The 114444-nt window shown below is 66.2% G+C and carries 110 protein-coding genes, 2 tRNA genes, 1 other RNA gene, 3 pseudogenes, 1 riboswitch and 1 other annotated feature (2 of these 118 running past the window's edge); of the genes and pseudogenes, 74 read left to right on the top strand and 42 right to left on the bottom strand.

The window, feature by feature from the left end; translation table 11 throughout:
• The 4 genes from ACWDSI_RS07680 to ACWDSI_RS07665 all read right to left on the bottom strand — a co-directional run.
• On the bottom strand, nt 1-1676 hold the 5' portion of the coding sequence (locus ACWDSI_RS07680) for a Na+/H+ antiporter NhaA (protein WP_449756179.1). The gene continues 274 nt to the left of window position 1, outside the view; only the first 1676 of its 1950 coding nucleotides appear in the window; it begins with the start codon at nt 1674-1676; its stop codon lies off the left edge, out of view.
• A gap of 71 nt (nt 1677-1747) precedes the next feature.
• Entirely contained in the window at nt 1748-2053 is a 306-nt protein-coding gene (locus tag ACWDSI_RS07675; protein WP_449756178.1) for an MGMT family protein, read from the bottom strand.
• 19 nt (nt 2054-2072) lie between these two features.
• Nucleotides 2073-2909, bottom strand: coding sequence for a siderophore-interacting protein (locus ACWDSI_RS07670; RefSeq protein ID WP_449756177.1), 837 nt, complete (start codon nt 2907-2909; stop codon nt 2073-2075).
• Nucleotides 2910-3017: 108 nt separating this feature from the next.
• Complete coding sequence (locus tag ACWDSI_RS07665; protein ID WP_449756176.1) at nt 3018-3797, bottom strand: alpha/beta fold hydrolase; 780 nt, start codon at nt 3795-3797, stop codon at nt 3018-3020.
• Between the two features lie 43 nt (nt 3798-3840).
• On the opposite strand from ACWDSI_RS07665, the gene ACWDSI_RS07660 reads away from it, so the two are divergent.
• From ACWDSI_RS07660 to ACWDSI_RS07625, 8 genes are all read left to right on the top strand, one after another.
• A complete protein-coding gene (locus tag ACWDSI_RS07660) occupies nt 3841-7353 on the top strand; it encodes an ATP-dependent helicase (RefSeq protein WP_449756175.1) in 3513 nt (1170 codons plus the stop codon).
• Nucleotides 7346-10762, top strand: coding sequence for an ATP-dependent helicase (locus tag ACWDSI_RS07655; RefSeq protein ID WP_449756174.1), 3417 nt, complete (start codon nt 7346-7348; stop codon nt 10760-10762). Before ACWDSI_RS07660 ends, ACWDSI_RS07655 begins: the two co-directional genes overlap by 8 nt.
• 111 nt (nt 10763-10873) lie before the next feature.
• Entirely contained in the window at nt 10874-11947 is a 1074-nt protein-coding gene (locus ACWDSI_RS07650; protein ID WP_449756217.1) for a potassium channel family protein, read from the top strand.
• 72 nt (nt 11948-12019) lie between these two features.
• Nucleotides 12020-12973, top strand: a complete 954-nt coding sequence (gene nudC / locus ACWDSI_RS07645) for an NAD(+) diphosphatase (protein WP_449756173.1) — start codon at nt 12020-12022, stop codon at nt 12971-12973.
• 361 nt (nt 12974-13334) lie between these two features.
• Entirely contained in the window at nt 13335-13619 is a 285-nt protein-coding gene (locus tag ACWDSI_RS07640; RefSeq protein WP_449756172.1) for a mycoredoxin, read from the top strand.
• A 70-nt stretch (nt 13620-13689) separates the two neighbouring features.
• Complete coding sequence (locus tag ACWDSI_RS07635; RefSeq protein WP_449756171.1) at nt 13690-15825, top strand: ATP-dependent DNA helicase UvrD2; 2136 nt, start codon at nt 13690-13692, stop codon at nt 15823-15825.
• A gap of 119 nt (nt 15826-15944) precedes the next feature.
• Entirely contained in the window at nt 15945-16202 is a 258-nt protein-coding gene (locus ACWDSI_RS07630; protein ID WP_449756170.1) for a hypothetical protein, read from the top strand.
• A 166-nt stretch (nt 16203-16368) separates the two neighbouring features.
• Nucleotides 16369-16674: a WhiB family transcriptional regulator gene (locus ACWDSI_RS07625; protein WP_449756169.1), complete on the top strand. Its 306-nt coding sequence runs from the start codon at nt 16369-16371 to the stop codon at nt 16672-16674.
• Nucleotides 16675-16934: 260 nt separating this feature from the next.
• Here ACWDSI_RS07625 and ACWDSI_RS07620 read toward each other — a convergent pair whose 3' ends face one another.
• The 3 genes from ACWDSI_RS07620 to ACWDSI_RS07610 form a co-directional block, all read right to left on the bottom strand.
• Complete coding sequence (locus tag ACWDSI_RS07620; protein WP_449756168.1) at nt 16935-18251, bottom strand: ABC1 kinase family protein; 1317 nt, start codon at nt 18249-18251, stop codon at nt 16935-16937.
• A gap of 54 nt (nt 18252-18305) precedes the next feature.
• The gene (locus ACWDSI_RS07615) at nt 18306-19166 is read right to left on the bottom strand and encodes a hypothetical protein (protein ID WP_449756167.1); all 861 of its coding nucleotides are present in this window, start codon (nt 19164-19166) and stop codon (nt 18306-18308) included.
• A gap of 145 nt (nt 19167-19311) precedes the next feature.
• Complete coding sequence (locus ACWDSI_RS07610; RefSeq protein ID WP_449756166.1) at nt 19312-20841, bottom strand: zinc-dependent metalloprotease; 1530 nt, start codon at nt 20839-20841, stop codon at nt 19312-19314.
• A gap of 115 nt (nt 20842-20956) precedes the next feature.
• Between ACWDSI_RS07610 and ACWDSI_RS07605 the strand changes: the two genes are divergently transcribed.
• Complete coding sequence (locus ACWDSI_RS07605) at nt 20957-22012, top strand: YlbL family protein (RefSeq protein ID WP_449756165.1); 1056 nt, start codon at nt 20957-20959, stop codon at nt 22010-22012.
• A gap of 81 nt (nt 22013-22093) precedes the next feature.
• Here ACWDSI_RS07605 and ACWDSI_RS07600 read toward each other — a convergent pair whose 3' ends face one another.
• Nucleotides 22094-22702 (bottom strand): PPA1309 family protein, encoded by a 609-nt coding sequence (locus ACWDSI_RS07600; RefSeq protein ID WP_449756216.1) that lies wholly within the window; start codon nt 22700-22702, stop codon nt 22094-22096.
• Nucleotides 22703-22962: 260 nt separating this feature from the next.
• On the opposite strand from ACWDSI_RS07600, the gene ACWDSI_RS07595 reads away from it, so the two are divergent.
• Complete coding sequence (locus tag ACWDSI_RS07595; RefSeq protein ID WP_449756164.1) at nt 22963-25920, top strand: UPF0182 family protein; 2958 nt, start codon at nt 22963-22965, stop codon at nt 25918-25920.
• A 36-nt stretch (nt 25921-25956) separates the two neighbouring features.
• On the opposite strand, the gene ACWDSI_RS07590 is transcribed toward ACWDSI_RS07595, so the two are convergent.
• Entirely contained in the window at nt 25957-26244 is a 288-nt protein-coding gene (locus ACWDSI_RS07590; RefSeq protein WP_449756163.1) for a hypothetical protein, read from the bottom strand.
• A gap of 416 nt (nt 26245-26660) precedes the next feature.
• Here ACWDSI_RS07590 and ACWDSI_RS07585 point away from each other — a divergent pair.
• Nucleotides 26661-26737: transfer RNA gene (locus ACWDSI_RS07585), tRNA-Met, on the top strand.
• Nucleotides 26738-27516: 779 nt separating this feature from the next.
• On the opposite strand, the gene ACWDSI_RS07580 is transcribed toward ACWDSI_RS07585, so the two are convergent.
• A complete protein-coding gene (locus ACWDSI_RS07580) occupies nt 27517-27972 on the bottom strand; it encodes a recombinase family protein (RefSeq protein ID WP_449756162.1) in 456 nt (151 codons plus the stop codon).
• A gap of 329 nt (nt 27973-28301) precedes the next feature.
• Between ACWDSI_RS07580 and ACWDSI_RS07575 the strand changes: the two genes are divergently transcribed.
• Genes ACWDSI_RS07575 through ACWDSI_RS07550 form a run of 6 tightly spaced genes read left to right on the top strand, consistent with a single transcriptional unit; the run spans nt 28302 to nt 39911 of the window.
• A complete protein-coding gene (locus ACWDSI_RS07575) occupies nt 28302-29870 on the top strand; it encodes a type I restriction-modification system subunit M (protein WP_449756215.1) in 1569 nt (522 codons plus the stop codon).
• Nucleotides 29867-31927, top strand: a complete 2061-nt coding sequence (locus ACWDSI_RS07570; RefSeq protein WP_449756161.1) for a DUF262 domain-containing protein — start codon at nt 29867-29869, stop codon at nt 31925-31927. Before ACWDSI_RS07575 ends, ACWDSI_RS07570 begins: the two co-directional genes overlap by 4 nt.
• A complete protein-coding gene (locus ACWDSI_RS07565) occupies nt 31924-33147 on the top strand; it encodes a restriction endonuclease subunit S (protein ID WP_449756160.1) in 1224 nt (407 codons plus the stop codon). The genes ACWDSI_RS07570 and ACWDSI_RS07565 overlap by 4 nt, the downstream gene beginning before the upstream one ends.
• On the top strand, nt 33144-36266 hold the full coding sequence (locus ACWDSI_RS07560) for a type I restriction endonuclease subunit R (protein ID WP_449756159.1): 3123 nt from the start codon (nt 33144-33146) through the stop codon (nt 36264-36266). Before ACWDSI_RS07565 ends, ACWDSI_RS07560 begins: the two co-directional genes overlap by 4 nt.
• Nucleotides 36226-38202 carry an ATP-dependent nuclease gene (locus ACWDSI_RS07555; protein WP_449756158.1) on the top strand — a complete coding sequence of 659 codons (1977 nt, stop codon included), beginning with the start codon at nt 36226-36228 and terminating at the stop codon, nt 38200-38202. Before ACWDSI_RS07560 ends, ACWDSI_RS07555 begins: the two co-directional genes overlap by 41 nt.
• Before the next feature lie 5 nt (nt 38203-38207).
• Entirely contained in the window at nt 38208-39911 is a 1704-nt protein-coding gene (locus tag ACWDSI_RS07550) for a UvrD-helicase domain-containing protein (RefSeq protein WP_449756157.1), read from the top strand.
• Here the strand turns inward: ACWDSI_RS07550 and ACWDSI_RS07545 are convergent.
• Together ACWDSI_RS07545 and ACWDSI_RS07540 are read right to left on the bottom strand one after the other, a co-directional pair.
• Complete coding sequence (locus tag ACWDSI_RS07545; protein WP_449756156.1) at nt 39908-40159, bottom strand: helix-turn-helix domain-containing protein; 252 nt, start codon at nt 40157-40159, stop codon at nt 39908-39910. The genes ACWDSI_RS07550 and ACWDSI_RS07545 overlap by 4 nt on opposite strands.
• 112 nt (nt 40160-40271) lie before the next feature.
• Nucleotides 40272-41515, bottom strand: a protein-coding gene (locus ACWDSI_RS07540) for an IS3 family transposase (RefSeq protein WP_449756155.1) whose coding sequence is annotated in 2 segments (ribosomal slippage) — nt 40272-41209 and nt 41209-41515 — 1245 coding nt in all. Because the reading frame shifts where the segments join, the coding sequence is not laid out codon by codon here.
• Nucleotides 41127-41237 (bottom strand) — a sequence feature (AL1L pseudoknot). Its footprint overlaps the gene before it by 111 nt.
• 304 nt (nt 41516-41819) lie before the next feature.
• Here ACWDSI_RS07540 and ACWDSI_RS07535 point away from each other — a divergent pair.
• The 6 genes from ACWDSI_RS07535 (at nt 41820) to ACWDSI_RS07510 (ending at nt 46112) form a co-directional block, all read left to right on the top strand.
• Nucleotides 41820-42146, top strand: a complete 327-nt coding sequence (locus tag ACWDSI_RS07535) for a histone-like nucleoid-structuring protein Lsr2 (RefSeq protein ID WP_449756154.1) — start codon at nt 41820-41822, stop codon at nt 42144-42146.
• Nucleotides 42147-42217: 71 nt separating this feature from the next.
• Nucleotides 42218-42466: a DUF2630 family protein gene (locus ACWDSI_RS07530; protein WP_449745304.1), complete on the top strand. Its 249-nt coding sequence runs from the start codon at nt 42218-42220 to the stop codon at nt 42464-42466.
• 163 nt (nt 42467-42629) lie between these two features.
• Complete coding sequence (locus ACWDSI_RS07525) at nt 42630-44555, top strand: propionyl-CoA synthetase (protein WP_449756153.1); 1926 nt, start codon at nt 42630-42632, stop codon at nt 44553-44555.
• A 14-nt stretch (nt 44556-44569) separates the two neighbouring features.
• Nucleotides 44570-44661, top strand: a riboswitch (Fluoride riboswitch).
• A gap of 19 nt (nt 44662-44680) precedes the next feature.
• The gene (locus ACWDSI_RS07520) at nt 44681-45163 is read left to right on the top strand and encodes a fluoride efflux transporter FluC (RefSeq protein WP_449756152.1); all 483 of its coding nucleotides are present in this window, start codon (nt 44681-44683) and stop codon (nt 45161-45163) included.
• Entirely contained in the window at nt 45160-45528 is a 369-nt protein-coding gene (gene crcB, locus ACWDSI_RS07515; protein ID WP_449756151.1) for a fluoride efflux transporter CrcB, read from the top strand. The genes ACWDSI_RS07520 and crcB overlap by 4 nt, the downstream gene beginning before the upstream one ends.
• A gap of 47 nt (nt 45529-45575) precedes the next feature.
• Nucleotides 45576-46112 carry a universal stress protein gene (locus ACWDSI_RS07510; RefSeq protein WP_449756150.1) on the top strand — a complete coding sequence of 179 codons (537 nt, stop codon included), beginning with the start codon at nt 45576-45578 and terminating at the stop codon, nt 46110-46112.
• A gap of 4 nt (nt 46113-46116) precedes the next feature.
• Here the strand turns inward: ACWDSI_RS07510 and ACWDSI_RS07505 are convergent, their stop codons facing one another.
• Together ACWDSI_RS07505 and ACWDSI_RS07500 are read right to left on the bottom strand one after the other, a co-directional pair.
• Nucleotides 46117-47334: an acyl-CoA dehydrogenase family protein gene (locus ACWDSI_RS07505; RefSeq protein ID WP_449756149.1), complete on the bottom strand. Its 1218-nt coding sequence runs from the start codon at nt 47332-47334 to the stop codon at nt 46117-46119.
• A 28-nt stretch (nt 47335-47362) separates the two neighbouring features.
• Nucleotides 47363-48745: an acyl-CoA dehydrogenase family protein gene (locus ACWDSI_RS07500; RefSeq protein WP_449756148.1), complete on the bottom strand. Its 1383-nt coding sequence runs from the start codon at nt 48743-48745 to the stop codon at nt 47363-47365.
• 138 nt (nt 48746-48883) lie between these two features.
• Here ACWDSI_RS07500 and ACWDSI_RS07495 point away from each other — a divergent pair, with 138 nt between their 5' ends.
• On the top strand, nt 48884-49405 hold the full coding sequence (locus ACWDSI_RS07495) for a DUF2752 domain-containing protein (RefSeq protein ID WP_449756147.1): 522 nt from the start codon (nt 48884-48886) through the stop codon (nt 49403-49405).
• A 65-nt stretch (nt 49406-49470) separates the two neighbouring features.
• Nucleotides 49471-50130 carry an MBL fold metallo-hydrolase gene (locus ACWDSI_RS07490; protein WP_449756146.1) on the top strand — a complete coding sequence of 220 codons (660 nt, stop codon included), beginning with the start codon at nt 49471-49473 and terminating at the stop codon, nt 50128-50130.
• 12 nt (nt 50131-50142) lie between these two features.
• Here ACWDSI_RS07490 and ACWDSI_RS07485 read toward each other — a convergent pair whose 3' ends face one another.
• Both ACWDSI_RS07485 and hisN read right to left on the bottom strand, forming a co-directional pair.
• Nucleotides 50143-50541 carry a VOC family protein gene (locus tag ACWDSI_RS07485; protein WP_449756145.1) on the bottom strand — a complete coding sequence of 133 codons (399 nt, stop codon included), beginning with the start codon at nt 50539-50541 and terminating at the stop codon, nt 50143-50145.
• A gap of 121 nt (nt 50542-50662) precedes the next feature.
• Complete coding sequence (gene hisN / locus ACWDSI_RS07480; RefSeq protein ID WP_449756144.1) at nt 50663-51478, bottom strand: histidinol-phosphatase; 816 nt, start codon at nt 51476-51478, stop codon at nt 50663-50665.
• Between the two features lie 167 nt (nt 51479-51645).
• Here hisN and ACWDSI_RS07475 point away from each other — a divergent pair, with 167 nt between their 5' ends.
• From ACWDSI_RS07475 to ssrA, 12 genes are all read left to right on the top strand, one after another.
• Complete coding sequence (locus ACWDSI_RS07475; protein ID WP_449756143.1) at nt 51646-52302, top strand: TetR/AcrR family transcriptional regulator; 657 nt, start codon at nt 51646-51648, stop codon at nt 52300-52302.
• Nucleotides 52299-53144 carry an NmrA family NAD(P)-binding protein gene (locus ACWDSI_RS07470; RefSeq protein ID WP_449756142.1) on the top strand — a complete coding sequence of 282 codons (846 nt, stop codon included), beginning with the start codon at nt 52299-52301 and terminating at the stop codon, nt 53142-53144. The genes ACWDSI_RS07475 and ACWDSI_RS07470 overlap by 4 nt, the downstream gene beginning before the upstream one ends.
• Before the next feature lie 2 nt (nt 53145-53146).
• Nucleotides 53147-53665 (top strand): cupin domain-containing protein, encoded by a 519-nt coding sequence (locus ACWDSI_RS07465; protein ID WP_449745292.1) that lies wholly within the window; start codon nt 53147-53149, stop codon nt 53663-53665.
• A gap of 64 nt (nt 53666-53729) precedes the next feature.
• On the top strand, nt 53730-54125 hold the full coding sequence (locus tag ACWDSI_RS07460) for a hypothetical protein (protein ID WP_449756141.1): 396 nt from the start codon (nt 53730-53732) through the stop codon (nt 54123-54125).
• A gap of 64 nt (nt 54126-54189) precedes the next feature.
• Nucleotides 54190-55305 (top strand): peptide chain release factor 2, encoded by a 1116-nt coding sequence (gene prfB / locus ACWDSI_RS07455; RefSeq protein ID WP_449756140.1) that lies wholly within the window; start codon nt 54190-54192, stop codon nt 55303-55305.
• Nucleotides 55292-56254: a mechanosensitive ion channel family protein gene (locus tag ACWDSI_RS07450; protein ID WP_449756139.1), complete on the top strand. Its 963-nt coding sequence runs from the start codon at nt 55292-55294 to the stop codon at nt 56252-56254. Before prfB ends, ACWDSI_RS07450 begins: the two co-directional genes overlap by 14 nt.
• Nucleotides 56251-56730 (top strand): hypothetical protein, encoded by a 480-nt coding sequence (locus ACWDSI_RS07445; protein WP_449756138.1) that lies wholly within the window; start codon nt 56251-56253, stop codon nt 56728-56730. The genes ACWDSI_RS07450 and ACWDSI_RS07445 overlap by 4 nt, the downstream gene beginning before the upstream one ends.
• Nucleotides 56731-56813: 83 nt before the next feature.
• On the top strand, nt 56814-57500 hold the full coding sequence (gene ftsE / locus ACWDSI_RS07440; protein ID WP_449745287.1) for a cell division ATP-binding protein FtsE: 687 nt from the start codon (nt 56814-56816) through the stop codon (nt 57498-57500).
• A 107-nt stretch (nt 57501-57607) separates the two neighbouring features.
• Nucleotides 57608-58519 carry a permease-like cell division protein FtsX gene (gene ftsX / locus ACWDSI_RS07435; protein WP_449745286.1) on the top strand — a complete coding sequence of 304 codons (912 nt, stop codon included), beginning with the start codon at nt 57608-57610 and terminating at the stop codon, nt 58517-58519.
• Nucleotides 58520-58562: 43 nt separating this feature from the next.
• Nucleotides 58563-59036 (top strand): SsrA-binding protein SmpB, encoded by a 474-nt coding sequence (smpB, locus tag ACWDSI_RS07430; protein WP_449745285.1) that lies wholly within the window; start codon nt 58563-58565, stop codon nt 59034-59036.
• Between the two features lie 83 nt (nt 59037-59119).
• Entirely contained in the window at nt 59120-60349 is a 1230-nt protein-coding gene (locus ACWDSI_RS07425; protein ID WP_449756214.1) for a glycoside hydrolase family 27 protein, read from the top strand.
• Between the two features lie 109 nt (nt 60350-60458).
• Nucleotides 60459-60832, top strand: a transfer-messenger RNA (tmRNA) gene (ssrA, locus tag ACWDSI_RS07420).
• 195 nt (nt 60833-61027) lie between these two features.
• Here ssrA and ACWDSI_RS07415 read toward each other — a convergent pair.
• Together ACWDSI_RS07415 and ACWDSI_RS07410 are read right to left on the bottom strand one after the other, a co-directional pair.
• Nucleotides 61028-61564, bottom strand: coding sequence for a hypothetical protein (locus ACWDSI_RS07415; protein ID WP_449756137.1), 537 nt, complete (start codon nt 61562-61564; stop codon nt 61028-61030).
• A complete protein-coding gene (locus ACWDSI_RS07410; RefSeq protein WP_449756136.1) occupies nt 61561-62166 on the bottom strand; it encodes an alpha/beta hydrolase in 606 nt (201 codons plus the stop codon). The genes ACWDSI_RS07415 and ACWDSI_RS07410 overlap by 4 nt, the downstream gene beginning before the upstream one ends.
• Before the next feature lie 109 nt (nt 62167-62275).
• On the opposite strand from ACWDSI_RS07410, the gene pgm reads away from it, so the two are divergent.
• Together pgm and ACWDSI_RS07400 are read left to right on the top strand one after the other, a co-directional pair.
• Nucleotides 62276-63916, top strand: a complete 1641-nt coding sequence (pgm, locus tag ACWDSI_RS07405) for a phosphoglucomutase (alpha-D-glucose-1,6-bisphosphate-dependent) (protein ID WP_449756135.1) — start codon at nt 62276-62278, stop codon at nt 63914-63916.
• A gap of 138 nt (nt 63917-64054) precedes the next feature.
• Nucleotides 64055-64801 (top strand): DsbA family protein, encoded by a 747-nt coding sequence (locus ACWDSI_RS07400; protein ID WP_449756134.1) that lies wholly within the window; start codon nt 64055-64057, stop codon nt 64799-64801.
• A 76-nt stretch (nt 64802-64877) separates the two neighbouring features.
• On the opposite strand, the gene ACWDSI_RS07395 is transcribed toward ACWDSI_RS07400, so the two are convergent.
• From ACWDSI_RS07395 to ACWDSI_RS07380, 4 genes are all read right to left on the bottom strand, one after another.
• A complete protein-coding gene (locus ACWDSI_RS07395) occupies nt 64878-66713 on the bottom strand; it encodes an ABC transporter permease (RefSeq protein ID WP_449756133.1) in 1836 nt (611 codons plus the stop codon).
• Nucleotides 66714-67718 (bottom strand): ABC transporter ATP-binding protein, encoded by a 1005-nt coding sequence (locus ACWDSI_RS07390; RefSeq protein ID WP_449756132.1) that lies wholly within the window; start codon nt 67716-67718, stop codon nt 66714-66716.
• Between the two features lie 14 nt (nt 67719-67732).
• Entirely contained in the window at nt 67733-68791 is a 1059-nt protein-coding gene (locus tag ACWDSI_RS07385) for an extracellular solute-binding protein (RefSeq protein ID WP_449756131.1), read from the bottom strand.
• A gap of 276 nt (nt 68792-69067) precedes the next feature.
• Complete coding sequence (locus tag ACWDSI_RS07380; RefSeq protein ID WP_449756130.1) at nt 69068-70648, bottom strand: aspartate:alanine exchanger family transporter; 1581 nt, start codon at nt 70646-70648, stop codon at nt 69068-69070.
• Nucleotides 70649-70903: 255 nt separating this feature from the next.
• On the opposite strand from ACWDSI_RS07380, the gene ACWDSI_RS07375 reads away from it, so the two are divergent.
• Nucleotides 70904-71674, top strand: a complete 771-nt coding sequence (locus ACWDSI_RS07375; RefSeq protein WP_449756129.1) for a YczE/YyaS/YitT family protein — start codon at nt 70904-70906, stop codon at nt 71672-71674.
• A gap of 107 nt (nt 71675-71781) precedes the next feature.
• The gene (locus tag ACWDSI_RS07370; protein ID WP_449745265.1) at nt 71782-72378 is read left to right on the top strand and encodes a DUF1269 domain-containing protein; all 597 of its coding nucleotides are present in this window, start codon (nt 71782-71784) and stop codon (nt 72376-72378) included.
• 21 nt (nt 72379-72399) lie between these two features.
• On the opposite strand, the gene ykgO is transcribed toward ACWDSI_RS07370, so the two are convergent.
• From ykgO to mrf, 3 genes and pseudogenes are all read right to left on the bottom strand, one after another.
• Nucleotides 72400-72522 (bottom strand): type B 50S ribosomal protein L36, encoded by a 123-nt coding sequence (gene ykgO / locus ACWDSI_RS07365; RefSeq protein ID WP_082946557.1) that lies wholly within the window; start codon nt 72520-72522, stop codon nt 72400-72402.
• Nucleotides 72523-72540: 18 nt separating this feature from the next.
• On the bottom strand, nt 72541-72786 hold the full coding sequence (locus ACWDSI_RS07360; protein WP_449756128.1) for a type B 50S ribosomal protein L31: 246 nt from the start codon (nt 72784-72786) through the stop codon (nt 72541-72543).
• Nucleotides 72783-74073: pseudogene (gene mrf / locus ACWDSI_RS07355) on the bottom strand (ribosome hibernation factor-recruiting GTPase MRF). The gene ACWDSI_RS07360 and the pseudogene mrf overlap by 4 nt, the downstream one beginning before the upstream one ends.
• 142 nt (nt 74074-74215) lie before the next feature.
• On the opposite strand from mrf, the gene rpmB reads away from it, so the two are divergent.
• The 4 genes from rpmB to ACWDSI_RS07335 all read left to right on the top strand — a co-directional run bounded on the left by rpmB (nt 74216) and on the right by ACWDSI_RS07335 (nt 76022).
• The gene (gene rpmB, locus ACWDSI_RS07350; RefSeq protein WP_449756127.1) at nt 74216-74449 is read left to right on the top strand and encodes a 50S ribosomal protein L28; all 234 of its coding nucleotides are present in this window, start codon (nt 74216-74218) and stop codon (nt 74447-74449) included.
• A complete protein-coding gene (rpmG, locus tag ACWDSI_RS07345; RefSeq protein ID WP_449756126.1) occupies nt 74449-74613 on the top strand; it encodes a 50S ribosomal protein L33 in 165 nt (54 codons plus the stop codon). Before rpmB ends, rpmG begins: the two co-directional genes overlap by 1 nt.
• On the top strand, nt 74613-74915 hold the full coding sequence (gene rpsN / locus ACWDSI_RS07340; RefSeq protein ID WP_449756125.1) for a 30S ribosomal protein S14: 303 nt from the start codon (nt 74613-74615) through the stop codon (nt 74913-74915). The genes rpmG and rpsN overlap by 1 nt, the downstream gene beginning before the upstream one ends.
• Before the next feature lie 249 nt (nt 74916-75164).
• On the top strand, nt 75165-76022 hold the full coding sequence (locus tag ACWDSI_RS07335) for a CPBP family glutamic-type intramembrane protease (RefSeq protein ID WP_449756124.1): 858 nt from the start codon (nt 75165-75167) through the stop codon (nt 76020-76022).
• A 129-nt stretch (nt 76023-76151) separates the two neighbouring features.
• On the opposite strand, the gene ACWDSI_RS07330 is transcribed toward ACWDSI_RS07335, so the two are convergent.
• Nucleotides 76152-76224 (bottom strand) — tRNA-Ala (locus tag ACWDSI_RS07330).
• Between the two features lie 109 nt (nt 76225-76333).
• Here ACWDSI_RS07330 and ACWDSI_RS07325 point away from each other — a divergent pair.
• Nucleotides 76334-76744, top strand: a complete 411-nt coding sequence (locus ACWDSI_RS07325; RefSeq protein WP_449756123.1) for a TIGR03667 family PPOX class F420-dependent oxidoreductase — start codon at nt 76334-76336, stop codon at nt 76742-76744.
• 110 nt (nt 76745-76854) lie between these two features.
• Here ACWDSI_RS07325 and ACWDSI_RS07320 read toward each other — a convergent pair whose 3' ends face one another.
• Together ACWDSI_RS07320 and ACWDSI_RS07315 are read right to left on the bottom strand one after the other, a co-directional pair.
• Entirely contained in the window at nt 76855-77190 is a 336-nt protein-coding gene (locus ACWDSI_RS07320) for a histone-like nucleoid-structuring protein Lsr2 (protein ID WP_449745256.1), read from the bottom strand.
• A gap of 235 nt (nt 77191-77425) precedes the next feature.
• Nucleotides 77426-78217: a hypothetical protein gene (locus tag ACWDSI_RS07315; protein WP_449756122.1), complete on the bottom strand. Its 792-nt coding sequence runs from the start codon at nt 78215-78217 to the stop codon at nt 77426-77428.
• A gap of 2 nt (nt 78218-78219) precedes the next feature.
• Between ACWDSI_RS07315 and trhO the strand changes: the two genes are divergently transcribed.
• The 6 genes from trhO to ACWDSI_RS07285 all read left to right on the top strand — a co-directional run bounded on the left by trhO (nt 78220) and on the right by ACWDSI_RS07285 (nt 83844).
• Nucleotides 78220-79086 carry an oxygen-dependent tRNA uridine(34) hydroxylase TrhO gene (gene trhO / locus ACWDSI_RS07310; protein WP_449756121.1) on the top strand — a complete coding sequence of 289 codons (867 nt, stop codon included), beginning with the start codon at nt 78220-78222 and terminating at the stop codon, nt 79084-79086.
• Nucleotides 79083-80174: a CobW family GTP-binding protein gene (locus ACWDSI_RS07305; RefSeq protein ID WP_449756120.1), complete on the top strand. Its 1092-nt coding sequence runs from the start codon at nt 79083-79085 to the stop codon at nt 80172-80174. Before trhO ends, ACWDSI_RS07305 begins: the two co-directional genes overlap by 4 nt.
• 202 nt (nt 80175-80376) lie before the next feature.
• On the top strand, nt 80377-81471 hold the full coding sequence (locus tag ACWDSI_RS07300; protein WP_449756119.1) for an N-acetylmuramoyl-L-alanine amidase: 1095 nt from the start codon (nt 80377-80379) through the stop codon (nt 81469-81471).
• A gap of 61 nt (nt 81472-81532) precedes the next feature.
• Entirely contained in the window at nt 81533-82474 is a 942-nt protein-coding gene (locus ACWDSI_RS07295; protein WP_449756118.1) for an SDR family oxidoreductase, read from the top strand.
• Entirely contained in the window at nt 82471-83235 is a 765-nt protein-coding gene (locus ACWDSI_RS07290) for a fructosamine kinase family protein (RefSeq protein ID WP_449756117.1), read from the top strand. Before ACWDSI_RS07295 ends, ACWDSI_RS07290 begins: the two co-directional genes overlap by 4 nt.
• Nucleotides 83236-83259: 24 nt before the next feature.
• Nucleotides 83260-83844: a nucleosidase gene (locus ACWDSI_RS07285; RefSeq protein WP_449756116.1), complete on the top strand. Its 585-nt coding sequence runs from the start codon at nt 83260-83262 to the stop codon at nt 83842-83844.
• 31 nt (nt 83845-83875) lie between these two features.
• Here the strand turns inward: ACWDSI_RS07285 and ACWDSI_RS07280 are convergent, their stop codons facing one another.
• The 4 genes from ACWDSI_RS07280 to ACWDSI_RS07265 form a co-directional block, all read right to left on the bottom strand.
• A complete protein-coding gene (locus ACWDSI_RS07280; RefSeq protein ID WP_449756213.1) occupies nt 83876-84946 on the bottom strand; it encodes a DUF6542 domain-containing protein in 1071 nt (356 codons plus the stop codon).
• A 64-nt stretch (nt 84947-85010) separates the two neighbouring features.
• On the bottom strand, nt 85011-86231 hold the full coding sequence (locus ACWDSI_RS07275) for a DNA recombination protein RmuC (RefSeq protein ID WP_449756115.1): 1221 nt from the start codon (nt 86229-86231) through the stop codon (nt 85011-85013).
• A 71-nt stretch (nt 86232-86302) separates the two neighbouring features.
• Nucleotides 86303-86860, bottom strand: a complete 558-nt coding sequence (locus ACWDSI_RS07270; RefSeq protein WP_449756114.1) for a methylated-DNA--[protein]-cysteine S-methyltransferase — start codon at nt 86858-86860, stop codon at nt 86303-86305.
• Nucleotides 86860-88407 (bottom strand): Ada metal-binding domain-containing protein, encoded by a 1548-nt coding sequence (locus ACWDSI_RS07265; RefSeq protein ID WP_449756113.1) that lies wholly within the window; start codon nt 88405-88407, stop codon nt 86860-86862. Before ACWDSI_RS07265 ends, ACWDSI_RS07270 begins: the two co-directional genes overlap by 1 nt.
• Before the next feature lie 119 nt (nt 88408-88526).
• On the opposite strand from ACWDSI_RS07265, the gene ACWDSI_RS07260 reads away from it, so the two are divergent.
• From ACWDSI_RS07260 to ACWDSI_RS07210, 11 genes are all read left to right on the top strand, one after another.
• Entirely contained in the window at nt 88527-88946 is a 420-nt protein-coding gene (locus ACWDSI_RS07260) for a hypothetical protein (RefSeq protein ID WP_449756112.1), read from the top strand.
• Nucleotides 88947-89009: 63 nt separating this feature from the next.
• Nucleotides 89010-90245, top strand: coding sequence for an AI-2E family transporter (locus tag ACWDSI_RS07255; protein WP_449756111.1), 1236 nt, complete (start codon nt 89010-89012; stop codon nt 90243-90245).
• Nucleotides 90246-90288: 43 nt separating this feature from the next.
• Entirely contained in the window at nt 90289-91368 is a 1080-nt protein-coding gene (gene ychF / locus ACWDSI_RS07250) for a redox-regulated ATPase YchF (RefSeq protein WP_449756110.1), read from the top strand.
• A gap of 33 nt (nt 91369-91401) precedes the next feature.
• Nucleotides 91402-91683 (top strand): type II toxin-antitoxin system RelE/ParE family toxin, encoded by a 282-nt coding sequence (locus ACWDSI_RS07245; RefSeq protein ID WP_449756109.1) that lies wholly within the window; start codon nt 91402-91404, stop codon nt 91681-91683.
• The gene (locus tag ACWDSI_RS07240) at nt 91658-91978 is read left to right on the top strand and encodes a HigA family addiction module antitoxin (RefSeq protein WP_449756108.1); all 321 of its coding nucleotides are present in this window, start codon (nt 91658-91660) and stop codon (nt 91976-91978) included. The genes ACWDSI_RS07245 and ACWDSI_RS07240 overlap by 26 nt, the downstream gene beginning before the upstream one ends.
• Before the next feature lie 104 nt (nt 91979-92082).
• A complete protein-coding gene (locus ACWDSI_RS07235; protein WP_449756107.1) occupies nt 92083-92262 on the top strand; it encodes a hypothetical protein in 180 nt (59 codons plus the stop codon).
• Between the two features lie 79 nt (nt 92263-92341).
• Nucleotides 92342-92539, top strand: coding sequence for a type II toxin-antitoxin system VapB family antitoxin (locus tag ACWDSI_RS07230; RefSeq protein WP_449745240.1), 198 nt, complete (start codon nt 92342-92344; stop codon nt 92537-92539).
• Nucleotides 92536-92904: a type II toxin-antitoxin system VapC family toxin gene (locus tag ACWDSI_RS07225; protein WP_449756106.1), complete on the top strand. Its 369-nt coding sequence runs from the start codon at nt 92536-92538 to the stop codon at nt 92902-92904. The genes ACWDSI_RS07230 and ACWDSI_RS07225 overlap by 4 nt, the downstream gene beginning before the upstream one ends.
• A 123-nt stretch (nt 92905-93027) precedes the next feature.
• A complete protein-coding gene (locus tag ACWDSI_RS07220; RefSeq protein WP_449756105.1) occupies nt 93028-93558 on the top strand; it encodes a putative immunity protein in 531 nt (176 codons plus the stop codon).
• 43 nt (nt 93559-93601) lie between these two features.
• Nucleotides 93602-93886 (top strand): type II toxin-antitoxin system Phd/YefM family antitoxin, encoded by a 285-nt coding sequence (locus ACWDSI_RS07215; protein WP_449756104.1) that lies wholly within the window; start codon nt 93602-93604, stop codon nt 93884-93886.
• The gene (locus ACWDSI_RS07210; protein ID WP_449756103.1) at nt 93883-94146 is read left to right on the top strand and encodes a type II toxin-antitoxin system RelE family toxin; all 264 of its coding nucleotides are present in this window, start codon (nt 93883-93885) and stop codon (nt 94144-94146) included. Before ACWDSI_RS07215 ends, ACWDSI_RS07210 begins: the two co-directional genes overlap by 4 nt.
• Before the next feature lie 74 nt (nt 94147-94220).
• On the opposite strand, the gene ACWDSI_RS07205 is transcribed toward ACWDSI_RS07210, so the two are convergent.
• A complete protein-coding gene (locus ACWDSI_RS07205) occupies nt 94221-95711 on the bottom strand; it encodes an MFS transporter (protein WP_449756102.1) in 1491 nt (496 codons plus the stop codon).
• Nucleotides 95712-95845: 134 nt separating this feature from the next.
• Here ACWDSI_RS07205 and ACWDSI_RS07200 point away from each other — a divergent pair, with 134 nt between their 5' ends.
• The 3 genes from ACWDSI_RS07200 (at nt 95846) to ACWDSI_RS07190 (ending at nt 98093) form a co-directional block, all read left to right on the top strand.
• On the top strand, nt 95846-96286 hold the full coding sequence (locus ACWDSI_RS07200) for a VOC family protein (protein ID WP_449745233.1): 441 nt from the start codon (nt 95846-95848) through the stop codon (nt 96284-96286).
• 65 nt (nt 96287-96351) lie between these two features.
• Nucleotides 96352-97320: an arabinofuranosidase gene (locus tag ACWDSI_RS07195; protein ID WP_449756212.1), complete on the top strand. Its 969-nt coding sequence runs from the start codon at nt 96352-96354 to the stop codon at nt 97318-97320.
• Between the two features lie 53 nt (nt 97321-97373).
• Nucleotides 97374-98093 carry a DUF72 domain-containing protein gene (locus ACWDSI_RS07190; protein WP_449756101.1) on the top strand — a complete coding sequence of 240 codons (720 nt, stop codon included), beginning with the start codon at nt 97374-97376 and terminating at the stop codon, nt 98091-98093.
• Between the two features lie 28 nt (nt 98094-98121).
• On the opposite strand, the gene ACWDSI_RS07185 is transcribed toward ACWDSI_RS07190, so the two are convergent.
• Nucleotides 98122-98478 (bottom strand): Fe-S protein, encoded by a 357-nt coding sequence (locus tag ACWDSI_RS07185; RefSeq protein WP_449745230.1) that lies wholly within the window; start codon nt 98476-98478, stop codon nt 98122-98124.
• 104 nt (nt 98479-98582) lie between these two features.
• Between ACWDSI_RS07185 and ACWDSI_RS07180 the strand changes: the two genes are divergently transcribed.
• Entirely contained in the window at nt 98583-99338 is a 756-nt protein-coding gene (locus ACWDSI_RS07180; RefSeq protein ID WP_449756100.1) for a fructosamine kinase family protein, read from the top strand.
• A gap of 6 nt (nt 99339-99344) precedes the next feature.
• Here ACWDSI_RS07180 and ACWDSI_RS07175 read toward each other — a convergent pair whose 3' ends face one another.
• The 3 genes from ACWDSI_RS07175 to ACWDSI_RS07165 all read right to left on the bottom strand — a co-directional run bounded on the left by ACWDSI_RS07175 (nt 99345) and on the right by ACWDSI_RS07165 (nt 102657).
• On the bottom strand, nt 99345-100244 hold the full coding sequence (locus ACWDSI_RS07175) for a cation transporter (protein WP_449756099.1): 900 nt from the start codon (nt 100242-100244) through the stop codon (nt 99345-99347).
• Nucleotides 100245-100287: 43 nt separating this feature from the next.
• Complete coding sequence (locus ACWDSI_RS07170) at nt 100288-101223, bottom strand: alpha/beta hydrolase (protein ID WP_449756098.1); 936 nt, start codon at nt 101221-101223, stop codon at nt 100288-100290.
• Between the two features lie 63 nt (nt 101224-101286).
• Nucleotides 101287-102657, bottom strand: coding sequence for a S1C family serine protease (locus tag ACWDSI_RS07165; protein WP_449756097.1), 1371 nt, complete (start codon nt 102655-102657; stop codon nt 101287-101289).
• A gap of 243 nt (nt 102658-102900) precedes the next feature.
• Between ACWDSI_RS07165 and ACWDSI_RS07160 the strand changes: the two genes are divergently transcribed.
• Together ACWDSI_RS07160 and ACWDSI_RS07155 are read left to right on the top strand one after the other, a co-directional pair.
• Nucleotides 102901-104301 (top strand): LCP family protein, encoded by a 1401-nt coding sequence (locus ACWDSI_RS07160; protein ID WP_449756096.1) that lies wholly within the window; start codon nt 102901-102903, stop codon nt 104299-104301.
• Between the two features lie 85 nt (nt 104302-104386).
• Nucleotides 104387-105802, top strand: coding sequence for a purine-cytosine permease family protein (locus ACWDSI_RS07155; protein ID WP_449756095.1), 1416 nt, complete (start codon nt 104387-104389; stop codon nt 105800-105802).
• 94 nt (nt 105803-105896) lie between these two features.
• On the opposite strand, the gene ACWDSI_RS07150 is transcribed toward ACWDSI_RS07155, so the two are convergent.
• Nucleotides 105897-107528: a PucR family transcriptional regulator ligand-binding domain-containing protein gene (locus tag ACWDSI_RS07150; protein WP_449756094.1), complete on the bottom strand. Its 1632-nt coding sequence runs from the start codon at nt 107526-107528 to the stop codon at nt 105897-105899.
• A gap of 86 nt (nt 107529-107614) precedes the next feature.
• Between ACWDSI_RS07150 and ACWDSI_RS07145 the strand changes: the two genes are divergently transcribed.
• From ACWDSI_RS07145 to ACWDSI_RS07125, 5 genes and pseudogenes are all read left to right on the top strand, one after another.
• Nucleotides 107615-108136 (top strand): nucleoside deaminase, encoded by a 522-nt coding sequence (locus tag ACWDSI_RS07145; protein ID WP_449745222.1) that lies wholly within the window; start codon nt 107615-107617, stop codon nt 108134-108136.
• Nucleotides 108133-109122, top strand: a complete 990-nt coding sequence (locus ACWDSI_RS07140; protein WP_449756093.1) for an isopenicillin N synthase family dioxygenase — start codon at nt 108133-108135, stop codon at nt 109120-109122. The genes ACWDSI_RS07145 and ACWDSI_RS07140 overlap by 4 nt, the downstream gene beginning before the upstream one ends.
• 21 nt (nt 109123-109143) lie before the next feature.
• Nucleotides 109144-110190, top strand: coding sequence for a PHP domain-containing protein (locus ACWDSI_RS07135; RefSeq protein ID WP_449756092.1), 1047 nt, complete (start codon nt 109144-109146; stop codon nt 110188-110190).
• A gap of 202 nt (nt 110191-110392) precedes the next feature.
• Nucleotides 110393-110844: pseudogene (gene cynS / locus ACWDSI_RS07130) on the top strand (cyanase).
• A gap of 107 nt (nt 110845-110951) precedes the next feature.
• Entirely contained in the window at nt 110952-111407 is a 456-nt protein-coding gene (locus tag ACWDSI_RS07125; RefSeq protein WP_449756091.1) for a hypothetical protein, read from the top strand.
• 38 nt (nt 111408-111445) lie between these two features.
• On the opposite strand, the gene ACWDSI_RS07120 is transcribed toward ACWDSI_RS07125, so the two are convergent.
• From ACWDSI_RS07120 to ACWDSI_RS07105, 4 genes and pseudogenes are all read right to left on the bottom strand, one after another.
• Nucleotides 111446-111739, bottom strand: a complete 294-nt coding sequence (locus tag ACWDSI_RS07120; protein ID WP_449756090.1) for a hypothetical protein — start codon at nt 111737-111739, stop codon at nt 111446-111448.
• Between the two features lie 22 nt (nt 111740-111761).
• Nucleotides 111762-112265 (bottom strand): annotated as a pseudogene (locus ACWDSI_RS07115) (LLM class flavin-dependent oxidoreductase); the annotation flags it as partial.
• 103 nt (nt 112266-112368) lie between these two features.
• The gene (locus tag ACWDSI_RS07110) at nt 112369-113016 is read right to left on the bottom strand and encodes a LutC/YkgG family protein (RefSeq protein WP_449756089.1); all 648 of its coding nucleotides are present in this window, start codon (nt 113014-113016) and stop codon (nt 112369-112371) included.
• Nucleotides 113013-114444: the 3' portion of a LutB/LldF family L-lactate oxidation iron-sulfur protein gene (locus tag ACWDSI_RS07105; protein WP_449756088.1), read on the bottom strand. 83 nt of this gene lie beyond the right edge of the window; the window shows 1432 of its 1515 coding nt (coding positions 84-1515); the start codon falls outside the window, past its right edge; it ends in the stop codon at nt 113013-113015. The genes ACWDSI_RS07110 and ACWDSI_RS07105 overlap by 4 nt, the downstream gene beginning before the upstream one ends.

Here is a 114444-nt window from a genome sequence, read left to right as displayed (position 1 = left end):
AGGAGCACGTCGTGCATCTCCCAGAACGCGCCCTGCGTCGCGGCGGCTTCGGCGGCCTCGGCGGCGAGCTGCGCGTGCGGGTGCACGTCGGTGAGCGGCAGGTGTCGCCACACGTAGCGCACCCGGCGGTCCTCGGCGAGTTCGCGCCGGGCGGCGAACTCGGCCTGCCCACAGTGCGGGCATTCGAAATCCCCGTATTCGACCACCGTGACGTCGGAGTCCACGGCGCCGCGGATGTGGTCGTCGCCCTCGTCCACCGGATCGTTGAGATCGGTCAGTCCGCTCGCGGTACCCAGCAGCAACCGGGCACGACGCGCGCGGGGCAGACGCCGAATCAACCGCCCGACCACCACGGTGAGCACCGTGGCCAGCAGTGCCGCCAGCAGAATGCCGATCTTGGCCTCTGCGAGGCGATCACCGCTGCGACCCGGTCCGCCCAGGGCCACATCGGCGATCAGCAGGGACAGGGTGAACGGCGCGGCCGCGGCGAACCCCGCGACCAGGACCCCGCCACCACCGACCGACGATCGGATTCGTCCGCGGCTCACTGCGGCGACCACTCCCGTGCCGATCAGGTGGCCGAGCGGTTTGCCGACCAGCATCGCGATCACGATTCCCCAGGTGATCGGTGAGGTCGCCGCGCCGCGCAGTGCGCTGCCGTCGATCCGCACGCCCGCGTTGCACAACCCGAACAGCGGAACCACCAGGAAGGTGCTCCACGGTACGCAGATGCGTTGCAGGCGTGCGTTCATCGACTGGGTGACCGCGACGGCCACCGTCGCGGTGCGAGCCAGTTCGGGCGTCGGTTCCTCGCGGAAGGCCCGGAAGGTGGCGGTCGCGCTCTCGAGGCGATCGCGACGCGGCACATAAGCCGAGGCCAGCAGTCCGGCGAGCAGTCCGGCGGCGATCGGGTCGACGCCACTGCCGAACAGCGCCGCCCACAGCGCGAACGTCAGCACGGTGAACGGCAGGAGCCGATTGACGCCCGACCATGCCAGGACCACCATCACCGCGAAGATGGATGCAGCGACAAGAAGATCGGGCAAGGAGACCGCGCTGCTGTACACCGTGGCGATCACCAGGACCGAGGCGAGGTCGTCGACCACCAGGATCGTCACCAGATGGACCCGCAGGCGGTCCCCGATCCCATCACCCAGCACCCCGAGCACCCCGAGCGCGACGGCGGTGTCGGTGGACATCGCGACGGCCCACGCGTGGGTGGCACCCGAGTGCGTGTTGAGCGCCACGAAGATGCCGACCGGCAGGGCCATCGCGGTCAGGCCGACCACCAGCGGCATCACGAAACGGGTGCGTTCACGCAGTTCGCCCAGGTCGAACTCGCGTCGCGCCTCCAAACCCACGACCACGAAGAAGACCGTCATCAGGCCGCTGTTCACCCATTCGCGCAGCGACCGGGTGACCTCGTGGCCGCTCAGGCGTACCGACAGCTCCGCCGCCCAGGTCGTCTCGTACGACGTGGGGAACACGTTGGACCACACCAGTGCGGCGGCCACCGCGACAACCAGGAGGACACTGCCGGTGGTCTGGCTGCGCAGCAGCGAACGCAACGCATCGCCCCCGAGCCGCAACGACTGCCCGGTACCCGGTTGCTCGTCACCCAGTTGTTCGTTACCCGATTGTTCGTTGCCCGAGCCGTCGCGACCGGTTGTCCCCATGATCTGCCAAACCGCGCGACGCGTGATTCTCATCCCGCCCGCCGAGATCGTTGCCGACGCGTCGGTCCCGGTCAGGGCGTATCGATCACCCAGCGGCATTCCCGCAGCAGCACGCGGCCGTCGCGGATGGGTACCCCGTCGGCGCGTAGCCGGTCGAGTTGACGATCCGCCGGATGCGTCGACGGGCGGCCCGAGGCCGAGATCACCCGATGCCAGGGCAGATCGGCGGAATCGGTCCGCATGATCCAGCCGACGATGCGCGCCGACGAGAGACCAGCCGCTGCGGCGAGGTCGCCGTAGGTGGCGACCATGCCCGCGGGAATCGCCGCCACCAGGACGCGGACCCGTTCCACGTCGTCGTCGGTCACCGTTGCCATGCCGCGATGGTAAGGCCGCTCAGGCGAGTTCGATCTCCTCGACCAGGTCGGGGTCGGCGAGGTCGCGGCCCTGGGCGGCCGCTGCCTGGTATGTGCTCATCGCGCGGTCGTCGGATTCGGTGGCCGACTGTCCCTGTTTCCAATAGGCGCGGGCCAGCAGATCACCGCGGTCGATGTGCCACTGAGACAGTGCGTGTGCGCGTACGCGACGCACCTGTGATGCCTCCGCCGCCACCCAGGTCTGCGGGTGTCCGCCGACGGCGACGGTACGCGGAGTGAGGTCGACGGCCGCCGAAATCGACTCCACCACGGTGATCTCGGCACCGGGATGGCCCGGCAGCAGGTCGCCGTCGGCGGGATGGGTCAGGGCGACGACGACGTCGATGACCGATGTGGCGGGGAGGTGTTCGAGAACCGCTGCGATGGCGGGAAGCGCGGTGGCGTCACCGATCAGCAGGTGGTGTGTGGCGCCCGGTACGGCGGCCCAGTCGGGTCGCATACCGTGCAGCGTCCGCTGCCCGCCCACCGGGTCCCCGGCCAGCCAGTCCAGTGCCAGGCCGCCGTCGTGGCGGGCGATGTCGAACACCAGGCCGCGCGTTTCGGGATCGAAATGGCGCACCGTGAACGCGCGGTAGCGGGGCGAACCGGCGTCATCGGGTTCGAAGGCGAGCTTGAACGCATCCGCAGGTAGCGCGCGGTAGCCGTCGAGTTCGGCGCCGACCGTGCCCGATACCCGCAGGAATCCCGGCGAGACCGGAACTATCTCGTCGACCCGAAGGGCGGTGGTGATCGGTGTGGTGGCCTGCGCTCGGCGCCGTAGCGCCGATCGGATACCCGCGGCACCGGTGGTGGGCATGACTCTCCTCTCGAGCGGAAGGTTCTTCACCCCCAGGTTAGGCGACCCTAATATACGTGGCCACACTCGGGGTGACCGTCACATCCGGTGGGCACCTCACGCGGGTCGTCACAGCATGGCGCGGACGAGGTCTGCGCAGAGATCGGGCTCCAGGAACGGCACCATGTGCCCACAGTCGACGTGATGGAACCGGACCTGCGGGCGTTCGGCGATGCAGGCGGCGACGAACGCGGGACGGACGAACGGCGGGTCCACCCGGTCGGCGATCACGACGTCGGTCGGGATTCCCGGCGGGGGCAGCACGACCGGACGCGTCAGTTCGCTCCACGCCGTGGCCACCGATGCGGCGCTGATCCGCCAGCCCATCCGCCCGTGCGGACGCGGTATCAGGTGGTCGGTGATCTCGCGCTCGAGGAGATGCGCGGGTACCTCACCCCAACCCTCGGCGCGCTTGGCGGCGCGCGCGGCATCGGCGTCGGCATAATCCCAGTGGTCGAGACTGTCGGTGGCCACCTCGAGCGCAAAGGTGGGATCGAGCCCCTGTGCGGGATCGAGCAGCACGATGCCGCGCACCCGGCCGGCCAGGTGCTCCGCCAGTCGCACCGCCAGCGCGCCACCGAACGAATGAGCGAGCAAGACAAAGGATTCCGACTCGGGAATGTACTCGGTGACCACCTGCTCGAGACCGTCGAGGTGCTCGGAGAATCCCCATGGTGGGCGCCAGGGGGAGCGTCCGTGACCCAGCAGATCGGGTGCGACCACGCGCGCCTGTGGCAGGTGGTTCTCGGCGAGGTCCGCCCAGCGCAGGCCGTGGCCGGTGAGGCCGTGGAGGGCGAGTACCGCCGGGCCGTCCGCGGGCCCGAAGGTGTAGGTGTGCAGCGACGGCATCGTCCGATCGTAGGGTGTCGGAGGCGCGTGATTCGATGGACACGTGGCTCGACGAACGGGGGCGCCGCGGCCGGGCGGTGCGCAGCGGGGCGAGAAGGCGGCACGGGGCGGCACGGCGTTGCGCGCCCATCTCGTCGCGCCGTCGGACGATCGGCTCGGGGTGCGACGGTGGGCCACCGACGCGCAGGCGGTGATCGACGGCGCGGTGCCCGCGACCGGAACCGCGCCCGGTTGGCGACCGTGGCGCGTGCACGGCGGTCCCGGTACGGGAAAGACGTCGCTGGTCGGCGATGCCGCGGTGGCGCGGTTACGCACTCCGGGCGTCGATCCGGAGTCGATCCTGGTGCTTGCGGCGAGCAGGCGTGCGGCGGTCGCACTGCGCGAGGAGATCACCCGCCGGGTGCTGGCCGGTGGCGGTGTGAATGGTGCTGGTGGCGCTGGGGGTGTGCATGGTGACGGGGTCACGGGTGCGCTGCGGGAGCCGCTGGTGCGCACCGTTCACTCCTACGCCTTTGCGATCCTGCGGTTGCAGGCTGCCGCCCATGGCAACCCGCCGCCCCGTCTGATCACCGGCTCCGAGCAGGACGTCGTGTTGCGTGAACTGCTGGCCGGCGACATCGAGGACGGCGCGGAATACTGGCCGGCGCATCTGCGCCCGGCGCTGGGCACCGACGGGTTCGCCCAGGTGCTGCGCGACTTGATGATGCGCGCCGCCGAACGGGGCGTGGGCCCCGAGGAACTCGCGGCGCTCGGACGCACCCACAAGCGTCGGGAGTGGGTGGCTGCGGCTCGCGCGTATGCCCAGTACGAGCAGAACATGCTGTTGCGCGGTGCCGTGGGCCTCGAGACTCCCGGGGCGTCGGCGCCCGCGGTCGATGCCGCCGAACTGGTGGGCTCCGCGCTGTCGGCGTTCGCGACCGATCCCGACCTGCTGCGCGCCGAGCGCGCCCGGATTCGCCACCTGATCGTCGACGATGCCCAGCACCTCGATCCGCAGGCCGCCGAGCTGGTCCGCCTCGTCGGCACCGGCACCGACTCCACGATCATCACCGCCGACACCGATCAGTCCGTCTTCGGTTTCCGCGGGGCGAGCCCCCGTTTCGCCGACCGGCTGGCCGCACGCGGGGACCAGCGCGACGTGGTGCTCGACGTCGATTTCCGGTCGCATCCCTCAATCGGCGTGGTCGGCCGCGCCCTGGCCGCACGGTTGCCCGGGGCGCGGCCGCATCCGTATCCGCAGTCGGTGCACTCCGACGCTGTAAGCGGTGGGGCGGTGACCGATGGGGCTGTGACCGATGGCGACGGGGCCGGTGGCGCTGCGGTACGCGTGTTCTCGTCGGCGGCCAAGGAGGCCACCGCGGTCGCCGACCTGCTGCGCCGTGCGCATCTCTTCGACGGGATCGCGTGGTCGGAGATGGCGGTGATCGTGCGGTCGGTGCACCTCGCGTTGCCTGCGTTGCGTCGCGCGTTCCGGTCGGCCGGAGTGCCGCTCACCACCCCCACCACCGATCTGCCCATTCACCGGCAACGGTCGGTGATCGCGCTGATGACCGTGATGCGGGCCGTCGCCGCGCGCGACGACGCCGACCCCGATGCCGGCGAATTCACCATCGACGACACCGTGGCGGCGCTCACCGGACCCATCGGTGCCGCCGACCCCGGGGCGATGCGGCGCCTGCGCCGGGGCATTCGACGTGCGGACGAAAAGGCCGCAGCCGGCATGGTTTCCGCCGGTGCCGACGATACCGATGCGGCACAGGGTGATTCGCTGACCTCCCTGCGGCGCGCGCTGCTCGATCCCGAGGTGGCACGTGGGTATCTCGACGCGCTCACCGACACCGAGAGCGAACCGTTGCGACGAGTGCTGGACGTGATCGCCGACGCCGCGCGGACACATCGCGCCCATCGCGGGATCGAGGAGACGTTGTGGTCGGCCTGGCAGGCAACGGGATTGGAGCGGCGGTGGGCGGCCGCGGCACTGCGTGGGGGACCCGCCGGTGAGCAGGCCGACCGCGACCTCGACGCTGTGATGGCGATGTTCGAGGCGGCCGCCGACTTCTCCGACACCCTGCCTGCCGCCGGGCCGGGCGCGTTCGTCCACTATCTCGGGCAGTTGCAGATTCCGCGGGACAGCCGGACGCCGGTCGCGGCAACGGATTCGGTGACCGTGCTGTCCGCGCATGCCGCCGCCGGTCGCGAATGGGAGGTGGTGGCCGTGCCCGGGGTGCTCGACGGATTGTGGCCGTCGCTGCGCAGCCGCGGCAGCGTGCTGGGCACCGCCGACCTCGTCGACATTCTCGACGGTGTCGACCCGGAAGGGGTCGGGCATGTTGCGCGCAGTGCCGGAGCGTTGGCCGACGAGCGCCGGTTGCTGCTGGTGGCGTGCAGTCGGGCGCGGCGTCGGCTGCTCGTCACCGCGGTCGAGGACGGTAGTGGTGAGGCGTCGCCGTCGCGATTCGTCGCCGAGATCGCCGAGGCGCTCTCGGCCGGTGGCGCGCACCACCCGGAGGAGATATCCGAGGTGTTGCCGCTCGATCCGGGCGTGGACCGGGTGCTGTCGTTACCGTCGCTGATCGCGACGCTGCGGTCGGTGGTGATCGCCGGCGCGTCCGGAACAGCACCCGACGACCGGACCCGTGCTGCAGCCGAAATCCTTGCCCAGCTGGCGGATTCGGATATTCCAGGCGCGCATCCCCGGGATTGGTTCGGCTTGGCCGGACCGAGTACCGACGCTCCGCTGTGGCGGCCCGACGACGGGCCGGTCACGTTGTCGCCGTCGAACATCGAGAACCTCACCACCTGCGCGTTGCGGTGGATGCTCGAACGCAACGGCGGACGCGACGCCGACGGCACGCCGGCCATCGCGGGCAGCCTGGTGCACACCCTGGTGCAGGCGGTTGCGGGCAACATCGAACCCGACGAGGTCACCGCGGCCCTGCGCGGCATCTGGGATCGCGTCGACACCGGGGCGGCCTGGTACTCGGCGCACGAACTTGCCCGCGCGGAGACCATGCTGACAAATTTCCGTGAGTGGCTGCGTCTTTCCCGCGATGACCTGCGGGAGGTGGGGGTGGAGTCCGCGATCGACGGGACGGTGGCCGCCGACGGAGACGACCCTGCGGTGCGGTTGCGCGGCCGGGTGGACCGCCTCGAGGCCGATCACTCGGGCCGTCCCGTGGTGGTGGACGTGAAGACCGCGAAAGCCGCGGTCTCCCGCGCCGACGCACAGGCGCACGCGCAGCTCGCCGCCTATCAGGTGGCACTCGCCCATGGCGGGTCGTCGCGGTTTCCCGCCGGGTCCGACGGTCGGGTGGAACCCGGCGGCGGTCGGCTGGTCTACGTCTCGGCCGAGAACCGGTCCACCGGAGCCGCCGAGCGGTCGCAGGAACCACTGACCCCGGAACTGCTCGACGAGTGGATCACGGTGGTGCGGTCGGCCGCGCGCGCCAGCATCGGTCCGGTGTTCGACGCCACCCCCAACCCGGGCTGCGGGCACTGCCCGCTGGTCACCAGCTGTCCGGCGCAGCTGCCCGGTAAGGCGGTGATCGATGACTGAATCACTCACGCGCACAACGCTGATCTCGGCGACGTCGCTGGCCGCGGCGCTGGGTTTGCCCAACCCCACACCGGAGCAGGTGGCGGTGATCGAAGCGCCCGCCGAGCCCGTCCTGGTGGTTGCCGGTGCGGGCGCGGGTAAGACCGAGACGATGGCGTCGCGGGTGGTGTGGCTCGTCGCCAACGGCATCGTGGCGCCCGACGAGATCCTGGGGCTGACGTTCACCCGCAAGGCGGCGAGCGAACTCGGTGCCCGTATCCGCCGCCGGCTGTCGACGCTCGCCGCGTCGCCGGCGCTGATCGGGTGGGATCCGGACGGGTCGCTGGCGTCGCGGTTGCGTAGCGCCGACCCCGAGGTCAGCACCTACCACGCCTACGCGGGTCGGCTCATCGCCGACTACGGTCTGCTGCTGCCGGTGGAACCGGGTTCGGCGCTGCTGAGCGAAACCGAACTGTGGCAGCTCGCCTTCGGCATCGTCGCCACCTGGACCGGGCCGCTGCACACCACCAAGGTGCCCGCCTCGGTCACCGAGGCGGTGTTGCGACTGCACGGTGAAATGGCCGAGCACCTTGTCGAACTCGACGACCTGATGGCCTGGGGCGAGGACCTGCGGTCGATGGTCGACGTGCTGCCGAAGGGGCCTCGACAGCGCGCCAATCCCAGCAAGGAACTGCTCAAGATCCAGGAGGTCATCGACGAACGGCGCGAACTCATCCCGATGGTCGCCGCCCTGCGTGCCGCGATGCGTGAGCAGTCCGCCCTCGACTTCGGCAGCCAGATGTCGCTGGCCGCGCAACTGGTGCAGCGGCATCCGGAGGTGGCCGGCGCCGAACGCCGGACATTTCGGGCGGTGTTGCTCGACGAGTACCAGGACACCGGTCACTCGCAGCGCATTCTTCTGGCCACCCTGTTCGGACGGCACCCCGGCGGCACCGACCGCGCAACGGGCATCGCGGTCACCGCGGTCGGCGACCCGATCCAGTCGATCTACGGCTGGCGTGGCGCGTCGGCGGCCAATCTGCCGCGCTTCACCACCGATTTCCCACGCGCCGACGGTCGCCCGGCTCAGCGGCTGGAATTGCTGACCAGCTGGCGCAATCCCGCACACACGTTGCACCTGGCCAACGAGACGTCCGAGGAGTTGCGGCGACGCGGGATCCCGGTGAGCGTGTTGCGTCCGGCGCCCGACGCTCCCGCGGGCACGGTGGCGATCGCCCTCACCGACACCGTGCTCACCGAACGCGCCTGGCTCGCCGACCAGGTGGAACGCCGCTACCGCGACGCCGAACGCGACGGCACCGACCCGCCGACGGTGGCGATCCTGGTGCGGCGCAACGAGGATTCGGCGCCGTTGGCCGCCGAACTGGAGGCACGGGGCATCCCCGCCGAGGTGGTGGGCATCGGTGGGCTGTTGCACGTTCCGGAGATCGAGGACATCGTCTCGACATTGCGCGTGATGGCCGACCCGATGGCGGGCACCGCGGCGATGCGTCTGCTGACCGGTGCGCGTTGGCAACTCGGCGCCGCCGACATCGCGGCTCTGTGGCGGCGCGCCACCACGCTGGCGGCCCGGGGTGCCGCGGCGGCGACCGGTGTGGTCACCAGCCGTGAGGAACTCGACGCCGCCCTCGACGCGGTGCTGCCGACCGAGGTGGTCGACCGCGCGGGCATCGCCGACGCCATCGTCGATCCCGGTCCGCCCGACGCGTACAGCGACGTGGGATTCGCTCGCATCCGGGCGTTGGGCGGCCAGCTCGAATCATTGCGCCGGCGTATCGGGCAACCGCTGCCCGAACTCGTGGCCGACGTGGAGAACACCATCGGTGTCGGCGTGGAGGCGCAGATCCGTGCCCGCCGCATGCGCGGATCCATCAGTGGCCGTGAACATCTCGACGCGTTCGCGGAGTATGTCACGCACTATGCGGAGCGTCCGGGCGCCAACCTGCCCGGGCTGCTGGCCTTTCTGGAGGCGGCCGAGACCATCGAGAAGGGACTCGAACCCGGTCGGGTGGAGGTGGCCGAACAGCGAGTGCAGATCCTGACCGTGCACGCCGCGAAGGGACTCGAATGGGACGTGGTGGCCATTCCACATCTCGCCGACGGCATCTTCCCCGGCGGCAAGGCCGACACCACCTGGCTGCGCAGCGCCAAGGAACTGCCCGGCCCCCTGCGCGGCGACCTCGCCGAACCCGGGACCGGCGAGGGTTTCCCGGTGTTCGACATCTCCGGTGTCGGCGACCGCAAGGAGTTCGCCGATGCACTGCTGGAGCACAAGGAGGACATCGACGCACGCAGGCTCGAGGAGGATCGACGGCTGCTGTATGTGGCGCTCACCCGCGCCCGCCGCGAACTGCTGATCTCGGCGCACCACTGGTCGGAAACGAGGGACAAGCCCCGCGGCGGGTCGGACTTCTTCGACGAACTTCTCGAGATCATCACCGCATCGATCGCCGACCCGGACTTCGACTCGGCGGGCATGACGGTCGACGTCGTCGCCCCCGACCCGCCCGACGGTGCCACCAACCCGTTGGCCGAACTCGAGGTGCTCCAACCGTGGCCGTTCGACCGGCTGGGCAGGCGTCGCACCGAGGTCACCGCCGCGGCCGATCTCGTGCTCGACGCCATCTCGCGACGCGAGGCCCCGGCCCTGTTCGACACCACAAGCACCGGCACCACAATCACCGACACGGCGAGCGCCGGGACCGCCGCAGCCGCCGACGGTGCTGCCGATGGCACGGCCGACGAGGTCGCCGCGTGGCGGGCCGAGGCGGCGGCCCTGCTCGACGAGCATCGGCGCGGCAACCAGGCCGTGGTCGACGTCACGCTGCCCTCGCATCTGTCGGTCAGTCAGCTCGTCGACCTCGACACCGACGAACGGGAATTCGCCCGCAGGCTGCGTCGGCCGACTCCCTTCCGGCCCAATCCGACGGCGCGCCGCGGCACCGCGTTCCACGCCTGGGTGGAACGCTGGTTCGGGGCCACCCGTCTGCTCGACATCGACGAACTCCCCGGTGCCGCCGATTCCACCGCCACCCCTGACGCCGACCTCGACACGCTGCGGGAGGCGTTCCTGGCGTCGCGGTGGGCGGCGCGGACTCCGAGCGAGGTCGAGGTCCCCTTCGAAACGGTGATCGGCACCACCGTGATCCGTGGTCGGATCGACGCGGTGTTCGCCGAACCGGGAGGCTCCTGGCTGGTGGTCGATTGGAAGACCGGAGTAGTCCCCGAACCGTCGGCACGTGCGTCGCTCGACATCCAGCTCGCCGCCTACCGGCTCGCCTGGGCGCAGCTCGCCGGCGTGCCGGCCGACCGTGTGCGCGCGGCATTCCATTACGTGCGTTCGGGTTTCACCCTCGAGCCCGACGAGCTACCCGATCGTGCCGCGCTCGCCGCGCTCCTCGCACCATGAGCCACGGCGGTCTGATGGGCTGGGTGGCACCCGATGGGTTAGATTCCACTCTGTGATGCATCCATCGTCCGGCGTCCAGCACGCCGGCAGCCAATGCCGGTGGCCGGACTGATGGCGGCCCGCCGGTTCCGGCGCCGATGGGGTGGCTCCGATTTGTCCGAGGGCCCCGACTACGCCCTGGTGGGTGTGGTCCGCATCCCCGAACTGCAGCAGAGCCCGGGCCGGGCCATCGGCAAGCGCGTCATCTTCGCCATCGTGGCGCTCTTTTTCACCGCGACCCTGGTGTACCTCGATCGCGACGGCTACCGCGACGTACAGGAGAATCCACTCTCTTACCTCGACTCCCTGTACTACTCCGCGGTGACGCTGTCGACCACCGGCTACGGTGACATCACACCGGTGACACCCACAGCCCGCCTGCTCAACCTGCTCATCATCACCCCGCTGCGCGTGTTGTTCCTGATCGTGTTGATCGGTACGACGCTCGAGGTGCTGACCGAACGGTCGAGGCAGGCACTCAAGATCCAGCGCTGGAGGAACAACTTGCGCAACCACACCGTGGTGATCGGTTACGGCACCAAGGGACGCACCGCCGTCGACGCGATGATCGGCGACGGCATCAAGCCGGCCGACATCGTGGTGGTCGACAGTGACACCGGGGTGCTCGAAGCCGCCGAATCCGACGGTCTGGTCACCGTGCGTGGCGACGCCACCAAGTCCGACGTGTTGCGGCTGGCCGGTGTCGCGCACGCAGCGAGCATCGTGGTGGCCACCAACCGTGACGACACCGCTGTCCTCGCGACGCTCACCGCCCGCGAACTGAACCCGCGCGCCAAGATCGTCGCCTCCATTCGCGAATCCGAGAACACCCACCTGATGCGGCAATCGGGCGCCAACTCGGTGGTGGTGTCCTCGGAGACCGCGGGACGGCTGTTGGGAATCGCCACCATGACGCCGTCGGTGGTGGAGGTGATCGAAGACCTGCTGACGCCCGACGCCGGCTACGCCATCGCCGAACGCGAGGTGGATCCCACCGAGACCGGCGGATCTCCCGCGCACACCCACGACATCGTGCTCGGCGTTGTTCGTAACGGAGTGCTGCACCGGGTGGACGACATGGAGGTCGAACAGATTGAGGCCGGTGACCGGCTTCTCTACGTACGCAAGGGGCAGTCGGGCGACTGACCGGGGAGTAGGACTGACCGGGGAGTAGGACTGGCCGGGGAGTAGGACTGACCGGGGAGTAGAAAGTTTCACATGGCCGAGTTCGTGTTCGACAGTCCACCGTTGTTGTCCCGCGCCACCTTTGACCGTGCCGACGAGATCCGCGACCAGCCCGACCGCATCCGTTCGGGGTGGCCCACCGCCCTGGTGTTGCGGATCGACGGTTCCGGCCGATACCCGGTGACCGCCGACGGCGCGCTGCGCTGGGTGCGCTCGACCGAAGTGGCCGACGACCCGCCCGCCGACGCGGTGTTCCTGGCGCATACCCACACCGACCTCTGGGCATTGCGCACCGACGATGCCGACGGACCCACCCAGGACCCCCGTCGCGGGGCGCACCGCCTCGATCCGGACGAGGCCGGTCTGCTCGCCACCGCATTGGGCCTGCTGAACTGGCACACGTCGGCCGGCTTCTCACCCGTGGACGGCAACCCCACCGCGCCGGCGCGCGCAGGCTGGGTGCGACGCAATACCGTGACCGGTGCCGACGAATTCCCGCGCACCGATCCGGCCATCATCACCGTGGTCCACGACGGCGCCGACCGTATCCTGCTCGGCCGGCAGTCGGTGTGGCCCGAGCACTGGTATTCCACTCTCGCCGGCTTCGTCGAGCCCGGAGAATCGTTGGAACAGTGCGTGATCCGTGAGGTGCACGAGGAAGTCGGCATCACCGTGCGTGATGCGCGCTACCTCGGCAGTCAGCCGTGGCCGTTCCCGCGGTCGCTGATGCTGGGGTTCTCGGCGGTCGGTGATCCCGACGAACCGTTACGTTTTTTGGACGGAGAGATCGGCGACGCGCAGTGGTTTCATCGCGACGAGGTGCGCGAGGCCCTCGATCACGGCAACGAATGGGTGCGCGGCGTGACCCCCGTCGACCACGACGGACCGCCTCCGCGCCTGTTGTTACCGGGATCGATTTCGATCGCACATGCCCTGATCACTGCATGGGCACGCGGGCCTCACGAGTCGAGCGTGCCCACTTCGTAGTCGAGCGTGCCCACATCCGCGTCGAGCGTGCCCACATCCGCGTCGAGCGTGCCTTCCCGCCGATCGAGCCTGCCCCGCCGCTGATCGAGCTTGCCCGCCGCCGATCGAGCTTGTCGAGATCACTCCCGGCCCGTCGGTGGTGATACAGATGGGACGGCTGTGCGAGGCGGCGACAATAATTGTCGTTGCCGCGCGTATACGTCCCAGTTGTATTCGCGTTCGAGTGGTTTCGACAAGCTCAACCAGCGGTGGCGGCTCGAGCAGCGGTGGCGGCTCGACCAGCGGTGGCAGCTCGACCAACGCGGGAGCTCCATCAGCACTGGGTCGGAACACCGACCGGCTCCTCGTTGTTACAGCACCCATGAGCAATGTGATCGACGACGACGCGTCCGGCCGATTGTCCGACACCGGTGAGCTGACGATGTACACCACGAGCTGGTGCGGGTACTGCAGCCGCCTGAAGACCGGTCTGCGGAGCCTCGGCGTCAGCTGGCAGGAGGTCGACATCGAACTCAACCCGGACGCGGCCGAGTTCGTCGGCAGTGTGAACGGCGGCAATCACGTGGTACCCACGGTCCGCTACGCCGACGGCACCACCGCCACCAATCCGTCGATCGCCGACGTCAAGGCCAAGCTGGGCGTCTGATCAGCCGGTCATCCCGGGTCATCCACAGACCGCCCGCGGCGGACGAACAGCGTCGGAGGCGGGTGCGATAGTGGAACCCGTGCCCGAATCTCCGCCCACCAGTACCCGCTCGCGCCGCGATCGGTCGATTCTCGACGGCCTCGATCCCCAACAGCGTGCCGCGGTCACCGCGCCGCGCGGCCCGGTGTGTGTGCTTGCCGGTGCGGGCACCGGTAAGACCCGCACCATCACGCGTCGCATCGCGTATCTGATCGACGGCGGCCAGGTGAATCCCGGTCAGGTGCTGTCGGTGACCTTCACCGCGCGCGCGGCCGGCGAGATGCGGTCGCGACTGCGCTCGCTCGGGGTCGGCGGGGGCGAGGGTCCCGGCGTGGCCGCACAGACGTTCCACGCGGCGGCGATGCGTCAGCTGCGCTACTTCTGGCCCCGGGCGTTCGGCACGCTGCAATGGGAACTGCTCGACAACAAGTTCCCGGTGGTCTCGCGCGCCGCTCGTCGTGGAGGTCTCGACACGTCCACCGACACCGTCCGCGACCTGGCGTCGGAAATCGAGTGGGCCAAAGCGTCGCTGATCGAGCCGGAACGCTACGCCGAGGCCGTCACCCGGGCCCTGCGCGACACTCCCGCACCGCCCGAGCAGGTGGCGCGGGTCTACGCCGCCTACGAGGACGCAAAAGTCTCACCCGACGGTGATCGTCTCCTCGACTTCGACGACCTGCTGATCTACATGACCCAGATCCTCGCGTCCGATGCCGGACTGGCCGAGGAGTTCCGGTCCCGCTACCGCTGCTTCGTGGTGGACGAATACCAAGACGTGACACCCGTGCAGCAGGGCTTGCTCAACGCCTGGCTGGGTGCCCGGGACGATCTCACCGTGGTCGGCGACGCCAATCAGACCATCTACACCTTCACCGGCGCCACACCCCGCTACCTGCTGGACTTCGGCCGACGATTCCCCGAGGCCTCGGTGGTCCGCCTCGAACGCGACTACCGGTCCACACCGGAGGTGGTGAGCCTGGCCAACCGGGTCATCGGCGCCGGTCGCGGGCGCATCGCCGGAACCCGGCTGCAACTGGTCGGTCAACGGCCCTCCGGGCCGGAACCGGAGTTCACCGAATACGACGACGAGCCCGCGGAGGCGGCGGGCGTGACGGCCGCGATCACGCGGCTGATCGCCAACGGTGTGCCGGCATCGGAGATCGCGATCCTCTACCGGATCAACGCCCAATCGGAGAACCACGAGCAAGCGCTCACCGAAGCCGGAATCCCGTACCAGGTACGCGGCGGTGAGGCCTTCTTCACCCGCACCGAGGTGCGGCAGGCAATGCGGCAGCTGGCCGCCGCGGCAGAGCGTGGAGTCCGCGACGGCGTCGACGTGCCGACCGTCGTCGGATCCGTGCTGGCCGAACTCGGCATGACGGCCGAGGAGCCGTCGGGCGCCCAGGCGCGCGCCCGGTGGCAGTCGTTGCGGGCGCTGTCGGGTCTCGCCGACGACATGGTGGCCGAAAACCCTGAACTCACCCTGCACGATCTCGTCGCCGAACTCGCCGCCCGGTCGCAGGCCCGGCACCCACCCACGGTGCAGGGCGTCACGCTGTCGTCGCTGCACGCCGCCAAAGGCCTCGAATGGGACGCGGTGTTCCTGGTGGGTCTCACCGAGGGCTCCCTGCCCATCAGCCAGGCCATCAAGGCGTCGACCGAACAGGTCGAGGAGGAACGGCGGCTGTTCTACGTCGGCATCACCCGCGCCCGCGAGCATCTGCACATCTCATGGGCGGTGGCCCGCAACGAGGGTGGTCGTGCACGGCGCAGATCGCGCTTCCTCGCCGACATCGTCCCCGACGACTCGCCGGCATCCCGGATCGCCCCGGACTCCACACGCAAACCCCGGCGCGGCCCCACCTGCCGCGTGTGCGGGTCCCGCCTCATCGACTCCACCGCGACCCTGCTTGGTCGCTGCGCCGACTGTCCGTCCGACCTCGACGAAGGCTTGCTGGTCGCGCTCAAGGAGTGGCGACGTGAACGCGCCGCGTCGAAGAAGGTACCCGCCTTCGTGGTGTTCTCCGACAAGACGCTGCTCGCGATCGCCGAGCAACGCCCCACCGATTCGGCTGCGCTGGTGTCGATCTCCGGTATCGGTGCAGCCAAACTCGACGAGTACGGCGCCGAGGTGATCGATGTCGTCAAAACCGCAGGTCAAAAATAGGTTGTGCGTTCCGGAGCGCACCACCTAGTGTGGTTCGGGTCAGCACGGGAAGCCACCGGCACGCTCACGCGTGTCGTCGGCCCTCGCACATGGAAATCGACACCGGAAGGAGTGGATCAGTGAACGGCATCATCAACACCGGCATCGATGCCAGCGGCAGCATTGCCACCGGCATCGGCGCGAGTGCGCCCTGCGCGCCCGTCCGCGATCGCTCCTGGCGTGCAGCGCAACCGCTGCGCGCCGCCGCCCATCCGGCGGTACCGGTAGCGGCCCCCGCGGTAGCGGCGCCCGCGCACACGGTGCCCGCACCTCACGATTTCCATCTGGTGCGAGCGCCCCGGCGGTTCCCCGTGCACATCCGAAAACCTCTCGGCTAGAGGGTTTTCGACACGCCACACGGCCACGGGTGAATCGCACAGGCGACCCGTGGCCTTTCTCGTGATCGACGTCCATCCCCATCTCGGGAGGGAACGGTTCTCATCACGTCGAGGTCAGAGGTCTCCGACACCAACGACAACCTCGAACAAGATGTGGAGCAACCCCATGACAGTCGAATGCACTGACATCCTCTCCGTCACCGAATCGTGTATCCCGGCGGACCGCACGTCGGTGACCCGGACGAGCCTGCCCTGCCAGGAATCCGACGCCGACCTGTGGTTCGCCGAAGACCCCCGTGATCTCGAACGCGCCAAGGCACTGTGCACCGAGTGCCCGCTGCGGGCCCAGTGCCTGGCCGCGGCCCTCGACCGCGCCGAGCCCTGGGGAGTGTGGGGCGGCGAGATCTTCGAGCGCGGCGCGGTGATCGCACGGAAGCGTCCGCGAGGTCGCCCGCGCAAGAACGCAGCCTGACATGTCACGCGTCGAGGTCGTTCCGGTGGCCGGAAAACCCAACTGTGAAGGGTTTTCCGGCCAATGCGCCGGCGTCGTCCCGCTGATCGCGGTCGACGCGCGCATACCGACGACGAGCCGGTTGTCGTCGGCCATTACGGCGAGGCGCGCGTCGGCCGTGTGTCTGCCCGGTGTGCCGGACAGTTCACCCCGCGGATTGTGGGACGCTGACGCCGCTGCTGCCGCCCGCAGATTCGACGACCCGCGCGGTCTCGCGACACTCAGTCGGCCAGCCCCGGCACCCACTTCTCCATGATGGCCCGGTAGGGTGCTTCCGCGTCGAGCTGGCTGGCGATGCCGACGCACCCGGCGAGAACTCGGAACACCATCACATACTGCTTGGGCACGTTGAGGTTTCGCGAGGTCTTGTACACGTCGCCCCGTACGTCGGTGGCGTGACCGGCTGCCCGTTGCAGCCATTTGCGGCTGAAATGGAACGACTCGGTGTACAGCGGATCGACGTACGGCTTGAGGTAGGCCTCGATGTCGGCCGGGGTGACCCGATCGGCACGAGAACGCAGGATGAATCCCGCCTCGATCATGCGTTCCTTGAGTTCGTCGTACTCCTTGTCACGCGCGAGCCGCAGGATCGGACCGGTCTCCGGCGGCAGACCGTTGGGATAGTGGCCGACGGCGCCGAAGTCGAGCACCCCGAAACGGCCGTCGTCGGTGATGAAGAAGTTGCCGGGATGCGGGTCGCCGTGCAACAGACCCACCCGGAACGGCGAGGAGACCTCGAAGGTCGCCATCCGTGCCGCGGCCTCGTTGCGGGTCGCTTGATCGCCGGAGGTGATGATCCTCGACAACGGTGTGCCGTCGAGCCATTCCGACACCACCACCTTCGGGGCGCTGGCCACCACCTTGGGAACCACGAAGTCGGGGTCGCCGTCGAAGGCCTTGGCGAAGGCGCGCTGGTTGTCGGCCTCACCTAGATAGTCCAGCTCGGCCTCGGTGCGGTCGATGAGCTCGTCCATCATCGATTTCACGTCGGTACCCGGGGAAAGCTTCTGGATCATCCCCGACATCCGCGACAACGTCTTGAGGTCCGCCTTGAGGGCTTGGTCGGCTCCGGGATACTGCACCTTGACGGCCACCTCGCGGCCGTCGGCCCAGATGCCCTTGTGTACCTGGCCGATACTGGCCGAGGCGGCGGGCGTGTCGGAGAACTCGCGGAAACGCTCGCGCCACCGGGTGCCGAGCTGCTGGTCGAGCACCTTGTGCACCCGATCGGCGGGCAGCGGCGGTGCCTCGGCCTGCAGTTTGGTCAGTGCCTCGCGGAACGGTTCGCCGAACTCGTCGGGGATGGCGGCCTCCATGATCGACATGGCCTGGCCGACCTTCATCGCGCCGCCCTTGAGTTCACCGAGCACGGAGAAGAGCTGCTCGGCGGCCTTCTCCATCAGCTCCTGGTTGATCTCGTCCTTGTCCTTGCCGACCATGCGTTTGCCGATGCCCGCGGCTGCGCGCCCCGCCATGCCGATCGGTAGCGACGCGAGCCGAGCGTTGCGTCGGTGCTGGCCACGCGTGATGTCGGTCATAACGTCCTTTCCTCGTACAGGATAGATGACCGTAGCTGTGCTCCCGGTGAGCGTTCAGCCTGCGATCGGCTGAGACCGGCACCTGCACAGCGGATGCGGTGACCACCGCTTGACGACAATGCGCAGGGTGGAGGTGTGCAGTTCGACGGTGTGGTCGACGAGGAGGGGAGTGGCCGCGGAGTCGGCCGTCCGGATGGCGACGGCGAGTCGCTCGACGTTCTCGTGGACGAGTGCGGCGGTCGCGCGCACAGCCGCCGCACTGCCGTGCCCGCTCACCCGCACGAGCTGCGCCGCCACCACCGGCCACGCGGGGTCGGTGTCGGCGCGATGTAGGTCGACGCAGCCCAGGCAGCTGGTGAGACCGGGCAGCACCAGTGGTCCCAGGATGCCGACGCCATCGCGCATCCGCACCTGTAGGTGCGGGGTGCCCGAGGCGTGCAGCCCCGTGACCACCATCGGGTCGTGCACCAGGTAGTCGGTGAGGATCACCAGATCGGCCGAGCGTCCCACCGCGTGGTGAGTCGGCCGTTGCGCCGAGCGCGTGACGACGAATCCGGCGTCGGCCAGCGACCCGGAGACCTGGTGGGCCAGCGGTCCGGGACCGTGCACGCGGATGCGTCTGAGCCGGGTGGCATCGGTGCGATCCCCCTGTCCGGTGGTGCGTGCTCGTCCCAGCGCGACGAGCTGAGCGAGCAGCACGTCCAGCTCGGGCCAGGTGAGGCCGGTGGACGCCAGTTCGGCGCCCACCTCACGGCGGTGGCGCGGCTGCGTCAGCGAATCGAGCAGACCGGCGACACGACGGGCCGACACCGCTGGATCGAGTTCGATGACGAGCGCGTGCTCGGGGTCGGTGCCGAGCTGGATGCGGTTGCCCGGTCGCAGCAGCACCACCGTTCCCGGTACGAGGACGGGCAAGGTACCCGTGAGTCTGCTGGCCGGCGTCGAACCACGAGGTGGGTGCCCAGGCTGTGCCATGGGCACACTCTGCCAGGCCGGTGGCTCGGATTGGGCTGCCGCCGTGAGTTATCCACAGATCGACGGCAGATACCCGGTGGGCCGACTACTCCGTCGGGTCGCCGCCCGAGTCGTCGTCGCTCCCACGGTCGGAGTCGGGTTGCGCGCCGTTATCGGTGGCGGCGCTGTCGGAGGTGCCGGGCGCCGACGCATCCGAGCGTGCCGCCCGCTCGTCGGCGAGGGTCTGCTCGAGTTCGGCGATCGGATCGTCGAACGTGCTGACATCGCCACCGATCACCCGGTCGATGAAGCCGGCCGGCTGATCGAGATCCTCGCCGTCGGGCATCAGGTCGGGGTGTGCCCACACGCCGTCACGGGTGGCCACGTCGCCGGCCTCGAGCAACGAGCGCCACAGCGCCGAGGCCTCCCGGACCTTACGCGGGCGCAACTCGAGCCCGACGAGGGTGGCGAAGGTCTGCTCGGCCGGGCCACCGGATGCGCGACGACGGCGCATCGTCTCGGTGAGCGCCGCGGTGCTCGGTATCCGATCCGAAAGTGCTTGGGAGACCACTTGTTCCACCCATCCCTCGATCAACGCGAGCAGCGTTTCCAGCCGGTTGAGGGCGGCCTTCTGCTCCGGGGTGGTGGTCGGCTCGAAGGACGCCGACGAACTCATCAGTTCCTCGAGCTTCGACGGGTCGGAGAACAACTCGGCCGGATCGATACTGCTGGTGAGGTCGTTGATACCGGAGAAGTCGATGGTGATTCCGCGCGCGTACTCCTCCACCGTGGACAGCAGTCGCTGTCGCAGCCACGGCACATGGGTGAACAGGCGCACGTGGGCGGCCTCGCGGGCGGCGAGAAAGACGACGATCTCCTGTGCGGGCTGTTCGAGTCCGTCGGCGAAGGTGGCGATGGCCTCGGGCAACAGCACCGCCTCGCCCTCGGGGGCGAGCGGCAGTCCGATGTCGGTGGAGGTGAGCACCTCCTTGGCGAGCTGACCGAGCCCCTGACCCAACTGGGTGCCGAACGCCATCCCGCTCATCTGGGTGAGCATGCCCATCATCGGCCCGGCGAACTGTGCCGCCTCGGCGGGCAAACTGTTCTCCCAGGTGCGCGAAAGCTGTTGTGCCACCGGGTTGCACAGGCCCTTCCAGGTGGGCATGGTCTGCTCGAGCCATTGCACCGGGGTCCAGGCGACGGCCTTGCGGACCCCCGACGGCAGCGTGGTGGCCTCGTCGAGCCACACCTCGGCGAGCCGGACGGCGTCGGCGACGGCGTTGTTCTCCTTCTCGAGCACCGGGGTGAAGTTGCCGATCTGCTGACGCGCCAGGTTCGCGGCGAGTTCGTAGTTGACCGGCCCGGCCGCAGCGCCGCCACCGCCGAAACCCAACGACCCACCCGAACCCATGCCGCTGAACATGCTGCCGAGCTGGGTGAACATCTGGCCAAGCGCGGCGGGGTCGAACGACGCGGGGTCGAAACCCTCACCGCCGAGCGCGAAGCCGAAGGGATTCTGATCGCCGGCACCGCCGCTGCCGGGGTTCTCGCCGCCCGAGCCGTCGCGCTTCTTGTCACGGTCGTCACCGTCGTCGCCGCCGGAGGACGGTGAGAAGCCGAAGGGCAAATCAGTCATGACTCCACGGTACCGCCCAGATGTCGGCGCGACGGCGCCTCGACGTTCGCCTTGAGCATAGCGGGCTCAACCAGGTGTGGCGGCATCGTCGCCCACGTCGATTATGGTGGTCGGAATGACAGGGCACGCATGGACGGCGCAGCCCCATTTCCGTCGCATCGCGACCATCGCCGTCACCACACTGCTGCTTCTCACGCTCATCGTGCTCGGCACCACCGTCCAGGTGCCGTACGTGGCGCTGGGACCGGGTCCCACGGTGAACACTCTCGGCACGCTCGACGGCAAACCGGTCGTCGACATCCAGGGCGCGACCACCGACCCCACCACCGGCAACCTGAATCTGACCACCGTGTCGGTCAACGACGGGCTCACACTGTTCGACACGCTTCAGTATTGGATGTCGGGCACCTACACCGTGCAGCCGCGCGAGCAGCTGTTCCCGCCGGATCAGACCAACGAGCAGGTCCGCGAACAGAATCAGCAGGAGATGTCGGGGTCGGAGAGCACGGCGACGGCCGCCGCGCTGCGCTACCTGAACCGTCCCACCAAGCTGGTGGTGGAGTCGGTGGCCGCCGACGGCCCGTCCGCGAAGGTGCTGCGACCCGGCGATCAGCTGCTGCGGGTGGCCGGCACCGAGGTGTCGACTTCCGAACAGATGCAAGACGCGGTCCGCAAACAGAAGCCCGGCGCGGAGATCCCGATGGAGATCATCCGCGCGGGTGCGCCGCAGTCGGTCACGGTCACCGCGGGTGCCAGACCCGACGACAAGAACGTCGCCTACGTCGGTGTGACGCCGGAGGTGGTCAATGCCGACCCCTCGCTGCGGATCAGCTACAACGTGGGCGATATCGGCGGTCCGTCCGCCGGACTGATGCTCTCACTCGCGGTGGTGGACCGGCTCAGCACCGGTGAACTGACCCGCGGCAAGTTCATTGCCGGAACCGGCACCATCGCCGACGACGGCGAGGTGGGACCGATCGGCGGTATCACCCACAAGACACGCGCGGCACGAGACGCTGGTGCGACGGTGTTCCTGGTGCCGGCGGCCAACTGTGCCGAGGCCACGTCCGACGCCCCCGACGGGCTGCAACTGGTCAAGGTGGACACGATCAACTCGGCGGTGTCCGCACTCGACGACGTGACCGCCGGGCGTTCGGCCCCGCACTGCTGACCACGCCCGCACTGCTGACCACGCCCTCCGCTGATCACGCACGCGCAGACCGGCATGTCCTGACCACGCCGGCGCGGGCTGTCAGTCGGCGTCGAGAGTCGCGGCCAGCGCCTCCTGCAGGGTGGCGGCGAGCTGCGGATGGGTGAGTATCTCCATCGGCGCTGCATCGTCCTCGGTGGAGTCGGGCTGCAACCGCATCAGCGCCAGACGCGGTCCAGATCGCATCGCGCCGACGGCGACTCGCGCGACGCGGCTCTGCGGGTGTGTCCGGGCAGCGGTGCGGGCGGCCGACTCGGCGGCAGCGGGATCGGCGAGTAGTGGCTCGAACGCCGAGTCCAGGTCCGATTCTGCGTCGGGAGGTAGCACCACGATCTCGAGCACGAGCGCGGCGCCGGCGACCGCCTGCGGCCACGACGTGGTCGCCAGAACCTCCTCCAACTGCGCGTACGGCTCATCCCCGCCGGCCACTTCGAGCGGCTCCTGCGCAATGGGGCTCAGCGCCGACTCGTCGTCGGGATCGACCAGTTCGGGGTGCTCAGCGGCGAGAAAGGCCGTGGTCACCAGCGCGAACAACTCCGGCGGCCGATTCCAGCCGAGCGGATCGGCGTAGTCGAGGATGTCGCGCAGCGCCCTGCCGAGATCATCGCTGCTCAGGGGTACGTCGGTGTGGGAGTCGGTCACCGACCCCATCATGCCCGCCGGTTGGTGCTGCGCTCACCCCACGCCGGGAACCGGCCGGTCGTCGTCCGCGTTGTGAGTGCGTCAGAGTTGCACGGGCGTGGCGCGAGGTTGACGGGCGTGGCGCAAGGCTCACAGCGCGGCGAGGTCTCCGACCGGCTGCCAGTAGAGTGGTGGCCACTGTCGCGCCTTGAGGCAGGTGTGATCCGACCGGGCATGCCCGGAATGAGCGTTTTGGGAGTGGATAGGTGGGCGTTCGCGGGCCGGCTGGCATGCCGACACTGTCGCGCAGAAGCAAGATCGCCATCGGTGTGGGCGTCGCAATACTGGTGCTGCTGTTGGTGGGGCCCCGGCTCGTCGGCATCATCACCGACTGGCTGTGGTTCTCCGACCTGGGCTATACCCGGGTGTTCTCGACCATCATGTGGACCCGGGTGGTGCTGTTCGTCATCGCCGGAATCGTCACCGGCCTCATCATCTTCGGTGCCATCGCGCTGGCCTACCGGTCGCGCCCGGTGTTCGTGCCCGCCAGCGGACCCAACGATCCGCTGGCCCGCTACCGCGCCTCGATCATGGGGCATCTGCGCTGGTACGCCTTGGTTCCCCCGATCATCATCGGTCTGATCTTCGCTCTCGTCGCCCAGGGATCGTGGGCCACGGTGCAGACGTTCCTGCACAGCACCGACTTCGGCCAGCGGGACCCGCAATTCGGTCTCGACGTCGGCTTCTACGCCTTCGACCTGCCGTTCTATCGATTCCTGCTCAACCTGCTGTTCGTCGTCGTGGTGATCGCGTTCTTCGCCAACCTCGTCACCCACTACCTGTTCGGCGGCATCCGTCTCGGCGGCGGCGGCAACTCCATCACCAATTCGGCCCGCATCCAGCTCGCCGTCCTCGCCGGCACGTTTCTTCTGCTCAAAGCCGTGTCGTACTGGTTCGACCGCTATTCGCTGCTGTCGAGTCAGCGCAAACAGGAGATCTTCACCGGAGCGAGTTACACCGACATCAACGCGGTGCTGCCGTCCAAACTGATCCTGATGGTGGTCGCGATCATCTGTGCCCTGGCGTTCTTCGCGGGAGCGGTGCTGCGCGATCTGCGTATTCCGGCTCTGGCCACCGTGCTCATGCTGTTCACCGCGTTGGTGATGGGCATCTTCTGGCCGCTGGGTATGGAGCAGTTCTCGGTGAAGCCCAACGCCGCGCAGAAAGAGCTGGAATACATCCAGCGCAATATGGACGCCACGTCGCGCGCCTATGGCATCGTCGACGGCAAAGACGTGGTCTATGAACGCAACTGGACCCAGCAGCCGGCCGATCCGGTGGCGGTGAACAACGACGCGGCGACGCTGTCGAACATCCGCATCCTCGATCCCAACGTGATCGAGCCCGCGTTCACCCAGCGCCAGAAGCTCAAGAACTTCTACGGCTTCCCCACGCAGCTGGCCGTGGACCGCTACACCGTCGACGGGCAGCAGCGCGACTTCATCGTCGCCGCCCGTGAGATCGATCCGAGCAAATTCGATGCGAACCAGCAGAACTGGATCAACAAGCACACCGTGTTCACGCACGGCAACGGGTTCATCGCCGCGCAGGCCAACACCGTCGACGAGGCGTCGTCGGATGCCGAGAGCGATCGCGGTGGCCTGCCGGTGTTCGCTGTCAGCGACCTGGAGAACTACCAGACCCCCGAGTACAAGGCCAACGCCCCGATCAGGGTGACCCAGCCCCGCATCTACTTCGGCGAGATGATCGCCAAGGTCGATCCGGACTACGCGATCGTGGGGTCGGTCGAGGGAGACCGCGAGTACGACCTGGACGGCAAGAACTACACCTACGACGCCGATTCGGGTGTCTCCCTGGGGAACTGGTTCAACCGGGTGCTGTATTCGGTCAAGTACACCGAGCGCAACATCCTCCTGTCCAATGCCATCAACCCGAACTCGCGGATCATCTACAACCGCGACCCCCGCGACCGCGTGAAGAAGGTGGCGCCCTGGCTGACGGTGGATTCCAAGACGTATCCGGCGGTGATGGCCGACGGCTCGATCAAGTGGATCGTCGACGGATACACCACTCTGGCGACCTACCCGTACGCGCAGCGGATGTCGTTGCAGGACGCCACATCTGACGCGCAGGACCTCAATCGCGGGCAAACCGGCCGCAGTCAGGTCAACAAGCAGGTGTCCTACGTCCGCAACTCTGTGAAGGCCACTGTCGACGCCTACACCGGCAAGGTCGAGCTGTACCAGTTCGACGAATCCGATCCCGTGCTCAAGACATGGATGAAGGTGTTCCCCGGAACGGTCAAGTCGCACGCCGAATTCGAGCGGCAGTCCGACCTGAAGTCGCACGTGCGCTATCCCGAGGATCTGTTCAAGATCCAACGCACCCTGCTCTCGCGGTACCACGTTTCCGATCCGGGAACGTTCTTCCGTAGCAACGATTTCTGGTCGATTCCGAGCGATCCGACCAAGGACGACGCGACGCAGCAGGGGCTGAGCCAGCCACCGTATTACTTCACCGCGGCGGCACCGGGTGGTACCGCGTCGCAGTTCCAGTTGACGACGGTGATGAACGGGTTCAACAGCCGCTTCCTTGCCGCGTACATGACGGCCTCGTCCGATCCTGAGGACTACGGCAAGATCACCGTGAAGACGCTGCCCACCACCAAACAGACCGTGGGTCCGCAGCAGGCGCAGGAGAACATGAAGAGCTCCGGTCCGGTGGCGTCGGATCGCAAGCAGGTGGAGGACACCACCAAGGTGACCTACGGCAACCTGCTCACGCTGCCGGTGGGGCAGAACGGTGTGTTGTACGTCGAGCCGATGTACACGCAGTCCAAGACGGATGATTCCGCGATCCCCAAGCTCTATCGCGTGCTGGTGTACTACAACGCCGCCACCGATCAGGCCAGGGTGGGTTACGCAGCGACAGTGGCCGATGCCCTCAACCAGGTGGGTATCAATCCGTCGGAGGTCACCGCGCCCGAGAGCGGCCCGGCGTCGGTGGGCAACGACGGGCAGCCCGTGTTGGCTCCGCCCGTGCAACCCCAGCAGAACGGTAACCAGCAGTCGACGCCGCAGCGCGACGCCGCCGTGAAGGAGATCGGCGCTGCCCTCGACGCGTTGAAGGACGCGCAGACCAAGGGTGACTTCAAGGCCTACGGTGACGCGCTCGACCGGCTGAACAAGGCCGTCCAGCAATACGAAGCGCTGCCCGCGTCGAACTGATCGAGGTGGGCGGGCGCCCCTCGGAGCTCAGACGCGTCAGCCCCGGTAACGGCTGAGGTAGCGCCGCGTCTCGGCGGGCGTGTTGTCGGGCAGCACCGGGCTGTGGTGGTGCCGATGGGTCAGCGTCATCATGATCGCCACCGCTCCGGCGAAGGCCCCGACCATCAACAGCCCGCACGCGATGGCAGGCGCAGTGTGGCCGGTTGCCATCGATATCAGCCAGAGTGCTGCAAGAGCGAACCCGGCGAGCATCAGCAGGAACGCGACGACGCTCATCGGGTGGTTGCCGTGACTCTCGTGATGGGAATGGTGTTTGGCTGACATGGCATGCCTCCTCATCCGTGACCTTGGTGCAGGTAGTGTAACTCGACTGTGATGTGAATCACACTCAATTGGGTCTTCGACGGCGTAGCAGATGAATATGCGGCGCGCTCCATCGCGCCCGGAATGCCTCCGCGGCGCGTCGGCATTGATCACTGTCCCTTCACGCGGGCTTTTGGGATATGTCGGCCCACCAATCATGTGACAATGCCTGTTGGTTCATCGCTGGACGGAAGCATCGCGCGATTGTTCTCCACCGCCGGTGACGTAAGGCGGGTACGGACGGTCCGATTGAGACGTGAGGTGCGTCACCGTCAGCTTGGAATCGGTCCAGATCGCGGCTGTCTGCGCAGTTCAGGGCTGTGAATGCGACGGATTTGCAACTGCGCCGAACGTCCCTGTAACGTGGTGTTCACCGACGCGGGGTGGAGCAGCTCGGTAGCTCGCTGGGCTCATAACCCAGAGGTCGCAGGTTCAAATCCTGTCCCCGCTACCAAAGTTAGATTGTTAGAACCACGGTCCTCAGGGGCCGTGGTTCTTTCTTTTTCCCACGGCATGGCACCTCTGGGGCGTTCGATGGTCAGGAACCCGGGGATTCGGGCGTGTGGGGCGGTTCTACGGGCGCGGGTCGGTAAATCCCTCCCGGTCGTCTCTCCGCCTCTGAAGCCATTTCCGGTGACCTCTGTTGCGTCGATGAGGTCACTGGTTCTAACGATGTTGTTCTGCTCCCGCTTCCGTTCGGCGGCCAGGGTTGCGGCCAGATCGTCGTTCATGAGCAGTTGGTAGGCCGGGGTCAGGTCGCTGGCGACGATGTCGTCAACGTGGACGTAGAGGTGTGTGAAGATGCTCTGGTTGAGGTCACGGCGCGACTTGGTGTCTGCCGACAGGTAATGCTCGTAGGCCTTGCCGAGAAGCTCTAGGCAACCTTCGAGCTTGGTGGTGAGGTGGGATTCCTGGAGATCGAACTCGCAGAGCTTCGCCTGCGCTCGCACGCTCGGCTGCGATGCGTGCTTGCTCGGTGCGGAGCTCCGGTGTACCGATTGCGTCGGCATAGAACGCTTCGAGTAGCTTGCGGCTCTCTTGTTCGAGCTGCTGGAGTCGCTCGGAGGCTGCCTGTCGTGCCTGCGCGGCATCTGGGAGCAGAACGCGCATGTGGTCGAGGACGAGCCCTCGGATCGCGGTGGTCTGCTTCGGGCTGAGCGTCACGGTCTGCCAGTGAGCGGTCACGAGGTCTTCGAGGTGTGGCGCTTGGATGGCGCGAAAGGTGCAGCCGTTCTAGAGTCGTTGGCGTCCGAGGCAGTAGAAGTAGTCGTAGACGGTGCCCACCCGATTGCGGGTCTTCTCGAATGTGAGCGGTTCGCCGCATTGCCCGCAGTAGACCGAGCCCTTCAGATAGTGATTGTGCACGCGGCTTCTCGCGGCTCTGGTGGCGGGCCTGGCGGACCCGCTGGACCTCAGCGAAGAGCGCTTCGCTGACGAGGGCTGGGTGGCTGCCGGGGTACTCGACACCTTCGAACTTACCGCACCCGTGTAGTAGCGGTTCTGGAGCATCGACGTGATGTGCGAGTGCGCGATCGGCCGGCTGGGGCGATTCGGCCGGGTCACGGTGGTCACGCCGCGCTTGTCGAACTCGTCCTTGATCATTCCGGCTGTCCACTCGCCGGTGGCGTAGCGCTCGAACATCCAAGTGACCCAGTGGCCGCGCTCGGGGCCGATGACGACGGTCTTCACTTCTCTGCCGTCGTCGGTGCGGATGCGGCTGTTGAGTTAGCCGAAGGGTGCCATGCCCGGAGTGCCGCCGCGGAAGCTGTACGACGTCGTTGGAGTCGAGCCGAACCCGGCTAGTGCTGTCGTGATCAGGCGTAGCGGCAAGCGCTGACTGGGCATAGCTGTCTCACATCGTGGCTCGGGTCATGACGTCCCCGATCTTGTCCCACAGCTCTGGCATGCTGATCGCAGCAGATTACGCAAGTGACGATGTTCGCACATATGTTCTAAACAATGATATAATGTGAACATCATTAAATGGGGTAGCCTCGCGATGCCCGGGAGAGATGGATATGTCACCGACGACAAAAGAAGGGCAGCGGGCCGAGCTGCACAAGACAATTTGGCGAATCGCCAATGATCTTCGTGGAAGCGTGGATGGCTGGGACTTCAAGAGTTATGTACTCGGCATGCTGTTCTATCGATTTATCTCCGAAAATCTCACCGCATACTTAAATAAGCTCGAACACGAAGCCGGAGACGCGGGCTTCGATTACGCAAAGCTCGACGACAAGAACGCTGAGTTTGGTCGTAAAGATACTGTCGACGAAAAGGGCTTCTACATCCTGCCGTCTGAGCTCTTTCAGAACGTCCGCGAGCGTGCACCCCGAGATGTGAACCTGAACGAGACCCTTGAGCGGGTCTTCAAGAACATCGAAGGGTCGGCCGTCGGCACTGAAAGCGAAGATGACCTCAAGGGCCTGTTTGACGACCTCGACGTCAACAGCTCCAAGCTCGGTAACACCGTCGCCAAGCGTAACGAGAAGCTAGTCAAGTTGCTCGACGCAATCGGCGACCTTCCGCTCGGCAACTTTGAAGACAACTCGATCGACCTTTTCGGCGATGCCTACGAGTACCTCATGCAGATGTACGCATCCCAGGCCGGCAAATCAGGTGGCGAGTACTACACGCCGCAGGAGGTCTCCGAAGTGCTCGCAAAAATCACCGTCGCGGGCAAGAAGCGGGTGAATCGCGTCTACGACCCGGCCGCTGGGTCGGGATCGCTGCTGCTCAAGTTCGCCAAGGTGCTCGGCAAAGGGAACGTAGGTGGCTTCTACGGCCAGGAGATCAACCTGACCACCTACAACCTCGCCCGCATCAACATGTTCCTGCACGACGTGAACTACGAGAAGTTCGACATCGCCCACGGCGACACGCTCACCGATCCGCAGCACTGGGATGACGAGCCGTTCGAGGCGATCGTCTCCAATCCGCCCTACTCGATCAAGTGGGAGGGCGACGCCAATCCGCTGCTGATCAACGATGAGCGGTTCGCCCCGGCGGGCGTACTCGCGCCGAAGTCCAAGGCCGACTTGGCATTTACGATGCACATCCTGTCGTGGCTGGCCGTCAACGGCACGGCGGCGATCGTTGAGTTTCCGGGTGTGCTCTACCGCGGTGGTGCGGAGGCGAAGATCCGAAAGTATCTGATCGACAACAATTACGTCGACTCGGTGATCCAGCTACCGCCAGATCTGTTCTTCGGCACCACGATTGCGACATGCATCATCGTGCTCAAGAAGTCCAAGAAGGACAACAGCGTGCTGTTCGTCGATGCATCGGCAGAGTTCAAGCGCCTCGGCAACAAGAACAAGCTGCTTCCGGAGAACCAGAATCATATTCTCGACACCCTATCGGCCCGCCAAGACGCCGACCATGTCGCGAAGCTCGTGGCAAACGAAGACATCGCAGCCAACGACTACAACATCGCAGTGTCCAGCTATGTCGAGCAAGAAGATCTGCGCGAGATCGTCGACATCGCGGAACTGAACGCCGAGATCGCTCGGATCGTCGTCCGGCAGCAGCAACTCCGCACGTCTATCGATGAGATCGTGGCCGACCTCGAAGGGGTCGCCAAGTGAAGGCGGTCGACACAAATCTGTTGAAGCTGCTGAAGCAGAGTGATCGGTTCGTCGTGCCGATCTATCAGCGGGTCTATTCGTGGGGTGAGGCGGAGTGCGAGCAGCTATGGCAAGACATCATCCGCGCTGGTGCACGTGAGAAGCTGAACAGCCATTTTACCGGCTCGATCGTCTACATCGAGCGAGACCAAGGCTCCAACACTTCGCGCGAGCCCGACCTGATAATCGACGGACAACAACGCGTCACCACAGTGACACTTGTTCTGGCCGCGCTCGCCGCCAAGTTGGAAACCCTGCCGGTAGATGAACAGGAACCCGAGCCGGGCTTCGCCCCACAGAAGATTCGGGGGCTGTACTTACGGAATGAGTATGAATCCGGCGATGACTACTTCAAGCTGACACTGTCTCAACGCGACAGAGATGCCTTGAAGGCAGTTGTCCGAAGTGCTCCGATGCCTGATACCACCTCACGGGTAGCGGACAATTACGCATACTTTGTTGCCCGACTCGATGATCCCGAGATCGACCTGACCCACGTCTGTAAGGGGCTCGACAAACTCGTAGTGGTCGATGTGAAGCTCACCCGCGGTATGGACGACCCGCAGCTGGTGTTCGAGTCGATGAACGCCACTGGCAAGAAGCTTTCCCAAGCTGACCTCATCCGCAACTTCGTGCTGATGGACCTACCGCCAGCGCAACAGGAGCAGCTCTACGAGGACTACTGGTTCCCGATGGAGCGCCTGTTCCAGGGTGACGACGAGAAGCGGTTTGACGAGTTCGTCCGTCACTATCTAACCGTCAAGACCAACTCCATCCCGCGCCTCATCGAGATCTACGAGGCTTTCAAGGCATACGCCTTTGAGCAGGAAGCCGCAGGTACTAGCAGAGATGACCTGGTCATCGACCTCAGCCGCCACGCGACATGGTTCGCCAACATGGCACTTGGGAAGGAACCCGATACGAAACTGGCGCGCAGATTCGCCGAAGTCGACCAGCTTGCCACCGTCACGTACCCGTTCCAACTGCGCCTCTACGCGGACTACGCAGCCGGTGTCCTCAGCGGTGATGACTTCGCCGCAATCCTCGACGCGGTGATCTCGTACCTGTTCCGCCGGGTGGTATGCCGCATTCCTACCAACAGCCTCAACAAGACCTTCGCGAACCTGTCTGCCGCGATCAACGAGGACAACTATGTCGTAAGCGTCTGCGCACGCCTCCTGACACTGCCGAACTATCGGCGATTCCCGGCCGACGAAGAGTTCGAGGAGGCTCTCAAGACCACCGACATGTACAACGTGAAGCGTCGCAGCTACTTCTTCCGAAAGATGGAGAATCACGGCCGCAAGGAAGAGGTGTCGATCGCCGAATACACGATCGAACACATCATGCCGCAGAACGCCAATCCCGCGTGGCAGCAAGCGCTCGGGGCCAATTGGGAGGCCGATCACGACCGCTACCTCCATACCCTCGGCAACCTCACCTTGACCGGCTACAACCCGGAGTACTCCGACCGCCCGTTCGACGACAAGAGAGACATGGAAGGCGGATTCAAGCACAGTCCGCTCCGTCTCAACCAAGGGCTTGCGCAGCTTGACTCCTGGAACGCAGTCGAGATTGGCAAGCGCGCCAATACTCTTGCAGCACAAGCAGTTGCGATCTGGGGTCGACCCAAGTACGACGATGCTCTCCTTGCGGGATACAAAGAGAGTTTCAGCGATCAGAAGCGATTCGACTGGTCGCAGGCGCACGCCATCCTGGACGCTCTGCCCACTGGGCGATGGACGAGCTACAACAACCTCGCCGAGGCTGTGGGAACCGGGCCCGTCGCGATGGCCGGCCACCTCAGCCGCAGCGCAGATTGCGACAACGCCTATCGTGTTCTGAGGTGGGACGGGCGGGTCGCCGACGAGTTTCGCTGGCATGACCCCGAGGATCAGCGTGACCCGATTGACGTTCTGCGCTCGGACGGTATCAGGATTGCCGATGGCCACGCAGACCCCGAGCAGCAGCTCGCGGTTGAAGACCTTCTCGCGCTGGTCGGGGAGGACGAACTGTGAGCCGTATCGATGACTTGATCGCAGAGCTCTCTCCGAACGGAGTTGAGTTTAAGGCCCTTGGAGATATTGCTCAGCTGGTTCGTGGGAACGGCATGCCAAAGAGTGTGCTCACCGATTCTGGTGTCGGTGCTATTCATTATGGGCAAATCTATACTAAGTATGGTGCGTGGACAGACCAAACACTGTCTTTTGTTTCCCCTGAAGCCTCCGAAAAGCTCGCAAAGGCTGATCCTGGCGACATTATCATCACGAATACGAGTGAAAACCTTGATGATGTCGGTAAAGCGGTTGCCTGGCTGGGAGATGGTCAAATTGTGACAGGCGGCCATGCAACCATAATTAAGCACTCGATGGAGCCGAAGTACTTGTCTTACTGGTTACAATCTCCAGCTTTCTACGACCAGAAGCGCGTGCTCGCGACCGGGACAAAAGTAATAGATGTCTCTGCGAAGAAGCTCGAAACTATCAGAATTCCCGTGCCGCCTCTCGAAGTGCAGCGCGAGATTGTGCGAATATTGGATCAGTTCACTCAGCTGGAAGCAGAGCTGGAAGCAGAGCTGGAAGCGCGCCGCCGCCAGTACGACTTCTATGCCGGCCAGTTGCTTACGAACGAAGATGAAGTGCCTCGTGTGCGGTTTGGTGATGTTGCCACGATCGTTCGAGGAGCTTCGCCACGACCGATCCAGAAGTTCGTTACGACATCTGCAGAGGGCGTTCCTTGGATAAAAATCGGCGATGTTCCCCCTCGCGGTAAATACATCACCGCTACTGCTCAGCATGTGACTCCGGAAGGTGCCGCCAAGTCTCGCCGTGTTGGCCCGGGAGATTTTGTGTTGTCGAACTCAATGAGTTTCGGACGGCCATATATATCGAAGATCGAAGGCTATATCCACGACGGCTGGCTGGCTATTAGCGACTTCGAGAAGTCGTTCGTATCAGACTACCTGTACTATTTGCTGCGATCTGAACCCATTCAGGAAGAGTTCGCACGTCGCGCCGGTGCTGGGACGGTCAAGAATCTCAATGCCGAGATCGTGAGGTCAGTCGAGATTCCCCTGCCGCCAAGGGAAACGCAAGAAGAGGTAGTGGCGCTACTTGATAAGTTTGATGCCCTCGTGAATGACCTCAGTATCGGTCTCCCCGCCGAGCTCGCAGGACGTCGCAAGCAGTACGAGTACTACCGCGACAAGCTGCTGACCTTTGAGGAGGCGACGGCGTGAGTGAGGCAAAGCTACGTAAATACGACCCGATTGCTGTCTCTGCCGAGAGCACGGTCGTCGCCGAGTACGTGCCGGACGCAACGTCGGAGGCCGCATACCAGTCGGAGGCTGCGCTGGAGCGTGAGCTGGTCAAACTGCTGGAGTCGCAGGCATACGAGTACCTGGCGATCACGTCGGAAGCGCAGCTCGTGGCAAACCTCCGCGCGCAGCTGGAGGCGTTGAACCAGATCACGTTCTCGGATGGGGAGTGGACTGACTTCTTCGACAACACGATTGCCGGAAAGAACGACGGCATCGCCGAGAAGACTGTGCGTATCCAGGAGGATTACGTGCAGATCCTCAAGCGCGACGACGGCTCAACCAAGAACATCACGCTCCTGGACAAGCAGAACATCCACAACAACCGACTGCAGGTCATCAACCAGTACGAAGTCGACCGAGCCGACCCTGCCGACGAGGAAAGCGCAGGAGGGCGCTACGCTAACCGCTACGACGTGACGGTTCTGCTGAACGGTCTGCCGATGGTGCACATCGAGCTCAAGCGGCGTGGTGTTGATATCCGCGAGGCGTTCAATCAGATCAATCGGTATCAGCGCGACAGCTTTTGGGCGGGCTCTGGACTGTTCGAGTACGTGCAGTTGTTCGTCATCAGCAACGGCACACTGACGAAGTACTACTCGAACACCACGCGCAGCCAGCACCTCAAAGAGGGGCAGAAGCCGGGAAAGGGTCGCAAGACGTCGAACTCGTTCGAGTTCACATCCTGGTGGGCGGATGCGCAGAACAAACCGATCCAAGACCTGACGTCGTTTGCGAAGACCTTCTTTGCCAAGCACACGTTACTCAACATCCTGACCCGCTACTGCGTGTTGACTGCCGATCGGCTGCTGCTCGTCATGCGTCCGTACCAGATTGTGGCGACCGAGCGAATCTTGCAGCGCATCGACATCGCCACGAACTACAAGCAGCTCGGCTCCGTCGCGGCCGGGGGATACGTGTGGCACACCACGGGCTCGGGCAAGACGCTGACATCGTTCAAGACGGCACAGCTCGCCTCGAAACTACCGAGCGTGGAAAAAGTGCTGTTTGTCGTGGACCGCAAGGACCTCGACTATCAGACGATGCGCGAGTACGACCGCTTCCAAAAAGGTGCAGCGAACTCCAACACCTCGACGGCCGTGCTGAAGAAGCAACTCGAAGACCCGACCGCCCGGATCATCATCACGACGATCCAGAAGCTTTCGACCTTCATCAAGGCCAACAAGAATCACGCGATCACCGGTGAGCATGTCGTGATCATCTTCGATGAATGTCACCGTTCGCAGTTCGGTGATATGCACACCGACATCACCAAGGCGTTCAAACGCTACAACCTGTTTGGCTTCACCGGCACTCCGATCTTCGCCGAAAACAGTGGCAGCGGCGGCAATCCGCAGTTCAAAACCACCGAGCAGGCGTTTGGTGAGAAGCTGCACACCTACACGATCGTCGACGCGATCACCGACAAGAACGTGCTGCCTTTCCGGATCGACTACATCAACACGATCAAGGTCGGCAATCCCGATGACAAGCAGGTCTCGGCGATCGACCGGGAGAAGGCGCTGCTGGACGAGCGCCGCATCGGTGAGATCGTCAAATACACCCTGCAGCACTTTGACCAGAAGACGAAGCGGTCGTCGAGCTACGAGCACTCGGTGGTGACCAACGTGCCGCAGGCGACACGCACACGCCGTCAAGCCGAAGCGCTGCGCGAACGCAAACGGGTGCGCGGCTTCAACGCCATTTTCGCTACTGCCTCGATCCAGGCGGCACGTATCTACTACAACGTGCTGAAGTGGGAACAGGAGAAGCTGCCCGCCGATAAGCGCCTCAAGATCGGGCTCATCTACTCCTACGGAGCCAACGAAGCAGTCGACGACGGCATCATCGATGACGAGGGCTTCGAGACCGACGATCTCCCGACCGACGCACGCTCGGCCCTCGAAGACGCGATCATCGACTACAACGAGATGTTCGGCACCAGCTACGACACCAGTGCCGACAAGTTCCAGAACTACTACAAGGATCTGTCGCAGCGGTTGAAGAACCGCGAACTCGACCTGGTGATCGTGGTCAATATGTTCCTCACCGGGTTCGATGCAACCACGCTGAACACCCTGTTCGTGGACAAGAACCTGCGCGCGCATGGCCTGATCCAGGCGTACTCCCGCACCAACCGCATCCTGAACTCAGTAAAGACCTATGGCAACATCGTTGCCTTCCGCGACCTCGAGGACGCCACCAATAAGGCGCTGGAGCTGTTTGGCAACAAGGACGCACGCGGTGTGGTGATCCTCAAGCCCTACGGGGAGTACTACAGCGAGTACTCCGAGAAGGTGCACGAGATGCTGTCGGCGTTCCCGCTCGGAGAGCCGATCGTCGGCGAGGCCGCGCAGAAGGAATTCATCGCGCTGTTTGGGCAGATCCTGCGGCTGGAGAACATCCTCACATCGTTTGACGACTTCGCCGGCAACGAGATCCTGACTGAACGCCAGGGTCAGGACTACCGCAGTGTCTACCTCGACCTGTACGCCGAGTTCCGCAAGGGCACCGACGCCGACAAAGAGCTGATCAACGACGACGTGGTCTTCGAGGTCGAACTGATCAAGCAGGTCGAGATCAACGTCGACTACATCCTCATGCTCGTCGCCAAGTACCGCGAGGAGCACGGCGGCGATGGCGAGGACAGGGAGATCCGCGCTGAGATCTCTCGTGCGGTCGATGCCAGCCCGACCTTGCGCAACAAGAAGGACCTCATCGAGGACTTCGTCGACTCGGTATCGGTCGACGGAGCGATCGACGAAGAGTGGCAGGCATTCATCGCGGCCAAGCGCGAAGCTGAGCTGGCCAAGATCATCGAGGACGAGAACCTCCGTGCCGACAACACGCGCGACTTCGTCGAGACGGCCTTCCGCGATGGCGCGCTACGCACCACCGGTACGGCGATCACCAAGGTGCTGCCTCCCGTGTCCCGATTCGCGAACGGCGGCGGTCATGGCGAGAAGAAGCAGCGTGTGATCCAGAAACTCGCCGCGTTCTTTGAGCGGTTCTTCGGGCTGGGCACTGGAGGCGACCAGTGAGGGAAAACAGCTGGGAGCAAGTGCAATTGAAGCGCCGAGTGTTCGCGAGACACTGCTTGATCAGGAAAGCGCTGGCATGAGGGTTCGGCAGGTCGAAATCGAGAACTTCCGCGGAATCGTGGCGGGACACGTAGTGTTCCAGCAGCACACCCTGCTGGTCGGCGGAAACAACATCGGGAAGTCGACGGTCTGCGACGCACTGGAGCTGGTATTGGGGCCAGAACGTCTCTATCGTCGCCCCGTCATCGACGAGCACGACTTCTCTCACGGCGACTACATTGGTGGCGAGGGCGACCCCCGCGAGATACGTATTCGCGTCGTGCTCACTGACCTATCGGACGAACAGTTGCGTCGGTTCTTCCAGCACGTCCGGCGATGGGACGACGAGACGCTTTCGTTCATCGACGAGGAGCCAGACAGTATCCAATCCGCCGACGGCGACGGAACCGTTTGGGCGCTGCCCGTGATCTTCATTGGACGATATGACCGCGAGGAAGACGACTTCATCGGGGACACGTTCTTTGATCACCCGCTGCCCGAACTCGACGATCTTGACGAAGACGAGCGCGCATCACTTGGCGCGGGCCGCGCGCAGTTCAGCCGCTTGCACAAGCGGGTTTGTGGCTTCGTCTTCTTGCGAGCGCTGCGCACCGGATCTCGTGCGCTCAGTCTGCAGCGCGGTTCGCTGCTCGACTCCATACTCCGGCTAGGCGGTGAGGGCGCGGAGGAGATGTGGCGGGATGCGCTTGGCGCGTTGCAGAACCTCGATCCAGCTATCGGAGAGATCGAACAACTTAGGATCATCCGGGAGAACATTCGCACGCGACTCGGTAAGTTTGTCAACCTGGCTCCTAGTGAGAACGCTGCGGCTTTCTTCGCATCAGATCTCACACGTGAGCACCTCCGTGAAGTCGTCCGACTCTTCGTTGCGACACAACCGAGCAACCACTCAGTACCGTTCACCAAGCAGGGCACTGGCTCGATCAACCTGCTGGTCTTCGCATTGCTGACGATCATCGCGGACCTCAAGGAAGACCAGTCGGTCATCTTCGTGATGGAGGAGCCCGAGATCGCCCTTCCTCCTCACACCCAGCGGCGCGTGACGAAGTACGTGGTGCAGCAAATGGGACAGTCGATTGTCACCTCCCATTCGCCCTACGTCATCGAGCAGTTCGATCCGGAGAACGTAGTGATCCTGTCGCGCGATGGGAATACGTTCTCCGGCGCACCGATCGACACGACGAGCGTCAAGCCTAAGACATACCGCACGCAGCGTCGCCAGTTTGCAGAGGCGATCCTGAGTCGGGCGGTCTTCGTCCTTGAGGGTCAGACGGAGATGGTCGCCGTGCACGCCGTCTCATCGGCGCTCGAGCAGGTCCGTGACGATTACTCGCACGTTGATCTCACCGGCGTCACCCTCTTCAATGCAGGAAATGACCGCGAAGTGCCGCGGTACGCCCCGATCTTCAAGGCGCTTGGCAAGCGGGTCTATGGCATGCGAGACAAGCTGAACGCCCCTGATGCAGCGGACGCGGCTGAGAACATCAAGTCGTTCGACGAGTTCTGGGAGTCGCCGGAGACCGGCATCGAGCAGATCCTCGTGAAGCAGGTTTCAACGCGTGTGTTGCGGAGCTTCCTCGACAAAGTCGTGCAGCGCGACGACTATCCGTCAAGCCATCCCTACGTGGCCGAGCAGGTTGCTGATGACGACTTGGCCGAGTTGGCAGTGAAGGTGCTGAAGGCTCGCAAGGGCGATGCGTTTGGCTTCGGATACACCGGCACACTCATCGAGCAGTGCGAGACCGAGGCCGATCTACCAGCTTTCATTCGGGACGCGCTCCTCACCATCAACGAACAGCTCCAGGACGAGCCTGAACTGATACTGGACGACGACACTGCAGCGCCGGGGGCCGGTGCTGCAGAGCCCGAGGAGTAGGTGGCGTGGAGTTGCAGCTCTCCGAGACTGCCCAGGGAGCCGTGGACCACGATTGCCCCGTCTTGGTACTCGGCGGCCCCGGCTCCGGCAAGACCACGCTGTCGCTTCTGAAAGCCCAAGCGATGCTTCCCGTCCTGCAGCCTGGCCAGGAGATCCTCTTCCTCAGTTTCTCTCGGGCTGCCGTCCGGCAGGTTGAGATCCGCTGTCGCGATATTTTGCGTTCGGAAGAGCGTCGGCAAATCGCGGTGCGCACCTACCACGCGTTCGCGATGGAGGTTTTGCGCGCACATGGTCGACTGCTCACCGGACATGCTCCGCGAATCGTCTATCCCGGCGACGAGAACCTCTCTAAAGCGGTCTTCGAAGGAGACTGGGACACCGAGATCGAACGCCTGGCACGGGAGGAAGGCCGCTACGTATTCGGGCAGTTCGCAGCCGCTGCCGCCCAACTCGTTGCTGGCAGCGCGTCGATTGCATCGCTACTCGCCAATAAGTACCCCGTGGTCATCCTGGACGAGTTCCAGGACACCGACGACGCACAGTGGGCGCTTGTTCGGACGCTCTCAGAGCGGTCGAAAACCGTGTTTATGGCCGACCCTGATCAGCGGATCTTCGACTATGACGCAAGGGTAGACCCGGAGCGCCTTGATCACCTGCGCGCTCACCTCGGCCCCGCCGAGTTTGATCTCAGCGGGGAGAACCATCGAAGTCCTGACGCTGGCATCCTGCATTACGCCAACGCCGTACTGACGAACCGACCTTTGCCGGACACCAAAGACGTGATCACGCGCGCATACTGGGCGAACGCTTTCGACAGCACCGTTCACGCTGGCGTGGTCTGGATGCTCGGCTCGCTCCGCAAGGCGGGTATCGCTCATCCCTCCGTCGTCGTACTTGCCAGAACGAACGCGCTCGTCGGCAAGCTGTCGACGATCCTGGCGCAAGAGCACAATTTCAACGGCCAGACGATCAGACCCGTCGAGCACGACGTATTGTGGGACGCCGACCTCACGGCAGCGGCTGCCCTGGTAGTGGCTTCGATTCTCGAATGGCCGGGCTGCCCCAAGGAGGTGGCACTCGGCCAGACCTTCGACCGCATCGCCGATTATTTCGATGCGAAGAACGCTGCCAACGCGAGCAACGCCGCTCGTCAGACCAGCGAGCGTTACCGAACTGCTGCAGATCGGGCGCGCAGAGGTGAGACGCAACGGCTGGCGAGCGCCAAGGCTCTCGCTGCCTCATACGACAGCGGTCTGGTGCTTCAGGGTGATCCTGCACAGGACTGGCTACACGCGCGTGATCTGTTGGCAGCTGGGAACGATTTGTCGGATCTGCTGGCCAACGCCAGGTTCGTCCGGCTCTTCCGGGCAACCGATGAGATCGGAAGCCGACTTGCGTCGGCATGGGATCTTCGCGGCAGCTACGGCCGCGCCATCGACTTGGTACGCCGTGCGCTCGAGGCAGGTCGGCTTCAGTCCGACCAGCGCGACCTACGCGGTTGCGTGCTCATGACTATCCACAAGGCAAAAGGCAAGGAGTTTGATGGCGTTCTGCTTGTCGAAGGGCAGTACCAGGGGAGCTTCTTCCGCGACACCGACACCGAGGCGCAACGAGCGGCAGCGAGACGACTGCTGCGAGTAGGTATCACTCGTGCACGACACCAAGTGGCGATCATCAGGCCGCAGGGCGCCGCACCCCTTGTCGGCTAGTAGCGCGCCCCATGCGGTCGAATCACGACGCCTTCCCGCCTAAGCACGTTCAGTACTGTGGTTCTCCCTAGTCCGACCTGCTCGGCAACCGCGCGACTCGTCATGCCGCCCTCGTACAGCCGAACGACGTCGCGCCGCAGCTGCTCCGTGACCCGCGATCGGAGACGTTGTTGTTTAGGTTGTGCCTGGTCAGCTCGATGTTTATCGGACCTTGGGGTGTTGGCCTTGGCACCAGCGAGGACTACCACTGTTGGAGAACTCCAACCGGTGCCCGATATCCAAGGGTCCGGTTGGAGTTTTTCTCGTTTCTGGTAGCCCCCTGTGTTTCTGGTGGTCCCTGAAGTACCCCAGGTCTAGTTCCTATGTGGGTGCGAGGGCCGGGTCGGCGGTCCCGCGGACTTGTGAGGCACTGGTCAGGGTGGCCTCGTACTCGACCGGGGTGCGGTAGTCGAGGGCTTCGTGCAGGCGTTGGTGGTTGTACCACCAGACGTATTCCAGGGTGGCCAGCTCGACTTGCTCGACGCTGTGCCAGGGTTTGTTGCGGTAGATGAGCTCGGTCTTGTAGCTGGCGTTGACGCTCTCCGCGAGGGCGTTGTCGTAGGAGTCGCCGACGGTGCCGACGCTGGGCGTGATTCCCAGTTCCACAAGTCTGTCGGTGTAGACCAACGACAGGTATTGCGACCCGTGGTCGGAATGATGAGTCAACCCGGATAGATCGGTATCGGATTGCCACACAGCGTGATTGAACGCTTGAAGTGGAAGGTCCTCTGTGCGCATGGTGGCCGCGACTGCCCAGCCTTTGATCACCCGTGTGCAGGCATCGGTGACGAACGCGGAATAGGCGAACCCCTGCCACGTCCGTACATACGTGATGTCCACGACCCAGAGCGTATTCGGTTGCTCAGCAACGAAATTCCGCTTCACCAAGTCTGCGGGTTTGGCAGCGGATGGATCGGGTCGGGTGGTGAAGACAGTCCGGCCTCGGTGCACACCACGTATCCCTGCCAGCCGCATCAGCCGGCGGGTTTGCTCGCGACCGACGTCATAGCCGTCTCGACGCAACGCGTGGTGCATCTTGAGTACGCCGTACACGCCGTAGTTGGCGGCATGCACCGTCTTGATCGCCTCCACTAACTTCACATCCCGCACTGAACGAGCAGACGCTGCACGGGATTTCGCCGCACGGTATCCGCGTGAAGTGAGGAAGACCACGCCCGCCGCCCGCAGGGTACGGCAGATGAACTCGACCCCGAACTGATCACGGAATCTATCGATGAAGGTGATCATTTCGTCGTGGTCCGGTCGAGTTCCGACGCGAAAAACGCCGACGCCGATTTCAACAGCTCATTGGTGCGTTTGAGCTCGGCAACTTCCTTCTTGAGCCGCCGGATCTCGGCATGTTCCTCACTGGTCGTGCCCGGACGCTGACCGGCGTCGATCTGGGCCTTACGCCGCCACCGGCGGAGGGTCTCCTCCGCGATCTGCTGCTTGGATGCGATCTGACGAATCGCTTCGAACTCCGAGAGCTCAGCATCGGCCTCCAGCGCTGTCTCCAACATGCGCACAGACTTCTGCCGGAACTCCGGCGTGTACTGACGTGGCATAGCTCCATCCTCCTATAGAAGACGGAACTAAACCTGGGGTACTTCACCCCACTGTGTTGTGATGATCCTGCCCGTCCGGCGGCGTACCCGGCGAAGGTCGAGAGACGCGCCGATCGCCGCGCGAGAGACCATGAAACGCCGAGATCTTTCGATTAGACGAATGTGCGTTTTGTTGAGACAATTCGGGTCACAATAAGTGCAGCGCATGCGTTGTCGGTGGGGCCACGCGCGGGGGGATTTCGGCATCGTGCAGGGTTTTCGCTGGCCACGGGGGATATGTGCTGCGGTTCTGAGGGGGACCAGTATGGCCAAGCACACCGTGGTGAAGTATGTCGACGATCTCGACGGCAAGGAACTCAACGAAGCCGTTACCGTCGCATTTGGCCTCAACGGTAAATCGTACGAATTCGACACCTCGCCGGCACATGCCCGCGAATTCGAGCGCACCCTGGAACGCTATATCGCGGTATCGCGTATTTCTGCGCCGCGGCAGCGGGGTACTCGACCGTCCAAACGCGCTCAACCCCACACCCAGGCCATCCGCGCGTGGGCGAGGGAGAACGGCTACGAGATCAGTGACCGCGGCCGTATCTCCGCGGAGATCGTCTCCGCGTTCGAGAACGACCAGTAGTCCGCCCGCCCCCGACGTCGCTCCGCTCGTCGGGGTTCGTCACCCGCGTGGCGGGGTCTACGGTGGAGTTCATGGCCACCGACAAGTCGATCCATGACCGCATCAGCGCACTGATCGGTGAAGAACACGATCTACGCGCGAAACTCGAGCGCCGCGAGATCACTCCCGACGAGGAGCACAAGCGCCTCGGCGAGATCGAGGTAGCCCTCGACCAGGCGTGGGATCTGCTTCGCCAACGACAGGCCAAGCGTGACGCGGGCCTCGACCCCAATGACGCTGCGACGCGCCCGGCGGGCGTGGTGGAGAAGTACCTGGACTGAGGCGCATCACCGGCCCGTTTTTGTCCGTTCGCCGCGCGGTGGTGACCGCCCGTCGCAGACACCCTGAACCCGATCCGTTCGGACGCTCGCATCGCTAGTGTCAACCACACCACGCAGGCGCATTCGTGAGGAAGGCGTCACGACGAAGTACGAGGGCGCATCGATGGGGATTTACGACGACACCTTCCGGCGTAGCATCGACGAGCGCGAGTCGTTCTGGCTGCAGGCCGCCGCCGAGGTCGAGTGGACACATCCGCCGTCGATCGCGCTCGACGACTCCGATGCGCCGATCTATCGATGGTTTCCCGACGGTCGGCTCAACACCTGCCACAACGCACTCGACCGGCACGTCGACGCAGGACATGGCGATCGGGTGGCCTTGATCTGGGATTCGGCGATGGTGGGGGAGATCCGCGAGTACACCTACGCCGAGTTGCTCGACGAGGTGGCCCGATTCGCCGATGTGCTTGCTCGCGCGGGTGTGTCGCACGGTGACCGGGTGATCATCTACATGCCGATGATTCCCGAGGCGGCAATCGCGATGCTGGCCTGCGCCCGGATCGGGGCGGTGCATTCGGTGGTTTTCGGCGGCTTCGCGGCACCGGAGCTGGCCACACGCATCGACGATGCGCGGCCGGTGGCATTGGTCACGGCGTCGAGCGGCCTGGAACCCGGTCGCACCGTGGAGTACCTGCCGATGGTTGCCCGGGCGCTCGAACTCGCGGCGGAACCTCCAGCAACGGTGGTGGTGAAGGATCGTCCGCAGGTCGCCGGGTCCGCCGCCGACCACGCCGCACCGGCCACCGACGCGACGTCGGCGGTGCGCTGGCTGGACTGGGATACCGAGATGGAGACCGCACGGCCGGTGCCGCCGGTGCCGGTGGCCGCGACAGATCCCCTCTACATCCTCTACACGTCGGGCACCACCGGAAAACCCAAGGGTGTGGTCCGCGACAACGGCGGGCATGCGGTGGCGCTCACCTGGTCGATGCGCAACATCTACGACATGTCCCGGGGCGACATCTGGTGGACGGCTTCGGATGTGGGATGGGTGGTGGGCCACTCGTACATCGTCTACGGCCCGCTGCTGGTGGGGGCCACCACGGTGATGTACGAAGGCAAACCGGTGGGCACCCCGGATGCGGGGGCGTTCTGGCGTGTCATCGCCGAGCATCGGGTGAACGCGTTGTTCACCGCGCCCACCGCCATTCGCGCCATCCGCAAGACCGATCCGGACGCCACACTGCTCGCCCAGTACGACATCTCGTCGCTGCGCGCGTTGTTCGCGGCCGGTGAACGGCTCGACCCCGACACGTTTGAGTGGGCCGGCGAGGTGCTCGGCATCCCGGTGATCGATCACTGGTGGCAGACCGAGACCGGGTGGGCCATCGCGGCCAATCTGCGGGGACTGGAACCGATGCCGATCAAGGCCGGTTCGCCCACTGTGCCGGTGCCCGGTTACCGCGTCGGCATCGTCGACGCGTCCGGCGACCATGTGGGCGCCGAGGTGGAGGGCAACATCGTGATCGAACTCCCGTTGCCGCCGGGCACCCTGGCCGGGCTGTGGCAGGACGAGGATCGTTTCCGCAGCTCGTATCTCGCCGCGTTTCCCGGCTATTACCTCACCGGCGACTCGGGATACATCGATGCGGACGGGTACGTGTTCGTCCTCGGCCGGTCCGACGATGTGATCAATGTCGCCGGACACCGGTTGTCCACCGGGAGCATCGAAGCCGTGGTGGCGTCGCATCCGGCGGTGGCCGAGTGCGCGGTGATCGGCATCCACGACGACCTGAAGGGTCAGCGTCCCAGCGGGTACGTGGTACTCAAGGCCGGCGTCGACATCGAACCCGACGCCCTGCGCGCCGAACTCGTTGCCTTGGTGCGCAACGAGATCGGCGCCGTGGCCACCTTCCGTGACGTGACCGTGGTCCCTGCACTGCCCAAGACTCGCTCGGGCAAGATCTTGCGAAAGACGATGCGTCAGATCGCCGATCACGAGGAGTATGCGGTGCCGTCGACCATCGAGGATCCCGATGTGCTCACCGCGCTGGTCCGTCAGATCGGTGGTCGGTCCGACGGGTCGTGACGGCGCGCGTTACGATCGGCTGAGGTGATGGATCTCGCCTGGGGGTCTCGGCTCCCGAACCGCCCACGGGCCCCGGTTCCGGACGGCTGATGGTTCCTGCTCCGATCGACGGAAGGAACTCAGTCGTGGCCCCAGAATCCGATGTACCGCCCGGGTTGCCCACCGACCCGGATGCCGAGCGCCCCTTACATTTTCGGCCGGGCGCGCTGGCCTGGGTGTTCGCCGGCGGTATCGTGGGCACCGGCCTGCGATATGTGCTCGAGGAGGCGTTTGCCCCCACGGGTCCCACCGCGTGGCCGTGGGCGACCTTCGGGATCAACCTCGCCGGGGCTTTCGTCCTGGGCGCGCTGCTGGAAGGGCTTGCCCTGTTCGGCGACGACAGCGGCTGGCGCCGCCGGATGCGACTGTTCGCCGGTACCGGGCTGTGCGGGGCGTTCACCACCTACAGCACCTTCGCACTGGAGACCTCGCTGCTGTCCCATCACGGCGCCACACCCACGGCGGTGGCCTACGCGGTGACGAGCGTGATACTCGGCGTCATCGGCGCGTGGCTCGGGATCGGGGCGGCGGCCGCGCTTCGTCGGGTGCGTCCCGGGGAGGTCGAATGATCGTCGCCGCCATGCTGATCGCCGGCGCGCTCGGTGCCCTCGCGCGGTTCGTCGTCGACGGTTCGGTCAAACGGTGGCGGTCGACGACCTTTCCGTTCGCGACGGTCGGCATCAACCTGGCGGGTTCATTTCTGCTCGGCGTGCTCGCCGGACTGGTGATCTATCACGCACTTCCCGCAGAGGTGCAGACTGTGGTGGGCACCGGATTCTGTGGTGGTTTCACGACATTCAGCACGGCGAGCTTCGAATCGGTGCGGCTTGCACAGCAGCGGCGGTCGCTGATGTTCGTCGTCAATGTTGCGGGCACACTCGTGGGGTCGGTGGCCGCGTGCGCACTGGGCCTGGTACTGGCCTGGACAATCTGAGAACGGAGAACACCGATGGACAGTGACACCGATGGACAGTGACACCGATGGACAGTGACACAGAAGGGCCGCTGCGACGGCGGGTGGCCGGCCCGCCGCCGCGGGTTGCACAGCGGGCCAACCTGGTGGTCGGTTGGGACCGGCACCCCTCGAGCCTGGCCGCGATGAGATATGCGGTGATGTTGGCCGCCGCGATCGACGCCCATGTCCATGTGGTGCACATCGTCGACCTCGACGACGCGCCGATCGACCCCGACACCGCGGACTGGGAGCGCGAATACCGCGACAACGTCTCCGGCGAGGCCCGGACCGCGCGTGAGCTTCTCGACGGGCTGGCCGCGTCGTGGACCTATCACAGCGGACATGGTTCTGCCGCAGACCTTCTCGGTGTGGTGGCCGATCGGTACGCGTCGATGATGATCGTGGTCGGCAGCCCGCGCGGTGGCGTGATGTCCTATCTCGACTCCGTGCTGGGGCAGTCGGTGGCGCACCGCCTCATCGGTCGACGCAAGGTGCCGCTGCTGCTGGTGCCCGCCGACACCGAGGTCGAGGGAATCGGCTTGGCGACCCCGGTGCCGCGGTGACCGCTCACTTCAGTTCGGCGCTGCTCTTGTTCAGAACTCGACGTGAGATGATCAGCTGCTGGATCTGCTGGGTGCCCTCGAAGATGTCGAGGATCTTGGAGTCGCGTGCCCACTTCTCCAACAGCAGACGTTCCGAATAGCCCAGTGTGCCTGCGAGTTCGACGGCCTTGTTGGTGATGTCGGTGACGGTGCGTCCCGCCTTGGCCTTCGACATCGATGCCTGCAGCGAGTTGGGCTCCTTGTTGTCGGCCATCCAGGTCGCCCGGATCGTCATCAGATAGGCGGCTTCGTAGTCGGCCTCCATCCGGATGAACTCGGCCGCTGCGGCGGGTTGGTCGGCGGCGGGCTTGTCGTAATCGATCTCGATGCCCGCCTCCTCCAGAATCCGGCGCAGTTCCTCCAACGCGGCGCGGGCGACGCCCACGGCCATGCCCGCGACCAGCGGCCGGGTGTTGTCGAAGGTCTGCATGACCCCGCCGAAGCCCTTCTTGGTGTCCACCTCCGGCGAACCGAGCAGGTTCTCCTTGGGGATTCGGCAATTGTCGAAACGGATCACGGCGGTGTCGGAGACGCGGATACCGAGTTTGTGTTCGAGACGCACCACCTCGACCCCGGGATGCTCACGCGGAACCACGAAACTCTTGATCGCGGCGCGGCCGAGACTCTTGTCCACGGTGGCCCACACCACGATGTGGGTGGCCCGCGATCCGGCGGTGACGAAGATCTTCTCGCCGTTGATGATGTATTCGTCGCCGTCGAGGGTGGCGGTGGTGGACACTGCCGCCGAGTCGGAGCCGAAGCTCGGTTCGGTGATCGCCATCGCTGCCCACACCTTGCCGAAACGCTTGAGCTGATCGTCGGTGGCCACGGCGGCAATCGCCGAGTTACCCAATCCCTGATACGGCATGCTGAGCGTCAGACCGACGTCGCCCCAACAGGTTTCGATGACATTCATCACCGACTGCATGTTGCCGCCGTTGACGTTCACCCCTGCCGGGGTCTCCTTCTTCTTCTGGCTGCGCCCACCGTCGGCGCCCGCACCAGCCTGCCCGGTCGCGGCGAGCCCGTCGTACAAGCTCGCCAAAGTGTCGAGTTCGACGGGATAGGAGTGCTCGGCGAGGTCGTACTTGCGCGAGATCGGGCGGAAGATCTCCGCGGCGGCCTGGTGGGCCTGATCGATGGTCGGATTGAGTTTGCGTGGAAGCTCGAGATTGATTGCCATGTCAGATGTTCCTCACAGATCGTCGTCGTCAGAGGACGACGATGCCCTCTCCGATGCCGGCGCCACGCAGGTCGCGGTACCACCGTTCCACCGGATGCTCCTTGGTGAAGCCGTGGCCACCGAGCAGCTGGACGCCGTCGAGGCCGATCTGCAGGCCCTTGTCGATGGTCAGCTTGCGGGCCAGCGCCGCCTCCCGGGCGAACGAGAGGCCCTGCTCGGCCCGTGACGCACCGCGCAGCGTGACCAGACGGATTCCGTCGATTTCGGTGGCCATGGTGGCGACCATGAAGGCGACGGCCTGGCGGTTGGAGATCGGCTCGCCGAATGCCTCGCGCTCGTTGACGTAGGGGATCACGTAGTCGAGGACGGCCTTGCCGGTGCCCGCGGCCAGAGCCGACCAGCCCAGCCGCGACAGGCGCACCACGTCGCGGTACGCGGCGAACGCGGCCTCATCGGCCTCGCCGGTGTCGCTGCCGAGCAGCGAGGACGCCGGTACGGCGACGTCCTGCAGCAGCAGGCGCCCCATCCCGGCGGCGCGTACACCCATGCCCGGATCGGCCTCGACGATCAGGCCCTTGGAATCGGATTCGACGATGAACAGTGCCGGACGGCCGTCGAGCTGTGCGCCGACGATGAACAGTTCCGACGATCCGGCGGCCGGCACGAACGACTTCACGCCGTTGAGGCGGTAACCGCTGGGCACCCGGGTTGCCTTGGTCTGCAATGAGAATGCGTCGAACAGCGCGCGCGGCTCGGCGATGACGACCGCCGACTGCGGCACATCCTCGCCGGCGAAATCGGGGAGGTAGGTCTTCTGTTGGGCGTCGCTGCCGAAGTTGGTGAGGGTGGTGGCCACTCCGCTCGGTGCCAGCAGCGGCAGTGCCAGTCCCATGTCGCCGTAGGCCATCGCCTCGGCGACGAGCGCGTTGGTCACCACACCGCGTTCGGACGCCGCGCCCTCGAATTCCTCGGGAACGTTGATCATCGTGATGCCGAGTTCGGCCGAGCGCGTGAGGATGTCGGCGGGTGCGGCGGCGTTGGCGTCCGCGTCGTAGGCGGCCGGACGCAGGATCTCCTCGGCGAATTCCTTCACCGTCTCGGCAATCATCTGCTGTTCGTCGTCGGGGGTGAGGTCGAAGTAGTCCTTGGGCGTGGTGGTCAGCCGCTTGGCGCTGTCCGAGCCGCCGCCCTGCACCGTCTTGAACGCGCGGTTGGCGGCGCCGAGGGTCTGGAAGCCGGTCTTGGTGCCCTGGTACGCGATACGGTTCAGGGGTTCGCGGATCTTGTACTTTTCGGCGAAGTCGGAGCCGGTCACCGTGGTGAGTACCCGCATCGCGGTGCCGATCGCACTGCGCTTGTGCGGGTTCTTGCCGACGGCGGAGGTGTCACGGGGTTCGGTGTGAGTCGTCATTGGTCACCATTTCTCGGGCGGTCGGGTCGTTCGAGCATGATCTTACTCGGCAGTAAGAACACACCTTACTACTCGGTAAGAAAATTGTCACGCAGTCGGTCGATGCAGATGGAGACGACGCGGCGATAGGCTTGTCCGGTGACCACCGAACAGGGCGCCGAGCCGGTGACTGGGGATTCATCGTCGCGGGTGACGGGGGATACCGGGTCGCCGTACACCGCGCCGCCCGCATCCCAGGCCACGGTGTCGCGCGTGGGTGCCGGCCTGGTCGTGGCGGGGGGAGTCGCGGCGCTCGCCGCGGCGTGCATCATCACCCCCTACGGCGCCGACCACGGACCCGAACTGTGTCCGTTTCGGGTGGCGACGGGACTGCCGTGTCCCGGATGCGGTCTCACCCGGAGCTGGGTGAATCTCATGCACGGCGACGTGGGGCGGGCATTCGCATTCAACCTGTTCGGCCCGATCACGTTGGCGGTCACGGTGATCGCCGTCGGACTCGCCGGCTGGACGCTCGTAAAGGGTCGGGGAGCGGTGCGGCGTTGGGCCACACCCGCCCTCACCCGGGTGGTGATCGCGTTGGTCGCGGTCTGGATCATCTACGGCGTGGCCCGGGGCGTGGACGCCGGATTCGGTTGGGGCCTGTTTCCTCGGGTTGCCTGAACCGGTCGAGGTGGCGTGACCGTCGGCACCTGGCGAGGGTGCCGTGCCGGTGCCACAGTGGGGACATGCAGATCACCCACTTCGGTCATTCCTGCGTGCTCGTCGAACTCGAGGGTTCGCGCATCCTGTTCGACCCGGGGAACTTCTCCCACGGATTCGAGGGCGTCGGTGATCTCGACGCCATCCTGATCACCCACCAGCATCCCGACCACTGCGACGTCGCGCGGCTGCCGGACCTGATCGCCGCCAACCCGCAAGCGATCCGCTACGCCGACCCGCAGACCGCGGCGCAACTCAACGCCGACGACGTCGCCGGCGAGTGGACCGCCGCCCTTGCCGGTCAGCATGTGGAGATAGGGGCGGTGACCGCGCGATTCACCGGAGGCCGCCACGCGGTGATCCACCCCGAGATCCCGGTGGTCGACAACGTGGCCTATGTCCTGAACACGGCGGCCGAGCGGGGCCGATTCATGCATCCCGGCGACTCCTTTTACATCCCGTTCGAGAAGATCGACGTCCTGGCACTGCCGTCGGCGGCCCCGTGGATGAAGCTCAGCGAGTCCGTCGACTACCTACGCGCCATGGCGCCACGGGTGGCGGTGCCCATTCATCAGGCGATCCTGTCCGACGCCGGAACCGGCATCCACTACGGGCGGTTGGCGGATATGAAGGCCGCGGGCACCGAGTTCACCGTCCTCGACACGGAGACGGCCGCCGAGGTCTGAGGGCGGGGCGCCTCAGGCCGGGGGCGCGAAAAACTCCAGCGCGATGTTGTCGGGGTCGCGGAAGGAAATGCCCGAACCGTAGTGGGCACGCTTGACGCCTGAGTGCTTGACACCGAGCTCGTCGAGACGCGTGAGCCAACCGTCGAGTTCGTCACGACCCACGGCGAAGGCGATGTGGTCGAGGCCGGTGCGGTGCTCGTCGAACGATCCGCTCGCGGCGGCGCCGTGGTGGGTGTGCAGACCGAACAGCGCCCCGCCGCCCAATGCGAACACGGTGTGGTGGAACGTGCCTGACTCCTCATCCTCGTCGAGGACGGGTTCGGCACCGAACAGGCGCGCGTACCACTCGGTACTCGCGGGCAAATCGGTCACGGTGATGGCGACATGAGTCAACCCTGGGAACTCCGGCATGGCGAGTACTCCTGACGTGCTGAGGTACCGCGGACACTAGGCCGCCACGCTGCACGGCGGACCCGGGTCTGCGATCACACTGGCCAATCCGCCAGGCACGATCTGTCCCGTCGGTCACCGGTCACCCTGCCCGACCGGAGGGCACTGTGGTCGCGAGGGCGGCCCGCACCTCGTCGTGCAACAGGCCGTTCGTGGCGATCGCGCTGCCGCCGCCGGGGCCGGGACTCCCGTCGAGGGCGGTGAACCGGCCCCCCGCCTCCCGGACGAGGATGTCCAGCGGCGCGAGGTCCCACAGCGACACCTCAGGCTCGGCGGTGATGTCCACCGCCCCTTCGGCGACGAGGCAGTAGTTGAAGAAGTCGCCGTAGCCGCGCACCCGCCACACCCGGTCGGTGAGGTCGATGAACCGTTCGCGCAGTCCGCGGTCGGCCCAGCCCGACAGGCTGGAGAACGCCAGACTCGACGACGCGAGGTCGGCAACGCGCGACACCGTGATCCGCCTCGGCTCACCGCCGTCGAAGCAGGCGTGGGCGCCGTGATCGCGGGCAGCCCACCAGCGTCGGCGCAGCGCGGGCGCCGACACCACCCCCACCTCGGGAACACCGTCGATGAGCAGCGCGATGAGTGTGGCCCACACCGGGACGCCGCGGACGAAGTTCTTGGTGCCGTCGATCGGGTCGACGACCCACTGCCGGCCGGTCATCGTCGCGTCGCCCCCGAACTCCTCACCCAGCACCTCGTCGCCCGGCCGGTCGGCGGCCAGCCGCTCACGGATCAGGCGTTCACATGCCAGATCGGCGTCGGACACCGGCGTCAGATCCGGCTTCTCGCTCACATCGAGGTCGAGGGCTCCGAAGCGCGTCATGGTGAGCTGGTCGGCGGATTCGGCGAGCGACAGGGCGAGGTCGAGGTCGCCGGCGAGGTCGGTGGGGAACACGTCGTCAGCCTATCGGCTCGTGTTTACGCGACGAAGATCCATCAAAGTGGATGTTTCAGTCCGGTTAATAAGGCATTAGCACAGAAAATATCCAAGAAGCAGCGTTGTAGCGTAAGAAGTGAGAGTTTCCCTACCACTTGATTGCCCCGATTCACGAGGAGGTAGCGATGATGGTCACCGCGACCACCCCCGTCCCCGAACGGTCACGCGATCCACACGCACCGCTCGACGGGATTTGGCAGCCCGAGCGTCCGCTGCGTCGCGACGCCGCGGCCAACCGCGAGCGAGTCCTGGCCGCCGCGGTGGCGATGTTCGCCCGCCAAGGCCGCGAGGTGTCGATGGCCGCCATCGCCGAGGCCGCCGGCGTCGGTGTGGGCACCCTCTATCGTCGATACCCGACCCGCGATGCGCTGCTCAGCGCACTCACCGAACGCTCATTCGAGCTGGCGCTACGCGCAATCCAGGAGGCCGACGATCCTGCGGTGCCGGCCATCGCGGCGCTCGGCCGGTTCTTCGAGACGACGGTCGAGCATCGTCACGAATTGCTGCTTCCGCTGCACGGCGGACCGACGGGGCTCAGCGAACACGCCCGATCGACGCAGCGCGCCATTCGCGACGCCGTCGACGCGGTGCTCGACCGAGGCCGACGCGAACTCACGGTCCGCGACGACGTGACCGCCGTCGACATCATCACCTTCGGAGCCCTTCTCGCGCATACTCTTTCGGCCGGTGATGCGCTGTCGGGGCACTTGCGACGCCAAGCGGCGATCTACCTCGCCGGCCTGGCTCCCGCACCTGAGCGCCTGGCGGAGGTCGGCGCGTGAACGCGGATACAGCACTCGTCGTGGGAGCATCCGGATCGGCCACCGGTCACGTCGTCACGTCGCTGGCCGGCGCCGGTGTCCGGGTGCGCGGACTGGTGCGCGACGCAGGACGCGCCGACCTCGCACGGACACGCGGCGCCACCGAGATCGCCGTGGGCGACCTGACCGACCCGGACAGTCTTCGGGCAGCTCTCGACGGAGTGGATGCGGTGTTCTACATCGCGCCGGCGTTCATCGACGACGAAGCCGACCTCGGCGTCCGGATGGTGGACCTGGCCACATCCGCGGGCGTCGGCCGGTTCGTGTTCTCGTCGGTGATCCATCCGACACTCGATCTGGTGAACCATTCGGCCAAGGCTCCGGTCGAACGCGCCCTCTACGACTCGGGCATGGAGTACGTCGTGTTCCAGCCCGCGCTCTTCTTCCAGAATCTGACCGCCGGGTTTCCCCGGGCGGCCGCGACCGGGGTGTTCGCCGAACCCTGGTCGGTCACGACGCGGTTCTCGCGGATCGACTATCGCGACATTGCCGACGCGGTGGCGCTCGCGATGACCGGCGACCGCCTCCTCGGAGGCACCTACGAGATGGCCACCGACGGCCAATTGGACCGCAACGACCTCGCTGACCTGATGAGTCGGGCGAGTGGCCGTGCGATTCGCGCCGAACGCCTCGATCCCGACGACCTACCCGACGTGTCGCCGCCGATGCGCGCTATGTTCGCCCACTACGACACCGCCGGACTGATCAGCACTGCGGTCACCGCGACGGCGGTCCTCGAACGGGCTCCGCGAACGCTCTCCGCCTTCTTCACCGAACTGTCGACCTCGACGAACGGACGCTGACCATGACCGAGTCACTCGCGATACCCGCCGACGATCCGCGGCGTGAACTGACCGTCGTCGATGCGGACGCCCCTGCGGCCGGATGGATCTCGTTGGCCGGCGACACGTACACGATGCTGATCACCGGACGGGAGACTGCTGGGAAGTACTGCCTGATCGACATGCAGATCCCCGATGGTGGCGGCCCCCCGCCGCATCGCCACGATTTCGAGGAGATGTTCACCGTCGTGTCCGGTGCGATCGACTTCACCTTTCGCGGTGCCACCACCACCGTTCGCGCGGGATCTACCGTCAACATCCCGGCCAACGCCCCGCACAACTTCCACAATTCGTCGGGCGCTCCTGCGCGCATGCTGTGCATGTGCGCTCCGGCCGGCCAAGACGAGTTCTTCCTCAGGGTGGGCGATCGCGTGGACGGGCCGTCGGCACCCCCGCCGGAACTCTCCGACGACGAGATCGCCGAACGCGGGCAGCGTTCGGCGCGGTTGGCGGTCGAGTACCGCACCGAGTTCGTCGGCTGAAACACCAGGTCGCGCGCACCGGCGTCGACCGAAATGCCGGACACACCCCGGTAGGGTTGGGCGCATGTGGATGACCGTGACCTTCACCGTGCTGCTCGCCGTCCTCGCTGTCGCGATGATCATGCAGTTCCGCGGCCGCCGAATCGGCGGCATGAAGGGCACCGGAGCAGGCTACGCGCAGGGCACCCTGACGGTCACCGGGGTGTCCGAACGCCCGGAACCCGACAGCAAGGGCCAGGCATTCTGCACCGTGTCGGGCACCATCGTGGGCCCGGGCACCAACCCGACCGAGGTGTACGGGCAGCTGGTCCTCGACGAGGGGCAGCCGTGGCCGCAGATCGGTTCGGATCAGCCGGTGGTGTACAAGCCGGGCAAGGCGAGTACCACCTGGCAGTTCGGGCAGCTACCACCGCCACCGGTGGCCGAGCCGCCCGCGACACCCCCGCCCCCCGCCGCCTGACCGCCGCTGACGTCGCCCGGACGCGTCGCTCGGCGCCGGCGTCGAGTCGGTACCCTGGTAAACCGTGCATCCCGACGTGACAACCGATCTCGAATCGCTCGACGCAACCCTGACGACTGTCGAAAAAGTCCTCGACATCGACGACTTGCGGCGACGGATCGACGAGCTCGAGATGCAGGCGTCGGATCCCGATCTGTGGAACGACCAGGAACACGCCCAGAAGGTGACCAGCGACCTCTCGCACGCGCAGACGGAGCTGCGCCGCGTCACCGAACTGCGCCAACGCCTCGACGACATGCCGGTGCACTACGAACTCGCCGAGTCGGAGGAGGGGGAGGCCCGCACCGCGGCCCTCGCCGACGCGGACGCCGAGCGTGCGTCGCTGCGTGCCGACATCCAAGCGGTCGAGGTCAAGACGATGCTCGCCGGCGAGTACGACCAACGCGACGCGCTGGTGAACATCCGGTCGGGCGCCGGCGGTGTGGATGCCGCCGACTGGGCGCAGATGCTGATGCGGATGTATGTCCGCTGGGCGGAGAAGCACGGCTACGGCGTGGAGGTCTACGACACCTCCTACGCCGAGGAGGCGGGTCTCAAGTCGGCGACCTTCGCGGTCAAGTCGCCCTACATGTACGGCACCTTGTCGGTGGAGCAGGGCACCCACCGCCTGGTGCGGATCAGCCCGTTCGACAACCAGAGTCGCCGACAGACCTCCTTCGCCGAGGTGGAGATCCTGCCCGTGGTGGAGACCACCGACCACATCGACATCGATGAGAACGACGTCAAGGTCGACGTCTACCGGTCGTCGGGTCCGGGCGGGCAGTCGGTGAACACCACCGACTCGGCCGTGCGGCTGACCCACCTGCCCACCGGCATCGTGGTGACCTGTCAGAACGAGAAGAGTCAGCTGCAGAACAAGGCGTCGGCGATGCGGGTGCTGCAGGCCAAACTGCTCGAACGCAAGCGGCAGGAAGAGCGTGCCGAACTCGACGCACTCAAGGGCGACGGTGGCTCCAGCTGGGGTAATCAGATGCGCTCATACGTGCTGCACCCCTACCAGATGGTGAAGGATCTGCGGACCAACGTGGAGAACAACAATCCCGCCGCCGTCCTCGACGGCGATCTCGACGCATTCATCGAGGCAGGAATCAGGTGGCGGATGGCCGATGCAGACGCATGAGCTGATACTCGCTGCCAACCAGGCGGCCACGCGGCAGCTCATCGCGCGCGTCTACGTGTGGCTGGCCACCACCGGCCTGGAGATCCTCGTCTGGATTCTGGGTGCCATCCTGGTCGCCCGGTTCATCCGATGGGCGGCGGACAAGTACGTCAAACGGCTCGAGTCGCAGTTCGACAACAGTGATCTCATCGTGCAGACCGAGGACGCCAAGCATCGGCGCGCCTTGGTCGACGTCGTCTCGTGGGCGTTGATCGTCGCAGTGGTCGTGGTGGTGATCATTCACATCCTCGTCGTTTTCGGGGTTCCCATCTCGGGACTCACCGGGCCCGGCGCGGTGGTCGGCGCCGCCCTGGGTTTCGGTGCCCAGCGCGTTGTGCAGGACATCCTGGCCGGGTTCTTCGTCGTCGCCGAGAAACAGTACGGCTACGGTGACGTGGTCAAGCTGAACGTCACGGGCGGTGGGTCCGCCGAGGGCACTGTCGAGGACGTCTCGCTGCGGATGACCCAGCTACGCACCAGCGAGGGCGAGGTGATCACGGTGCCCAACGGACAGATCATCACGGCCACCAACCTGTCCAAGGACTGGGCGCGCGCGGTTGTCGACGTGCCGATTCCCGCCGACGCCGACATCAGCGTGGCCAACGATGTGCTCGACGATGTGGGTCGCGACTTCTTCCGGAGTCCACGCTGGCACGACATACTGCTCGACGCGCCTTCCTCGCTCGGCGTGATCAGCCTCGAACTCGATTCGGTGGTGGTCCGGATGGTTGCGCGGACGCTGCCCGGCAAACAATTCGAGGTGAGTCGCGCGCTGCGGGTGAAGATCGTGCAAGGGCTCACCGCCGCGGGAATCACGGTCACACCGGGCCGCGACGTCGAGGCGGCCAGCGGACCACCCGCGGCGTTCGCCGGAGAGAAGGACGCATCGGGGAAGGACGGTGACCAATGATGGCCGACGACCCGTCGACACCCGCGGCGGACCAGCCCGAGGACGATCGCGAATCCTCGCACGCCTCCGAGGGTGGTTCTAACCACGGCATCCGCCGACCGCGGGACTGGGGACACATCCCCCGCACGCGCATCCGGACGAGCACGGCGCTGGTCACCGTGCTCTTCGTCGTGTCGGTGATCCTCTACGGGTACTCGTCGCAGCGGTACGGGGTGGTCAGCCCCGCTCCGGAGCCGGTGCGCAGGCCCACCACCGCGACATATTCGCCCACTCCGTCACTGTCGCCCACCTCGGTGGAGTCCGTGTCGCCGACCGAGTCGGTGGCACCCACCGGCGAGAACGACGACACACAACCCAGCGGTGAAGAGCAGTCGCCATCACCGCAAACCATCCCCGGATTGCCCGGCGTCACGGTTCCGCGGTTGGGCACAACGCAGCAGCAGACGCAGACCACACCGCCGGTGCCGACTCCCTGACCAGCGTCATGGTGGCAAGCCGCGGCACGGCGGGGTGAACACCTGAACGGATCTCTCAGACGTCCTGGCTACACTCTGTTCTCGTGATCAAGCTGGAAAACGTGACGATGAAGTACAAGGCGTCGAGTCGCCCAGCTCTTCGTGACCTCACACTCGAGGTGGACAAGGGTGAATTCGCGTTCCTCATCGGGCCGTCGGGTTCGGGCAAGTCCACGTTCTTCCGTCTGCTGCTCAAGGAGGATCGCCCGACCGGCGGCGAGGTGTATGTCGGCGACTTCCATGTGAACCGGCTCCGTGCCCGGATGGTGCCGAAGCTCCGCCAGTCCATCGGGTGTGTCTTTCAGGACTTCCGCCTGCTGCAGCAGAAATCGGTCGCCGACAATGTGGCCTTCGCCCTTGAGGTGATCGGCAAATCGCCGTCGACCATCCGCAAGCTCGTCCCGGAGGTGCTCGACTACGTGGGCCTCGAGGGCAAGCAGGACCGTATGCCCAACGAGTTGTCCGGTGGTGAGATGCAACGTGTCGCCATCGCGCGGGCCATTGTCAATCGCCCGCTCGTGCTGCTGGCCGACGAACCGACCGGCAACCTCGACCCGGAGACCAGCGAGGAGATCGTCGACGTGCTCGACCGGGTGAACCGTCGCGGCACCACCGTCGTGATGGCCACCCACGATCGCCACATCGTCGACGCCATGCGACGGCGCGTCCTCGAATTCGACAACGGCACGCTGGTGCGCAACGACGCCCAGGGTGTGTACGGCATCGGCTGACCACTGGGGGCGCACGGCCGGCACCTGAATGTCGGGGCGGCCGCGCACTCCCGGGCTTTCGGCAGCGCGTACCGCCCCACCGACCACTAAGGACGTGTAGAAGCAGCATGCGAGCGAACTTCATCATCAGCGAGGTCCTCAACGGACTTCGTCGCAACGTGACGATGACCGTCGCGATGATCCTCACCACGGCGATCACGCTGGGCATGTTCGGCGGCGGTCTGCTCGTGATCCAGATGGCGGACAAGAGCCAGAAGATCTTCCTCGACCGGGTGGAGATGCAGTTCTACATCAACGACGCGGTGACCGCGGCCGATCCCGACTGCCAGAAGGCGCCGTGTTCGGTGCTGCGTGCCGAGTTGGAGAAGCAGCCCGGCGTCGGTTCGGTGACCTACCTCAGCAAAGAGGACGCCTACAAGGCGGCCAAGGCGGCCTTTGAGCAGAGCGCACCGGAGATCGCCGACATGATCTCTCCGGACGCCAATCCGGCGTCGCTGAAGGTGCGGATGAGCGATCCCGCGGAGTTCGGCGCCGTGCTCGACAAGTTCGCCGACCGCAAGGACCTCGGCGTCGATGGTGTGCTCGACCAACGCGAGTTGGTCAAACGAATCTTCAGTGTGCTCGACGGAGTTCGCAACGCGGCATTCGCCGTGGCGGCGGTGCTCGCGATCGCGGCCATCCTGCTCATCGTCAACACCGTGCAGGTGGCCGCGTTCACGCGGCGGACCGAGGTGTCGATCATGCGATTGGTGGGCGCCACGCGCTGGTACACGCAGTTGCCGTTCCTGCTCGAGGCGGTGGTCGCGGCGTTCATCGGCTCGCTGCTGGCGATCGGCGGATTATTCGCGGCCAAGGTGTTGTTCTTCGACAATGCGCTGCGTGATCTGTACGGCGTGAACATTTTGGCGCGGATCACCACCGCGGATGTGCTGTTCGTGTCGCCATGGCTGATCCTCGCCGGAATTGTGTTGGCCGGGGCCACCGCGTATGTCACGCTGCGTGTCTACGTTCGCGAGTGAAACCACTGCGAGTGACGACCATCGATCCACGAGGAGGTGACGGATGCCCAAGGAGAAGGGCCGCAATGTGATCGCGACCAACCGCAAGGCGCGGCACAACTACGCCATTCTTGACACCTATGAGGCCGGTATCGCGCTCCTCGGGACCGAGGTCAAGAGCCTGCGCGAGGGCAAGGCGTCGCTGGTGGATGCGTTTGCCACGATCGACGACGGCGAGATCTGGCTGCGCGCGCTGCACATCGCCGAGTACGGCAGCGGGTCGTGGACCAACCACAGCCCGCGCCGCAACCGTAAGTTGCTGCTGCACCGCCGTGAGATCGACAATCTGATCGGCAAGATCCGGGACGGGAACCTCACCCTGGTCCCGTTGTCGATGTACTTCAACGACGGCAAGGTCAAGGTGGAGCTGGCGCTGGCGCGCGGTAAGCAGGCCCACGACAAGCGGCAGGACATCGCCCGACGCACCGCGCAGCGCGAGGTGGCCCGCGAGGTCGGCCGCCGCGTGAAGGGCATGTGATCGGATCGTTCGATCACCGTCCGGGCAACTCTGCGCACACTGAGCGCCGACGTTGTGCGCCGACGGTGGCGTGCGTGCTCTCGGTGCTGATCGCCGTGGTCTCCATCGCCGTGGTCTCGGCGTGTACGCCGACCCCGGCGGGCCGCCTCGGCGGCGACGCACCCGCGATCCCTGGGCTGGCCGCGACCCCACCGATGGGCTGGAACAGCTGGAACGCCTTTGGCTGCGGCATCACCGAGCAAATCGTCCGGCGCCAAGCCGACGCACTCGTGTCCACCGGGCTGCGTGACGCGGGCTACCGCTACGTGGTGGTCGACGACTGCTGGGCGGCGCCCCAACGATCCTCCGACGGGCGCCTGGTCGCCGACCCGGTTCGCTTCCCGTCGGGAATGGCCGCGCTCGGTGCGTATCTGCACAGTCGCGGATTGCTCTTCGGTCTCTACTCCGGTGCCCGGGACAAGACGTGCACCCAGTACCAGGGCACCTATCCGGGCGCCACCGGCAGCGGCGGTCACGAACGCGTGGACGCGCAGACATTCGCCGGGTGGGGAGTCGACTTCCTGAAGTACGACTGGTGTTCGGCGGACGGCGACCACGACGTCCAGTTGTCGGCGTTCACCGCCATGCGAGATGCGTTGCGCGCCACGGGCCGTCGCATGGTGTACGCGATCAACCCCAACAGCGGGGTGGCCGGTGCCCCGCCCGGGGCCGCCTACGACTGGGGTGGTGTGGCGACGATGACCCGCATCACCAACGACGTGAGTCCCGTGTGGTCGGCGGACAGCGGGCCGTCGGGGTATCAGGGCATCGTGAACATCGTCGACGCCGCTGCGCCGCTGACGTCGCGGGTGCGGCCCGGTTCGTTCCTCGATCCCGACATGCTGGTCGTCGGCGTGGGATCGGCGTTGACCACGGCGCAGCAACGCACCCAGATGTCGATGTGGGCGATGATGGCCGCCCCGCTGATGGCCGGAAACGACCTCACCGCGATGTCGCCGCAGACCCTGGCGGTGCTGCGCAACACGGCGATGCTGGCCATCGACCAGGACCAGCGGGTCAGCGCGGGAGCGCGGGTCGACGACGATCCCGAGATCTGGGCGCGTGCCATCGGGAACAAGGGACTCGTGATCTCGATGACCAACCGGGGCGACCATCCGCGCACCCTGTCGGTGTCCCTGTCGAGCGTCGGTCTGGCGGGCGATGCCTCGGTGACCGGCGTCGACGCGTGGACCGGTGCGAGCCACCGCGCCGATCGCGGCGAGTTGTCGGTGCCCGTCGGTGTGGGCGATACGGTGCTGCTGCAGATCCGCTGAGTCACGGCAGATCCGCCGGCGGCCGCCTGCTGCCGCCCGCAACGGGATGATCCCGCCGACGGACTTTGTTACACTGGAGTGCTCGCCCGATGAGGGCGGGTACCATCTCGGGGCTGATCGGTTTCGACTACGTGCGTCGAGGTGGGGGAAGCGTGTCGGTGCAGGCCAGAGACCACCGTATAAGCGTCGCGGCAACCAATTAAGCGCCGATAAGAATCAGCGCGACTACGCACTCGCTGCCTGACAGCGACTGCGTGTCTGTCGGCCCGGGTCTTGCTCCCATACCCGGTGCCGGCATCATCTCAGGGAGCTCACCGTCCGCTCCGGTCGCGGGAGCGGGCGGGACATCTCACAGCGACTGGGATCGTCATCTCGGCTTGTTCGCGTGACCGGGAGATCCGAGTAGAGGCATAGCGGACTGCACACGGAGAAGCCCTACCGAAGCGACGGAGGACCCGGGTTCAATTCCCGGCAGCTCCACGAGGTGCCCCCACTTGTTTACGCAGGTGGGGGCACTTTTCTTAGGTATTGCCACCTCAGTGGATATGGTGCCCGAACGTACAGAATGGGCGTCTGTCGGGCACCCGAAGTGCACCAGTGCACGTCGGGTTCGCTATAGCCGCCCATTGTGTACGAACTCAGAGACAGACAACGGGTGTGCCACCCCGCCAGCAGAAGTCAGGGCTCGATGCGATGTGCCACCAGGAACTCGGCAACTCGCGTCGCGCCTTCGAGTGTCACGTCGTAGGTGTCGGCGAGGACGCTGACCCGGACGCGAGGCAGGTGGACAAAGGTGTGCGGCATATTCTGCGGCTGCACCGCGATGGCGCCGATCGCGGAGAGCCGATCGGTCTCCATCACGAGGTAATCGGGCGTGTCGCCGTCATAGATTCGCTCCATCGCGACGCGGTCGATTCCCGCGGTCCCGACCTCGTAGTGATCGGTGGCCACCGACACCGATCTGAACGGCGACGTACCCGACGTCGCGCCAGAACGTTCAGCCTCCATGGGAGGGTCGGAGCCCGCCGGAACGTATGCCGTCCACGCGTGGTCACCCCCGTGGGTCGCTACCCAATGGCAAGCCGGAACCTCGTCCTCGGCGCCGGGATAGGGCGGCGGCGGGGGCAGCAGCTTCATTCCGGCGATCAGGTCGGCGCAGATCTCTCCGATCACCTCACACGACAGCAGCTGTACTCCGCCCCGATAGTCGGTCACGTCGGTGTCCCGGTGGCGACGTCGAGTTCGGCGCCGACGAAGCCCAGCGCCGCCGACTGCCACAGCCGGATGTGGTCGAGCATCGCGTGGCCACCGCCGGGCACGGCGATGAAGGTGGCGTCGAGGCCACGGCCCCGTAGCTCGGCGATCCCTTTCTGCGTCCGGGCCGCGGACGTGATCGTGTCCGCATCACCGTGGACGGCCACCACCCGCACCCCGTCCCGGATGAATCGCCAGTCGGCGTGCTGCCACCACGGCGCCAACGCCAGCACGCCGACCACCCGTTCATCCGCGGCCAACAGTGCGGCGGCGCGGCCACCCATCGAATGCCCGATGACGACTGTCGGAACGCCCGGGTGCTTCCCGGTGATCGCGTCGAGCGCCGCCGTCGCGTACGGCATCGGGCTGGCCTGACCGCCGTTCCACCCGTAGACGCGATAGCGCACCTGATGTACCGCCACCGCGCGTCGGTAGCGAGCCCGGATCGACCAGGTGAACGGGTACATACGCAGCGCCGAGCCCTGCCACGGGCGAAACGGCCGGTAGCTGCTGTCGGCACCCCCGGGCAGCACGAGGACGTTGAGCCTGGGTTCGGATCGCACGGACTCCACCGTATCGGTGGCCGCGGTGTTCCCGACGCCACACCGCGGGTCGCCGTCGGCCCCCGTTTTGGTCCGACGCCGACTCGGGATTTCGGGCAGAATCGCTTGTATGGCTCACCCGCGCGCCGGCACGCCGGCTTTGCCCGAGGACCTCATCGATGTGGCCGAGGTGGAGAAGGCCTATTACGACCTCGTGCCCGACCCCGACGACCCGGCCCAGCAAGTGGTTTTCGGCACCTCCGGTCACCGCGGGTCGAGTCTGGACACCGCGTTCAACGAGGCCCACATCCTGGCCACCACCCAGGCGATCGTGGAATACCGCACCGGGGCGGGCATCACCGGGCCGTTGTTCATCGGATTCGACACCCACGAATTGTCGATACCCGCGTGGCGCAGCGCCGTCGAGGTTCTCGCCGCCAACGAGGTGACGGTGTACACCGCCGAGAGCGATTCGTTCACACCCACACCCGCCGTCAGTCGCGCCATCCTCGCGTTCAACGCCGACAACCCCGGTGTGCTCTCCGACGGGATCGTCGTCACGCCGTCGCACAACCCGCCTCGCGATGGTGGATTCAAATACAACCCGCCGAGCGGTGGACCCGCCGACACCGACATCACCTCCTGGGTCGCCAAGCGTGCCAACGATCTCCTGAGAACGAAACTGGTTGGTGTCAAACGCATTCCGTTCGATCGGGCGCGGCACAGTGAATTCGTCGAGGAGTATTCGTTCATCAACAACTACATCGACGGGCTCGCCGGGGTGGTCGACATGGCGGCTATCCGATCGGCGGGTATCCGGATCGGCGCCGACCCGCTCGGTGGTGCGTCGGTCGGATACTGGGCGGGCATCGGATTCCGCTACAACCTCGATCACCTCACCGTGGTCAACCCGACCGTCGACCCCACGTTCTCGTTCATGACGCTCGACACCGACGGCAAGATCCGGATGGACTGCAGTTCACCGAATGCGATGGCGTCGCTGATCTCCGCGCGCGACTCCTACGACATCGCGACCGGCAACGACGCCGACTCCGACCGGCACGGCATCGTGACACCCGACGGTGGCCTGATGAACCCGAATCACTATCTCGCGGTGGCCATCGACTATCTGTTCACCCATCGCTCGGGGTGGTCGGCCGACGCCGCGGTGGGCAAGACGCTGGTGAGTTCGTCACTCATCGATCGGGTGGTGGCCGGCATCGGTCGACGCCTCGTCGAGGTTCCCGTCGGATTCAAATGGTTCGTCAACGGCCTGCTCGACGGCAGCATCGCCTTCGGCGGCGAGGAGAGTGCCGGAGCCTCGTTCCTCACCTTCACCGGCACCCCGTGGTCGACCGACAAGGACGGGATCATCATGGCGCTGCTGGCATCGGAGATCCTGGCCGTGACGGGCAAGACACCGTCGCAGCGTTACCGCGAACTCGCCGACGAGTACGGCGAATCCGCCTATGCGCGTATCGACGCGCCCGCCAACCGGGAGCAGAAGGCAGTACTCGCCAAACTCTCCGCCGACCAGATCAGCGCCACCGAACTCGCCGGCGAACCCATCACCGCGGTGATGACGTCGGCGCCGGGGAACGGTGCCGCGATCGGCGGTCTCAAGGTGACCACCGAGAATGCGTGGTTCGCCGCACGACCGTCCGGAACCGAGGACGTGTACAAGATCTACGCAGAGTCCTTCAAGGGCGTCGATCATCTCAAGGAGGTCCAGGTGCAGGCGCAGCAGGTGGTCGATGCTGCCTTGTCCTAGCGCCGTGCTCTCCTAGCGTCGGCCTTTCGCAGCCCGGAGAGCTCCCGAGGCCGTGGGCGACCCGTGCGCTAGGCTCGGCCCGACGCCGTCGTCCCCGGACCGGCGTGCCGACCGCGCGAACGACATGGAGGATTCTGGGTGACCGACAGGCGCAAGGGCGGCTCGACGTCGAAATACGAGCCGCGGGCCACCTCGAGCACCAGCACCTACGTACTCGCCGCCGTGGCCGTCGTGGTTGTCGCCGCGATCGTCGTCGGCGGGGTGTTGTGGAACACGCACCGCGGGCACTCCGGCGGCGGCGTCAACGAGCAGGTGCTGAACTCCAATGCGGCGCTGATCATCGGCGCACCCGGGGCGCCGGTCACGATCGACGTCTTCGAGGACTTCATGTGCCCGGTGTGCAAGGAGTTCGAGCAGCAGTCGGGCAAGGCCGTGGTGACTGCGGTGGATTCGGGAAAGCTGCGGGTTCGCTACCACATGCTCAACTTCCTCAATGATCGTTCGGCGTCGGGGAGTTACTCCAGTCGCGCCGCGGGCGCCCTGCAATGTGTGGGAGCGGGGGAGAACCGTGATGTGTTCTTCCGCTTCCACACCGCATTGTTCGCCCAGCAACCTCAGGAGGGCGGCGATTCCGACCCGTCCAACGCTGATCTCGCACGTCTCGCGGCACAGCAGGGCGCGAGCGCGGCCACCCAGAAGTGCATCTCGGACGGAGCCAAGGTGGGCGAGGCCGAGCAGGCCGCGAAGGAATCGCAAACCCAGTTGGCCAAGGCCACCGGCGGCCAGGTTGCCACCCCGACGGTGCTGTCGGGCGGTGAACCGGTGTCCAACATCCTCGACGGCACCGCCTGGCTCGACGAGTTGCTGAACAAGCCCTCCACATAGACCGCGATCCCGGCCGGAGGGGTCGGCCGGGATCGCAGCGTGGATCGATCCGGTTGCGGACCGACCGGTCTCGCCGCTACGGGCCGGCGGCGGCGCTGCCGAGCGTGACGGGCGCGGCGGCCTCTTCCAGGAGTTCCTCGGTCTCGGCGTCGCGATTGCCCTTGCCGAAACCGGGAATGCGGAACGACCGCTTGGACGACTTCGACCGCTTGTTTTCATCCGAGCTGCGTCCGTAGACGAGCCACATGATGAAGGTCGAGATGATCATCAGCAGCACGGTGTAGACGAACGTCTTGGCGGTGGCGTCGCCGCTGCCCTCATTGCGCGTGGCGTTCTGGATGACGATGCCCAGCGGCTGATGAAACGGGTTGGCGAGGAACACCGCCGTGTCGTACTCGGTGAGCAGGCTGTTGAAGTTCAGCGCGGTGATCGCTGCGGCGGTCGGCAGCACGATGGGCAGCAGCACCTTGCGGAACGTGTACAGGTCCCCGGCCCCGAGCATCGACGCCGCCTCTTCCATCGACTGCGGGATGCCGGCGAACGATGCCCGAAGAAGCCTCAGGGTGAACGGGATGCGTTGGGCTACATAGGCGATGAGCAGCAGCACCAGCGTGCCCGTCAGAACCTGGTTGCCCACCAGGATGTTCGGGAACGAGAAGGTGACGATGAAGCCGACTGCGATCATGGCGGCGGGCAGCACCCACGGGATGTGCAGTAGGTAGTCGACGGTGGTGGTGATCACGTTGGGAAAGCGGGTGATGATGCGTGCGGTGGGCAGGATCAGCAGGATGACCAGTAGTCCGGTCAGCCCGGCGTAGACCACCGACAGGATCAGTGGCGACAGGGCCGAATAGTCGGTCAGCACTTCTGCGTAGTTGTGCAGGGTGAAGCTGTCGGCATGGAAGTCGCCGGTGCGGATGGTGCGGGCGTCGGTGAAGGAGTAGAGCACAATCAGCACCGGCGGTAGCACGTACACCAGGAACAGTGCATAGGCCACCACGTGCATCGCGACGTTGGCCCACTTGTTCTTGATCGGCTGGCGCACGATGGCCGAGGGCACCTTGGACACCGACACGTAGGTGCCGCCACTCTGGATGCGGTTGAGCACGGCCAGCAGGATGAGCGTCGACAAGCCCAGGATCAGCGCGAGCACGATGGCGAGGTCTCGCGATCGGGCGACGTTGGAGAACGTGAGGATCGTCGGGGCGATGGTCTGGAACTGGGTGCCGCCCAACACCTGTGGCGCGGCGAACGCGCTGAGCCCGCTGAGGAACGTGAGGATGGTGGTGGCGAAGATCATGGGCTTGATGGTCGGGAGCACCACCGTGGTGAGGATCTTCCAGTTCGACGCACCCATCTGCTGGGCGGCTTCGATCGTCTGATTGTCCACCTTGGCCAGCGCGGCACTGAGGAACAGCATCTGCTGGCCGGTGCCGCCGAGGGTGAGGACGGTGATCACGCCGATGGCCCCGGTGAACCAGTCGGGACTGACACCGGGAAAGACGGCGGTCAATCCCTGTGTGACGATGCCGTTGTCGCCGAAGACGAACTTGTAGCCGGCCACCGCCACCACGCCGCTGTAGATCAGCGCGGTGCCGAATCCGAGCCACAGGTATTTCGACCCCTTGATGTCGAAGTACCGCGTCACCAGCACGATGAAGATGCCGAGCACATTGACGGTGATGCACAACGCGAACGCCAGGATGAAGCTGTTCCGCAGGGCCCGCATGGCGCTGTTCGACGACCACACGGCCTGGAACGCGCGTAAGGACAGTTCTCCATTCGGAAAGAACACGTCGCCGATCATGCGGACGTTCGGGACGATCAGGAACGTGATGATGAACCAGACGAGGATGATGCCGAGCCCGATCACCATCGGTGAGCGGAACATGGTCCGAATTGAGTTGTTCATCTACCGCTCCGATCCGTACTGAAGCACGAACTCGGGACGGATACCGACCGCCACCTTGTCTCCGGGTTCGAATCCTGCTGTGCCACGGGCACGTTCGACCACCTTGAGTAGATCGTTGTACACCTGCACGCGATACGAGGAGAACTGTCCGTGAAACGATTTCGAGATCACCTCGGACTCGAAGCGCACGCCGTCGACCGCGGCGTCGAACGGTTCGAGGTCGACCTTTTCCACCCGGATGTAGCTGGAACTCGCGGTGTCCAGGGAGCCGCCGTGCGCATTGAGGTGGTCGATCGTGGATCGAGTGAGCTTGTTCGCCTCGCCGATGAAGTTGCAGACGAACTCGGTGTCGGACGCGTTGTAGATCTCTGCGCCCGTGCCGATCTGCTCGATGTTGCCCTTGTTCATCACCGCGATGCGGTCGGACATCATCAGGGCCTCCTCCTGATCGTGCGTCACGTAGACCGTGGTGATGCCGAACTCCGTCTGCAGATCCTTCAACTGCACGCGCAACTGGGCGCGGAGCTTGGCGTCGAGGTTGGAGAGTGGTTCGTCGAGGAGCAGGATCTTGGGCCGCATCACCAGCGCCCGGGCAATGGCAACACGTTGCTGCTGGCCGCCGGACAGCGCGGAGATCTCCTTGTCGAGTTGCTCGTCGGAGAGTTCCACCTCGCGCGCGATATCCTGCACCCGCTGGTCGATCTCGGTCTTCGGGGTCTTCTTCACGCGCATACCGAAGCCGATGTTCTCGCGAACGGTCATCGACGGAAACAGCGCGTAGTTCTGGAAGACCATGCCGATGTCGCGTTTGTCGGGGGATCGGTCGTTGACGCGTTCACCGGCGATGCGGATCTCGCCGGTCGACACCGGCGCGAAGCCGGCCAGTGCGCGCAGCGCCGTCGACTTCCCACACCCGGACGGACCGAGGAACGTGAAGAATTCGCCGGTGCCGATGGACAGGTCCATGGGCGGGATGGCGACGAAATCCCCATACTGTACGGTCACGGATTCGTAGTCGATCATTGCAGATACTCCAAGGTGATTCGTTCGATCCATTCATCGAGGTATTCGCCGACAAACCGCCAGTCGATCTGCTGCACGGTGTAGGAGTTGGCTTCCTTCACCGCGGCGAGATCCGCTGTGGGCAGCGCATTTTTGTTGATGGGCACGTAGTAGAACTCGCGTGAGAAGGCGGCGGCGGTTTCCGCGCTTCCCCACCAGTCGATGAAGTCGGCGGCCAGTTCGGCGCGCCGGGAGCCGTTGACCATCGCGACACTCTCCACCACCATCGGAACTCCGTCGGCCGGATTCACCCCGCGGGTCGTGATGCCGTATTGCTTCTCCCGGGGCAGGCGTCCGTGCATCCACATCTGGCCCAGTGAGACCTGGCCGGTGGCCATTCGGGCGTAAAGGTCCACACCCTCGATGGATCGGCTGCCGTGCGCAAAGTACTGCTGGATGGCCGACCACCCGGCGTCGGAGACCCCGGCGCGACCGCCACCCTGCGCGTAGCGCACCAGGATGCCCGCGATCACCGTCTGCGAGGTCATGCCACCGAGCGCCGCGGGAGTCTCGTACTGGTTCCAGTACCGGGAGTTCTCCCACAGGTCGGGCCAGTCCTGGGGTGCGGTCTCCGGTGTCCATTTCGCCGTGTTGTAGACCAGCAGGATGGGAAAGCGGTACATCGGCCAGAAATGTTCGCGGTCACCGTACGCGTCGCTGACCTCGTCGGCCCAGTTCGGGGTGTAGGAGGCCAGGATGTTGTCGTCGGTGAGCTGGTAGAAGTACGCGTCGTTGAGGCCGAAGACGACGTCGGCCAGCGGGCGGCCACGCTCGGCGAGCAGACGATTCTTGAGATCGCCGCCGCCGAGGTCGACGACGGTGACGTCGAAACCCGCTTCCCGCGCCTGCGCCGTCATCCAGTCGCCGCGTCCGTCCGATGCCGCGTTGGTGTACACCACGAGGCGAGTACTCGATCGGGAGGCGCACGCGGTGTGGCCTGTCGTGGCCGCGACGCCCAGGCCGCCGCCGACGATCGCGGTGCGCAGGAGATTGCGGCGCGATAAGTTGTATTCCATTACGATCCGGTCTTTCACTCGGTCGGCAGATACCGGGCGTTCACGCCTGATTCACCTGCCATTCAGGCGCGCGAAACGTGTGAAGCGTAAGTGCCAGTAGACATTTCGCTTCATCACGATCAGCACGCGGTCAGCCTAACAGCGGTGACACCGGGTCCGACGGCTCAATCGTGACCCCTGATCGGGGGACGAATTGTCTTGTGCGGCAACTGTTACCGCGGCATACACCGGTTCTTTACCCGTGCTGCGGATGCGACTGATGGCGAGCGCAGCTCGTCAGAAGAACACGACCATGATCTGCGCGAGAAGCACCTTGACGATCATGCTGATGGGAAACAGCACCGCGTAGCCGACGGCCACGCGCTGGTCGGGCACACGACTCATGGCGAAGGCGTAGGGGGCGGGATTGAGCTGCGAGCCGGTGAGTCCTCCCAGTGCCCGGGCCGTTCCGTAACCCAGGATGTTGCGATCGCCGACCACGCAGATCACCGCATGGATCGCCGAGATCCCCAGGCCGAGCACGACGAGTGCAATGCCGTTGTCGGCCAGCGCATCCACCAGTCCGGCGCCCGCGCCGAGGCCGACGGCGACGAGGAACAGCAACAGCGAGTACTGATTGAGCGTGTTGGCGACGTTGCCCGGCAACGTCCACACCACGGGGCCCGTTCGCCCGATCGCGCCGAGGGCCACGCCGACGATGAGCGGGGCGGTGGCGGTTCCGAGTATCAGCGTGCCGCCACCGGGAAGCGGGATCTGCACGAAGGCCAGCAGCAGGCCGATGGTGAGGCCGAGTCCCAACCCGATCGGATTGATGTCCGACGCCGCGCGCTCGGAGTCGCCGAGCGCGGCGCCGATCTCCGCAAGGCGCTCACGCGGCGCGGTGACGCGCAGGCGATCACCGCTCTGCAGGATGAGGTCCGGAGTGGCGATGATGTCCACGTCGCCTCGTCGCACCCGGCTGACCACGGCGTCGAAACGCTCCTCGAGCCGTAGGGTGTGCAGTTCGCGTCCGACCATCCTGGGGTTGGAGAGCGTGATCCGCCGGAAGTCGATGGCACTTCGATCCAGCCACGGCTCGCTCGTCGCCGGGCGGCCGAGGTCGTCGGTGATGGTCGCGGTCTGGTCTTCACGTGCGGTCACGGTGAGTAGATCGCCCGACCGGAGCGTCTGCTTCTCCCGTGCGACGACCGTGGCCCCATCGCGCGTCATCCGGGAGATCACCGCGGTGTACTTGCGTTCGAAGTCGGCGACGGTCAGATGCGGGTCGCCCACCACTTCGAGGGTGCGGACCACGATGGGTGCCACATGCTCGCGGTCTTCGGCTGTGGGTTTGCGGCGGCCGACCGCGATCAGATAGGTGCACGCGAGAATGGTGAGGATCACCGTGATGGGGTAGGCGACGGCATAGCCGATGGCCGGTTCGGGCGGGATGGGTCCGTCACCGGCGAGTTGTTCCTGTACCGCTCCGAGTGCGGCGGTGGCGGTTCCCGCCCCGGAGAAGGAGCCGGCGATGGTGCCGATGTCGAGTCCGAAGGCCTTGCCCACACCCAGTGCCACTGCAGCCATGCCGAGGATGGCGACGATCGAGACGAGTGCCGGTTTCCACCCGGTGCGGATGGCGCCGAGAAATGCCGGTCCGGCCGAGATCCCCACCATGTAGCAGAACACGCACAGTGACATGCTGGTCACCAGTGGCGGCAGATTGATATCGGGTTCAAGCGCGGACAGGGCCAGCGCGGCGAACAGCGCGCCCGCGGGACCAAACGATATGGGGCCGAACGGAATGCGTCCAAAGGCACATCCCACTCCGACACAGAAGAACAATGCGAGCAGGGGACTGTCGACGAATAGGTGCATGGCGCGCTCCCGAATTCGAACCCATCGAAGGAGGGTTGATCGTAGAGACGATACGTGAACGACGATGACTGACAGCCTGTGTCGGACAAGTCGACCGAACGTTCATCGCTGGGTCTCCGCCCGGCCGCACACGATCTTGCCCACCCCACGAACATGCCAACCTCCAAATAGTGGAAATCGGGCGACCTTGTACGGATCGGTGGCACTCTGGAAAAGCAATTGACGAAAAGGCGCACAGTGGGTGGTGAAGGCGGAATGACCGGTACGCACGGTGACGATCGCGGCGGCGACCCTGAAGTCGCGTCGGGTGGCTCGAACGGTCCGGATGACGCCGCCGCGCCCTCCGACAGCACGCTTCTCGACGGCTACTACGTCCGCCGGGTCTTCTGGTCGCTGGTCGGTATCGCGCTCATCGGTCTCGGATCGGCCACTCTTCGCGTCGCGAAGCTGGGCGTCGATCCCTATACCGCGGCCAACATCGGCATCAGCAACACGATCGGCATGGACCTGGGCACCTACCAACTCATCAGTAACGTGGTGCTGTTCATTCCGATGCTGTTCTGGGGACGCAAGTACATCGGAGTCGGCTCGATATTGAACATGGTTCTGGTGGGCTATTTCATCCAGTGGTTCACCACATTGCTCGATCCCGCGGTCCCCGACGATCCGTCCCCGTTGCTGCAACTCGTCATGTTCGTCATCGGGATCGGGCTGTTCGCCTACGGTGGCTCGCTGTACATGACGTCGGCCCTGGGCAATTCGCCCTACGACGCGATTGCGCCGATGATCGTCGACCACGCCGGCGCGCCCTACCGTGCGGTTCGCGTCATCCAGGACCTGACCTTTCTGGTCCTGGCCGTGGTGTTCCACGGGCAGATCGGTCCGGGCACCGTGGTCACCGCGTTCTTCGCCGGGCCGCTGATCGACACGTTCACCGAGAAGGTGAACAAGCCGTTGATGCGACGCGACCTCACGGCCGCGAGTGCGCGTCGATCACGAATCGTCATGGGCCGATCCCACTTCTGACTGCCCGAGCGGGCATCTGGGTCTCACACTTGCGCTAGTGTCGAAAGTGGTGGGGGTCCGAAGTCGGCGTGGCGGGGGTGCGTCGCGTGCAGGGCGAAGGGACAAGCATGACCGATTATGTTGCGGCAATCAGTTTTCCGGAGAAGTCGACGGCTTACGAGGTCTACAACTCCATCACCAATTCGGAGGTGTCCGCAGAGTTCGTTTCCGCCGCGATCGTCGAGCGTGACGACGCGGGCCATCTGACGGTGACCGAGGGCGGCGATGTGGAAGCTGGGGATGCCGTTGTCGGCGGCTCGTTGATCGGTATGCTCGTCGGCCTGCTCGGTGGTCCGCTCGGTGTGCTCCTCGGCTTCGGTCTCGGCGCCGCCGGTGGTGCGGTGGTCGATGCCGGCAGGTCCGACGACCACGACGATGCGATCACCGAATTCGGGCGTTCGATCCCGGCCGGCGGGAATGCGCTTCTCGCGCAGACCGACGAGGCCGACACCGCACCCCTCGACGCGCTCGTGTCCAAGTACAACGGCACGATCGTCCGACGCCCCCTCGACGACGTCATCGCAGAACTCGAAACCCAGGAGGCGGCCGCCGAGGCGGCAGCCGACGCCGCCCGCGAGTCGATGCGCAAGGAACGCAAGGCCGAGCGCAAGGAGAAGCGCGAGGAGCGCGTCGCCGCACTCAAGAGCAAATTCTCCAAGAGCTGAGGCTCCGGGGGAGTCGGGCCCTCAGCCTTGTCGACCCTTGTATCGCGGGTCCTTCTTGTTGATGACGAACAGCCGTCCACGGCGTCGCACCACCTGTGCGCCCGGTTTGTTCTTCAGCGACCGGAGGGAGTTACGTACTTTCATGTCGGTCGGTCTCCTGTTTCAGCGCATGCCGTAGCGGCGTCGGAACCGTTCCACCCGGCCTTCGGCATCGACGAGTCGGCGGTTGCCGGTCCAGAACGGATGCGACTTGTCGGTCACGTCGGCGATGACGAGCGGGTAGGTGTGTCCGTCGGTGAACACCACGGTCTCCGACGACGTCGCGGTCGAACGGGTGAGGAATTCGTCGCCGGTGGACGCGTCGCGGAACACCACCGGGTGGTAGTCGGGGTGGATGCCTGGCCTCATGATCGTTCCTGTCTGTTGTCGGTTCCGTGGGATGGCTGTGCCGACGACGCCGGCGAGTTTTCGGCGGCGTCGTCGCACGGGTCGGTGTGGGAGTGTCCGAACGGGTCTGGGTAGGCGAGCCATAGTTGTTGTCCCAGAGCCATTTCCGCATCGGTCAGGCATGCGCGGCGCAGTGCTTCGAGGATGTGGTCGGGGTCGGCGTTGTGTGCGAGCGCAACGATCCGACGAGTGGCGGTCGCCGAAGGTCTCGTCCCAGCGCAGGGCGGCCATCGCGAGCCGCTCGTCCGGCTCGAAAGTCCGTTCCTCGTCGGTCATCGCGGCCAGCCACGGGCCGCCCAAGCACACCTGTAGACCGCCGCCCGCCGATTCCAGCCACAACGCGTCGTCGGGTTGGGTGGCCAGCCACAGGCGTCCCCGGGAACTGACCACGCCGTCGAGCAGTGCGTCGATGGCGTCGTGCAGCCGTTCAGGGTGAAAAGGCCTGTCGGAGTGAAACTCCACGAGTTGCACGCCGCACTCGGCCTCGAGCGGGGGCGTGCCGCGTAGCAGGGGATCGTGCGGCATGTCGATCCGCCCGCGCCGCGCCGTAGGGCCGATGGCGGCGAGCAGGCGGGCCGCCATGAGCGGGGTCATCGGCCGTGTCGGTGTGGGCATCATCGTCGGTGCGCCCGGCGCGAGGCGTGCCAGCACGGCCATCAGGCGTGCCGCTCCCCACACGTCGCGATCCTCCGGTGCGCACGCGGTCATCACGAGACCGTCGGCAAAGGCCACCTGGCCCACGGCGATCTGGGCCAGTGTTCGTTCGTCGTCGACCACTCCCTGCCGCGCCTCCGACAGGGGTACGTCGCCGGTGGCATCGGCCAGCCACGTCGACTCGTCGACGCAGGTGATGGTGGCGTGGATGGTGACGTCGTGCCCGGCCGGAGCATCGATGTAACCGGGGACGCCTGCGACGATCACGCCCGTGACGGCGTCGCTCACGGCCTCGGGTTCCATGATCGGATCGAGTGCCAGGACGATCGTGGTCACGTTGCTGCGCCGATGCAGTCGGCGTAGCAGTGGCAGCAGGTCTTCGCGCATCGTGCAACTGACGCATCCGTGCGCGAGTGTCAGGTCGGTGACGCCGAGGCACTCCACGCCCTCGAGGTCGACCGTGCGCACGGTGCGCGTGATGACGCCGTCGGCCAGTCGCTTCAGATCGTGATGCACGAGTGCGGTCCCGGCCACCACGAGCGATGTTGCCGCACGATCGACCGCGCCGGCGTCGAGCCCGCAGACCATGATCATCGGCGTTCGTGTGTCCTTCACCGGACCCCTCTCGTATTGGTAACGATTGTCATTTATAGAACGCCCACGCTACAGTTGTCAGCGCATTATTGCGAATCGTTGTCATTAGTCATGTGCGTTCGCGCATATGGGAGGAGGGATTGTGTCGGCACGTTGTCAAGTCACCGGGCGAACGCCGGGGTTCGGCAAACAGGTATCGCACTCGCACAAACGGACGTCGCGACGGTGGAACCCGAACGTACAGCGTAGGCGGTATTACTCTGTCGCCGAAGGGCGTTCGCTCACCTTGTGGGTCAGTGCGAAGGGCATCAAGACCATCGATCGCCACGGGATCGATGCTGTGATCGCCGACATGCGGCGCGGGGAGAAGATCTGATGGCGCACAACGTTTTACGCCCCATCATCAAGCTCAAGTCCACCGCCGGGACGGGTTACACATACGTCACGCGGAAGAACCGACGCAACGATCCCGACCGCATGGTGTTGCGCAAGTACGATCCCGTCGTCCACCGCCATGTCGATTTCAAGGAGGAACGCTGATGGCCAAGGAGTCTGCGATCATTCGCAACCAACGGCGCCGCGAGACGGTGGCACGGTACGCGCAGCGGCGCGCCGAGCTCAAGCAATTCGCACGCACCGGCGCCACCGACGCCGTACGCGCAGAGGCCCATCGGGCGCTGCGGGCGCTTCCGCGCGATGCAAGTCCGGTGCGCATCCGCAATCGGGACGCCATCGACGGCCGCCCACGTGGGTTCATCGGCAAGGCGGGCGTCTCGAGGGTGCGCTTCCGGGAGCTCGCGCACCGCGGCGAACTTCCCGGAATCTCAAAAGCCGGCTGGTGAACCACGCCGTATAGCGCATATCGCTGATCGCCGACAGACGTGGGTCGGGCCGGAGAACCTGGGTGCTACAGCATCCAGATTCTCCAACACCACCCAGATACAGCGTGACCACCGGCCGGGCAGTCATCCCGGTCGCTTCGACACGAAGAAGCCCGCTCCGACCGAGGTCAGAGCGGGCTTCTCATCGGTGGAGGTACTGATGCCGAACGCCACTGTCGGATCGCGGGGGATCTGCGCCACAGTAGAGGTATGGCAGCAGCAGCAGAGTCGGCGACAATCCGCAGTGGGGTGGTGCACTGGCGACGACTCGTCGCCTACTGGTTGCTCGCCTGCGCGTTCTCGTGGTCGTGGTGGATTCCGTTGGCGCTCGACGGCGCGATCACGAGACCGGGTCAGGGGTGGCCCACGCACCTGCCCGGCCTGCTCGGCCCGGCGTTCGCCGCGGTGGTGGTGGTGGCGGCGACCGAAGGGCGAGATGGGTTGCGCGGGTTGTGGTCTCGGATGACTCGCTGGCGTGTCGCGTGGTGGTGGTACGCGCTGATCATCGCGACGGTCGCGTGCGCATTGCTCGCCTACCCGGCTGCCTGGCTGTCGGATTCCGCCGCCCCCTCGGCAGCCGACTTCGCCTCGTACTCGGGTGTCGGCACGGTGCCCATCGTCGTGATGCTGGTCTACGTGGTGATCGTGAACGGCTTCGGCGAGGAGACCGGCTGGCGCGGCTACCTCGCCGAGGGGTTGCTGAACCGGTTCGGGGCCGCGACGACCGGTCTCCTCGTTGCCGTGCCCTGGGCGCTGTGGCATCTGCCGATGTTCTGGGTGGTGGCGTCGTTCCGGGATTTCGGTGTCGGCGGGACGATCGGCTGGTTGATCGGCCTGACCGCGGGCTCGGTGGTGTTGGCCTGGATGTACGCCGGAGCCGGGCACAGCGTGCTGATCGTCGCGCTGTGGCATACGGCCTTCAATCTGACGTCGGCCACCGACGCCGCTTCGGGGCTGCCCGCAGCGGTCAGTTCGACCCTGGTCATGTTCGCCGCCGTGGCCATCGGTATCGGCGCAGTGGTCGCGGCCCGTCGCCGAACGCGACACGCGGCCGGTTCCGGGCAATGAACCCACCGAACCGCGGCCCCCTCGACGACGCACCGTCAATCAGGAAGAGCCTATTAACCCGCGACCTCCGGAGTCTGCCCCGACAATGAGGAACCCCCTCCGACGCAGGTCGGAGGGGGTTTCTGCTTGTGGAGCTAAGGGGACTCGAACCCCTGACCCCCACACTGCCAGTGTGGTGCGCTACCAGCTGCGCCATAGCCCCGTGTGCTGTTGTGTGCCCTCGGATCACTCCGAAGCGCACTCGCGAAACTACACCATGGTCCGGAATGGAACCAAATCCGTTCGACTCTTCCCGGGGCTAGCCTTGATGCATGACTCGCCTCAACATTCCGGATCGCGTGGCGCAGCGACTCGACCACGAGCAGGTCATCTGGCTCACCACCGTCGACGTTCACCGCGCTCCGATCGCCACACCGGTGTGGTTCCTGTGGCATGACGATCGGTTCGTGATCTTCAGTCAGCCGGCCAAGGCGAAACTACGCAACATTTCGTCGCAGCCCACCGTGTCGATGCACTTCAATTCGAGTCCCGGTGGCGGTGATGTCGCGGTGTTCGTGGGTGACGGACTCGTCGACGAGGTTGGTCCCGCACAGGAGGAGGTCTCGGCCTACCTCGCGAAGTACGCCGACGCGATCCCTGAGATCGGACTCACCCCGGACGGCTTCCTCGAGTCGTATTCGGTTCTGGTGCGCGTCACCCCGCGTCGGCTGCGGAGTTGGTGACCTTCGCTTCCGTGGTCGTCCGAACAGCACTCTGCCCGACCAGGCAGCAGGACGCGGCGAACCTGATCGGGCAGAAGACGAGTGAAGCGGCCGTGGAAGGCCGCGGCGCGTCAGTGTGCGGCTTCGAACGCCTCGAGGACGGTCAGCGGGATTCGCCCGCGATCGCTGACCTCGTACCCGTTCTTGGTGGCCCACTTGCGGATTGCCTGGGTCTGTTCCTTGCTGCGGGCGCCGCCGTTGGTCGCGGTGCGCTTGGCTGTGCGTGATCCGCCCGACCGCGACACTGTGACGTATTTCGCGAGGGCGTCACGAAATTGCTGGGCGTGCTTCGACGACGTATCGAACTCGTAGCTCTTTCCGTCGAGGCTCCAGCGGACCGTTTCGTAGTTGTCGAGAACCTTACCGTCGATGTCATCGACTACCTGGACGATTTCTTTCTTGGCCACGAATCTCTCCCGATACCTCTTGTGGTGTTCTTTTGTTGTGCGCAAGAACTGTCTCGCATCAATCGGCGGTTGCCAAATCGACAGTTTGTGCGTCTTCCCATTTATACACGGGTCATAAACCAATGGGAAAGAGCGGTGTCCCGGCGCGCCGGTCACGCTTCCGTAAGCGTTATGTGACTTTGTGAATCCGAGACTCGGCAGTGTGATCTTTGTCGTACATCAGAAAATGGTGAATTCACCGTGTCGGAGTGGTGGTTTCTCCGGGTTCCGGAATGTTCTCCCGGGTGTCGAGCGTCGGCCCGAGGTCGGCGGTCGACGGCCCCACCAGCGCCCCGGGAGCGCGATCGGACGCGCGGAGCGGGGCGTAACCTGTTGCAGTGAGCGAGAATCCGGCGCGTGAACGAGACTCGAGACAATACAAACCGACCGTTTGTACGAGGCAGGAGAATCGACCGACGGAAATGGTGTCTCCATAGTCGACGATCGCGCTTCGATAGAGCACGGGGTGTTCGCTGGTGCAGGCACCTTGACGGGATCCGGCGGAGTCGAGCACCACTGTGTTCTCAGACCAATCACAGGAACTCGGTAGCGTGGACGGGCGCTTCGCGCGGGTTTCGATGTTTTCCATCCGGCACGCAAGGGTGTTGCGGTCGTCGTCGACCGTCGAGCAATTGACCGTGCGGTCGGGCGTGGAGAAGTGATATCCGGAAGTCTGCTGTACCGGTGATCCCGGTGACGTCGAACCCTGCCGATAGCGTGAATTGGCCGCCCGCGGAGCCATCGCGATAACCCGCCCGATCGTCCAACTCGGCAATGCGGTCGGTGTCTCACTCTCGAGTGCTGCCGTCGCCGAGGTGGTCGAGATCTGTGATTCGGTGGACAGAACGTCGGTGGGGGGCACCACGATGGTCGACGGGCGGGTGTCGGTGGACAAACCGCATCCGGCCACTCCGACACCGATCACCACGAGTCCGACCAGCGCCGGGACGGCGAGAAACCGCGTTCGTCGTGGTCCGTACCCTTGCATGTGTGTCGACCCCCAAGATCGCGCTGTTCTACGTCTTTGCGCCGCTGCCTGACCCGGAAGCCATCCGGCTGTGGCAGCAGACCTTATGCGAGTCCCTGGGGCTGCGGGGCAGGATCATCGTGTCACGACACGGAATCAACAGCACCGTCGGCGGGGACATCCGTCAGGTGAAACGGTACGTCAGGGCTACCCGCGGATATCCCGCGTTCCGCGACGCCGACATCAAATGGTCCGACGGCACCGGCAACGACTTTCCACGCCTGTCGGTCCGGGTACGCAGTGAGATCGTCACATTCGGGGCGCCCGACGAGATCGAGGTGACCGCGGACGGGGTGGTGGGCGGAGGAACGCGTCTCACCCCCGACGACCTGCACCGTCTCGTCGAGGAGCGCGGCGACGAGGTGGCCTTCTTCGACGGGCGAAACCGTGTCGAGGCCGACATCGGGCGCTTCGCCGGCGCCATCACTCCCGAGGTGACCTCGACGCGCGATTTTCTGCCGCTGCTCGACAGTGGGGCCTTCGACGATCTGAAGGACCGGCCGGTGGTGACGTACTGCACCGGAGGCGTGCGCTGCGAGGTGCTGAGCATGCTGATGCGCCGACGCGGATTCCGGGAGGTGTACCAACTCGACGGCGGTATCGTCCGCTACGGCGAACGCTTCGGCGACGACGGACTGTGGGAAGGATCGCTGTACGTCTTCGACAAGCGCATGTCCACGGACTTCTCCGACCACGCTGCCGTGGTGGGACGGTGCGCCGAGTGCGGGCAACCGACCAGCAATGTCGCCAACTATCCCGACGCCCTGGGTCGAGCGCTGGCGGTGATCTGTCCCGATTGTCTCGCCGCGGTGGCCGTCGAGTCCGCATGAGGCGGTCGTCGATTCCCGTGGTGGTGATCGCGGGGTTCCTCGGCGCCGGTAAGACCACGCTGCTCAATCACCTGCTGCGGGTCGGCGGCCGTTCGGGACGGGCACGGCTGGGAGTGCTCGTCAATGACTTCGGATCGGTCAACGTCGACGCGCTGCTGATCGCCGGGCAGGTCGACGGTGCGACCAGCCTCGCCAACGGCTGTATGTGCTGCGCGGTCGACCGCGACGGGCTCGACTCAGCGCTCAGCGCCTTGCTGCGGCCGTCGGCCGGCCTCGATGCCGTGGTGATCGAGGCCAGCGGGATCGCCGAACCCAAGGCCCTGATCCGGATGATCTCGTCGGCGCGCCACCCGAGGATGCACTACGGCGGACTCGTGTACCTGGTGGATGCCGCACAGTTCGGCACGATGCGCCGACGGCATCCGGAGATCGACGGACACGTGGCCGTCGCGGATCTCGTGGTGATCAACAAACGCGACCTCGTCGACGAGGTGACCCTGCGCGACGTGAAATCTGTTGTCGGCGAGATCAATCCGACGGCACCGGTGCTGACGGTCAACGATGCCGCGATCGATCCGGACGTCCTGTTCGACCGAGTCGATTCGCCCGAGGCCGCCGACACCGGGCCGCGGCAACTGACCCTCGACGAACTCATGGCCGACGACCACGACACCGATCACCACGACAGCGATCCCCATGACCACGACTGGGCGGTCGACGACGATCACCGGCACCTGCACGAGCGGTATCAGTCTGTGGAACTGTCCACCGACGCGGCCGCCGATCCGCGCCGGCTCGCGGAGCTGCTGCAACGGCCACCGGCCGGTTGCTACCGGATCAAGGGAGTCGTGTGGTTCGACCTGCCGGGATCTCGGGGACGCTTCAGCGTGCATGGTGTGGGCGGATTCGTGCGCGTGCACCGGGAGCCCCGGGGCACGGCGCCGCCGCATACCGACGTGGTCCTCATCGGTGTGGACATGGACACCGCGGCCGCTCGTGGGGCTCTCGATGCCGTGATCGCGACGGAGGCGACCGCCGCCGACGAACACGGCATCCTGCACATCACGCGGCATCTTCCGCAGGGGTGACGCACGCACGCGGCATCGCGACAACCTCGCGATGTCGGTGACGTCACAGCTGTCTAACGAAATCCCGTCGTACGAGGTCACCGATTTCCGCATTGCGCACAGGGCTGCTTAGCTGTTAAAGCTGTGACTGTTGTGACCAGTGTTGCGTGCGGGAAGGAGTGCGGCGTCGTCGCGAAGTGATGCGACCGGCGTCCAAACCAGGATGATCCAGAAACGACATCGCCGTTTCCGGCGCACCGGGTGGCGCCTCGGTGCCGCGACCGTTGCGTTCGTGGCCGCCATCGGGTCCGTGTCCGCGGTGACCGGGGGCGCCGCGCCTGCAGCGGCCGCCCCCGCACCCCCAGCCGGGGGCACGGCATTGCTGGGCAAGACGATCTTCCTGGACCCGGGTCACCAGGGCGGATCGGCCGGGCACGACCTCGCCAAGCAGGTCCCCGACGGTCGGGGTGGCAAGAAGGACTGCCAGACCACCGGGGCAACCGGGGTCAACGGCGCGAAGGAACACACCGTCACCTGGCAGATCAGCGAGCTGGTGAAAGCGGGCCTGGAAAGTCAGGGCGCGCGCGTGGTTCTGAGCCGTCCCGACGACACCGGCTGGGGCGGTTGTGTCGACGAGCGCGCCGCGGCCGCGAGTCGTTCGGGCGCCGCGGTGGCGGTGAGCCTGCACGCCGATTCCACGGTCAACGGAGCCGACAATACGAAAAAGGGCTTCCACATGATCGTGCCCGCACTGCCGATCCCCGATCCCACCGTCAACCGCGTGCAGTCCGGGGAAGGACGCAAGGCGTCGACCATCATGCGTGACGCCTTCGTCAAGGCGGGTTTCCCGCCCGCCAACTATGCAGGCGCCGATCAGGGCATTCAGACGCGGTCGGATATCGCGGCGGTCAACCTCACCACGATTCCCGCGGTGTTCATCGAGATGGGCAATCTGTCCAACCCGCAGGAGGCGGCGGCGCTGGCCGGCCGCGACGGTCAGCTCAAGTACGCGATGGCCGTGACGAATGGAATCCTGAACTACGTGCACCCGGGGGCGGCGCCGACCACCTCACCGGGCACGTCCGCACCGGGCACGGCCACCTCGCCGGGCACGGCCACCACGCCGGGCACCGCCGGCTCCGATGACAACGGCTTGTCCATAGTGATCCCGTTTGTCGAGCAGCTCCTCAAATCCAAGGACCCGCAGCAGATCGCCTCGCTACTGCTCTCACAGGGGCCCGACGTGTCCGCCCAGGTGCTCGGCGCGATGCTCAACGTGATCTACGGCCTGTTCGGCGGCAAACTCCCGATCGGGTGAGCCCGATGCGCGGGCGCGCCGGTGTGACGTGCGACGCAGCCCGCGCGGCTAAGGTCGTGGCATGGGGATCAAGGATCTGTTCGTGATGGACACGCCGGTGCCGACGCTGCGCGGACGCAAGGTGCTCATCACCGGCGCGGCCAGCGGGATCGGACGGGCGACCGCCGTGGCGGCGGCGGCCCAAGGCGCCGAATTGGTGCTCACCGACCTGCATGCCGAACCACTCGACGCAGTGGCCGCCGACATCACCGCCGACGGGGGCAGCGTGCTGTTCCATCTCGCCGGTGACGTGTCGGACTTCGAGTGGGTGTCGGCGTTCGCGCGTCAGGTCGACGCCGAGGTCGGCGTCATGGACGTGGTGATGAACGTGGCCGGTGTCTCGGTGTGGGGCACCGTCGAAAATCTGCAGCACAAGCACTGGCGCACCATGGTCGACGTCAACCTGATGGGCCCGATCCACATCATCGAATCGTTTGTGCCGCAGATGATCCGCCGCGGACACGGCGGACATCTGGTGAACGTGTCGTCGGCGGCGGGGCTGCTGGCCCTCCCGTGGCACTCGGCCTACAGCGCCAGCAAGTTCGGCATCCGCGGGGTGTCGGAGGTGCTGCGGTTCGACCTGCGCCGCCACCACATCGGGGTGTCGCTGGTGTGCCCCGGTGCGGTGGCCACGCCGCTGGTCAACACCGTCGACATCGTCGGCGTGGACCGCGACGATCCGAGGGTGGCCTCGCAAATCGCGAACTTCCACCGCATTTCGGTGACCCCGGAGAAGGCTGCCGCGGCGATCCTCGACGGGGTGCGCAAGAACCGGTACATGGTCTACACCTCGTTCGACACCCGATTCGCCTACTGGTGGGCACGGAAGTTCGCCTGGCCCTACGAGATCGTGATGAGGATCGCCAACGACCGCTTCGACTACCTGGGTCGCGTGGCCGGGCTCACATCGCGGACCGACGCCGGGGATACGGTCGCCACCGAGATCGGGTCCGACAGAGGGTGACCGACACCTTCGTCAAGCGACAGTCCGGTGCCGATCCGGACCTCTTCGCGGCCGAAGCGGCGTCGTTGCGCTGGCTCGGTGAGGCGGGGGCACCGGTGGTGGAGGTGGTGTCGGTGAGCCCGCAGCGAATCGAATTGCAGCGACTTATGACTCGTGCGCCCGACCCCGAATCGGCTCGCGAGTTCGGAGTTCGTCTGGCCCGGATGCATGATGCGGGCGCGCCCGAGTTCGGTTCGCCCCCAAACGGTTACACCGGAAAGCAGTTCATCGGCGTGCTTCCGCTCAGTACGCGCACCCACGACCGCTGGGGCGAGTTCTATGCGAACGAACGCGTGCTTCCCTACGTCGATCGTGCCGTGGCCGCCGGGAACCTGTCGCCCGACGACGAGGCTGCTGCGAGGCGTGCCTGTGAGTTCATCGCCGATGGTGCGTTCGACGACGGGGCCTCGCCGAGCCGGTTGCACGGGGATCTGTGGAGCGGAAACGTGATGTGGACCCCGGACGGGGTGGTGCTGATCGATCCGGCTGCCCACGGCGGGCACCGCGAAACCGATTTGGCGATGCTGCAATTGTTCGGCTGTCCGCAGCTCGCGCACATCATCGCCGGCTATCGCGACGCCTCGCCACTCGTCGAAGGTGTCGAAGCCCGTGTCCCGCTGCACCAGATGCATCCCCTTGCGGTACACGCAGTACGGCATGGTCCCGGCTATGGCGTGGCACTCGGGGATGCGGCACGGGCCACCCTGGCGCTGATGGGCTGAGTTGCCCGCGCGATCATGTCAGGCATGGATGGCTACCCGTTCATCCGCGGCGATGAACTCGATCCGACAACGCTGATCGTGTCCGCGACGCACGCCGAGGCGCGATACGTGCCGTCGGGTGCGCGGCTGCTGATCACCGGTATCGGCAAGGTACGTGCGTCGACCGCGCTGACCAGAGCGCTCAGTGTGGTGCACGGAGCGCCGATCCGGAGGGTGATCAACATCGGTACCGCCGGCGCGCTGCACGATCACCATGGGGGGCTGTTTCTGCCCTCGGTGGTGGTGGAACACGACATCAGCGCCACGGAACTGCGCGCCATGGGTTATCCCGTGATCGACCGCTGGGAACTGCCCGACGGCGACGGCTCGGTCCTCGCATCCGGGGACACCTTCGTCGCGGATCCAGTTCGGCGCGCCGAGTTGGCCACGACCGCCGACCTGGTGGACATGGAGGGATGTGCGATCGCCCACGTGGCCGCGGAGTTCGGCGTCGCCTGCCGTCTGGTGAAGGTGGTCAGCGATCGGGCCGACGAACAGGCCCTGGATTGGCCCACGCTGGTCGACGGCGCAGCGCGGCAACTGGGGGACTGGATCGCCGGCCGCAGGTAGTCAGGAAGATGCGCGCCTGCAGAGTGGTGACTCAGCGCTGATTACGCGAACGGGTGGACGGATAACTCGCTGATGCCGTCCCCTCACGCGCTGCGGATTCGTAGGTGGCGAGGTCGGCCGCCGCGGAGACGGGACGCCTGGCGGCGCGTGTGGCAGAGGACCGATCGGCCGCGGGGGCACTTTCGCGTACCGCTGTGGCGGCCGGGATGGTGGTCGTCACCGCATCTGCGGGGTCGCCGAGTTCCTCACCGGCACGTCGGCGCTGGACCTCACCCGCGGTCGACCGCGAGCGGGTGCCCGGCGACGCGGTGGCCGTCGACGATGTCGCTGCTGCGCCGGTTGCCTCCCTGCGCTGGGCCTCCCGGCGTCGGGTCTCACCCCCGCGCTGCTTCTCCCGGCGCTGGATCTCACCGCGCTGAGGATCGGGCTGTTGGGCCTCACGACGTTGTGCCTCACGACGCGGCATCTCACTGCGCTGGGTGTCCCGGCGCGGGGTTTCCCGGCGCCGTGTCCCTCCGGTTCGGCTGTCCGCGGACTCCGCACGGGCGACGGCGGCATTATCGCTACGGGCCGGCCGCGGCTTGCGTTCGCGGTCGGGCGCACTTGTGTCGGGTCGCGCGTCGTCGCCAGTGGCCGCTTTCGATCTCGCCGAGGGTCGCGAGCCTCCGCCACGAGGACGTTCGGTCGGGGCGTCGCCCTTGTCACGGGTAATGAACCAGCGCGCCAGTACCAGCATCAATGTCACCACGAACGTCAACGCCATCCATGGGAAGTCGTTGGCGATCGGTAGCAGCACCTTGAACACCAGGCTCTTGAGTCCGGACGCCTCATCGGCGTTGAGTCCGTACAGGGTGATCATGCCTACGCCGAAGGCGATCAGCGGGGGCTGTGCCGCCGCGGTGAACAGGGCGCGCCGACGCACCGCGAGAGCGGCCACGACGCAGCCGAGCAGATAGCAGAAGTTGAACACCGCGCCGAGGGTGTCGTTCGCGTTGGCATCGATCGCGGCACCCACAGCGGTGACTCCCGCTGCGACCAGTACCGCGCCCCACCAGGGGAGGCCACGCACCGACGGGAGCACCGACTGTTGATCGAGGGGCACCGCCGACCGGCTTCGCTGGGGAAAGGGCACATGTAGACGGTACCGGTTATCGCGCGGATTCCCGTCAACCGCTCGCCGATGTTGGGTGTGCGGTGGTATCGACGGGCGTCGTGGTGCCCGATTCACGGGTTTCGGGGTATGTGCCCGCTCGCGCGGCTACCCGTACGGTGGCGTCGATCATGTCGGGGACTGCGGGCTCGGCCAGGTCGCCGAGCGCGTCGAGCGAGGCGAGTCGCCGTGCCGTGACACCGACCCGGGTGTCGATGACTCCGATGGTGGAGTTGTAGGCCTCGACGGCCCGGCGCAACGATCCGCCGACACGGTCGAGGTGGGCGAGCACCGATTCGAGCCGGTGGAAGAGTTCGACGCCGAGTTGATGGATGACCGCGGCATCGGCGGTCATCGCGTCGTGACGCCAGCCGAGTGCGACCGTGCGGAGCAGGGCGATCAGGCTGGTGGGGGTGCACACCACCACGTTCTGCGCGAATGCGAACTCGATCAATCCCGGATCGGCGCGCGCAGCGGCCTCCAGCACGGCGTCGCCCGGAACGAAGAGCACCACGAATTCGGGCGCGTCGTCGAAGGCGGTCCAATATGACTTGCCCGACAGCGTCGCGATGTGGGTGCGCAGCGCCCGGGCGTGATCGGCGAGGAGCGCATCAGCCGCGGCCGGATCCGTGGATTCGGTGGCGTCGAGGTAGGCGTGCAGGGGCACCTTGGCGTCGACGACGATGCTACGACCGCCGGCCAGGTGCACCACCAGGTCGGGACGCACGTCCCCGGTCAGGTCCGAGTGCGCCGACACCTGGGTGCTGAAGTCGCAGTGTTTGGTCATACCGGCGAGCTCGACCACCCGCTCGAGTTGCAACTCGCCCCAGCGGCCACGGACGTGCGGGGTGTGCAGCGCATTCGCGAGCGCCTGCGTCTGATCGCCGAGGCGTACCGACGCGGTCTGCATGCCCCGGACCTGTTCGGTCAGGCTCGAGTAGGCGCTGATGCGGTTGTGCTCCACACGTCGCAACTCGTCCGACAGCTGGCCGAGCACCGCGCGCAGTGGTTCCACGATGTGGGTGACGTGACTGCCGATCGCGGTGGACTGCCTGCGGGCGGCGTCCTCGGACGCCGACGACAGTGACCGCGCCGCGAGTTCCTGCGAGGCACGGACCGCCGCGGCGTCGGCGCGGGCCGCCGACACGGCGGCGGCCGACCGCGAGGCGTTCGCAAGCCATCCGATGACAACGCCGAGCACGAGTCCGGCGATCAGTGCGCACACGGTGAGGAGCATGCCCCGATGGTGCACCCCGGCACCGACAACGTCGGACGATCAACGCCGGACGATGCCGACCCGACAGCGGGTCAGGCGGCGGCCCGTACCGCCGCCTCGTGGGCCAACAACCACTGCTTGGTGGGCAGGCCGTACCGGAACCCACCCAGCTTGCCGTCGCCCCGTAGCACACGATGACAGGGCACGAACAGTGCCGCGGCGTTGCGGGCACAGGTGGCGCCGGCGGCGCGCACCGCCGTCGGTTCGCCGGTGCGGGCGGCCAGGTCGGCGTAGCTGACCGGCTCGCCGGGGACCACGGTGCGCAGGGTCTGCCACGCCCGCTCGAGAAACGGTCCCGACCGCTGTCGCACCGTGATCGCGTCGACGGCCGACACCTCGCCCGCGTAGTACGCCGACACCGCGTCGGTGATCGCGGTGAGTTGCCCACTACGAATCGCGCGTTCGGGCCGGATGGCCCGATGGACGAGCGCGAGCAGATAGTCGGGATCATCGGTCCACCCGGACGCCAGGACGACGCCCGTGCCGTCGGCGATCACCGTGAAGGTGCCGTTGGGTGTCGAGACCGAGGTGTACGCCGCGGCGTCGCCGGTCGGGGCATCGGTGCGGGTGTCGGGGTCGGTGATGGTCATCAGGAGTCTCCTCGCAGGTTGTCGGGGGTGGGTAGGGGGTGGCGGGCGAGTCGATGACGCCACAGGTGCATCGACGCGTAGGACCGCCAAGGTGCCCAGGAACCGGTCGCGGTGAGGTCCACACCGAGATCGGCAGCCGCATGCCGGATCACCAGATCGCGCCCGAGCAGGATGTCGGGATCGCCGGTCACCTGCATCGTCACGTAGTCGGCCGTCCAGTCACCGACCCCCGGAAGGGTCAGTAGTCGGGCACGCAAGTCTGACGCGGCGACCCCCGCATGTGGTTCCACCGTTCCCTCGGCGAGTGCTCCGGCAGCGCACACGACGGCCTGCACGCGGCGCGCCGGGCCACGCAGAGCCCCGTGGCCCCCGGCCGCGATGGCGTCGGGAGTGGGAAATGCGCGCCACCCGCCCGGCCACGCCGTGTCCGCGCCCAGGGCGGCGACCAGTCCACCGAGGTGATGGCGGGCGGCCTGCACGCTGATCTGCTGACCGATCATGGTGCGGATGAGCGCTTCGGCAGGGTCGACGCAACCCACGAGCCTCGTTCCCGGGTGCGCGATGATCAGCGGCGACAGTGTGGGGTCGGCGCGCAGCGCCTCGGCGGCGGCGGCCGCGTCGGCATCCAGATCGAGTAGTCGTCGCACCCGGTTCACCGCCGTGCCGAGATCTCGCATGTCGAGATGGCGCACACCGACTGCGACGTGGGCCCGACCTCGCGCGGCGTTCGATCCGGGTGAGATCTCGACCAGCGCCGGTCCGTGCGGCAGCGAGAGCACCCGCCGGTAGCACCAGGTGCCGTTCGGGTCGCCGGAGAATTCCTCGACGCCGGGTATGGCGTGCGCGCGCAGAATCAGGGCCGGCCACGCGGGATCGAACGGCTCGCGCACGGGCAGTCGCAGCGACACCCCGTCGCGTGGGGAAACGGGGTGCGCGGCACCCCGGGCGCTTCCGGAGCTGGGGAGGCGTAGGGCCCGCAGTCCGGTGGGCGTGAGGCCGAATACCTCTTTGATCGTGTCATTGAACTGCCGCACGCTGGCGAATCCTGCTGCGAACGCGATGTCGGCCATCGGCATCGCGGTGCACTGGATCAGGATGCGCGCGTTGGTCGCTCGATGGGCACGGGCGATGGCCAGTGGTCCGGCTCCCAGCTCTGCGGTCATGACACGGGTGAGGTGGCGCGACGAATAGCCCATCCGGGTGGCCAGGCCGTCCACTCCGGTCCGATCGATCACCCCGTCCTCGATCAGACGCATCGCACGTGACGCCAGGTCGGCGTTCACATTCCAGCGCGGCGACCCGGGCACGGCGTCGGGTGCACAGCGTCGGCAGGCGCGGAATCCGCGGGTCTGCGCGGCTGCCGCGGTGAGAACGAAGGAGACGTTCTGCGGACGTGGGGTCTGCGCCGGACACGACGGACGGCAGTAGATGCCGGTGGTGTGAACGGTGACGAAGAACTGCCCGTCGAATCGCGTGTCGCGTGCCTGCAGGGCGCGGTAGCAGCGATCGAAATCGAGGTCACCGGTCACGGTGGTCGTGGCGTTCACTCTTTCACTGTGGCATGCCGTACAGGGGCGATTCTGGCGGGAATCGGACACCGGATTAAAATTGAGTTTGAGAGGAGTAATGGTGACGGAGACCACACACTCCTGGCACCATGAGCGCTATGAGCACACCGTTCGGCGGTGACCGACAACGAGGTCGGAACCGAGAGCTCCCACTGGCGGACTATCCGGCGTGGGCGTTGGACATCATGATGGGACTGTACGGCCCCGAGACCATCGAACACGCCGTCGCCGACGATCCGGTCGCCCGGCATTCCCACCATCCGCCGTCGCACAGCCCCGCGGCGCCCAGGTCCCGTCCCGGACCACGCGAGTCCATCGATCGCGACGAGACCCAGGGCAACACCGCGACCCTCAACCGCCCCACGCCGGAACCCGCGACACCGCCGGAACCCGCTACACCGTCGGATGCCGCGTTGCTGTCGCCGATGGTGGCCGAGATCGAGGCCATCAACGCGCTCTTGCGTGTGCTCAAGCGGACGTTCCGGCGGCGCGCCACCGGAACCGACCCCGAGGCCTGACCGGCACGATCGAACGGGCCGACACCACTCCCACACGACGATGCCGTGTGTGAGGATCGTCGGGTGACTGATACGTCGGGTTCCGGGGTCTCGGACGAGACCGATCCAGCGTCCCCTGGCCGCACCTATCCCACTCGCCTGCATGTCTTCCTGTCCGGATTGCAGGCCACCTCGAAGGTGGCGCTGCAAGGCGTGATCCTGGTGGTGGCGCTGTGGGCGTTGTTCTGGGTGCTGGGCAAGCTCTGGGTGATCCTGCTTCCGGTGCTGCTCGCCATCATCGTCTGTACCGTCATGTGGCCGCCCGCACGGTGGATGCGCAACCACGGCGCACCGCCGGCGGCCGCGGCGCTGGTGATGATGCTCGTCGGGATCGGCGTGATCGCGGCGGTGATCGCCCTGATCGTGCCGTCGATCGTTCGCCAGGTACCGGCGCTCGCCGCGCGGGCCGCCGACGGGCTCCGCGAACTGCAGAAATGGGTGCAGGGGCCGCCCCTGAACCTCCGTGACGAGCAGATCGACAACGCGGTACACGCGATCACCCAGAAGCTGCAGTCCAGCGCGTCGACCATCGCGTCGGGTGTGTTCACCGGACTCGGGACGGCGACGTCGGTGCTCGTCACCATCTTCACGCTGCTCGTGCTGGTGTTCTTCTTCCTCAAGGACGGGCCCAAGTTCATTCCGTGGTTGCGCCGCACACTCGGTGAGCCCTCGGCAACCCATGTCGGCGAGGTGTTGCTGCGGATGTGGAACAGTCTCGGCGGGTTCATCCGAACCCAGGCGATCGTCAGCCTCGTCGACGCCACCTTCATCGGTGCGGGGCTGTTCATCCTGCGGGTCCCGTTGGCCGGTGTGCTGGTGGTGATCACCTTCCTGGGTGGGTTCATCCCGATCGTCGGTGCGTTTGTGGCCGGCGCGCTTGCGGTGCTCATCGCGCTGGTCTCCAACGGCCTCACCACCGCGCTGATCGTGCTGGCGATCATCATCGCGGTGCAGCAGTTGGAGGGAAACGTTCTGCAGCCGTGGCTGCAGGCCAAGTCGATGAACCTGCACGCGGTGATCGTGCTGCTGTCGGTGACCCTCGGCGGGTCCATGTTCGGCATTATCGGCGCATTCCTCGCCGTGCCCGCGGCCGCGACGCTCGCGGTGGTGCTGCGCTACGTCAATGAACAGATTGCCGTCCGGTCGGGGGAAGAGCTGCCACCTCATGGTGAGGACGTGACCGAGAACATCGGCGTGCCCGACGATCCAGGATCGGATACAGGCGCGCCGGACGCTGCGGACACGGGGTCGAGCTCATGACCGCCCTCGGGACGGCGCTTTCGGCCCGATAGACTCGACGCCCGTGAGTCTCACCCTCGGAATCGTCGGGCTACCCAACGTCGGCAAGTCCACCCTGTTCAATGCGTTGACACGCAACGACGTGCTGGCCGCCAACTATCCGTTCGCGACCATCGAACCCAACATCGGCGTCGTCGAACTTCCCGACGCGCGCCTGGGTCGGCTCGCGGAGATCTTCGGCAGCGAGCGAATCCTGCCGGCGACGGTGTCGTTCGTCGACATCGCCGGCATCGTGAAGGGTGCGTCGGAAGGTGAGGGGATGGGTAACCAGTTCCTCGCCAACATCCGGGAGGCCGACGCGATCTGTCAGGTGGTCCGGGTGTTCGCCGACGACGACGTAGTCCACGTCGACGGCCGCGTCGACCCGCTCGCCGACATCGAGGTGATCGAGACCGAACTGATCCTCGCCGACATGCAGACGCTGGAGAAGGCGATCCCGCGTTTGGAGAAGGACGCGCGCAAGAACAAGGATCTCGCCGAGACCCTCGAGGCGGCCAAGAAAGCGCAGGAGATCCTCGACAGCGGCAAAACCCTGTTCTCGCAAAAGGATTCGTTCGACCTCTCTTCGGTCCGCGAGTTGCACCTGATGACGGCCAAGCCATTCCTGTACGTCTTCAACGCCGACGAGGCCATCCTGACCGACGACGCACGCAAGGCCGAACTCAAGGCCGCGGTGGCACCGGCCGACGCGGTGTTCCTCGACGCCAAGGTGGAAAGCGAACTCCTCGAACTCGATGAGGAGGACGCGCAGGAGTTGCTGGATTCGATCGGCCAGGACGAGCCGGGTCTGCGGTCGCTCGCGCGCGCCGGATTCCACACCCTCGGCCTACAGACCTACCTCACCGCGGGTCCGAAAGAGTCGCGCGCGTGGACAATCCACCAGGGGGACACCGCACCCAAGGCTGCCGGCGTGATCCACACCGACTTCGAGAAGGGCTTCATCAAGGCCGAGATCGTCTCGTTCGACGACCTCGACGCCGCCGGCTCGATGCAGGCCGCCAAAGCCGCCGGCAGGGTGCGGATGGAGGGCAAGGACTACGTCATGGCCGACGGGGATGTGGTCGAGTTCCGGTTTAACGTCTAGCGTTATTGACGTACTTCGTTATATTATGGTCCGGTGATCAGATCGTTCGGTGACAAGACCACCGAACGCATTTGGGATGAGCAGTACGTCAAGGGTGTCGACCGCGCTCTTCAGCGTGCGGCACTGCGGAAACTGGAACTGGTCCACGCAGCCGCGGGCGTGGAGGACCTGCGGATTCCGCCAGGCAATCGGTTGGAGCGGTTGGTGGGTGATCGCTTGGGGCAGCACAGTATTCGCGTTAATGGCCAGTGGCGAATCTGCTTCACATGGAGAAACGGAGGTGCCGATGATGTCGAACTCGTTGACTACCACTGACGGCGATCTGATCAAGCCGATTCACCCCGGGGAGGTTCTCATGGAGGATTTCATCGAGGGCTTCGGGATTACGCAGAACAAGTTGGCTGTTGCGATTGGTGTGCCGCCACGGCGCATCAATGAGATCGTGCACGGCAAGCGGGGAATCACGGCTGATACGGCTGTGCGCCTGAGCAAGTACTTCGGCACGTCCGCCGAGTTCTGGATGAACCTGCAGTCGCACTATGAGTTGCGGATCGAGCGCCGAGCTCTGCGTGAACAACTCGATGCGATCTCACCTCTGGAGTCCGCATGACGGGCGAGATCCTGCTTTCGGGATACCTGATCTGTGTGAACGCCGACGAGGCCGATTGTGTCGAATAGCTCCTACCGCGTCACATCGACCTGACGCGAGCCGAGTTGGGTTGTTTGTCCTTTGTAGTCGACCGGACCGATGATCCGCTGGGCTGGCGTGTTGACGAGAGATTTGTCGACGATGCGGCGTTCACCTTCCACCAGCAGCGAGTGTTGGACAGTGAGTGGGGCCGCGCCACCGCCGGCACAGAACGCCGGTACTCGGTCACAGTCGGGGAAGACTGATGTTCGGTTACCGGTCGTGCAATCCGGTCGAATTCCAGGCATCATTGACGACATAGTTTGATGCGATTGGAGATGCGGGATGCGCACGACGGTAACCCTTGACGACGACCTTCTGGCGAAGGCGGCCGAGCTGACCGGTGTTCATGAGAGAGCGGCGCTCATTCGCGAGGGGTTGCAGGCGTTGATCCGCGTGGAGAGTGCGCGTCGCCTTGCTGCGCTCGGCGGTACCGATCCGGCCGCCACTGCCGCTCCGCGTCGCCGTTCGTCCGTCGGATGATCCTTGTTGATACGTCGGTCTGGGTCGACCATCTGCATACCGAGAACGAACGTTTGAGCGCACTCCTCGGTGAAGACGAGATCGGTTGTCACCCAATGGTGGTCGAGGAACTGGCGATGGGATCAATCGCGAACCGGGACGTGGTGATCGATCTGCTCGGCAATCTTTTCCGATTTCCCGTTCTCAGTCATGTGGAGTTGCTGCACCTCGTCGAGGCTCGGCGACTCTGGGGTCGCGGATTGAGTCCGGTCGATGCTCGTCTGCTCGGTTCGGTGCTTCTCGTCGATGGCGCGATGCTGTGGACGAGAGACAAGCGGTTAAGGGCGGCGAGCGTAGAGGCCGGGGTAGACGCCGAAATCGCGTGACGTTTATCGACGCCGTCGTGTTGTGGAATTCCGGTTCAACGTGTAGCTCCGCAATTCAGACGTGTTGGGCCACAACGGTATTTGGTCGGCAAGCGGCGTCGATCAGTGTGAGACGATCTCACGGTGTCATCCATCCAAACCCTGGGCGATCCCGAGCGTCGCATTCTCGCACGCTGGGCGATCTGCTGCGCGGAGCGGGTACTTCCCATGTTCGAGGCCGATTCCGGTTCTGAGGAACTGATCAGGGATGCCGTTGCGCGAACGCGCGCCTACGCCAAGGGTGAGAGCACCGCTGCGTCGGAGATCAAGAAGAGGTTGGTTGCGGTCAAAGCAGCGGGTGCTGCGATCACTCCGCAAGGCGCGGCGGCCGCGAGGGCGGTTGCCCAGGCTTCCGGGGTCGCGCATATGGGGGCTCACGCTCTTGGTGCGGCTGCATACGCGACCAAGGCCGTGGAACTTGCACATCCAGATCACCCCGAGGCAGTGCGAGCCGAGATCACTTGGCAACTGGCGAACCTGACCGATGGCGAGCGCGCTGCGCTACGGCGGCTTCCCGAGCTGGGCAGTGATTCCTCCGGTCCCCTCGGACCCGGACTGCTCACGCGCGGGGTGCTGGGGTCGACGATTCGCGAGATTCAGGCGCAGATCCGGTGAACGACTGACGTCCCGCCTCACGGTTCACGCTAGAATTCTGTACATGACTACCTTGCCGATCGCTGACGTACGCGCCAACCTTTCCAAGTTGGTGGACGAGGCGATGCGCACCCATCAGCGGGTGGAGGTCACCAGGAACGGACGTCGGGCTGCAGTGCTGATCGGTGCCGACGACTACGACTCGCTCATGGAGACGCTCGAAATACTGAGTGATCGAGAATCGATGGAGGCCATTGGCCAATCGGACGCCGATATCGCCGCTGGTCGGGTCTACTCGCTCGACGAGGTGGAGGCTGAACTCCGCGCGAAGGGCGTCATCAATTCATGAGCTACCGGGTCGAACTGACTCGTCGCGCTCTCCGAAGTCTGTCCGAGGAACTCCCCGAGGCTGTCGCCGCGGCTTGTTGGGAGTTCATCCGAGGTCCACTCGCCGAGAACCCGCAACTGGTGGGCAAGCGCCTGCACGCCGAGTTGGATGGGCGTTGGTCGGCGGGGCGCGGCGAGTTTCGGGTTGTCTACGAGATCCACGAGGAAGTTGTGGTCATCCGGGGCATCGACATTCGGCATCGTCGTGACGTTTATCGGTGACGCTGCGTGGTGGATTTCCGGTTCACCGTGTAGCGGATCGACGTCCTCGGTGATGCGGTGGACAGCGCCCCTACTCAGCTGCGGGACCGGTTGCGCCCCAACAGGGTGATCGTGATCGTCACCGCTGCTGCCACCACCCCGAACACAACGAGAACCCACCACGACAGCTCCGCGCCGCGCACCAGGTTGGCATGGTTCAGCCCGCCCGTGTCGGAGGCATCGCGGCGGCTGTCGTGCTGGGCGAGGTGCAGTGTGAGGGTGATGACCGCGACGCCTGTCGCCACCCCGGTGTTGCGGAAGATGGCGATCAGCGATCCCGCCGTTCCGGTTCCCGCGGCGTTCGCCGCGGCCATCACGCCGGCGTTGTTGGCCGGCACAAAAGTTCCCAGGCCCACCCCGAGGATCGCCAGACACGGCACCAGCCAACCGATTTCGATGGGATGCAATGCCATCGTGATCAGCGAGCCGACGATCAGCGCGCATCCCAGCAGTGCGCGAGACGCATTGGTTCCGGCGCCGCGCAGCGCGGTGGTCCCGATCACCGTGGAGATCAGAAAACCGGCAGGCATCGACGACAGGATGACGCCGGTCGAGGAGACCGAACGTCCCAGCGGGACCAGCAACTGCGGAACGAGAACGATCGGCGCGATGAGCAAGAGGTAACTCACCAGTGCGCCTACGACACCGATCGAGATCTGCGGTGTGCGGATCAACCGCGGATCGATCAGCGGTGTGTCGTAGTGGTTTTCCCGAACCCAGAATCCGGACACGATTGCCAACGGCGCCACCAGCAACACCAGCGCGAGCGGCAGACTCATCGGGAGACCCGACACCCCGGACAGACCCAACATCAGGGTGATAGCCGCCGCGGCGAGCAATATCGTGCCGGGCCCGTCGAATCGCGGCATCGTCGGTCGCCTCGACGTCCCGTCGTCGGTCTTCGGTGCCGGCAGCAGAACGAACGCCGAGGCCAGTGCGGCCACGCCGATGGGAACATTGACCCAGAAGATCGAACGCCATCCGAAATCGTCGACCAGCAGGCCGCCGATGAGCGGTCCCAACGCCAACCCGAGTGCCTGCATCGACGCCTGCACCGCCAACCCGTCCCGCAACTTGGCCTTGGGCATGCTCTCGGTGACCATGGCGATTGCGTTACCGGCTATCGCCGCCCCGCCGATGCCCTGAACGACACGAAAAATGATGAGCGATAACAGATTCGGCGCGATACTGCACGCCAGTGAGCCGATGGTGAAGATGGCGTAACCGTAGATGTACAGGGATTTGCGGCCCAGCCCGTCACCGAGTCGAGCACACGGCGTCACCAATGAGACGACGGCAAGCACGTATGCGACCGATACCCATTGCGCCGATGCCAACGAGGCGTCGAAGGATCGCTGCAGAGCCGGTAGCGCCAGCGTCACGATGCTCGAGTCGAGTTGGACCATCAACGCGCCGAAACTGATGCCAGCCACTGAGTACCAGTAGGAGCGCGGTGAGCGGCTCACCCACTCGGGCCGATCGGGAACATCGACGACGCGCCGCCACGTGGGCGAGCCGATCTGCATGACTCCGCCTCTCCGGTGGGTGCCGCGCCCACCATCGAACGGCCGGGCCGAAGTCGCCGGCGCCGTCCCGGGATTCTACTTCGGGATGTCTCTTCGCGACCGGGGATGAGGTCTCCCGTCTACTGTGGAAGCCCATGGACATAGCCCTCGAGAACGTCGGTATCGCCGTCGAGGATCTGGACGCGGCGGTAGCGTTCTTCACCGACCTCGGGCTCACCGTGATCGGACGTGACACGGTCAGCGGGGAGTGGGCCGACACCGCCGTCGGACTCGACGGCAACCATGTCAGGATCGCGATGCTCCAGACCCCCGACGGTCATGGGCGCCTGGAACTCTTCGAGTACATCCATCCCGACGCCATCGCGACGAGTCCGACGCTGCCCAACGAAATCGGCATGCACCGCGTCGCATTCCGGGTCGACGATCTCGATGCAGCGCTGGCCGCAGCCGCGCGACACGGATACCGGCCGCTGCGCGGGGTCGCGACATACCAGGACATTTTCCGTCTCACCTACGTGCGCGGTCCGAGCGGAATCATCGTGATGCTCGCCGAGGAGTTGACGAAGCGTCCGTAACGATTGGGTGCCCAGTGTGCATCGACAAGCGCGTTGTGGCCAGCGTCGGCGATACTGCCCTGGTGATGCGAACCAAGCGAACCGCGTTGTGCGCGCTGTCGGTGGTGCTGCTGGTCATTGGGGGACTGCTCGTCTCCCTTCCCGGCAGGGCGGATGCCTCTCCGGGGGGCTGGCTGTACACGATGGTGGCGTTCAGCAATATCAGCGACCGTGACCTCGATGTCTATCAGTCGTCCAACGCGACGGACTTCTCAACGCTGAAGCTGTCGGCGTACCGGCCGCCGTCGGGGCGGGTGCGCGACCCCAGCATCTTCAAGAGCACGGACGGCTTCTACTACCTCACCTATACGACGGTCGACGGTGCGAACATCGGTTTCGCGCGCAGTCGCGACCGCGTGAACTGGGCCTTCATGCACAACTATCCCGTGCCCTTCTGCTGTGCGTTCCTGCCTGGCACCGGTGACGGCAAGGGCACGGGTTCGGTCGACATTCCCGGCTTCGGGTCGGCGGGTTCGTCCGACGGTCCGTCGCTCTCGCCGTTCACCACCAAGGCGTGGGCGCCGGAGTGGTTCGTCGAGGGTGGCCGGGTGCACATCATCCTGTCGATGTCCACCGGCGGCGGATTCGTGCCGTACCTGATGACCGCACTCGATTCGTCGTTCCGTGCGTGGAGCTGGCCGGTCCCGATCGCGGGGATCGGTGCCGACCACATCGACACCATGGTGGTGAAGGAGGGATCGACCTACCACGCGTTCACCAAGAACGAGACCAAGAAGGTGATCGAACACGCCGTGGCGCAGTCCCTGGGCGGGCCCTACCGGTTCGTCGCCCCGGGCCCCTGGGGCTCCTACGTCGAAGGTCCCACGGTCATCCAGTTGCCCAACGGCTCCTGGCGGCTCTTCCTCGACGCCTACACCAGCAACAGGTATCTCTACTCCGACAGCCCGAATCTGTACGACTGGGGGAACCCGAAGGAGCTTCCCGGTCTCTCCGGCAAGGTGCGTCACATCGGCGTGATGCGCGAACCGGCGTAAGCAGCGGTTTCGCCGCGCAATCGCAGCCGGCGTGATCGCTACCATCGGTGTCGATGCTGCACATCGGTACCTCGGGCTGGCAATACAAGGATTGGCGGGGGCGGTTCTATCCCACCACCGTGCCCCAACGGCAGTGGCTGGCCTGGTACGCGCAGACGTTCTCCACCGTCGAGGTGAACAACACGTTCTATCGGTTACCGCAACGGTCGACGTTCCTGCGGTGGGCCGACGAGGTGCCGGACGGATTCGTCATGACGGTCAAGATGAGCCGCTACCTCACCCACGTGCGCAGGCTCGCCGACCCCGCAGAGCCGGTGCAACGCTTCGTTGATCGCGCGACCGCGCTCGGCACCCGCCTCGGCCCGGTACTGCTGCAGCTACCACCGACTCTCGACGCCCGTCCCGACGCGCTCGCCGAGACGTTGGACGCGTTCGGTGGTGCGATGCGACTGGTGGTCGAACCTCGCCACCCGTCATGGTGGAACGACGACGTGCGTGCGGTACTGACCGCGCACAACGCCGCGTTGTGCTGGGCCGACCGCGACGGCCGCAGCATGACGCCGCTGTGGCGAACAGCCGACTTCGGTTATCTGCGTATGCATTCCGGTCGTGCATCGCCACCGACCGCTTACGGAGTGCGCGCAATCGACACCTGGGCGGGGCGTCTGGGCGAAACGTTCGGGACCGACGACGTCTACGTGTATTTCAACAACGACACCGGCGGTGCCGCGGTGGACAACGCGCTCACCATGATTCGGCGCAGCACGCGATGACCCCCGGCGAACTTCGCGGTCGGAGGGGTCAGCGCCAGATGACCGCGATCGCCGCCGCGGCGAACGACAACACGCCCACCGACCAGAACATGACAGCCGGAACCGCCGTGCCCGTCTTGCGTTGACGCGCACCGCCCATGCCGAGGACGGCGCCGATCACGATGAGGATCGCCAGTTTCACCCACAGTTTCGGGTAGTCGAGTTCGACGCCCGCGGGCCACTCGAAGGCCAGGGCGACACCGGTGAGCAGCGAGAGCAACAGGCCGTAGTCCATCAACGGGATGAAGCGTCTGCGACGCGACGTCGCCTCGACCGCCCAGGCGCCGAACGTGACGGCGAAACCCACGATGTGGAACAGGGCTATGACGCTGCGTAGTACCTCCATGCGGGTAACGGTAACCCCGGGACGGGATGTCTGTCAGGGTCATTCGTCCGCTGCCGATGCGATCGACGTGGCGGGCACGCCGGTCGGCGGGTAGCAAGGACGTCATGGGCCAGACTTTCACCAAACGTACGACGGGTCGTCCGGCGCAGTGGGAGGTCGCCGGGCTCGAGTGGCTTGCCGAGCCGATCGACTCCGGCGGCGCCGCAGTGGTTGCGGTGGTGTCGCGCGACGAATCGGGACTCACCGAGCAGCGGGTGACCACATCGGCGCCGACGGCGAAAGCTGCGGCGGACTTCGGCCGCGGGCTGGCCGTCACCCACGCGGTGGACGGGATGCGGTGGGGGCAGGGACCGCCGGGTTGGTCGGGGCCGGGATACCAGGGACCCAACGAGCACCTCATCGACCTGCCGCTCAACGGCCACGACACGTGGGGGGAGATGTACGCGCAGGAGCGTTTGCAGCCGTTGTTGCCCGACGCGGGCCTCGCCGCCGCCGACCATGCCGCCGTCGACCGTCTGTGTGAACGCCTACGCGACGGCGACTTCGACACCGGTGACACCCCGTCCCGGCTGCACGGTGATCTGTGGTCGGGCAACGTGCTGTGGTCCGAGGGCGGATGTGTGCTGATCGACCCGTCCGCGCACGTGGGGCACCGGGAGACCGATCTCGCCGCGCTCGGCCTGTTCGGCTTCTCGTTTCTCGACGATGTCCTGGCCGGCTACCGGGAGGCGGTGCCGCTTGCCGACGGATGGGCCGACCGCGTTGCACTGCACCAACTCTCGATGATTCTGATGCATGCCGTCGTGTTCGGTGGGGGTTATCGGCGACAGGTCGCCGACATCGCACGCCGATACGTGTGAACCCGGTCAGTCCTCGATCAGCGACCTGTCGGTGGACAGTTCCACCGTCGCCCACACCTCATGGTCGGTGGCCTTGAGGCGGTCGGTGATGAAGCGGCGCACCCGGTCTTCGTCCTCGACCCGCCAGATCCCCGAACCGACGAGGAAGTCGACTTCCACATACAGTCGGCGCCCGAGCCGGGTGGAGCGGACGAGCGGATCGGTGAGTCCGAACTCGGTGGCCGCGTCGGTGGCCGCGGCGTTGATGATTCCGGCGATCTCGGGTGGGGGCGCGGCCTCGAGCAACTCGCGGATGCCTTGGCGGGCCAGTTTGATCGCCATCGGTGCCACGCCCGCCGTGGCGATCAGGACCAGTGTGGGGTCCACGTAGGCGGCTGCCGCGTCGGCCCCGGAACGCTGCAGTGCGATCGCGACTGCGCCGCCGACCGCCACCATCAGGCTCATCAGGGTGCCCGCCCGCCAGCCCACCATTTCGGCGGCTGCGAGTTGCGACACGCTCGCCGGACTGCGCAATGCCAGCACGATGAGCAGCGACACCAATGCCGAGACGGCTCCGTAGAGTGCCACCGAACCAGGTGCCGCATTCGATCCGCCGTTGAGGATGACCGAGACCGCATCGGCCGCGCCGTAGACCAGCGTGGCCAGCAGCGCGGCACCCTGCAGGGCCACCGCGAGGGGGGTCGCGCCATGCCGGCCGAAGGGGAATTCGGCGGTGGGTTCGCTGCCCGCGGCGCGCGCGGCCAGCATCGACGTCGCGACCAGGGCGATTCCGGCGAGCATGTAGATGCCGTCGAACAACACCACACTCGAACCGCTGATGACGCCCCACACCACCGCGCCGCCGCCGAGTACGGCGGTCGCCGCCAGGCTCAGCCGCAGTGCCCGACGTTCGGAGTTCGCACTCATGCCGAACACCCTCCCGTCTGCGGTGCGCTCGCGTGGGTGCCGCTCAGCGGTCGTGGAACCATCCGGAGTTCTTGGCCCGCCACGTCATCTCCTCCCAGTACCCCCAGCTGTGGGTACCGATCGTCGGGTAGTCGGTGGTGATGGGCAGCCTCCCGAGCAGGGCGGCAACCTCGAAGGCGCGGGTCTGGGCGAGCGAGAGCGCTTCGAGCGGTGTGCCCTTGATGGAGTTGGAGACGTTGTCGTCACGATTTCCCCACAGGGCGGAGCCCGCCGCCACACGGATTCTCATGCCGTGCATCCGGGGAACCTGGACGAGTGGATCGTTGTCGAGCCACCGGCCGCTCCACGGTGGTCCCCACATGTCGTCGGAGTTGAACGGACCCACTCCTGCCTCGATGCCCGCGTCGAAGAGCGCAGCACGCACGGCCGACCGCATGCCCGGCGCGGACAGATTCAGGAATCCCGACATCGAGAAGGCGTGCGAGATGCGCGCCCGGTGATAGGCGCCGTAGATGAGCGCGGCGTTGCCGCCCATGGAGATCCCCATGATCGCGTATTTGTGTCTGGGCCCGACATCGAGTCCGCGCCGGTCCAGCATGGCCACCAGGGTGTTGAGTCGACACGTCCACAGGTAGCGATATCGCAACGAGTTGAGGCTGTGCGGGGCGTCCCAGTCGGTGTAGAAGCTGGCCAGGCCTCCGGCCGGGGCCACCACGTTCACCCCGGAGTCGGCCATCCGCCCGACGTTGGTCAGCAGCTTCCAGCCGCTCGCCGTGGACGTGGCACGCAGCCCCGACAACGCGATCACCGTCTTGTAATTGCCCGGCCGGGTCCACATGTCGACCGCGGTGGCGGGCATGCCGCAGCCGCCCAGCATCACCCGCTGGTAGGTGGCCGCCTCGGCGCGTCCCGCGCCCACCAGTGACCCCAGAACCGTGAGCACGATCAATGCGCAGATCACCAGACGACGGAGTGTCATCCCCGTAGCATCTCATGGCCGTATGCGGCGATGAGGCGGTCATTGGTCCCGGTGCGGTGCCGATCAGGGCACGAGTCCGCCTCCGTCACCGCCGAACGGGAGCGGTGAGCCGCCCGAATCGCCCGACCCGCTCTGCTCCGGAATCGTCGTCTGTTGCTTGTCGACGGCACCACCGAGCTTCACCTGCATGGTTTCGGTCCGGCCGTTTCTGGTGACGGTGACCGGAATGGTCTGCCCGGGGGTATGGGTGAGAATCTGGGCCATGAGATCGGCGTAGTTGCTGACCGGCACGTCGCCCACCTTCGTGATGACGTCGCCCGCGCGGATGCCCGCGTCGGCGGCTGCTCCACCACTTTGTACCCCGGTGACCCGGGCGCCGTTCACGGCTGCGCCGCGGGCGGATTCGAGCGAACCCGACACACCGAGCACCGGCTTGGTGGCCTGACCGTTCTGCAAGAGTTCGTTGGCCACCCGCTTGGCGGTGTTGATGGGAATCGCGAAACCCAGACCGAATGCCTGCGGGCCGCCGCTGCCGGCCTGCCCGGTGTCGACGGCCGAGTTCACCGCGATCACCTGGCCCTGCAGATTCACCAGCGGCCCTCCCGAGTTGCCCGGGTTGATCGGGGTGTCGGTCTGCAGACCGTTGTAGACCGTGACCGAACCGCCCTGCTCGTCGGCCGCGGTCACGGTGCGCGAGAGCGCGCTGACGATGCCGGAGGTCACCGTGTTCGAGAGGTTCTCCGGGCTGCCGACGGCCACCACCTGCTCACCGACCTGCAGGGTGCTGGAATCGCCTATCGCCGCCGGGGTCAATCCCGACGCCCCGTCGAGTTTGATCACCGCGATGTCATAGGAGGGGGACGTGCCCTTGACCGTCGCCGGATACGTCTTCCCGTCCGGGGTGGTCACCTCGATGGTGCTTCGGTCACCGGCTCCGGCCACCACGTGGTTGTTGGTCAGGACGTAACCGTCGGGGGAGAGGATGATGCCGCTGCCGACGGCGGTGCCCTGCGACGTCGCGACCTTGATGTCGGCGGTCGAACGCGACGCCACCTGAGCTGCGTAGGTGATGGAACCGGGCTTGGCGTCGACGGCCGGGGTGGCCGCCGCGGGCGCCGACGCGATCACCGGTGCACTGCCCGACGAACCGTGATCGAGCAGGGCGTACCCCCCGGCGCCCACGCTGCCGCCGATGAGTCCGGCGAGCAGGGCGGTTGCCACGATCGTTCGCGCGGTGCCGTGTCGAGGCGAAACAGGTTGCGGTGCAGAATAATACGTCGACGCTGCTTGGTGCGACGGCGGTACAGGGCCGGCGCCCTGGTCGAAGTACGTGCTGCGCCAACCGGAGTGGTCGGCCGGGACGTGCGCGTCGGGCCGCGTGTGGGGCCCGGTGAGAGGTGCCGTGGGGCCCTCGTCGGATCGTTCGTTGCTCACGCGACCACTGTGCCGACGATCTCTGAGAAGAGTGTCAGAACACAATGGTCGGTTTCCTGACAGAACACCAACCGTCGGATGTGCCTCTGCGACCGGGCTGTCCGGGTGGCGAAGATGGGGCTGTCCGGGTGGAGAAGTTTGTCGTGTGCTCAGTGCACTCACAGGAGTCCGCCGTAGTCTCCCCATCCGGCGGAGCGCCCGTTCCGTGCAGAGCGAGCGGAGGGCAGAGCGAGCGGAGAGCGGATGCACGATCGGAATGCCGGGTCGCGTTCTGTTTCCCGCTACCGCGCGCCCAACGGGCGGCGACTCACCGCCGGCGAGGTGGCCCGCGCCGCGTCGGCCGGCCCCGTGGGCTCGCCACCCGGCCCGTCGGATCAGGTGCAGCACCGTATGGCACCGGCGCTGCGCAGCCGCCCGGAATCCGCGGCGACCCGGAAACGACGCCGTCCGGGCGTGGGCAAGGCCGTCGGAGCCGCGCGGGTGGCGGTGGCGCTGTGCTCGGTCACCGTGCTCGGGTTCGTCGGGGTCGCGTGGGGTGCGGCGCATCAGGTGTCGACGGGCTTCGGGCGTTCGGCTGCGTTGGGGTCGGCGCCGACGTCGGGCGGCGGTGCGGAGAACATCCTCCTGATGGGCCTGGACACCCGGAAGGATGCCGACGGCAACGACCTGTCACCCGAGGTCCTTGCGCAACTCCACGCCGGTGGCAGCGACAACGGTGGCTACAACACGAACACGTTGATCCTGGTGCACATCCCCGCCGACCGGAAGAACATCGTCGCGTTCTCGATACCGCGAGACGATCTGGTGACCGTGGACGATGTCGACGTACCGCGGGCGAAGATCAAGGAGGCCTACGGACGCCGCAAGGCGATCGTCGAGCAGCAACTACTCGACCAGGGCATCACCGACCCGCAGACGCTGGAGTCCCGTGGTCGCGAGGCCGGCCGGGCATCGACCCTGCAGACGGTCCGGGCGCTCACCGGGGTCCCGATCGACCGTTTCGCCGAGGTCAGCCTCGTCGGCTTCTACGACGTCGCCCAGGCGCTCGGCGGCATCGACGTCTGTCTCAATCACCCGGTGCACGACAGTTACTCGGGCGCACGATTCCCGGCCGGCCGCCGGCATCTCAACGCTTCGCAGGCGCTCGCCTTCGTACGGCAACGTCACGGCCTCGACAACGGCGACCTCGACCGCACCCACCGCCAGCAGGCGTTCCTGCTGTCGGTGTTGCACCGCATGCAGAGCACCGGCATGCTGACCGATCCGGGACAGCTGAACCGTCTGATGAGCGCGCTGAACCGAGATGTCGTGCTGTCCGACAAGTGGGATCTGCTGCCCTGGGGTCAGCAGATGCTGGCGCCGACCGGGCAGCGCATCAGTTTCCGCACGCTGCCGGTCGAGCGTTACGACACCCTCGACGGTGAGGACGTCAACATCGTCGACACCGATCAGATCCGCACGCTGGTCCAGACCGCGTTCGGGATGCCCGTCGCGGCGCCGACGGCAACGGGTGCGGGGACCGCAGCGGCGGGCGCCTCCGCGGCCGCCGACTCCACGTCCACGTCCGTCCCCGATCCGGCGGGACCCCAACCCGACACCGGGGGAGCGGTCACCGCCGACGGTGGGGTGCCCTGCGTCGACTGACGCGTCGATCTGTCGCCGATTGCCGGTTCGGCAACCGACACTTCGTCGGTTGCCCGCGGGGGTGATGGGCAGCACAGTATCGGCCATGACCATTGGCGCACCCACCGACAACGCCGACCCGACCGTCTCACAACTCGGATACGGCAAGAAGGTCCTCGCCGTCGAACCCGGTGGCAGTGAGCCGATCGCGCTCGAGGCGCGCCACGGCAAACCCCGGGGACTGTTCTGGACGTGGACAGCGCCGAACCTCGAATTCGCGACCATCTTCGTCGGGGTCCTCGCGGTCGCGGTGTTCGGTCTGTCGTTCTGGCAGGCGGTGGCCGCGATGGTGCTCGGCAACGGTCTGGCCGCCGTCGCGCACTACCTGCTCTCGGCCGAGGGTCCGCTGCACGGTGTGCCGCAGATGGTGTTGGGGCGGTTGGCATTCGGATATCGCGGCAACATCCTGCCTGCCACATTCATGGCCGTGATGTGCGGAGTCGGCTGGTTTGCCACCAACAGCGTCAGTGGGGCGTTCGCGCTGTCGACGCTGTTCGGATTCACCCCGCTCGTGGGGTTGATCGTGATCGTGGTGGCACAGACCGCATTCGCGTTCTTCGGCCACAATCTGGTGCAGCGTTTCGAGCGGATCGCCGCGCCACTGCTGGCCATCATCTTCGTGATCGGCGCCGTCATCATCTTCAGCAAGTCGCATGTCAACGCTCCGGCCAGTGGCGGCGGATTCTCGATGGCCGGGTTCTGGCTGACGGTGGGCGCGTCGTTCGGCTACACCGCCGGCTGGACGCCCTACGCCGCCGACTACACCCGCTACCTGCCCCCGACGGTCTCGAAACTGCACACCGGGCTGTCGGCGTCGGCGGGCTTGTTCGTCTCGTGCACCTTCCTGATGCTCGTCGGTGCCGCATCGGCGACCATCGGGGAGCCCACCTCGGACAATCCGACCGAGGCGTTCACCGCGAACCTGCCGACGCTGATCGCCGATCTCACGCTGCTCGCGATCGCGGTGGGGGCGGTCGCCGCCAACGCGATCAACATCTACTCCGGCGCGATGGCGTTCGTCACCATGGGATTCAGGCTGCCGATGCGCACGCAGCGGGCGCTGGTGACCGTGTTCTTCGGTGTGGTCGGATTCCTGGTGGCCTGGTGGGCGCTGGCCGACGCGGCCGCCTCGTACGAGGCGTTCCTGCTGCTGGTCGCGTACTGGATCGGGCCGTGGCTCGGGGTGGTGTTCGCCGACCGGGTGCTGCGTAAGGAACCGCCCTCGCTGGCTCTGCTCTACGACACCCGGTATGCGAACTGGGGCGGATTCGCCGCCTTCGTGATCGGCTTGGTCGGGTCGGTGCTGCTCTTCTGCAATCAGACCAAGTTCGTCGGCTACGTGGTCCGGCAGGTCCCCGAACTCGGCGATATCGGCGCGTTCGCCGGATTCGCGATCGCGTTCGTGGCATATCTGATCCTCGCCCGCAAGAAGGTGGAGGAGTCGGTGCGCGTCTACGGATAGCGCCGCGTCGCCCGCATGAGCCCGGGGCCCGGTCCGACGGAGAGGCACGTCGGATCGGGCCCCGATCCATGCGCCGACGCAGCACGCCTTTCGGTCAGTGGTCTTTCGCGCCGGACTCGCGAACCGCTCCATCGGCACGTGATGCGCTGAACGCCAGTAACATCGGCGCATACATGTCGGGCTCGGTCGGATCGAACCCGAGAAGCCCCCGGATTCGGTCGAGGCGCTGATACAGGCTCTGGCGACCCACATGAAGCACCTCCGCCGACCGGGTGGCACTGCACCCGTTGCGTAGGTGTACCTCCAGTGTGGGTGCCAGGCGGGTGGACGCGACGGCGTCGTGAGCGATGAGCGGCGCGATGAGCGCCGCCAGTTCCGCGCGCGTCGCCGACCCGGCGTGTCGCATCGCGGCCTCGGCCACCAGCGAGCGGGCGGTGAACACCCGCGCGGTCGACGCGCCGTCGCGCACCAGATCCACTGCGATCCCCAGCCGATCCGAACAGGTCCGCAGTGAGTGCCCCACCGCACGTGCCACGGCCGCACCCGGTCCCAGACCTGCGGGGCGGACGACGTCGCCGACCACCACGGTGACCCGGCCGTTGGTGGTGGCCCGCCGCGTGAGCGCGCGCGCCACACGTTCCACCGCGTCGTCGGACGCCTCGCCCCCGGCGACCACCACCACCGCCTGCACCGTGGCGTCCACGGTGGCGCGCACGGTGCCACCGATCCCCGATGCCGCGTCGGGGGCCAGCGCGTCGGCGAGCAGAACCTCGGCCATCCGCGGGTCGGGAGAATCGGCGCTGATCGGGATCAGGTGCGACGAGGCGGATACCGACACCCCGGACACGCCCAATCGTGAATACAGGTCGGCACGTCGGATCGGCCGGGCGGCCAGCAGTTCCTCGATCAGCCGTTCGCCGACCGCCGACCGCGACGTGCCCGACCGCGACAGCGCGGTGCCGATCGGGCCGCAGGCGCAATCGAGAAGTGCCGCAACGAGTTCTGTTCGCACCGAATCGGGTGCCCGGCCGGCGATCACCCGTGCGATCTCTCGTCCGCGCACCGTGACCGGCGCCGAGGCCGACGCGGTGTCCACCATCCGCCACGCGGAGCGGTCGTCGTCCACCCCGTGCGCGGCGAGCAGGGCACCACCCCCACCCACCAGCACGATCGGACACCGCGCGGCATCCGAGACGTGTTCGAGCATGAGGGCCACCCCGTTCGACGCGCCGAGGTCGCGGTGCAGTTCGGCGTCGAGTGCGCCCCGGGCCCGCAGATCGGAGAGCTCACCGGAGACGATGGCGGTGTTGGCCTGTCGGCACACCTCGATGAACGGTAGGACGCGCCGCAGTTCGATGATCGGCAAGCGGCACGACGACCCCTCCCGGACCATCTCGTCGGGCACGGCGTCAAAGGTGCGGCCCACCTCGAAGGCCAGTCCGGCCACACCGCGTTCGGCCAGATCGCGTACATAGTGCCTGCGGGTGCCCGCGTCGAGGCCGGCCAATCCCAGACCCGTGGTGAGCAGCAGTTCGCCGCCGGCCAGCAGCGGCCCGATCTCGAAGATCTCACTCGAATGCACCCAGTTGACCACCACGTCGAGACGGTCGTGGGCGGTGAGCACATGCGGGTCGGCGCCCACCAGGAACTCGTCGACGATTCGCTGTAGCGTCGCGCCGGTGGCGTGATGCGGTGGTGATTCCGGGACAGATTCCGCGATGGACATGCACTGACGATATGCACGTCGGCATCGCTCCGCGACACGACGGACTGTCGGTTGCCGCGACCGACGGTGCGCGGCACGCTCACATCATGTCCCTTGACCGTCCCGTCGATCTGGGTCGCACGCCCGCCGGTGCAGACGTTTTCGCCCTGCTGGACGTCTCGGCACTCGTCGACGTCGCCTACCGCCAGGCCCGACAGGGGTTGGCCGAGGGCGGAATCCCGATCGGCGCCGCACTGTTCGGTACCGACGGCACACTCCTCGGCGAGGGCCGCAATCGCCGCGTGCAACACGACGATCCGTCGGTGCATGGTGAGACCGATGCCTTCCGGGCTGCGGGCCGGCAACGCGACTACTCGTCGACGATCATGGTCACCACGCTGGCGCCCTGTTGGTATTGCAGCGGACTCATCCGTCAGTTCGGCATCGGCGCGGTGGTGATCGGGGAGAACCGGACGTTCTCGGGAGGCGAGGAGTGGCTTCGTGAGCTGGGGGTGGATGTGACCGTTGTCGACGACCCGCGGTGCGTGTCGATGATGACCGACTTCATCGCCGAACGCCCCGCCCTGTGGAACGAGGACATCGGCGTCGCGGAAACGGAGATCCGATGAGCGTTTCGGCGTCGGGCACCGCCGGCCCCATCCTCACCGTCGATCTCGCACAGTGGCGTGCGGGAGGCGCGCCCGCCGATGCGGTGTGCGCCGCGGTCGACGAATCGCTGCAGCGGGCAGGTTTCCTGCTGGTGACCGGGCACGGCATCGACCCGGCGCTGCCCGCCGCGCTGCGCGCCGCCGCGCGTGACTTCTTCGCGTTGCCCAGCGAGGTGAAAGAACAGTACGCCGTCGGTGTGGGCGGGCGCGGGTGGATCGGCCCGGGTATGGAGGCCAACGGTTACGCCGAGGGCACCGAGACACCACCAGATCTCAAGGAGACCTACAACTCCGGCGCGCAGACCCCCGTCGGCGTCCCAGAGGTCGACGACTTCTGGTTCGCCCCCGACGTCTGGCCCGCCGAGGCGCCCGCACTGCGACAGCTGTTCACCGCGTGGACAACCCAGATGAAGGCGTTGTCCGACGACCTGCTCGCCCTGATGGCGGCGTCGCTCGGTCTCGCCGGTGAGCGCAACCCGTTCCGCGGGCTCGCCGCCAACGCCACCTGGACCTCCAACATCAACCACTACCCGCCGATGACCGTGGTCGGTGCCCCCGAACCCGGGCAGTTCCGGATCGGACCGCACACCGATTTCGGCACGGTCACCGTCCTGGACCGCGAACCGGGCGCCGGTGGACTGCAGGTCTACAGCGAGCAGGGCGGCTGGGCCGACTCCCCCTACGATCCCGCGGCACTGACCATCAACATCGGCGACCTGCTCGAATACTGGTCGGGTGGTCGCTGGCCGGCGGGCCGCCACCGCGTGCTGCCACCGCAACCGGAGACGCCGGAAGAAGACCTCGTGTCGCTCATCTACTTCTACGAGCTCGATCACGACGCCGTCGTCACACCGCTCGAACCCCCGCTGGGCCGGGAAGCCGGCCGGCCGCCGGTGACGGCGGGCGACTTCATCAAGGAGAGGCTCGACGCGATCACCGTCGGATGACCGGCGACTACCCTCACCACCATGAGGGCATTGCCACCGCTCGCCGCGCCCGTCGATCCGGTCGATGCGCTCACCCGTATCGCGTGGCTGCTCGAGCGTGACCGGCAGAGCACCTACCGGGTGGAGGCGTTCCGGCGTGCCGCCCGCACCGTGTCCGCACTGCCCGCCGGGGAACTCGACCAGCGTGCCGCTGCGGGTTCGTTGACCGACCTGCCCGGCGTCGGCACGTCCACCGCAGAGGTGATCGCGTCGGCGATCTCGGGACGTGTGCCCGCCCGGCTCGCCGAGCTCCAAGCCGGTGCGCCGGCTGTTGCCGACGGCGGCGCGGACCTCTACCGGCTGCTCCGCGGTGACCTGCACGCACACACCGACTGGAGCGACGGTGGCGCCTCCATCGAGGAGATGGCCTCCGCGGCAACCGCATTCGGACAGGAATGGCTGGCGATCACCGACCACTCGCCGCGCCTGACGGTGGCCAACGGACTCAGCGTCGAACGGCTTGAACGGCAGATCGCGGAGATCGAGCGTCACGATCGCGCCGGCTCGGGCGTCGTGCTGTTGACCGGTATCGAGGTCGACATCCTCGACGACGGCACCCTCGATCAGTCCGACGAGATGCTCGACCGTCTCGACGTGGTGACCGCGTCGGTGCATTCCGCGTTGAAGATGGACGCCGCGCCGATGACCCGCCGCATGGTCGCGGCGGTGCGCAATCCGCGGGTACGGGTACTCGGCCACTGCACCGGGCGGCGCGTGCTCACCGGTCGCGGACACCGCGAACCGTCGAGATTCGATGCGCACCAGGTCTTCTCGGCGTGTGCGGACAGCGATACCGCCGTGGAGATCAACTCCCGGCCCGAGCGGGTGGACCCGCCCGATGATCTGATCGAACTCGCCCGCGACCTGGGTTGCCTGTTCGCCGTCGATTCCGATGCGCACGCGCCGGGCCAGCTCGAGTTCAAGGCTCTCGGCGCCGAACGTGCCGAACGACTCGGCATCGACCCGGACCGGATCGTCACCACCTGGCCGCTGACACGGGTCACCCGGTGGCTTCGTAACAACCATTGAACAAACCGCCGACAACGGCGCGGAGTCCCGCGGGCCTTCTCCGATCACGCGAACCGTCGACAGCCCGCGCGAACAGATACCACCCGCGGAAACAGATACCCCCCGCGGGAACCCGGACCGCCGGTGACAGCCTCGACTGGCGGTCACCGTGTGCAGCGGCGAGGGTGGAGGTGTCCGCATCCCATTTCCGTGAGGAGCCCTGGTGAACGCACCCATCATGAAGAAGTCCGACGCCGCCGAGCTGATCGTCGCCGCCCGTATCCGCGCGGGTCTGAGCTGGAACGACATCGCCGAACGGATCGACGCACCGGTGGTCTGGACGGTGGCGGCGCTACTCGGCCAGCATCCGGTGCCCGCCGAGAAGGCCGAACTCGTCTGCGAGATGCTGGGATTGGGCGAGGGGGTGGCCGAGAGTCTGCGGAACAACCCGCGCGGGTCCGCGACGACGATCTGGCCACCGACCCGACCATCTATCGCCTCTACGAGGCGTTGGCCGTGTACGGTCCGGCCCTCAAGGAACTGATCCACGAGGAGTTCGGTGACGGCATCATGAGTGCGATCAACTTCAGGGTCGACATCGCGCGCCGACCCGATCCCGACGGCGACCGCGTGGTGATCACCTTCGACGGCAAGTTCCTCGATTACCGCTGGTGAGGTGCGGCGACGCCGATATCGTCGGTCGATGGTGGCGAAGTGGCGTCGTCGTCGCCACACTGGTAGCCAGCAGCCGCGTTCGAGCGCGCGGGCACAGGAGGTAGACGATGGCAGGCAACAACGGACCTTTCGGGTTCGATCCGGACGACTTCGACAGATTCGCCCGTGAGGCAGGTGACGGCCTGCGCGACATGGTCGGTCGCTTCCTCGACACCCCGGGCGGTGTGAGTGCCTTCTCGGCGATCTTCGACCAGGGTGGTGCGCAACGCACCCGGGCGCGCCGACCCGAACCCGAGACCACCGGTGACACCGGGTCGGGGGTGTGGGCGGTCTTCGTCACCGACGTCGACGGCGGCGCACGCGTCGAGCAGGTCTTCGCCACCGAGATCGACGCACTGCGCGCCAACCAGCGCAACACCGACCCGCATCGTCGCGTCCGCTTCCTGCCCTACGGCATCGCGGTGAGCGCGCTGGACATCGCGGTGCCCATCGACGACGCCATCGCCCGCCCGGTCGACGACCCCGACACCGGGTCCGCAGGCGAATCCAACCCCGACGCCTGACCGGACCCGCGGGGTGAGTCGGTTCTCCGCCCGGCCGCTCAGGCCGCGCGGACGAGCGCGATCACCTCGCTGAGTGCGTCGACGTCGGCGGGTGAGGGTTCGATGAGGGTGAAGTAGGACACGCCGGCGAGTTCGTGAAGGCGTGTGATGCGCTCGGCGACCTGAGTGGCAGTGCCGTGCAGGAGATTCACCGATTCGCGCAGGGCGTCGTCGTCGAGATCGGGGTTCCAGCCGCGCAGCGCCGACACATCCGTCTCGCGGCCCACCGCGAGATCGAAGACGATCACGTTGAGTTCGATCTCGTCGAACCGTTCGCCGGCCGCCGCGCGCACGTGGGCGGCCCGTTCCAGCAGCCGCGTCGACCGTCGGCAGATTCGACAGCGCCACGATGTCGGCCTTGCGCGCCGCGAGGGAGAGCATCCGGTCGCCGATCCCGGCGATCATGATCGGCGGGTGTGGCTGGGCGAAGGGTGGCGACGCCGTCGGGTCGTCGAAGGCCGCCCGCAGCTGATCCACTGTGGTCTCCAGGTGTGCGATGCGTTGCCCCGGACGCCCGAATGGGATTCCGGCGGTGTCGAATTCGGACTCGACATATCCGGCGCCCAATCCGATCTCCAATCGTCCGCCGGTCAACTGGTCGACGGTGGCGAGGTCGCGGGTGAGTAGCGCGGGCGAGTAGAACGGCGCATTGAGCACGAACGTACCCACCCGCAGTTCCGGCGCCTCGGCTGCAGCGGCCACCAGGGCGGGTGCCGGGCCGATGAGACCCAGATGGTCGGGTACGAGAACGACGTCGGCGCCCGCGTCGGCAACCGATCTCACCTGCGCGCGAAACTGCTCCCCGGTGCCGGTTCCCATCAGGTTGACGCCGAAACGGATTCCCTCGGTCATTGACCCCTCAACCCGGTGAGGGGTCCATGTATTTCGTCATGCCGGGTATTTCGTCATGCCGGGTATTTCGTCAAGCCGGGTCGGTGACCACGATGACGTGCAGTGCCCGGGGCCCGTGCACTCCCTCGACCCGGTCGAGTTCGATGTCGCTCGTCGCGCTCGGGCCGCTGATCCAGGTTTGCGGCCGGCCCGCAGAGCCCTGCTCGACGAGACGGGCGACGGCTTCGGGGACGTCGCTGACGATCTGCTCTGCTGCCACGAGGCAGATGTGCACGTCGGGAACCAGGGTCACCGCCCGACGCCCTTGTCCGGCAGCGTGATCGAGCACGATGGTGCCGGTGTTGGCGATGCCGACGGCGGCGGTGGTCACCACCGCGCCGACGCCGTCGAGTGCGGCAGCCGACAGGTCGTCGTCGGTGATCCACGACGTCACGCCGTCGGCTGCGGCACCCAGCAGTGTGCGTACCGTTGCGTCGGCCAGCACCGGTCCGTCGACGGCATCCAGTGCCGCGCCGACGTGCTCGGCGAGCCGGTCGGTGCTCACCCGCTCCACGACGGCCTTGTAGTCGGCGACGCGCTCGGCGAACCGATCCACCAGACCCAGGTCGCCGGTGCTCACCGGCTCACCATAGGACCAGTCCACGAGAGTCGCGTCTCCGGCGGGTACATCGGCGAGCGCCGCACGCACACGGCCCAGAATGTCGGCCCGCGCACTCATCGCTGGTCTCCGTTCCGGTTGCCGCGCTCGCGTTTCCACCAGTCGCGGAATGTCTCGGCGGGTGGCACCGGGGTGTCGCGGGCACTCGACCACGGCGTCATCGGCCACGGCAACGCACCCAGGGTTCGGCGCGCGCCGAAGAACCGGTGACTCGTGGTGGCCGCCTTCTGCGCCGCCTCGAGGCGACGGTGATCGCCGAACACCACCTCCATGGCCTTCATCGCGGCCGCTTCCGCCGAAGGGAGGCCGCCACGGTGCTCGTCGACCACCCGGGTTCGCAGATGCACCAACAGATCCGGGATGGGGATGCGGACCGGGCACACGTCGAAGCACGCCCCGCACAGACTCGACGCATACGGCAGGGATTGGTCGACCTTCGATGACGTGCCACGTAACTGCGGGGTGAGGATGGCGCCGATCGGCCCCGGATACACCGAGCCGTAGGCGTGCCCGCCGGTGCGTTCGTACACCGGACACACGTTGAGGCATGCCGAACATCGGATGCAGCGCAGTGCGGCGCGGCCCACCTGGTCGGCCAGTACCGTGCTCCGGTTGTTGTCGAGGAGCACGATGTGCACGTTCTGCGGCCCGTCGCCGGGTGTCACCCCGGTCCAGATCGACGTGTACGGATTCTCCCGCTCCCCGGTGCTCGAGCGCGGCAGCACCTGCAGAAACACTTCCAGATCTGCCCAGGTGGGCAGGATCTTCTCGATGCCGACGACCGAGATCAGGGTTTCCGGCAGGGTCAGGCACATGCGTCCGTTGCCCTCGGATTCGACCACCACCAGGCTGCCGGTGTCGGCGACGGCGAAGTTGGCGCCGCTGATCCCGACCTTGGCGCGCAGGAACTTTTCGCGCAGGTGCAGCCGGGCCGCCTCGGCGAGCGCCTTCGGGTCGTCGGACAGGTCGGTCGGTGCCGGGCGCCCCACCTCCTTCATGCGCCGCAGGAAGATCTCGCGCACCTCGGCGCGATTGCGGTGGATGGCGGGTACCAGGATGTGGCTGGGCCAGTCGTCGCCGAGCTGCACGATCAGTTCGGCGAGATCGGTCTCCCAGGCGTCGATGCCGGCTGCGGCGAGGGCCTCGTTGAGTTCGATCTCCTGGGTGGCCATGGATTTCACCTTGACCACCTCGTCGGCGCCCGACGCGCGGACGAGGTCGACGACGATGCGATTGGCCTCGGCGGCGTCCGACGCCCAGTGCACGGTGGCACCGGCGGCGGTGGCCTTGGCCTCGAACTCTTCGAGGTAGGTGTCGAGGTGGCGCAGCGTCCGGTTCTTGATTGCTTCCGCGGCCAGCCGGAGCTGTTCCCAGTTGTCGAGTTCGTCGACCACCTCGGCTCGCTTGTCGCGGATGATCCCGGTGGCGTGGGCCAGATTCCGGCGCTGGGTGGTGTTTGCCAACTCCGTCCTGGCCGCGGCGGGGAAC

This window comes from Gordonia sp. NPDC003429, from assembly GCF_053588575.1.
The sequence above is the reverse complement of the archived record's forward strand: the minus strand, read 5'-3'. Positions and strand labels throughout refer to the sequence as shown.

Excerpts from the sequence above, each read along its gene's own strand:
- ACWDSI_RS07675 (WP_449756178.1), bottom strand. The coding sequence starts at position 2,053 with ATGGCAACGGTGACCGACGACGACGTGGAACGGGTCCGCGTCCTGGTG.
- ACWDSI_RS07670 (WP_449756177.1), bottom strand. The coding sequence starts at position 2,909 with ATGCCCACCACCGGTGCCGCGGGTATCCGATCGGCGCTACGGCGCCGA.
- ACWDSI_RS07665 (WP_449756176.1), bottom strand. The coding sequence starts at position 3,797 with ATGCCGTCGCTGCACACCTACACCTTCGGGCCCGCGGACGGCCCGGCG.
- ACWDSI_RS07655 (WP_449756174.1), top strand. The coding sequence starts at position 7,346 with ATGACTGAATCACTCACGCGCACAACGCTGATCTCGGCGACGTCGCTG.
- ACWDSI_RS07650 (WP_449756217.1), top strand. The coding sequence starts at position 10,874 with ATGGCGGCCCGCCGGTTCCGGCGCCGATGGGGTGGCTCCGATTTGTCC.
- nudC (WP_449756173.1), top strand. The coding sequence starts at position 12,020 with ATGGCCGAGTTCGTGTTCGACAGTCCACCGTTGTTGTCCCGCGCCACC.
- ACWDSI_RS07640 (WP_449756172.1), top strand. The coding sequence starts at position 13,335 with ATGAGCAATGTGATCGACGACGACGCGTCCGGCCGATTGTCCGACACC.
- ACWDSI_RS07625 (WP_449756169.1), top strand. The coding sequence starts at position 16,369 with ATGACAGTCGAATGCACTGACATCCTCTCCGTCACCGAATCGTGTATC.
- ACWDSI_RS07620 (WP_449756168.1), bottom strand. The coding sequence starts at position 18,251 with ATGACCGACATCACGCGTGGCCAGCACCGACGCAACGCTCGGCTCGCG.
- ACWDSI_RS07610 (WP_449756166.1), bottom strand. The coding sequence starts at position 20,841 with ATGACTGATTTGCCCTTCGGCTTCTCACCGTCCTCCGGCGGCGACGAC.
- ACWDSI_RS07605 (WP_449756165.1), top strand. The coding sequence starts at position 20,957 with ATGACAGGGCACGCATGGACGGCGCAGCCCCATTTCCGTCGCATCGCG.
- ACWDSI_RS07600 (WP_449756216.1), bottom strand. The coding sequence starts at position 22,702 with ATGGGGTCGGTGACCGACTCCCACACCGACGTACCCCTGAGCAGCGAT.
- ACWDSI_RS07595 (WP_449756164.1), top strand. The coding sequence starts at position 22,963 with ATGCCGACACTGTCGCGCAGAAGCAAGATCGCCATCGGTGTGGGCGTC.
- ACWDSI_RS07590 (WP_449756163.1), bottom strand. The coding sequence starts at position 26,244 with ATGTCAGCCAAACACCATTCCCATCACGAGAGTCACGGCAACCACCCG.
- ACWDSI_RS07575 (WP_449756215.1), top strand. The coding sequence starts at position 28,302 with ATGTCACCGACGACAAAAGAAGGGCAGCGGGCCGAGCTGCACAAGACA.
- ACWDSI_RS07535 (WP_449756154.1), top strand. The coding sequence starts at position 41,820 with ATGGCCAAGCACACCGTGGTGAAGTATGTCGACGATCTCGACGGCAAG.
- ACWDSI_RS07530 (WP_449745304.1), top strand. The coding sequence starts at position 42,218 with ATGGCCACCGACAAGTCGATCCATGACCGCATCAGCGCACTGATCGGT.
- ACWDSI_RS07525 (WP_449756153.1), top strand. The coding sequence starts at position 42,630 with ATGGGGATTTACGACGACACCTTCCGGCGTAGCATCGACGAGCGCGAG.
- crcB (WP_449756151.1), top strand. The coding sequence starts at position 45,160 with ATGATCGTCGCCGCCATGCTGATCGCCGGCGCGCTCGGTGCCCTCGCG.
- ACWDSI_RS07510 (WP_449756150.1), top strand. The coding sequence starts at position 45,576 with ATGGACAGTGACACAGAAGGGCCGCTGCGACGGCGGGTGGCCGGCCCG.
- ACWDSI_RS07505 (WP_449756149.1), bottom strand. The coding sequence starts at position 47,334 with ATGGCAATCAATCTCGAGCTTCCACGCAAACTCAATCCGACCATCGAT.
- ACWDSI_RS07500 (WP_449756148.1), bottom strand. The coding sequence starts at position 48,745 with ATGACGACTCACACCGAACCCCGTGACACCTCCGCCGTCGGCAAGAAC.
- ACWDSI_RS07490 (WP_449756146.1), top strand. The coding sequence starts at position 49,471 with ATGCAGATCACCCACTTCGGTCATTCCTGCGTGCTCGTCGAACTCGAG.
- ACWDSI_RS07485 (WP_449756145.1), bottom strand. The coding sequence starts at position 50,541 with ATGCCGGAGTTCCCAGGGTTGACTCATGTCGCCATCACCGTGACCGAT.
- ACWDSI_RS07475 (WP_449756143.1), top strand. The coding sequence starts at position 51,646 with ATGATGGTCACCGCGACCACCCCCGTCCCCGAACGGTCACGCGATCCA.
- ACWDSI_RS07465 (WP_449745292.1), top strand. The coding sequence starts at position 53,147 with ATGACCGAGTCACTCGCGATACCCGCCGACGATCCGCGGCGTGAACTG.
- ACWDSI_RS07460 (WP_449756141.1), top strand. The coding sequence starts at position 53,730 with ATGTGGATGACCGTGACCTTCACCGTGCTGCTCGCCGTCCTCGCTGTC.
- ACWDSI_RS07450 (WP_449756139.1), top strand. The coding sequence starts at position 55,292 with ATGCAGACGCATGAGCTGATACTCGCTGCCAACCAGGCGGCCACGCGG.
- ACWDSI_RS07445 (WP_449756138.1), top strand. The coding sequence starts at position 56,251 with ATGATGGCCGACGACCCGTCGACACCCGCGGCGGACCAGCCCGAGGAC.
- ftsX (WP_449745286.1), top strand. The coding sequence starts at position 57,608 with ATGCGAGCGAACTTCATCATCAGCGAGGTCCTCAACGGACTTCGTCGC.
- smpB (WP_449745285.1), top strand. The coding sequence starts at position 58,563 with ATGCCCAAGGAGAAGGGCCGCAATGTGATCGCGACCAACCGCAAGGCG.
- pgm (WP_449756135.1), top strand. The coding sequence starts at position 62,276 with ATGGCTCACCCGCGCGCCGGCACGCCGGCTTTGCCCGAGGACCTCATC.
- ACWDSI_RS07395 (WP_449756133.1), bottom strand. The coding sequence starts at position 66,713 with ATGAACAACTCAATTCGGACCATGTTCCGCTCACCGATGGTGATCGGG.
- ACWDSI_RS07385 (WP_449756131.1), bottom strand. The coding sequence starts at position 68,791 with ATGGAATACAACTTATCGCGCCGCAATCTCCTGCGCACCGCGATCGTC.
- ACWDSI_RS07380 (WP_449756130.1), bottom strand. The coding sequence starts at position 70,648 with ATGCACCTATTCGTCGACAGTCCCCTGCTCGCATTGTTCTTCTGTGTC.
- ACWDSI_RS07375 (WP_449756129.1), top strand. The coding sequence starts at position 70,904 with ATGACCGGTACGCACGGTGACGATCGCGGCGGCGACCCTGAAGTCGCG.
- ACWDSI_RS07370 (WP_449745265.1), top strand. The coding sequence starts at position 71,782 with ATGACCGATTATGTTGCGGCAATCAGTTTTCCGGAGAAGTCGACGGCT.
- ykgO (WP_082946557.1), bottom strand. The coding sequence starts at position 72,522 with ATGAAAGTACGTAACTCCCTCCGGTCGCTGAAGAACAAACCGGGCGCA.
- ACWDSI_RS07360 (WP_449756128.1), bottom strand. The coding sequence starts at position 72,786 with ATGAGGCCAGGCATCCACCCCGACTACCACCCGGTGGTGTTCCGCGAC.
- rpmG (WP_449756126.1), top strand. The coding sequence starts at position 74,449 with ATGGCGCACAACGTTTTACGCCCCATCATCAAGCTCAAGTCCACCGCC.
- rpsN (WP_449756125.1), top strand. The coding sequence starts at position 74,613 with ATGGCCAAGGAGTCTGCGATCATTCGCAACCAACGGCGCCGCGAGACG.
- ACWDSI_RS07335 (WP_449756124.1), top strand. The coding sequence starts at position 75,165 with ATGGCAGCAGCAGCAGAGTCGGCGACAATCCGCAGTGGGGTGGTGCAC.
- ACWDSI_RS07325 (WP_449756123.1), top strand. The coding sequence starts at position 76,334 with ATGACTCGCCTCAACATTCCGGATCGCGTGGCGCAGCGACTCGACCAC.
- ACWDSI_RS07315 (WP_449756122.1), bottom strand. The coding sequence starts at position 78,217 with ATGCAAGGGTACGGACCACGACGAACGCGGTTTCTCGCCGTCCCGGCG.
- ACWDSI_RS07305 (WP_449756120.1), top strand. The coding sequence starts at position 79,083 with ATGAGGCGGTCGTCGATTCCCGTGGTGGTGATCGCGGGGTTCCTCGGC.
- ACWDSI_RS07300 (WP_449756119.1), top strand. The coding sequence starts at position 80,377 with ATGATCCAGAAACGACATCGCCGTTTCCGGCGCACCGGGTGGCGCCTC.
- ACWDSI_RS07295 (WP_449756118.1), top strand. The coding sequence starts at position 81,533 with ATGGGGATCAAGGATCTGTTCGTGATGGACACGCCGGTGCCGACGCTG.
- ACWDSI_RS07285 (WP_449756116.1), top strand. The coding sequence starts at position 83,260 with ATGGATGGCTACCCGTTCATCCGCGGCGATGAACTCGATCCGACAACG.
- ACWDSI_RS07275 (WP_449756115.1), bottom strand. The coding sequence starts at position 86,231 with ATGCTCCTCACCGTGTGCGCACTGATCGCCGGACTCGTGCTCGGCGTT.
- ACWDSI_RS07270 (WP_449756114.1), bottom strand. The coding sequence starts at position 86,860 with ATGACCATCACCGACCCCGACACCCGCACCGATGCCCCGACCGGCGAC.
- ACWDSI_RS07260 (WP_449756112.1), top strand. The coding sequence starts at position 88,527 with ATGAGCACACCGTTCGGCGGTGACCGACAACGAGGTCGGAACCGAGAG.
- ACWDSI_RS07240 (WP_449756108.1), top strand. The coding sequence starts at position 91,658 with ATGTCGAACTCGTTGACTACCACTGACGGCGATCTGATCAAGCCGATT.
- ACWDSI_RS07230 (WP_449745240.1), top strand. The coding sequence starts at position 92,342 with ATGCGCACGACGGTAACCCTTGACGACGACCTTCTGGCGAAGGCGGCC.
- ACWDSI_RS07225 (WP_449756106.1), top strand. The coding sequence starts at position 92,536 with ATGATCCTTGTTGATACGTCGGTCTGGGTCGACCATCTGCATACCGAG.
- ACWDSI_RS07215 (WP_449756104.1), top strand. The coding sequence starts at position 93,602 with ATGACTACCTTGCCGATCGCTGACGTACGCGCCAACCTTTCCAAGTTG.
- ACWDSI_RS07210 (WP_449756103.1), top strand. The coding sequence starts at position 93,883 with ATGAGCTACCGGGTCGAACTGACTCGTCGCGCTCTCCGAAGTCTGTCC.
- ACWDSI_RS07205 (WP_449756102.1), bottom strand. The coding sequence starts at position 95,711 with ATGCAGATCGGCTCGCCCACGTGGCGGCGCGTCGTCGATGTTCCCGAT.
- ACWDSI_RS07200 (WP_449745233.1), top strand. The coding sequence starts at position 95,846 with ATGGACATAGCCCTCGAGAACGTCGGTATCGCCGTCGAGGATCTGGAC.
- ACWDSI_RS07195 (WP_449756212.1), top strand. The coding sequence starts at position 96,352 with ATGCGAACCAAGCGAACCGCGTTGTGCGCGCTGTCGGTGGTGCTGCTG.
- ACWDSI_RS07190 (WP_449756101.1), top strand. The coding sequence starts at position 97,374 with ATGCTGCACATCGGTACCTCGGGCTGGCAATACAAGGATTGGCGGGGG.
- ACWDSI_RS07185 (WP_449745230.1), bottom strand. The coding sequence starts at position 98,478 with ATGGAGGTACTACGCAGCGTCATAGCCCTGTTCCACATCGTGGGTTTC.
- ACWDSI_RS07180 (WP_449756100.1), top strand. The coding sequence starts at position 98,583 with ATGGGCCAGACTTTCACCAAACGTACGACGGGTCGTCCGGCGCAGTGG.
- ACWDSI_RS07175 (WP_449756099.1), bottom strand. The coding sequence starts at position 100,244 with ATGAGTGCGAACTCCGAACGTCGGGCACTGCGGCTGAGCCTGGCGGCG.
- ACWDSI_RS07170 (WP_449756098.1), bottom strand. The coding sequence starts at position 101,223 with ATGACACTCCGTCGTCTGGTGATCTGCGCATTGATCGTGCTCACGGTT.
- ACWDSI_RS07160 (WP_449756096.1), top strand. The coding sequence starts at position 102,901 with ATGCACGATCGGAATGCCGGGTCGCGTTCTGTTTCCCGCTACCGCGCG.
- ACWDSI_RS07155 (WP_449756095.1), top strand. The coding sequence starts at position 104,387 with ATGACCATTGGCGCACCCACCGACAACGCCGACCCGACCGTCTCACAA.
- ACWDSI_RS07150 (WP_449756094.1), bottom strand. The coding sequence starts at position 107,528 with ATGTCCATCGCGGAATCTGTCCCGGAATCACCACCGCATCACGCCACC.
- ACWDSI_RS07145 (WP_449745222.1), top strand. The coding sequence starts at position 107,615 with ATGTCCCTTGACCGTCCCGTCGATCTGGGTCGCACGCCCGCCGGTGCA.
- ACWDSI_RS07140 (WP_449756093.1), top strand. The coding sequence starts at position 108,133 with ATGAGCGTTTCGGCGTCGGGCACCGCCGGCCCCATCCTCACCGTCGAT.
- ACWDSI_RS07135 (WP_449756092.1), top strand. The coding sequence starts at position 109,144 with ATGAGGGCATTGCCACCGCTCGCCGCGCCCGTCGATCCGGTCGATGCG.
- ACWDSI_RS07125 (WP_449756091.1), top strand. The coding sequence starts at position 110,952 with ATGGCAGGCAACAACGGACCTTTCGGGTTCGATCCGGACGACTTCGAC.
- ACWDSI_RS07110 (WP_449756089.1), bottom strand. The coding sequence starts at position 113,016 with ATGAGTGCGCGGGCCGACATTCTGGGCCGTGTGCGTGCGGCGCTCGCC.